At 49.8% G+C, this 115,343-nt stretch carries 98 protein-coding genes, 1 tRNA gene, 1 pseudogene and 1 riboswitch (2 of these 101 cut by a window edge); of the genes and pseudogenes, 49 read left to right on the top strand and 51 right to left on the bottom strand.

The window, feature by feature from the left end:
* The 9 genes and pseudogenes from D6024_RS12800 to D6024_RS12760 all read left to right on the top strand — a co-directional run.
* Window positions 1–248: the 3' portion of a sigma-54-dependent transcriptional regulator gene (locus tag D6024_RS12800; RefSeq protein ID WP_121355024.1), read on the top strand. 1,108 nt of this gene lie to the left of the window's left edge; only the last 248 of its 1,356 coding nucleotides appear in the window; its start codon lies beyond the left edge, outside the window; the stop codon is at window positions 246–248.
* An 87-nt stretch (window positions 249–335) separates the two neighbouring features.
* The gene (locus D6024_RS12795) at window positions 336–1,676 is read left to right on the top strand and encodes a sensor histidine kinase (protein WP_121355023.1); all 1,341 of its coding nucleotides are present in this window, start codon (window positions 336–338) and stop codon (window positions 1,674–1,676) included.
* Window positions 1,677–2,300: 624 nt separating this feature from the next.
* On the top strand, window positions 2,301–3,206 hold the full coding sequence (locus D6024_RS12790) for a hypothetical protein (protein ID WP_121355022.1): 906 nt from the start codon (window positions 2,301–2,303) through the stop codon (window positions 3,204–3,206).
* A 16-nt stretch (window positions 3,207–3,222) separates the two neighbouring features.
* Window positions 3,223–3,561 (top strand): annotated as a pseudogene (locus tag D6024_RS12785) (cupin domain-containing protein); the annotation flags it as partial.
* Between the two features lie 207 nt (window positions 3,562–3,768).
* On the top strand, window positions 3,769–4,266 hold the full coding sequence (locus D6024_RS12780; RefSeq protein ID WP_121355020.1) for a DUF6141 family protein: 498 nt from the start codon (window positions 3,769–3,771) through the stop codon (window positions 4,264–4,266).
* A 171-nt stretch (window positions 4,267–4,437) separates the two neighbouring features.
* Window positions 4,438–4,887, top strand: coding sequence for a nuclear transport factor 2 family protein (locus tag D6024_RS12775; RefSeq protein WP_121355019.1), 450 nt, complete (start codon window positions 4,438–4,440; stop codon window positions 4,885–4,887).
* 599 nt (window positions 4,888–5,486) lie between these two features.
* Window positions 5,487–7,937: an ABC transporter permease gene (locus D6024_RS12770; RefSeq protein WP_121355018.1), complete on the top strand. Its 2,451-nt coding sequence runs from the start codon at window positions 5,487–5,489 to the stop codon at window positions 7,935–7,937.
* Window positions 7,938–8,158: 221 nt separating this feature from the next.
* Window positions 8,159–8,695 carry a hypothetical protein gene (locus D6024_RS12765; RefSeq protein ID WP_121355017.1) on the top strand — a complete coding sequence of 179 codons (537 nt, stop codon included), beginning with the start codon at window positions 8,159–8,161 and terminating at the stop codon, window positions 8,693–8,695.
* A 201-nt stretch (window positions 8,696–8,896) separates the two neighbouring features.
* Window positions 8,897–9,346 (top strand): SRPBCC family protein, encoded by a 450-nt coding sequence (locus tag D6024_RS12760; protein ID WP_121355016.1) that lies wholly within the window; start codon window positions 8,897–8,899, stop codon window positions 9,344–9,346.
* A gap of 238 nt (window positions 9,347–9,584) precedes the next feature.
* Here the strand turns inward: D6024_RS12760 and D6024_RS12750 are convergent, their stop codons facing one another.
* Window positions 9,585–10,697: a fatty acid desaturase gene (locus D6024_RS12750; protein ID WP_121355014.1), complete on the bottom strand. Its 1,113-nt coding sequence runs from the start codon at window positions 10,695–10,697 to the stop codon at window positions 9,585–9,587.
* Between the two features lie 461 nt (window positions 10,698–11,158).
* The gene (locus D6024_RS12745; RefSeq protein ID WP_121355013.1) at window positions 11,159–11,974 is read right to left on the bottom strand and encodes a DUF1206 domain-containing protein; all 816 of its coding nucleotides are present in this window, start codon (window positions 11,972–11,974) and stop codon (window positions 11,159–11,161) included.
* 216 nt (window positions 11,975–12,190) lie between these two features.
* Between D6024_RS12745 and D6024_RS12735 the strand changes: the two genes are divergently transcribed.
* The 3 genes from D6024_RS12735 (at window position 12,191) to coaE (ending at window position 13,895) form a co-directional block, all read left to right on the top strand.
* Window positions 12,191–12,475 (top strand): hypothetical protein, encoded by a 285-nt coding sequence (locus D6024_RS12735; protein ID WP_121355011.1) that lies wholly within the window; start codon window positions 12,191–12,193, stop codon window positions 12,473–12,475.
* A 107-nt stretch (window positions 12,476–12,582) separates the two neighbouring features.
* Window positions 12,583–13,191, top strand: a complete 609-nt coding sequence (locus D6024_RS12730; RefSeq protein ID WP_121355010.1) for a hypothetical protein — start codon at window positions 12,583–12,585, stop codon at window positions 13,189–13,191.
* Between the two features lie 104 nt (window positions 13,192–13,295).
* Window positions 13,296–13,895, top strand: a complete 600-nt coding sequence (coaE, locus tag D6024_RS12725; protein WP_121355009.1) for a dephospho-CoA kinase — start codon at window positions 13,296–13,298, stop codon at window positions 13,893–13,895.
* A 180-nt stretch (window positions 13,896–14,075) separates the two neighbouring features.
* On the opposite strand, the gene D6024_RS12720 is transcribed toward coaE, so the two are convergent.
* Together D6024_RS12720 and D6024_RS12715 are read right to left on the bottom strand one after the other, a co-directional pair.
* A complete protein-coding gene (locus tag D6024_RS12720) occupies window positions 14,076–15,266 on the bottom strand; it encodes a pyridoxal phosphate-dependent aminotransferase (protein WP_121355008.1) in 1,191 nt (396 codons plus the stop codon).
* A gap of 144 nt (window positions 15,267–15,410) precedes the next feature.
* The gene (locus D6024_RS12715; RefSeq protein ID WP_121355007.1) at window positions 15,411–16,724 is read right to left on the bottom strand and encodes a serine hydrolase; all 1,314 of its coding nucleotides are present in this window, start codon (window positions 16,722–16,724) and stop codon (window positions 15,411–15,413) included.
* Between the two features lie 149 nt (window positions 16,725–16,873).
* Here D6024_RS12715 and secDF point away from each other — a divergent pair, with 149 nt between their 5' ends.
* Window positions 16,874–19,936, top strand: coding sequence for a protein translocase subunit SecDF (secDF, locus tag D6024_RS12710; RefSeq protein WP_121355006.1), 3,063 nt, complete (start codon window positions 16,874–16,876; stop codon window positions 19,934–19,936).
* A 198-nt stretch (window positions 19,937–20,134) separates the two neighbouring features.
* Here secDF and D6024_RS12705 read toward each other — a convergent pair whose 3' ends face one another.
* Both D6024_RS12705 and gmd read right to left on the bottom strand, forming a co-directional pair.
* Window positions 20,135–21,118, bottom strand: coding sequence for an aldo/keto reductase (locus D6024_RS12705; RefSeq protein WP_121355005.1), 984 nt, complete (start codon window positions 21,116–21,118; stop codon window positions 20,135–20,137).
* A 173-nt stretch (window positions 21,119–21,291) separates the two neighbouring features.
* Window positions 21,292–22,413 carry a GDP-mannose 4,6-dehydratase gene (gmd, locus tag D6024_RS12700; RefSeq protein ID WP_121355361.1) on the bottom strand — a complete coding sequence of 374 codons (1,122 nt, stop codon included), beginning with the start codon at window positions 22,411–22,413 and terminating at the stop codon, window positions 21,292–21,294.
* Between the two features lie 198 nt (window positions 22,414–22,611).
* On the opposite strand from gmd, the gene D6024_RS12695 reads away from it, so the two are divergent.
* The 7 genes from D6024_RS12695 to fmt are packed head-to-tail and all read left to right on the top strand — an operon-like array spanning window position 22,612 to window position 29,234.
* The gene (locus D6024_RS12695) at window positions 22,612–23,871 is read left to right on the top strand and encodes a dihydroorotase (protein WP_121355004.1); all 1,260 of its coding nucleotides are present in this window, start codon (window positions 22,612–22,614) and stop codon (window positions 23,869–23,871) included.
* Window positions 23,868–24,434 (top strand): DUF4199 domain-containing protein, encoded by a 567-nt coding sequence (locus tag D6024_RS12690; RefSeq protein ID WP_121355003.1) that lies wholly within the window; start codon window positions 23,868–23,870, stop codon window positions 24,432–24,434. The genes D6024_RS12695 and D6024_RS12690 overlap by 4 nt, the downstream gene beginning before the upstream one ends.
* Window positions 24,435–24,442: 8 nt before the next feature.
* Window positions 24,443–25,384 (top strand): glycosyltransferase family 2 protein, encoded by a 942-nt coding sequence (locus D6024_RS12685; RefSeq protein ID WP_121355002.1) that lies wholly within the window; start codon window positions 24,443–24,445, stop codon window positions 25,382–25,384.
* Window positions 25,384–26,508, top strand: a complete 1,125-nt coding sequence (locus tag D6024_RS12680; RefSeq protein ID WP_121355001.1) for a glycosyltransferase — start codon at window positions 25,384–25,386, stop codon at window positions 26,506–26,508. Before D6024_RS12685 ends, D6024_RS12680 begins: the two co-directional genes overlap by 1 nt.
* Before the next feature lie 45 nt (window positions 26,509–26,553).
* Complete coding sequence (locus D6024_RS12675; protein WP_121355000.1) at window positions 26,554–27,576, top strand: GHMP family kinase ATP-binding protein; 1,023 nt, start codon at window positions 26,554–26,556, stop codon at window positions 27,574–27,576.
* Between the two features lie 3 nt (window positions 27,577–27,579).
* Window positions 27,580–28,161: a D-sedoheptulose-7-phosphate isomerase gene (locus D6024_RS12670; RefSeq protein WP_121354999.1), complete on the top strand. Its 582-nt coding sequence runs from the start codon at window positions 27,580–27,582 to the stop codon at window positions 28,159–28,161.
* Window positions 28,162–28,196: 35 nt separating this feature from the next.
* A complete protein-coding gene (gene fmt, locus D6024_RS12665; RefSeq protein ID WP_240410023.1) occupies window positions 28,197–29,234 on the top strand; it encodes a methionyl-tRNA formyltransferase in 1,038 nt (345 codons plus the stop codon).
* A gap of 183 nt (window positions 29,235–29,417) precedes the next feature.
* Here the strand turns inward: fmt and D6024_RS12660 are convergent, their stop codons facing one another.
* The 3 genes from D6024_RS12660 to D6024_RS12650 all read right to left on the bottom strand — a co-directional run bounded on the left by D6024_RS12660 (window position 29,418) and on the right by D6024_RS12650 (window position 34,162).
* On the bottom strand, window positions 29,418–30,389 hold the full coding sequence (locus D6024_RS12660; RefSeq protein ID WP_121354997.1) for a LysM peptidoglycan-binding domain-containing protein: 972 nt from the start codon (window positions 30,387–30,389) through the stop codon (window positions 29,418–29,420).
* A 79-nt stretch (window positions 30,390–30,468) separates the two neighbouring features.
* Complete coding sequence (locus D6024_RS12655; RefSeq protein ID WP_121354996.1) at window positions 30,469–31,881, bottom strand: methyltransferase RsmF C-terminal domain-like protein; 1,413 nt, start codon at window positions 31,879–31,881, stop codon at window positions 30,469–30,471.
* 43 nt (window positions 31,882–31,924) lie between these two features.
* Entirely contained in the window at window positions 31,925–34,162 is a 2,238-nt protein-coding gene (locus D6024_RS12650; protein WP_121354995.1) for a transferrin receptor-like dimerization domain-containing protein, read from the bottom strand.
* A 189-nt stretch (window positions 34,163–34,351) separates the two neighbouring features.
* On the opposite strand from D6024_RS12650, the gene D6024_RS12645 reads away from it, so the two are divergent.
* The gene (locus D6024_RS12645; RefSeq protein WP_121354994.1) at window positions 34,352–34,981 is read left to right on the top strand and encodes a hypothetical protein; all 630 of its coding nucleotides are present in this window, start codon (window positions 34,352–34,354) and stop codon (window positions 34,979–34,981) included.
* 1 nt (window position 34,982) lies between these two features.
* Complete coding sequence (locus D6024_RS12640) at window positions 34,983–35,693, top strand: DUF3307 domain-containing protein (RefSeq protein ID WP_121354993.1); 711 nt, start codon at window positions 34,983–34,985, stop codon at window positions 35,691–35,693.
* A gap of 2 nt (window positions 35,694–35,695) precedes the next feature.
* Here D6024_RS12640 and D6024_RS12635 read toward each other — a convergent pair whose 3' ends face one another.
* The 7 genes from D6024_RS12635 to D6024_RS12605 form a co-directional block, all read right to left on the bottom strand.
* Window positions 35,696–37,165, bottom strand: coding sequence for an NAD(P)(+) transhydrogenase (Re/Si-specific) subunit beta (locus D6024_RS12635; protein ID WP_121354992.1), 1,470 nt, complete (start codon window positions 37,163–37,165; stop codon window positions 35,696–35,698).
* Window positions 37,166–37,202: 37 nt separating this feature from the next.
* Window positions 37,203–37,511: an NAD(P) transhydrogenase subunit alpha gene (locus D6024_RS12630; RefSeq protein WP_121354991.1), complete on the bottom strand. Its 309-nt coding sequence runs from the start codon at window positions 37,509–37,511 to the stop codon at window positions 37,203–37,205.
* Between the two features lie 4 nt (window positions 37,512–37,515).
* Window positions 37,516–38,640 (bottom strand): Re/Si-specific NAD(P)(+) transhydrogenase subunit alpha, encoded by a 1,125-nt coding sequence (locus D6024_RS12625; RefSeq protein ID WP_121354990.1) that lies wholly within the window; start codon window positions 38,638–38,640, stop codon window positions 37,516–37,518.
* Between the two features lie 29 nt (window positions 38,641–38,669).
* Window positions 38,670–39,467, bottom strand: coding sequence for an O-methyltransferase (locus D6024_RS12620; protein ID WP_121355360.1), 798 nt, complete (start codon window positions 39,465–39,467; stop codon window positions 38,670–38,672).
* Between the two features lie 8 nt (window positions 39,468–39,475).
* The gene (locus D6024_RS12615; RefSeq protein WP_205573273.1) at window positions 39,476–39,991 is read right to left on the bottom strand and encodes a dihydrofolate reductase; all 516 of its coding nucleotides are present in this window, start codon (window positions 39,989–39,991) and stop codon (window positions 39,476–39,478) included.
* Complete coding sequence (locus tag D6024_RS12610) at window positions 39,988–40,782, bottom strand: thymidylate synthase (protein ID WP_121354989.1); 795 nt, start codon at window positions 40,780–40,782, stop codon at window positions 39,988–39,990. The genes D6024_RS12615 and D6024_RS12610 overlap by 4 nt, the downstream gene beginning before the upstream one ends.
* A gap of 214 nt (window positions 40,783–40,996) precedes the next feature.
* On the bottom strand, window positions 40,997–41,776 hold the full coding sequence (locus D6024_RS12605) for a DUF5602 domain-containing protein (RefSeq protein WP_121354988.1): 780 nt from the start codon (window positions 41,774–41,776) through the stop codon (window positions 40,997–40,999).
* A gap of 274 nt (window positions 41,777–42,050) precedes the next feature.
* Between D6024_RS12605 and D6024_RS12595 the strand changes: the two genes are divergently transcribed.
* Entirely contained in the window at window positions 42,051–45,116 is a 3,066-nt protein-coding gene (locus D6024_RS12595) for a ligand-binding sensor domain-containing protein (RefSeq protein WP_162944738.1), read from the top strand.
* Between the two features lie 86 nt (window positions 45,117–45,202).
* Here the strand turns inward: D6024_RS12595 and D6024_RS12590 are convergent, their stop codons facing one another.
* The 7 genes from D6024_RS12590 to D6024_RS12560 all read right to left on the bottom strand — a co-directional run bounded on the left by D6024_RS12590 (window position 45,203) and on the right by D6024_RS12560 (window position 51,720).
* Entirely contained in the window at window positions 45,203–45,970 is a 768-nt protein-coding gene (locus tag D6024_RS12590) for a LytR/AlgR family response regulator transcription factor (RefSeq protein WP_121354985.1), read from the bottom strand.
* Between the two features lies 1 nt (window position 45,971).
* On the bottom strand, window positions 45,972–47,057 hold the full coding sequence (locus D6024_RS12585) for a sensor histidine kinase (protein ID WP_121354984.1): 1,086 nt from the start codon (window positions 47,055–47,057) through the stop codon (window positions 45,972–45,974).
* Entirely contained in the window at window positions 47,054–48,109 is a 1,056-nt protein-coding gene (locus D6024_RS12580) for a sensor histidine kinase (RefSeq protein ID WP_121354983.1), read from the bottom strand. Before D6024_RS12580 ends, D6024_RS12585 begins: the two co-directional genes overlap by 4 nt.
* Window positions 48,110–48,290: 181 nt before the next feature.
* Entirely contained in the window at window positions 48,291–48,974 is a 684-nt protein-coding gene (locus D6024_RS12575; protein WP_121354982.1) for a hemerythrin domain-containing protein, read from the bottom strand.
* A gap of 162 nt (window positions 48,975–49,136) precedes the next feature.
* Window positions 49,137–50,069 carry an NmrA/HSCARG family protein gene (locus D6024_RS12570; protein WP_121354981.1) on the bottom strand — a complete coding sequence of 311 codons (933 nt, stop codon included), beginning with the start codon at window positions 50,067–50,069 and terminating at the stop codon, window positions 49,137–49,139.
* A 279-nt stretch (window positions 50,070–50,348) separates the two neighbouring features.
* Window positions 50,349–50,423 (bottom strand) — tRNA-Val (locus D6024_RS12565).
* 67 nt (window positions 50,424–50,490) lie between these two features.
* Window positions 50,491–51,720: a proline dehydrogenase family protein gene (locus D6024_RS12560; RefSeq protein WP_121354980.1), complete on the bottom strand. Its 1,230-nt coding sequence runs from the start codon at window positions 51,718–51,720 to the stop codon at window positions 50,491–50,493.
* 142 nt (window positions 51,721–51,862) lie between these two features.
* Here D6024_RS12560 and D6024_RS12555 point away from each other — a divergent pair, with 142 nt between their 5' ends.
* Both D6024_RS12555 and D6024_RS12550 read left to right on the top strand, forming a co-directional pair.
* Window positions 51,863–52,381 carry an acyl-CoA thioesterase gene (locus D6024_RS12555; protein ID WP_121354979.1) on the top strand — a complete coding sequence of 173 codons (519 nt, stop codon included), beginning with the start codon at window positions 51,863–51,865 and terminating at the stop codon, window positions 52,379–52,381.
* Between the two features lies 1 nt (window position 52,382).
* Window positions 52,383–52,670, top strand: a complete 288-nt coding sequence (locus D6024_RS12550; RefSeq protein WP_121354978.1) for a DUF1330 domain-containing protein — start codon at window positions 52,383–52,385, stop codon at window positions 52,668–52,670.
* Between the two features lie 260 nt (window positions 52,671–52,930).
* Here D6024_RS12550 and D6024_RS12545 read toward each other — a convergent pair whose 3' ends face one another.
* Window positions 52,931–53,650, bottom strand: coding sequence for a lysophospholipid acyltransferase family protein (locus tag D6024_RS12545; protein ID WP_240410022.1), 720 nt, complete (start codon window positions 53,648–53,650; stop codon window positions 52,931–52,933).
* A gap of 171 nt (window positions 53,651–53,821) precedes the next feature.
* Here D6024_RS12545 and D6024_RS12540 point away from each other — a divergent pair, with 171 nt between their 5' ends.
* Complete coding sequence (locus D6024_RS12540; RefSeq protein WP_121354976.1) at window positions 53,822–54,541, top strand: SIMPL domain-containing protein; 720 nt, start codon at window positions 53,822–53,824, stop codon at window positions 54,539–54,541.
* A 197-nt stretch (window positions 54,542–54,738) separates the two neighbouring features.
* Here D6024_RS12540 and rpsA read toward each other — a convergent pair whose 3' ends face one another.
* A complete protein-coding gene (rpsA, locus tag D6024_RS12535; RefSeq protein ID WP_121354975.1) occupies window positions 54,739–56,718 on the bottom strand; it encodes a 30S ribosomal protein S1 in 1,980 nt (659 codons plus the stop codon).
* A gap of 233 nt (window positions 56,719–56,951) precedes the next feature.
* Window positions 56,952–57,068, top strand: a riboswitch (SAM riboswitch).
* On the opposite strand from rpsA, the gene D6024_RS26705 reads away from it, so the two are divergent.
* Together D6024_RS26705 and D6024_RS12525 are read left to right on the top strand one after the other, a co-directional pair.
* Complete coding sequence (locus tag D6024_RS26705) at window positions 57,055–57,477, top strand: hypothetical protein (RefSeq protein WP_162944737.1); 423 nt, start codon at window positions 57,055–57,057, stop codon at window positions 57,475–57,477. (Overlaps the previous riboswitch by 14 nt.)
* A gap of 12 nt (window positions 57,478–57,489) precedes the next feature.
* Entirely contained in the window at window positions 57,490–58,755 is a 1,266-nt protein-coding gene (locus D6024_RS12525) for a homoserine dehydrogenase (RefSeq protein WP_121354973.1), read from the top strand.
* Window positions 58,756–59,109: 354 nt separating this feature from the next.
* Here D6024_RS12525 and D6024_RS12520 read toward each other — a convergent pair whose 3' ends face one another.
* A complete protein-coding gene (locus D6024_RS12520; RefSeq protein ID WP_240410021.1) occupies window positions 59,110–62,604 on the bottom strand; it encodes a hypothetical protein in 3,495 nt (1,164 codons plus the stop codon).
* 210 nt (window positions 62,605–62,814) lie between these two features.
* Between D6024_RS12520 and D6024_RS12515 the strand changes: the two genes are divergently transcribed.
* Window positions 62,815–63,858, top strand: a complete 1,044-nt coding sequence (locus D6024_RS12515) for a hypothetical protein (RefSeq protein WP_121354972.1) — start codon at window positions 62,815–62,817, stop codon at window positions 63,856–63,858.
* Between the two features lie 129 nt (window positions 63,859–63,987).
* Here D6024_RS12515 and lepA read toward each other — a convergent pair whose 3' ends face one another.
* The 4 genes from lepA to thrS all read right to left on the bottom strand — a co-directional run bounded on the left by lepA (window position 63,988) and on the right by thrS (window position 69,128).
* The gene (lepA, locus tag D6024_RS12510) at window positions 63,988–65,775 is read right to left on the bottom strand and encodes a translation elongation factor 4 (RefSeq protein WP_121354971.1); all 1,788 of its coding nucleotides are present in this window, start codon (window positions 65,773–65,775) and stop codon (window positions 63,988–63,990) included.
* 141 nt (window positions 65,776–65,916) lie between these two features.
* The gene (locus tag D6024_RS12505; protein ID WP_121355357.1) at window positions 65,917–66,261 is read right to left on the bottom strand and encodes an MmcQ/YjbR family DNA-binding protein; all 345 of its coding nucleotides are present in this window, start codon (window positions 66,259–66,261) and stop codon (window positions 65,917–65,919) included.
* A 112-nt stretch (window positions 66,262–66,373) separates the two neighbouring features.
* Window positions 66,374–66,979 (bottom strand): translation initiation factor IF-3, encoded by a 606-nt coding sequence (gene infC / locus D6024_RS12500; protein WP_121354970.1) that lies wholly within the window; start codon window positions 66,977–66,979, stop codon window positions 66,374–66,376.
* 205 nt (window positions 66,980–67,184) lie between these two features.
* Window positions 67,185–69,128, bottom strand: coding sequence for a threonine--tRNA ligase (thrS, locus tag D6024_RS12495; protein WP_121354969.1), 1,944 nt, complete (start codon window positions 69,126–69,128; stop codon window positions 67,185–67,187).
* A gap of 76 nt (window positions 69,129–69,204) precedes the next feature.
* On the opposite strand from thrS, the gene D6024_RS12490 reads away from it, so the two are divergent.
* Complete coding sequence (locus D6024_RS12490; protein WP_121354968.1) at window positions 69,205–70,302, top strand: hypothetical protein; 1,098 nt, start codon at window positions 69,205–69,207, stop codon at window positions 70,300–70,302.
* 138 nt (window positions 70,303–70,440) lie between these two features.
* Window positions 70,441–71,487: a hypothetical protein gene (locus D6024_RS12485; RefSeq protein ID WP_162944736.1), complete on the top strand. Its 1,047-nt coding sequence runs from the start codon at window positions 70,441–70,443 to the stop codon at window positions 71,485–71,487.
* A 160-nt stretch (window positions 71,488–71,647) separates the two neighbouring features.
* On the opposite strand, the gene D6024_RS12480 is transcribed toward D6024_RS12485, so the two are convergent.
* The 3 genes from D6024_RS12480 to D6024_RS12470 are packed head-to-tail and all read right to left on the bottom strand — an operon-like array spanning window position 71,648 to window position 76,233.
* Window positions 71,648–73,219, bottom strand: a complete 1,572-nt coding sequence (locus tag D6024_RS12480; RefSeq protein ID WP_121354966.1) for a M28 family metallopeptidase — start codon at window positions 73,217–73,219, stop codon at window positions 71,648–71,650.
* A gap of 51 nt (window positions 73,220–73,270) precedes the next feature.
* Window positions 73,271–75,619 carry a TonB-dependent receptor gene (locus D6024_RS12475; RefSeq protein ID WP_121354965.1) on the bottom strand — a complete coding sequence of 783 codons (2,349 nt, stop codon included), beginning with the start codon at window positions 75,617–75,619 and terminating at the stop codon, window positions 73,271–73,273.
* On the bottom strand, window positions 75,616–76,233 hold the full coding sequence (locus tag D6024_RS12470) for a DUF3347 domain-containing protein (protein ID WP_162944735.1): 618 nt from the start codon (window positions 76,231–76,233) through the stop codon (window positions 75,616–75,618). Before D6024_RS12470 ends, D6024_RS12475 begins: the two co-directional genes overlap by 4 nt.
* A gap of 219 nt (window positions 76,234–76,452) precedes the next feature.
* Here D6024_RS12470 and D6024_RS12465 point away from each other — a divergent pair, with 219 nt between their 5' ends.
* The 3 genes from D6024_RS12465 (at window position 76,453) to D6024_RS12455 (ending at window position 79,267) form a co-directional block, all read left to right on the top strand.
* Window positions 76,453–78,426, top strand: coding sequence for an ABC-F family ATP-binding cassette domain-containing protein (locus tag D6024_RS12465; protein WP_121354963.1), 1,974 nt, complete (start codon window positions 76,453–76,455; stop codon window positions 78,424–78,426).
* Window positions 78,427–78,509: 83 nt separating this feature from the next.
* Entirely contained in the window at window positions 78,510–78,839 is a 330-nt protein-coding gene (locus tag D6024_RS12460) for a hypothetical protein (protein ID WP_121354962.1), read from the top strand.
* A gap of 5 nt (window positions 78,840–78,844) precedes the next feature.
* Entirely contained in the window at window positions 78,845–79,267 is a 423-nt protein-coding gene (locus D6024_RS12455) for an SH3 domain-containing protein (RefSeq protein WP_121354961.1), read from the top strand.
* 124 nt (window positions 79,268–79,391) lie between these two features.
* Here the strand turns inward: D6024_RS12455 and D6024_RS12450 are convergent, their stop codons facing one another.
* The 5 genes from D6024_RS12450 to hutU form a co-directional block, all read right to left on the bottom strand.
* A complete protein-coding gene (locus D6024_RS12450) occupies window positions 79,392–80,447 on the bottom strand; it encodes a formimidoylglutamase (RefSeq protein WP_121354960.1) in 1,056 nt (351 codons plus the stop codon).
* Window positions 80,448–80,543: 96 nt separating this feature from the next.
* Window positions 80,544–81,785, bottom strand: coding sequence for an imidazolonepropionase (gene hutI, locus D6024_RS12445; RefSeq protein ID WP_121354959.1), 1,242 nt, complete (start codon window positions 81,783–81,785; stop codon window positions 80,544–80,546).
* A gap of 100 nt (window positions 81,786–81,885) precedes the next feature.
* A complete protein-coding gene (locus tag D6024_RS12440; RefSeq protein ID WP_121355356.1) occupies window positions 81,886–84,114 on the bottom strand; it encodes a bifunctional alpha,alpha-trehalose-phosphate synthase (UDP-forming)/trehalose-phosphatase in 2,229 nt (742 codons plus the stop codon).
* Window positions 84,115–84,354: 240 nt separating this feature from the next.
* On the bottom strand, window positions 84,355–85,293 hold the full coding sequence (locus D6024_RS12435) for a hypothetical protein (protein ID WP_162944734.1): 939 nt from the start codon (window positions 85,291–85,293) through the stop codon (window positions 84,355–84,357).
* 223 nt (window positions 85,294–85,516) lie between these two features.
* On the bottom strand, window positions 85,517–87,214 hold the full coding sequence (gene hutU, locus D6024_RS12430) for a urocanate hydratase (protein WP_121354957.1): 1,698 nt from the start codon (window positions 87,212–87,214) through the stop codon (window positions 85,517–85,519).
* Window positions 87,215–87,352: 138 nt separating this feature from the next.
* On the opposite strand from hutU, the gene D6024_RS12425 reads away from it, so the two are divergent.
* The 4 genes from D6024_RS12425 (at window position 87,353) to D6024_RS12410 (ending at window position 93,375) form a co-directional block, all read left to right on the top strand.
* Window positions 87,353–88,711, top strand: a complete 1,359-nt coding sequence (locus tag D6024_RS12425) for a pyridoxal-phosphate dependent enzyme (protein WP_121354956.1) — start codon at window positions 87,353–87,355, stop codon at window positions 88,709–88,711.
* 690 nt (window positions 88,712–89,401) lie between these two features.
* Entirely contained in the window at window positions 89,402–90,385 is a 984-nt protein-coding gene (pfkA, locus tag D6024_RS12420; protein ID WP_121354955.1) for a 6-phosphofructokinase, read from the top strand.
* Window positions 90,386–90,552: 167 nt separating this feature from the next.
* Window positions 90,553–92,043 carry a pyruvate kinase gene (gene pyk / locus D6024_RS12415; RefSeq protein ID WP_121354954.1) on the top strand — a complete coding sequence of 497 codons (1,491 nt, stop codon included), beginning with the start codon at window positions 90,553–90,555 and terminating at the stop codon, window positions 92,041–92,043.
* A 174-nt stretch (window positions 92,044–92,217) separates the two neighbouring features.
* Window positions 92,218–93,375, top strand: a complete 1,158-nt coding sequence (locus D6024_RS12410) for an acyl-CoA dehydrogenase (protein ID WP_121354953.1) — start codon at window positions 92,218–92,220, stop codon at window positions 93,373–93,375.
* A 49-nt stretch (window positions 93,376–93,424) separates the two neighbouring features.
* On the opposite strand, the gene D6024_RS12405 is transcribed toward D6024_RS12410, so the two are convergent.
* Window positions 93,425–94,090, bottom strand: a complete 666-nt coding sequence (locus D6024_RS12405; RefSeq protein ID WP_121354952.1) for a hypothetical protein — start codon at window positions 94,088–94,090, stop codon at window positions 93,425–93,427.
* Window positions 94,091–94,154: 64 nt separating this feature from the next.
* Here D6024_RS12405 and D6024_RS12400 point away from each other — a divergent pair, with 64 nt between their 5' ends.
* Both D6024_RS12400 and D6024_RS12395 read left to right on the top strand, forming a co-directional pair.
* The gene (locus D6024_RS12400; RefSeq protein ID WP_121354951.1) at window positions 94,155–94,823 is read left to right on the top strand and encodes a YggS family pyridoxal phosphate-dependent enzyme; all 669 of its coding nucleotides are present in this window, start codon (window positions 94,155–94,157) and stop codon (window positions 94,821–94,823) included.
* A 47-nt stretch (window positions 94,824–94,870) separates the two neighbouring features.
* Window positions 94,871–95,068 (top strand): hypothetical protein, encoded by a 198-nt coding sequence (locus D6024_RS12395; RefSeq protein WP_121354950.1) that lies wholly within the window; start codon window positions 94,871–94,873, stop codon window positions 95,066–95,068.
* 399 nt (window positions 95,069–95,467) lie between these two features.
* On the opposite strand, the gene D6024_RS12390 is transcribed toward D6024_RS12395, so the two are convergent.
* From D6024_RS12390 to D6024_RS12375, 4 genes are all read right to left on the bottom strand, one after another.
* The gene (locus D6024_RS12390; protein WP_121354949.1) at window positions 95,468–96,364 is read right to left on the bottom strand and encodes a polysaccharide deacetylase family protein; all 897 of its coding nucleotides are present in this window, start codon (window positions 96,362–96,364) and stop codon (window positions 95,468–95,470) included.
* A 76-nt stretch (window positions 96,365–96,440) separates the two neighbouring features.
* Window positions 96,441–97,103 (bottom strand): endonuclease III domain-containing protein, encoded by a 663-nt coding sequence (locus D6024_RS12385; RefSeq protein ID WP_121354948.1) that lies wholly within the window; start codon window positions 97,101–97,103, stop codon window positions 96,441–96,443.
* Window positions 97,100–97,564 (bottom strand): NUDIX domain-containing protein, encoded by a 465-nt coding sequence (locus D6024_RS12380; protein ID WP_121354947.1) that lies wholly within the window; start codon window positions 97,562–97,564, stop codon window positions 97,100–97,102. Before D6024_RS12380 ends, D6024_RS12385 begins: the two co-directional genes overlap by 4 nt.
* Window positions 97,565–97,566: 2 nt before the next feature.
* Window positions 97,567–97,770, bottom strand: a complete 204-nt coding sequence (locus tag D6024_RS12375; RefSeq protein ID WP_121354946.1) for a hypothetical protein — start codon at window positions 97,768–97,770, stop codon at window positions 97,567–97,569.
* 93 nt (window positions 97,771–97,863) lie between these two features.
* Between D6024_RS12375 and D6024_RS12370 the strand changes: the two genes are divergently transcribed.
* The 4 genes from D6024_RS12370 to amaB all read left to right on the top strand — a co-directional run bounded on the left by D6024_RS12370 (window position 97,864) and on the right by amaB (window position 103,108).
* Window positions 97,864–98,355, top strand: a complete 492-nt coding sequence (locus tag D6024_RS12370) for a DUF421 domain-containing protein (RefSeq protein ID WP_162944733.1) — start codon at window positions 97,864–97,866, stop codon at window positions 98,353–98,355.
* Between the two features lie 201 nt (window positions 98,356–98,556).
* On the top strand, window positions 98,557–99,375 hold the full coding sequence (panB, locus tag D6024_RS12365) for a 3-methyl-2-oxobutanoate hydroxymethyltransferase (protein WP_121354944.1): 819 nt from the start codon (window positions 98,557–98,559) through the stop codon (window positions 99,373–99,375).
* Window positions 99,376–99,543: 168 nt separating this feature from the next.
* A complete protein-coding gene (locus D6024_RS12360; RefSeq protein WP_121354943.1) occupies window positions 99,544–101,466 on the top strand; it encodes a TonB-dependent receptor plug domain-containing protein in 1,923 nt (640 codons plus the stop codon).
* A 115-nt stretch (window positions 101,467–101,581) separates the two neighbouring features.
* Entirely contained in the window at window positions 101,582–103,108 is a 1,527-nt protein-coding gene (gene amaB / locus D6024_RS12355; protein WP_240410020.1) for an L-piperidine-6-carboxylate dehydrogenase, read from the top strand.
* 65 nt (window positions 103,109–103,173) lie between these two features.
* Here the strand turns inward: amaB and D6024_RS12350 are convergent, their stop codons facing one another.
* The 4 genes from D6024_RS12350 to aspS form a co-directional block, all read right to left on the bottom strand.
* Window positions 103,174–103,983, bottom strand: coding sequence for a hypothetical protein (locus tag D6024_RS12350; RefSeq protein WP_121354941.1), 810 nt, complete (start codon window positions 103,981–103,983; stop codon window positions 103,174–103,176).
* 286 nt (window positions 103,984–104,269) lie between these two features.
* Window positions 104,270–105,094, bottom strand: coding sequence for a DUF6159 family protein (locus D6024_RS12345; RefSeq protein WP_121354940.1), 825 nt, complete (start codon window positions 105,092–105,094; stop codon window positions 104,270–104,272).
* Window positions 105,095–105,143: 49 nt separating this feature from the next.
* Window positions 105,144–105,998: an alpha/beta hydrolase gene (locus D6024_RS12340; RefSeq protein WP_162944732.1), complete on the bottom strand. Its 855-nt coding sequence runs from the start codon at window positions 105,996–105,998 to the stop codon at window positions 105,144–105,146.
* Window positions 105,999–106,239: 241 nt separating this feature from the next.
* Window positions 106,240–108,072, bottom strand: coding sequence for an aspartate--tRNA ligase (gene aspS / locus D6024_RS12335; RefSeq protein ID WP_121354938.1), 1,833 nt, complete (start codon window positions 108,070–108,072; stop codon window positions 106,240–106,242).
* A 145-nt stretch (window positions 108,073–108,217) separates the two neighbouring features.
* On the opposite strand from aspS, the gene D6024_RS12330 reads away from it, so the two are divergent.
* Window positions 108,218–108,739: a YdeI/OmpD-associated family protein gene (locus D6024_RS12330; RefSeq protein ID WP_121355355.1), complete on the top strand. Its 522-nt coding sequence runs from the start codon at window positions 108,218–108,220 to the stop codon at window positions 108,737–108,739.
* Here D6024_RS12330 and D6024_RS12325 read toward each other — a convergent pair whose 3' ends face one another.
* Both D6024_RS12325 and D6024_RS12320 read right to left on the bottom strand, forming a co-directional pair.
* Window positions 108,740–108,988 carry a hypothetical protein gene (locus D6024_RS12325; protein WP_121354937.1) on the bottom strand — a complete coding sequence of 83 codons (249 nt, stop codon included), beginning with the start codon at window positions 108,986–108,988 and terminating at the stop codon, window positions 108,740–108,742.
* A 95-nt stretch (window positions 108,989–109,083) separates the two neighbouring features.
* Window positions 109,084–109,281 (bottom strand): hypothetical protein, encoded by a 198-nt coding sequence (locus tag D6024_RS12320; RefSeq protein ID WP_121354936.1) that lies wholly within the window; start codon window positions 109,279–109,281, stop codon window positions 109,084–109,086.
* A gap of 89 nt (window positions 109,282–109,370) precedes the next feature.
* On the opposite strand from D6024_RS12320, the gene D6024_RS12315 reads away from it, so the two are divergent.
* On the top strand, window positions 109,371–109,643 hold the full coding sequence (locus D6024_RS12315; protein WP_121354935.1) for an acylphosphatase: 273 nt from the start codon (window positions 109,371–109,373) through the stop codon (window positions 109,641–109,643).
* A 272-nt stretch (window positions 109,644–109,915) separates the two neighbouring features.
* Complete coding sequence (locus D6024_RS12310; protein ID WP_205573272.1) at window positions 109,916–110,215, top strand: KGG domain-containing protein; 300 nt, start codon at window positions 109,916–109,918, stop codon at window positions 110,213–110,215.
* A gap of 55 nt (window positions 110,216–110,270) precedes the next feature.
* On the opposite strand, the gene D6024_RS12305 is transcribed toward D6024_RS12310, so the two are convergent.
* Both D6024_RS12305 and D6024_RS12300 read right to left on the bottom strand, forming a co-directional pair.
* Window positions 110,271–110,486, bottom strand: a complete 216-nt coding sequence (locus D6024_RS12305; RefSeq protein WP_121354934.1) for a hypothetical protein — start codon at window positions 110,484–110,486, stop codon at window positions 110,271–110,273.
* A 41-nt stretch (window positions 110,487–110,527) separates the two neighbouring features.
* Complete coding sequence (locus D6024_RS12300) at window positions 110,528–110,974, bottom strand: DUF5684 domain-containing protein (RefSeq protein WP_121354933.1); 447 nt, start codon at window positions 110,972–110,974, stop codon at window positions 110,528–110,530.
* A 95-nt stretch (window positions 110,975–111,069) separates the two neighbouring features.
* On the opposite strand from D6024_RS12300, the gene D6024_RS12295 reads away from it, so the two are divergent.
* A complete protein-coding gene (locus tag D6024_RS12295; protein ID WP_121354932.1) occupies window positions 111,070–112,116 on the top strand; it encodes a hypothetical protein in 1,047 nt (348 codons plus the stop codon).
* A gap of 414 nt (window positions 112,117–112,530) precedes the next feature.
* Window positions 112,531–115,343 carry the 5' portion of a glycosyltransferase family 117 protein gene (locus tag D6024_RS27260; RefSeq protein ID WP_240410019.1) on the top strand. The gene runs 583 nt beyond the window's last position, so only the first 2,813 of its 3,396 coding nucleotides appear in the window; its start codon is at window positions 112,531–112,533; its stop codon lies off the right edge, out of view.

The raw sequence follows: 115,343 nt of genomic DNA, 5'->3' as shown, positions 1-115,343 counted from the left end.
ATGCCATCGAAAGGGCCGTGATCATGGCTGATGGCAACGAGCTGACGGCGAGAGATATCCTTTTCTCTCCAATCGAGTCGGCGCTGGTGGAAGTGGATGAAGTGGAGCAGTCGAACCTGAGTGCGATTGAAAAAAACACCATCCTCAAAGTCATCGAAAAAAACAACGGCAATATATCCAAAGCGGCAAAGGAATTGGGCATTACACGGACAGCCCTTTACCGGCGGCTGAGCAAATATGATCTTTAGCATCACGAGACTTTGTGCCCTGTGTTCTTGTATCTAGAATAAACAGATTCCTTTAGTGAAACCGGATGACAGACACACCGATCAACTATGACAGCAAATCTTTCATACAACCGCATTTTACTTCGCACCATCCTGCTTTTTGCTTCCCTGGCACTGACCTCATTTTTCCTGGTTAAAGGATGGTACCTCTGGGCGGCGCTTTTGACGCCCTTCCTGATTTACCAGATGGTGGAATTTTTCCGTTTTCAGCGAAAGACGCACGAAGAGGTCAACCAGTTTTTGGAGGCAGTGCACTACCGCGATTTTTCCCGCTATTTCGACGTGAAGCATGCCTCGGCCGATATCCAGCCGCTGCGCCAGGGTTTCAACGAAATCAACACCACTTTCAAGGTGATCAGCAAGGAAAAAGAAACCCAGTACCAATACCTCCAGAAAATCCTTGAACTGGTGGATACGGGCATCCTGTCGTACGAAGTGGAAAGCGGTGAAGTGATCTGGATGAATGAAACGCTGAAGCGGATGCTTGAAGTCCCGTACCTGAAGACGATCCAGTCGCTGAGCCGGCGAAACAATGTGCTGTTTGAAGAACTGCAAACCATCAGTCCAGCCGAAACAAAGATCGTCACCATTCACCTGGAGAAAACAACCTTCAAGGCGCTCCTCTCCGCCTCTGCTTTCCAGATCAACAACAAAAAGTCGAAACTGATCGCCTTTCAAAATGTCAACGAAGCGCTGGACGAAACCGAATCGAAGGCCTGGCAAAAGCTGCTCAGCGTGATGACCCACGAGATCATGAATTCGGTAGCGCCGATTTCCTCGCTGGCCGAAACGCTGAAAAACCGGCTACAGCTGGCCAGTGCGCAGATCGAGGATGACGCCGTGGAAGACCTCGAGCTGGGCATCGACACCATCAAGCGGCGCAGCGAAGGGCTGTTGAAATTTGCCGAAACTTATCGCAGCCTGAACAAGATCACAAAGCTGAACCTGAAGAAAATTTATGTGCGGGAACTGTTTGCCAACCTGCACCAGTTGATGCAGCCCACGTTTGAGCAAAAAGGAACGGAACTGGAAATCATCCTCAAAAACCCCGACCTCCAGATGCAGGCGGATATCAACTTGCTGGAACAGGTTTTTATCAATCTTATTGTCAATGCGCTGGAGGCCGTCAAAGAAACAACGCATCCCAAAATTATCCTTTCTGCCGACCAGACACTCGAACGCAAGATCATCCTCAAAGTAGCCGACAACGGGCAGGGCATGCCCGAAGAAGTGATGGACAAGATTTTCATCCCCTTTTTCAGCACCAAGAAAAGCGGCAGCGGCATTGGCCTGAGCCTCTGCAAGCAGATCGTGATGTTGCACAAGGGAACCATCCAGGTGCAATCGAAGGAAGGCCAGGGAACCGTTTTCGTGATGCAGTTTTCGTAAGCGGCGTGCGAATTAACGAAATGATTCGAGACATAAATCGAAACAGCATTGTAGTGCAAATAAAGCTTGTAGAAAAGGTGGTTGGTTTCGGGTAATTTGTTAATGAGACTCTTGCCCGCAACTTAAACAAACTGTCCTTTTTGCAAGGATTATCTAGCAGTTTATAACCTGATGTTGCGATCACGCAAATCAATTAACAGAAAGCATGACACTTACAAATATTTTGCCTGTCTGTTTTTTAATTATCTTATTTATAAGAATATATCTAAGAATTAAAATCGACAAAATAAGAGGTGTGAATTCGATTGCTCGTCGATATGTGCTTGGAGGGTATGCTACAGCTGGAATATTACCGCTTTTAGAAAATAGCAAAATCGAATAAGGTTAACAATCTTATTCGATTTTCGAATAGTTTATGTGCGGCTCAATGGTTGTTATTTGCATTGATTATGGTTACGATTTTGATTGTATGTCGTTAGTATGCCTCCTACATTGCCTGGCAAAGGGCTGGCTATAGAATAAGGGCCTGGCTTTTGAACGTCTATTATGCAGTATACCTTTGTCCAAGCGACAGGGTAGTGAAATTCGGTACTTCGGCAAGTCCTCTCCGTTAGCAATAGCAGTATGAAGACAATAACCCAACTTTTTGCAAATACAATAATTTTACTGTTCATTTCGTGCGAACAAGTAGACGAGAATAAAACAATTGCTACTAATCACACCGACACGACAAAAACATCTGTTGACACTGGCAAGCAGGAACGATTGCAAAAAAGTGAAATGATTGAAGAACAAGAGAACTTTGACAGTCTATACGACGACAAAGTTTTAAGCGAAGCAATTAAAATTGCTGAGCAACGCAAGGCACGAGATAGATTTAAAAAGAGTTACGTTGCAACAATACCTGATAGTTCATATCAGGTCAAAGTTGATATAAGCAGTGGGTTTTATTTTTCACATCAGTTTCCGCATTTGATTGTTAGAAGAACAACGCCAAGTTCTGTTTACATTGACATTTTCTCAACGACAAATAAACAGGTTCAAAAAGTTCTCTTCTATGAACAAGGTAAGTTGGAATACACTGGAGATACAATTCGTGACATTAACGGCGATGGCTTGAAAGACTTTGTCGTAAACTGGTACGGTAGCAACGGCTGCTGCCTGAAGGCTTTTAGCAATGTTTTCTTGCTACGAGCGGACAAAAAATCGTATTCCAGTAGCATAGAATTTATCAATCCGACTTTTTCTCCAAAAGAGCAAATTGTTCGAGGTGTTTGTTACGGTCATCCCGATGAAACAGAAATGTACAAGTATAAGTGGAATAAAGAAGCAGTTGATACAGTAGAGTATATCTATTATGAGAAGAATGACAAAGGTGAGAAGACAGGAAAACTGATTGTATCGAATAACCTTCCATTCAGCGACCGCCATAAAGTTTTGAAACGATTAAGTTATATGCCTGCTGAATATAGGAAAATTGAGGGCTATGACTGGTTTACAGATAACTTAGACAAAAGCGGCAACCGCTAGCTAGCATACGCATTCTGCGGGTCAAATCCTGGTTTGCACCGAAGGTGTAGGATATTGCCGGGAAAGGAGAAAGCGGCTTCAAACCCTTCATGCAGGTGATGTTGTGAAAATACCGCCAGGTGTAGAACACCGGCACGGTGCCTCGCCTAAAACTAGCTTTGGCCATATTGCTATTAATGTAAAGACTGAAAAAGGAGTGGTTAACTGGCTGAAACCGGTGACGGATGAAGAGTATAAGCTGGAGGAAAACACAAGCCTATTGAACTTTCCTGCAAAATCGTTCAAAACCGACGCTGACAGGGAAGCACAAATCATTCGTTCGGTCAAACAAGACTTGCTGTATCTGCCGCGATGAAGAGCAAGCCACCGGCCGCAGGCTTGTCGTCCATCTTCAGTTCCACCAGGCCGAGCGCAGGCGAACAAAAGAAACGATCAACAACTTTTGTACATTTATTCTCAACAGTTCAGGACTGACGAACCTCGGAATATTGCGGAAACGTCAAGTCCATTTTCGTTGCCTGCAATGGTGAAATCGCAGTTCTAAAAGTATAATAGCCAAGTTATGAGCAGCATCAGATTTGAAGAACAACAACAGTTTCGACAAAGATGGACGTATTTTATTTACATTCTTTTCTTTGCGCTGCTGGGGCTGTTTGTCTATGCTGATATCCAGCAAATCATCTTCGGCAGACCGTTCGGCGACAAACCGGCTTCGAACGCTGCTTTACTAGTTATTACTCTCTTCATACTTGTTCTGTTGGTTCTCTTATACCAGGTAAAGCTAGAGACCCTGATGACTGATGATGGTGTGTATTATAAGTGGAAACCATTTCAGAAGACCTACCGAAAGTTCGCCTGGAGCGAAATTGTCAAAGCGGAAATCATCAGATTTGGTTTCATAGGATACGGATGGCGACTGACGTCGTATGGGACCATCTACAATGTTGCCGGTGACAAAGGGCTACAGCTTCACCTGAAGTCAGGAAATAAGGTTGTACTAGGAACACAAAAGGCAAACGAGTTGGCCGAGTTTTTACGCCAAATCAATCGCCGGGATTAAGAACCGCAGGCGGCAAGAGCGAGTTTGCGATATGGCGGCCGACGAATAAATGCCGTACAGAATACCTCAATTCACCTCATGAATTAAATTTAGGCTAACGCGTCACGGACTGCCACCCTATCCTAAAGCCGTTAATTGTTGTGCGTTATTGATGACCCATAAATATCAACCATGAAAATTGCAAAATTGTCGCTGGTAGTTGCCTTTAATTTATTCCTGGCAAACCTTTCTTTTTCTCAGCAATCAGAAGAGTCTATGATCAGAAAGCATGAGGACATGGAAAGGGAGGCGATCTTGAAAAGTGACACGGCGGAGCTATCCCGGTTGATGTCAAGAAAGATTGTTGTACTAAATCCGGAAAATGCAATTGTTGGATTTCGACAGGTAATCGACAGGGTCAAGGGTGGAAAAATCAATTATTCGATGTTTGAAAGACAAATCGAACACGTGGCTTTTATAAATGGCATTGCCGTGGTGATGGGATTGGAAACACTCATTCCCCAAGGGACTACACAAGATGCCGGAAAAGCCGTGAAAAGACGCTTCACCAACATTTGGACAAAAGAAGAAGGCAGCTGGAAATTAACTGCACGGCAAGCGACAATCGTGTCAATTAACTGATGATTTAATTGTCCTCTCATTAGAAGCCACGCACAACAAGTACATTGGCAAGTGGTTACCGTTGAGCGCAGCCGGCAACCTCCAAATTATTCAAAGCTTCCAAATTAAGACAGGCAACCTTGCAAACAGCAAAGAATGGCCGGAATAACTTGACACTTTGGTGGCATCTCCATCGCTTGCTATCTGGTCTGATGGGTTAAAGACCCATGCAGTAGAAAATATCGGCGAATCTGCTATCCATATCATAAGCGTTGAGATCAAAACATTAGCTGCTGGTCGCTAAACAGTCCCTTGCTGCAAACCTAACCGGACGTCATTCTATTCAGCTTAACGAATACGGCGCCAGTTTATTTATTCTCAACTGAATTGCCGAAAGGCTACATGTAAATGCAAGGTTTTATGATTGACAGCAATCACGTTGGACCCACACTAGTTGCCCGCCAGGTTGCCAAGGATTCCTGTTGCTTGTAACAAAAACGAACAACACTGTATCAAAAGCGTACACATTGCTTGCTTCGGGTGAAGCCAATAAATTGATGTTCAACTAGATAGTAAAACGGTATTTCAATCGTGCCTTTGAAACCCAATACAGCCAGTTTATGTTCAAAAACTATTTCAAAACAGCGTTCAGAAGTTTGACCCGCAACAGGAACTACACACTAATCAATATCGCCGGCCTGGCTGTCGGCATTGCCGTATGTATGGTCATCTTTATGATCATACAATTTCAAACCAGCTTCGATAATTTTCACACGCACAAAGACCGCATCTGCCGTGTGTTGACTGAATCTCACCATGCAAATGCAGGAACCGTTTCCTATGGCAAAAATGTTCCTTTTCCCATGCCACAGGGCTTGAAAGCGGCTTTTCCTCAACTGGAGCAGGTAGCGCCGGTTTATGCAAGCCACAACGACGAGTTGCAGGTCCTGGATGATAATGGAACGCCTGTAAAGAATTTTAAAGAAGGAAGCGGTGTATTTTATACAAGTCCTTCCTTCTTCCGCATCTTTAATTTTCCCTTGCTGGCAGGTTCGTATGCGTCATTAAACGATCCGAACAATGTATTGTTGACAAAGGAGATTGCAGAAACCTATTTTGGCAACTGGAAAACAGCAGTGGGTAAAACCATTAAGCTAACGGGATTTTATAGCATGCAGGCAGGACTGTTCCAATTCCCGCCGGTAGCGCTGAAGGTTTCAGGCATTCTTGCCACTATACCGGCAAATACGGACTTTCAGCTAAAATTGGTGGTTGCGTGGGGGACAGATTTTACCGGGGATAAGCAATACGGTTTTGCACAACCGGATTGGAATGGAACTTCGGCTGATTTAGGTTGCTATGTTTTGTTGCCGCCGGGTCATTCTGTCGACAATTTCAATCATCAATTACGTGCGTATGCACGAACCGTACTACCGGCTGCCAACAAGGATAATTATGTTGTACAGCCATTACAAGCGGTGCATTACGATGCGGAGGTAGGTAACTTCAGTAACAAAACAATCGGTCATGAACTGGTGAACGTACTGTGGCTGATTGCCGCATTCATCCTCCTGATCGCCTGTGTAAATTTTGTTAACCTCTCCACCGCACAAGCAGTTAATCGTGCAAAAGAAGTAGGTGTGCGCAAGGTTTTGGGAAGTAATAAATCGCAATTACAGATCCAGTTCATCGCTGAAACGTTTTTGATCGTGATAAGCGCTGTCGTGCTGGCAACGGCTTTAACAACGCTTGCATTGCCTTTTGTAAATCAACTTTTAGAACTTTCCCTTTCATTCAGCTTATTCCACAATCCTCCAATTATTTTATGTCTCTTGGCGGTCACAGTTGTCGTAACCGCACTTGCCGGTTTCTACCCTTCTGTTGTTTTGTCACGTTTCAACCCGATTAATGCTTTAAAGAGTAAAGTCACGGTAAACACCGCAAAGGGAATTTCATTACGAAGAGGATTGGTGGTGTTTCAATTCATCGTTGCACAAGTGCTCATCATCGGAACATTCATCATTGTACAGCAGATGGATTATTTTATGGATCAGCCCTTGGGATTCGACAAAGACGCCATTGTCACTATTCCTTACCGCCCGGATAGTACGCAGGACTATTTGCGCCAGCAGTTATTGTCGATAAACGGTGTGAAGGCCGTAAGCTTCAGTTCCAACACCCCGGCTGAAGATGATAATAATAAGTTTACCACTTTCAAGTTTGACAATGCGATAAAGGATGCAGATTTCCAGGCCATTACCAAATTCGCCGACAATGAATTTGTTCCGACGTATAAATTACAACTGGTAGCCGGAAGAAATCTGCAACCTTCCGGTTGGACAAAAGAATTCCTGGTGAATGAATCATTCGTAAAAAATTTAGGGCTTAAAAAGCCGGAAGACATATTGAATAAAGAAGTAAGCATGATGGGTGGGCTGATCAAATGCCCTGTTGTTGGCGTATTGAAAGATTTCAACGACAGGTCGTTGCGCAATCATCTTGCACCATTGCTTATTGCCACAAATAATACGATGTACCGGCAGGCATCAATAAAGCTGGCAACAACAAACATTGCTGCCACCATGCAATCCATAAAAAAAATATGGGAGCAAACATTTCCGAATTATGTTTATGAATACCGGTTTTTGGATGAGAAAATTGCCGGTTTTTACAAACAGGAGGTCCAGTTAGCACAGTTGTATAAACTTTTTGCCGCCATCGCGATCTTCCTCAGTTGTCTCGGGTTATATGGCTTAGCCTCCTTCATGGCGGTACAGCGGGTAAAAGAAGTAGGCATTCGCAAAGTATTGGGAGCATCTGCTGCAAACATCGTTTACCAGTTTTCAAAAGAATTCGTCCTGCTGGTCACGATCGCTTTTGTCATAGCCACGCCCATCGCATGGTATTACATGCACCAATGGCTGCAGTCCTATGTTTACCGCATCGACATCAGTTGGTGGATATTTGCAGCAGGCGGACTGGTTGCAGGCATCATCGCGCTTGCAACGATAAGTTTCCAGGCAATAAAAGCAGCCAAAGCAAACCCGGTGAAAAGCTTAAAGGCGGAATAGCCCAGGTACATTTCCTTGAAAGAAAACGGCCGGCAACAAGCGAATTGCTGCACGTGGTACCGGACATCGGGCAATCGGTTATGTGCTATTATTGGCAGTTGTCGTGGCCGGACGGAAATGGATTAACAAAAATTCTTACTTTCAACAGTAAACCGGGCCAGCTGCCGCGGCGGAAATATCCAACCACTCGGATTCTTTTGCCTCTTCAAACCATAACTAACATGACAGCAAAATCATTGTTTACCGTTATCCTTAAAGTGTTAGGGATTTATTTCGTCAAAGACATTGTTCTTTCACTACCGACTTTATTGAGTGTCTTTTACAGCTTTGGTGACAGAGATGTATCCGGCGCAATTTCTACATTTTTAATATCATTCCTGACCCTTCTTGTTTATTTTGTTGTTGCGTATGGGTTTATTTTCAAAACCGAATGGGTTATGGAAAGGCTCAGGATACTGGATAACTTACCGCAGGATCCCATCCCTTTTAATATTCACCGGTCTACGGTAATCAGTATATCGATACTGGTCGTTGCACTTCTTATTATCACGGAGGCCGTCCCGCTAGTGATCAGGGGACTGACTAAGTGGTTTCAATACAAACAAATGACCAGGGGCCTCTACAGCGGATTCGAGGCGTTTGATTATAGTATGATCCTGGTGCATGCTGGAGAAATTGTTATCGGCCTGCTGATGATCGGTTACCAGCGGCAACTGGTAAACTACATAGAGATCAAAACAAGACGGCAACAATACTAACAGGCTGCTTTCATTTGATGATCGCTGAAGAAGAGCCGTAGAAATAAACAAATTTGTTTAAATTGAAAACCGGTTACGGATACACGGAACGATCGTCACGCATCCCAAACCTGATCTATTCCATATCGCAACCCCTGCCTGGTCTCATGGCAATAAAAAATGCTTCGACAAACGGGCTAAAGAAATTTTTAAACCTTTTTTATGGCTAACAACAGCGTTTCCTTACACCGTGTTTTGAAAACTTCTCCCGAAAAAGTTTATCGTGCCTTTACCGAATCCAATGCGCTTGCATCCTGGTTGCCTCCATACGGCTTCCTTTGCACCGTGCACGAAATGAATATGCAGGTTGGCGGCACCTATAAAATGTCGTTTCAGAATTTTTCTACGGGGAATGGCCATTCGTTTGGCGGGAAATATGTCGAGATCAAGCCCAATGCTTTTTTAAAGTACACCGATCAATTTGACGATCCCAACCTGCCGGGTGAAATGACCACGTCTGTATGGCTGGAAAAAGTTTCGGTCGGCACCGAAGTCAAAATTTTGCAGGAAGGCATTCCTTCCATGATCCCTGTAGAAATGTGTTACCTGGGCTGGCAGGAATCATTGGAAAAACTGGCGAAGCTGGTTGAGCCGGAAATCCCGGATGCCTAAATCCTGTGTACTTCCGAAGCAGGTTTCTCTATCATTGCCAGTCGGCAAAGCCACTTTACTCGTTCTAACGAAGCAAGCGAACAGAAAACGGCCAGTGAAACGGCTGCCTTTTTGGGAACAGGCTTCCCCATTGTTTAAACTTTTCGGCAGGACAAAAAAAACAACTGGTGACATGCTCAAAAAAGGCTAGGCCTGTCTCCTTTTCACTCTACCGGACACGGGAGTAAGCTTCAGTGTGCTATTCAGCCTGCTTCAACACCTCCGGGATTTTCGCCAGATGCTCCCGATTGTAGGCCTCACCGGCAAGTGGTTTCATGTCTCTTGAATGTCCTTTCGCGATAAACTTTTTCAGAAACTCTTTTTTCGAGTCTTTGTAGGAAGAGACCAGTTTTAGTTTGTATAACACATAAATATACACCCAGGCAAGATCAAACTGCATCGGGAGAAAGCCTGCACGGGCACTGCCCGGGTACAAGTGGTGGTTGTTGTGCCATTCGCCGGCCAGCAAGCCCGGCCTGGTTTGATTGATGGACAGATTGCTGCGATCGAAGTCGATCCCATCTTTGTGTTTTGACTTTCCACCGCCGTGTCCCGAATAATTAAAGGCCCGTACCAGCACAAACCACAGCATGGCAGCGGAGAACAGGGCACAGGCAAGCGAATGCCCGCCGATTAAAAAGTAAACCGAATACCAGAAAGTCCAGTTAAGAGCAGTGATGCCGATTGTATAAAACGGATTGGCCACGGATCCCCATTTTTGATAACCCGCATAGGAATTTAAACCTACCCCCGTATGCTTCATAAAATGCACGACCTTTTTGTAAGAATCTTCCGACAGGTGCGGTGAGATCCGCTGGTGGTTGAACTCTGCCAGCATGCAATACATGAAACCGGCCTGCGGGTTATAGGGGTCACCAGGTTCATCCGATTTGGAATGATGCACGTGGTGCGACACGACATAAATCTCTTCGGGAAGTGTTTTGATCACCAGGTTTTGGGTGAGAAAACGCCACACCGGGTGGCTAAAGGCATAGGCCTTGTGGGTGCAATAACGGTGATACCAGATAGTGCCGTGCGTACCCATCACCATCATGCTATAGAGCACCACGACCGGCACGAGGTACCATGAAAAATAGTTGAATAAAAATTGATAAAAAAAGATAGACATCACCGCAAGTAAAACGCAACTTGTGAGCGAGATCCAATTCTTTTTTGTTTTCATGATGTTGATTCGCGAAAGCGCTTCCAGCCATAGTTGTTTGGATGAAGGAACAATGAGTGTCCCGTTTTCATTTTTCCAGCCATACGAGGGTACATGAAGCAAATTGTCGATGAACTTGTTTCCAGCCATAAAGGGTTGAATATCGGTAAGAAATGCGAGTTGCCAGTTTATATTTTACTGGCGCCTGCTTTAATCTGTAAATTCCCTGCCACATTATGAATCTGAAATATGAATTAACATTTGAAGGTGAGGTGTTCAGATGATAATAAATCATTATTTTGATTCAATGCATGTTCCACTCCTGATTCCTTAGGGAAGATCGATCTTCAATTTAAATATGTAGCGTGATGGTAAAGGGCCAATCGAAGAACGCACCGTCTAAATTTCACTCATCAATCAAGCCTGCAACGTATTTTCACCTGATAATTTATCGTCACGATAATGAACGACATGAACAACATGTTTTGGCATTTGCAATGATCCGGTTGCTGCCTGGACCACGTGAGGTGGTTGTTTGACCTTGCAAAACGGAAATGTCCTGACCTGTTATGCTGATAGTAATCAGCCGGGCGGCTTACCCTAATGATGCTTCAATCTTTATCCGAATCATAAAAACAGCCCAGGGCCACCATGAATATGCCATAACAGATCGTACCGAGTGCAACAGCGATAAAATACACGTGTCCAACGTCGTCGCCGATAAAGTCAAAAGCTTTGTCGGTGTTAACGACAACCTGTTCGTTTTTCGTCAGGCCGGCTTTGAAATAAAAAAAACCGATAATCCCGAGGATAATGCCGCGGGAAAAATGCCCCGCCCACGCCAGCCCGTGAATGAATGATTGTTTCCAACGTGAGAGAAAATCGATATCGAGTCTTTCCCTGTAGGTGCCGCTGACAACATAACCCATTTGAACGACCGCGGTAAGCAGAACAACAACGCCCATTATGACCAGTGCCAAAACGCCCCAGCTTTCACCAAGCACATGTCTCACCATTTCGCGTTCGGCAATTGGTTTGCCGGTTTCAACCGCGACGGCTTTTCCCGCGATAACCTGGAAAGCGGTATAGGCGATCAGGGCGTCGGCAAAACTGCTGAGGGCAATTCCTGACCGTTTGGCGATTCCTGTCCAATCGCTTCCATAGCCATACGGGTCCCGGGCCGTTTCATAAACCCGCCAGGCGATGTAGCTGACCATCCCCGTAAGAACGAGCCAGACAAAAATTTTCCCGGCGGAGAACTTGTTCAGGAAAACCAACAGGCTCCCTTCGTCGGCTCCGCCGTGTTTAATCCGCAAAAATGACAGCATCGCAACCGAGCCGATCCCTGCATAAACAAGCCCCGTGCTGATGCAGCCCCAGGCTGCGAGGTAGTGTGCAAACGGCCGTTTTGATTTGCGTCTTTTCATTTTATTCTCTTTCAGCAAATGGCGTCTATCACTGTTTCAACAACCTTTTCTGCATTGGTTGAAAACCCGTCAACAGGTTAAAACAGATTTATTGCCGCCATTCATTGTTATTTTCTATCGCAAGCTGAAAAGCAGGAACAGCAAATGGCGTGCTGGCCTCATTTTCTGATTTATTCTTCCATGCTTGCAAATGTCTGCGAGCCGTAATTTTATCCGATGAATCTCCTTTCCTTCAGGGAAACACTTTCCGCTAACGAACCGCCACCGGCGCTGACGGTTTATGCACAGGCCTTGTGGTATGATGCCAAAGGCAATTGGGAAAAAGCCCACCAGTTAATCCAGGATCTTCCCGACAGGAACGCTGCCTGGATTCATGCTTACCTGCATCGCAAAGAAGGCGATAGCTGGAACGCTGATTATTGGTATAACCGGGCGGGCCGCCAACGTCCGCAAGCATCGCTCGACGGCGAATGGGAACAACTGGTGATGGCATTTGTTTAAAATGGTCCCCAGGAAAACGTACAACAAACGTTTCCGGGCAAACCATCCGCCAGTCCTGTATCGGCAAGGAGGCAAATTCGTATATTTAGCGCGACAATAGCCTGTTGATGAAATCAAGCCTGAACATTGCACGTTGTGGTGTAGCCATCGTAACCCTGTTTTTTTTCACCGCCTGCAGCAGCAACAAGAACGACATTGCTGCAGCCGGCAAAAAAGTTCCGCCGGTGCGGAAATGGAAACCCTCCCCTCCCGCTATCCAGGTCAACGAACAAGGAACACTGACATTCCCCGACTACGAGTTGACACTCTATGGCGCATTTGCCTTTCAACCGGAAAATAACGGATCCAGTTTGGTTGGCACGGAAAAAGGCAAACAATACATCGTGCTGGACCTGGGTGTGCAAAATACCTCCGAATACGAATCGGTTGACATGGGCAGTATCCTGCTTTCGGCAAAAGTGACCGATGAAAAAGGCAATGTGTACCCGGCCAATCCACTTGCGGTTGCCGCCTATCAGATGGCCTATCCCGATCAAAACCAGAAGACGGAATACAAGGCCATGAAAGGAAAAATTAAACCGGGTCGCTACTACCGCGCCACGGCCTTCGGTTTTGAAGCACCAGTCAGTATCAAAAGTTTTGTAATCACGTTAAATCACAACGGCGACTTCCGGGACGAGGGCTATGCACAACGGGCAAAGTTTTCCGTGGACTGATTCACCTGGTTACCGTCTTTAACAAACGGTGACAGTGCATAAATTTCAGCACTTCCCTTCTTATTCGTTCGCCATTGAATAGCGCCCCGTGTTATTTTTGCCCAATGCCTTTGAAGATTGGCCTCACCGGCGGTATTGGTTCCGGTAAATCAACTGTTGCGAAAATTTTTGAATTGCTGGAAGTGCCGGTCTACTACGCCGACGCGGCGTCCAAACGATTGTACCATACTGACAAGGTGTTGATTGCGGCTTTGAAACATCAGTTCGGTGAGGACATTTATGCCGGTGACCAACTGGACCGGGACAAACTGGCGTCGATCGTTTTCGCCGACAAAACAAAGCTTGACCTGCTTAACAGCCTTGTTCACCCCCCGACCATCCGTGATGCGGAAGAATGGTGTGCCCGTCAACAGGCACCTTATGTGATCAAAGAAGCGGCGCTGCTGTTTGAAAGCGGTTCGGCGGCCGGACTCGACTATGTGGTCGGTGTGTTTGCTCCTCCTCACCTCCGCATCAAACGGGTGATGGAACGCGATGGAAGTACACGTGACGACGTGCTGCGCCGCATGAATCAACAAATCGATGAAAACATCAAAATGAAGCTTTGCGATTTTGTGATCAGCAACAACGAGCAGGAACTGGTCATTCCGCAGGTACTGGCCCTGCACCAGGTGTTGCTTCGGCTAGCAAAGCACAACGACTGATTGAAGTTGTTTAGCAGAGAACTTTTGCCAACGGTCAATGTGCAATTGCCAGCGAGCAATCGACGGCGGAAGGGGAATCAACTGTACCCGTTGTTTATAATATATTGAAATGCAGCATCACCTCCTCGAAGGAAGAGGCGAAAAAGTGCAACGAAAAAAGGAGCCTTGGCGGCTCCCTTTTTATTTCAGTTTGCTGACGGCTTCTTTAATCCTGTGGAAGCCCTTTTCAATATTTTCCATGCTGTTGGCAAAGGAGATGCGGATGCACTGTTCGTCGCCGAAGGCCGTGCCGGTCACCGTTGAAACATGTCCCTGGTTGAGCAGGTACATGGCAAAATCATCGGCGTTGGAGATTGTTTCGCTTCCATTCGATTTACCAAAATACGCGTCGATGCAGGGGAAGGCATAAAATGCGCCATCGGGTTCCGCAAAACGAAAGCCTTCGATCTCTTTCATCAGGTCCATTACCCGGGCTCTCCGCTTTTCAAATTCGGCGACCATTGTTTTCGTTGCGTCAAGTGGTGATGTTAGTGCTGTGATGGCGGCCCGCTGGGTAACGGCATTGGTACCAGAGGTGAACTGCCCCTGGATTTTATCGCAGGCTTTGGCAACCGGCAGCGGCGCTGCCATGTAGCCAAGGCGCCAACCCGTCATGGCAAAACCCTTACTCAGCCCGTTGATCACCACAACGCGGTCTTTCAGCGATTCATGGGCGGCGATGCTGTAATGCCGGCCGCCATAATTGATGTATTCGTAGATCTCGTCGGAGATGATAAAGATATTTGGATGGCGTTCGAAAACCGCTGCGAGTCCCGCCAGTTCTTCTGCATTGTATACGGCGCCACTGGGATTGCAGGGCGAAGAAAAAATAAACAGCTTGGTTTTCGGCGTAATGGCACGCTCGAGTTCTTCCGGCGTGATCTTGTATTTGTTGGACAGGTGACTGCGGATCAGCTTTACCGAACCGCCGGCCAGTTGCACCTGCGCTGCATACGAAACCCAGAACGGTGTGGGAATGATCACTTCATCACCGGCATCCACAATACTGAGAATGGCGTTTGCAAGACTTTGCTTGGCGCCGGTCGACACAACGATGTTTTCCGGCTGGTAAGACAGGTTGTTATCCCGCTGGAGTTTGTGGCAAACCGCTTCGCGGAGGTCCAGGTAGCCGGAGACCGGTGTATAGTGACTCCAGTTTTCGTCTATGGCTTTCTTAGCCGCGTCCTTAATGTGTTGCGGCGTGTCAAAATCCGGTTCGCCCAGGCTTAAGTCGGTAATGTCCAGTCCTTTGGCACGCAGTTCACGTCCCAATTTTGCCATGCGCAGGGTTTCGGGTTCACTGAAGCGTGTTAAGATTGATGATAACTCCATGCAATGCGGTTTTGTAAAGTGTCAAAAATAAGCTTTGTGTCCGTGCGGCGGCCCTTGTCATTTAGCAATTGCCAGGCGGAAACACATGCAATTTTCGGAAGATACAGAATTGAGCCTATCAAAAAAACGATTGTTGTTTCACGTTCATTGTCTGCCGGATGAATCGGTGTAGTTCATTCTGAATCCCGAAAGGTCCGGCAGCCTTTTTTTCTTTCGCTGTACTTCGTATTGGTAGATGGCTTCGCCCAAATGCTTCAGGAAGGGAAAGCCTACCGTGTCGTAGTCGTATTTGTCGTCGTTGAAGATGCCGTCGCTGTTGCAATAGATCGAAGCACTGAGCATGAACTCCACTCCTTTATCAAAGTCCACCACGTAGGCCACGTCCTGTAAAAAGCCATAGGCGTCACCAACTTTGTTGAAAACGCGGATCGAAGGATTGCTGATCGGCCCCTGCCCGCCATACAGCAGGAATTTGACGTAAGCATCGGAATAGCGTGAATCGTATTGCGGGAAACGGGATTCTTTTGGCTTCATCGACATGCAGGTCCAAACAAACCGGTAATCGTCGCCTGTCAGCCGGAATCGTTGTTTGGCCGGCACCGATCGGGGAAACAGAACGCTTTGCAAAACGGAATGCAGGTCGGCCAGGGGAAAGCGGTTTTTCTGCGAAAAGTCGAACGGCTTTTGAACCAGTTGCCCCGCGCTGATAAATCCCGTTCCCATGCGGTCCTGCCGCTTTTGGTAAACCAGGGCACTGTGTTGCAACGGCTGTTCGAAAACGACATTGGCGGCGGTGTCGTAAAAACGGACCGGGTTTGTTGTGCGGTTCTGTTCTTCGGAAAGGCTTACCTGTAGGCGGTGCAGGAGCTGCACACTGTCGTATCCCATGTGGTGAAGGGTGTTATTCAGGTATTCCTGTCCCAGGAATTCGTAAAGGCGGTTATACGCTTCATTGTCGCTTACCAGAAAGATTTTTTTGATGTACTGCGCTACCGTTGGCCGGCCGTCGCCGGAGGATGGATCGTTAAAGAGCGGCGGCAGCCCCGGGCCGCCGGATTCGGAGATCATGGTCGTGTTTTTATCCAGGCCCGCCATTTTCCGTTCGTTCAGCTTTTGCAGCGCAAGCAGGGCTGCCGGCAGTTTAACCGTGGAAGCCGGGTAGAAATAATCCCGCGGATCGAGGTTGAAATAAAAATGTTTCAGCCGGGGTGCATTTCGTTTTTGCCGGTCGATCTGTGTGTAAATGATCCTGATCTTCCACCGGTCGTTGTGCCGGAGAAGCGTGTCGAAATCGTTCGGATGTTGCTGCAGCAAATGCAGGAGAAAGGTATCCGTTTTGGGCCAGGCGGATTGATTTTGTTTCAGTTCCTGTGTAGGTGTGGCGTTCCTGAGCGATGAACAGGAGGCGATCCAAACCAGCAGTGATGCGCAAAGAAGAAGCCTTGAAAACGTCAACATTCCGCTAAAATATAGCGAAACCGCCTTTGAACAGGGTAATTTGGTAGTTGAAAAGACCGTTCGGAAACGGCTGAATATAAGGTGAAAAATATATCTTTGCCCACTCTAAAAAAAACACCTCCGACGAGAGGAACCTAAAATTTCGTTTTATGCAATTGAAAGGCCTCATCCGCTTTTTCACCATCCTGCTCATCGTCTACTCGATTTATGAGCTGTCCTTTACATGGGTTGTCCGCGGCCATGAGAGGAAAATGGAGGCAAAAGCAAAGCAATTTGTGAGTCAGAATTACCCGAATGCTGACGAAAACACCAAAGCCGAACTGTACAAAGACCGTCTGAAACGCTTGCTTGACAGTACCAAAGAAGAAAACATTTACTTTGGCGTTACCGGACCGATCTCTTACCAAAAAGCCAAAGGTGAAGAACTGAACCTAGGCCTTGACCTCCAGGGCGGTATCAACGTAACGCTGGAAGTGGAACTGTCGGGTCTCCTGCGCTCCATGGCCAACAACAGCAAAGACGCAAACTTCCAGAAAGCACTGGAAGGTGCCAATGCACGCAAAGCCAACAGCAGCGCCGACTTTGTTACCCTTTTTGTTGAGGAATACAAAAAAGCTTCGAACAATGCTCCCCTCGCTCCTCTTTTCGCCGCTGCCAGCGCCGGGAAGATTTCACCAAAAGACGCCGACGACAAAGTGATCGGGGTGATCCGCGAAGAAGCCAATGCCGCTTTTGAGCGGACTTTCCGCGTTTTGCAAACTCGTATCGACCAGTTTGGCGTGGCTCAGCCCAACATCAACCCAAACAAGGAACGTGGTGTGATTACGGTTGAATTGCCCGGCTTGCAGGACCAGGAAAGGGTGCGCAAATATTTGCAGTCATCTGCCAACCTGCAATTCTGGCTGACGTATAAGCCCGAAGAATTTTATACGGCTCTTGTCAACGCTGATAAAAATGTAGCCGCTCTCGAGAAGGCAACAAATACAACGACAGCTACACCGCAACCAACCCGCGTTGATACGGCAAAAACAACAACGACCGATACATCTGGTGTAAAGAAATTGTCGACTCTGAACGACACGACCGCCAAAGCGGCTGATACTTCTGCGCTTGCCGGCAATAATCCGCTGCTGAAATTATTCCAGCAGGCAGGTTATGGTTTGGTCGTTGCGGCAAGAGATACCGACCTGGTACGGACGTACCTGAACAGCGATGTTGTGCGCCGTGCGTTTACCGAAGCCGGTCTTGCCGATGCTCGTTTCTCTTTCGGTATCCCGGGCCGCGATGCCAATGGCAAGCGGTTGAACGTTGTTCCGTTCTGGGTGCTGAAAACCGCCAACAGCGAAAAGGCGCCGATGGAAGGCGATGTGATCACAACCGCCGCTCAGAGCTACGACCAGATGGGTGGAAAGCCTACGGTTACCATGGACATCGGTCCTGCCGGTAATCAGAAGTGGGGCCGCCTGACGGAAACATCGAACAAAGAGCAGCGTCCGATCGCCATTACGCTGGACGACATTGTTTACTCCGCTCCGGTTGCCCGTGACAAGATCACCGGTGGCCGTACGGAAATCTCCGGCGACTTCACGCTGGAAGAAGCACAGGATCTGGCCAACATCCTGAAGGCCGGTAAACTCCCCGCTCCTGCGAAGATTGTTCAGGAGCAGGTGGTTGGTCCTACACTTGGTCAACACGCCATCAAAGGCGGTATCCTGGCCTTTGTGATCTCCTTTATCGTCATCTTCCTGCTGATGTTGGTTTATTATAACACCAGCGGTTGGGTTGCCAACATCGCCCTGATCCTGAACCTGCTCTTCACCATTGGTGTATTGACCGGTTTGGGTGCTACGTTAACGGCTCCCGGTATCGCCGGTTTGGTACTGACCATCGGTATGGCCGTGGATACGAACGTGATCATCTATGAGCGTATCAAAGAAGAACTGTCGAAAGGAAAAGGTTATATCCCGGCCGTAAACGAGGGTTACAAACGCTCCCTGCCGCCGGTACTGGATGCCCACGTTACAACATTGCTGACTGCGATCATCCTGTTCTCGTTTGGTTTGGGACCTGTAAAAGGTTTTGCAACCACGCAGATCATCGGTATCCTCCTGTCACTGTTTTGTGGTATCCTGGTTAGCCGTTGGGTAACAGAATGGTTTACGAACAAAAAGCGTCACCTCGAATATTTTACCCCGATTTCCCGCAAAATCCTGAAGCACCCGACTTACAGGTTCATCGAATACCGCAAGGTGGCCTACGTGATCTCTGCGATCGTATTGATCCTGGGTGTTGGTTCTATCTTCAACGGTTTCCACCAGGGCGTGGAATTCAAAGGTGGCCGCAGCTATATCGTTCACTTCGATCAGCCGATCTCCGATAAGGTGGAGGACGTACGCAAAGACCTGGAGCATGCCTTCGGTGAAGCGCCAGTGATCAAAACCATTGGTAACAACCAGCAGTTGGATATCACAACCTCTTACCAGATCTCCAACTCATCGCCGGCGACCGACTCTATTGTTGGCACAAAGCTGATGGAGGGTTTACGTAAATATGCCCCGGCAACATCCTATGCACAGTTCAGATCCAAGAACATCATCGGTACAACCACCGTATTGCCGACGATCTCAGATGATTTGAAAAACGGTGCGATCAAGGCGACCATCTTTTCCCTGATGATCATTTGCCTTTACATCTTCATTCGTTTCCGTGACTGGCGTTATTCACTGGGTACAATCGTTGCCCTGTTGCACGACGTATTGGTTACGCTGGCCGTGTTCTCGTTCCTGAAGAACATCGTGCCTTTCCCCCTCGAACTGGACCAGCACTTCATTGCGGCGGTGTTGACGGTGATCGGTTTCTCGATGAACGATACCGTGATCGTGTTCGACCGGATCCGTGAATACAGCCGTCAGTTGGTAGGTGCACCGAAAGAAACCGTGATCAACCGCGCCATCAACGAAACGTTGAGCCGTACGATCATGACGTCGCTGACCGTGTTCCTGACGATCCTGATCCTGTTCCTGGTGGGTGGTGAAGTGACAAAAGGTTTTGCCTTCGCCATGCTGATCGGTGTCATCACCGGTACGTATTCGTCCATCTTTGTGGCTGCGCCGATCCTGGTTGACCTGGGCGGTAAAAAGCCACTGGGTGCTTCGAACGATACGACGCCTGCCGGAAAAACAGCGCCCAAAGCCAAAGCACAAAAAGTGTAAGGCGAAAAGGATAGCAATAACATAAAGTTTTGCCCGATAAAAAGCCGTTCTGAAAAGAACGGCTTTTTTGTTATCCCGATTTAAGTCGAATCGTCAATGAATAGGTAGACAGTCAAATCTTGTCACGCAAATGAAAGAGCCGCACAAACGAACGCGGCTCTTTCAATTTTATTTGCTGCGTTTTTTGATGATGGACACTTAATAATGTCCCCTGATTTTGGGTTGAATTTCATCGTCGTAGAGGGAACGTAATGTTTGATGCTGTGCTGCTGGCAGGGATGGCAGTTCCGATGCCGCTACATTGTTCTGTACCTGCTGCACACTGGTGGCACCCGGGATTACGGTAGTGACCTCGGGGAAATCCAGTATCCACCGCAGGGCCCATTGGGCCATCGGACCGTCAGGCAGGTGGGTCTTGATCTGCTGCGCAAGTTTGACTCCTTCCGAAAATTCAATTCCCGAAAAGGTTTCGCCGGCATTAAAGGCCTGGCCGTTTGCATTGTAGTTGCGGTGATCGGTTGTAGCGAATGCTGTTGTCTCTGAGAACTTCCCGGTGAGAAGGCCGCTTGCCAGCGGCACACGGATAATGAGCGCTACGCCTTTTTCTTTGGCCTTGGCAAACACCTCGTCTGCCACATGCTGGCGAAATAAATTAAAGATGATTTGCAGGGAAGCCAGGCCTTCCTGCTCCAGGCAAAGAAGGGCCTCTTCGCTTGTTTCCACGCTGGCACCCCAGTGTTGGATCAGTCCTTCCTTTTGCAGTTGGCGAAGGTTGTCGAAAACAGTCCCCGCACGTAATTCATCGGTGGGAATGCAATGCAGTTGTTCCAGAAACAAATGCGAAACACCCAGGTTGGCTAACGACGTTTCCACGTGGCTTCGCATCGACTCCAGGGTGAAGTTTTGCGGCCAGCCACAAGTGCCGTCTCCGCGCCGCCCCAGCTTGGTCGCTACGTACAGGTTCTTGCCGGTGGTTTTTAAAAACCATCCAATCACCCGTTCGCTCATTCCGATTCCATAGACATCGGCCGTGTCGATAAAGTTCCCACCGGCATCAACAAAAGCCTGCAGGATGGCAAATGCTTCATCGTCGTTTACGGTGCCCCAATCGGCGCTGCCCAGTTGCCAGGTGCCGAGGCCGATCTCCGAGACTTCTGTTCCCTGAAAATTTCTGTACTTCATTTCAACACGAATTTTTGGACACGAATTACACGAATTATTTCAAATCACTGGCTGAATTCTTACGAAAAATTTTGCCCGGTTTCACGTAAAATTTTCCAGCAGGCGATTGCCTTTTGGTCATAAAAAAAGCGGGACGCTTGTGGCCCCGCTTGTGTCTGGTTTTTTAAAAGCGTTTATCTTTCTTCAAAGCGGTTGATATAGGAGAAGATTTGCTCCGCGCCGGCCTGGGCATAAGTAGACACTTTTTTCAGATCGGCAGCCATCATTTCCTGTACCAGCATTTGCAGGTCGTACTTTGGCTCCCAACCCAGTTTTGTACGGGCCTTTGTTGAGTCGCCGATGAGCAGCTCCACTTCCGTAGGACGGAAATAAGCCGGGTCGATCGCCACCACCACTTTGCCGACCGGCAACTGGAAGTCCGGGTTATCACAAGACACCACCACACCTTTTTCATCCTGGCCGTGACCCTCAAATTCAAGCGTGATGCCTGCTTCGGCAAAGGCCATGGAAATAAACTCCCGCACCTTGGTGGTGACGCCGGTAGCGATCACAAAATCTTCGGGGGTATCCTGCTGCAAGATGCGCCACATGGCCTCTACGTAGTCTTTGGCATGACCCCAGTCGCGCCGTGCGTCTAGGTTACCCATGTAGAGGCAGTCCTGGTGACCACTGGCAATCGCTGCCACCCCCCTGGTGATTTTCCTGGTTACGAAGGTTTCTCCGCGCAGCGGGCTTTCGTGGTTAAACAAAATACCGTTGCAGGCAAACATACCATAGGCTTCGCGGTAGTTTACCGTGATCCAGTAGGCATAAAGTTTGGCTACGCCATAGGGGCTGCGGGGATAAAACGGCGTTGTTTCCCTTTGGGGCACTTCCTGCACAAGGCCATAGAGCTCTGAAGTGGACGCCTGGTAGATCCTGGTTTTCTTTTCCAGCCCGAGAATGCGAATGGCTTCCAGGATGCGGAGCGTACCGATGCCGTCGGCATTGGCGGTGTACTCCGGCGTGTCGAAACTCACCTTCACATGCGACATGGCAGCAAGGTTATAGATCTCGTCCGGTTGTGTTTCCTGGATGATCCGGATAAGGTTGGTCGAGTCCGTCAGGTCGCCGTAATGCAGCTTCAGGCGGACATTTTTTTCGTGTGGATCCTGGTAAAGATGGTCAATCCGATCCGTGTTGATCAGCGAGGAACGGCGCTTGATGCCGTGCACCATATAGCCTTTTTCCAACAGCAACTCGGCAAGATAGGCTCCGTCCTGGCCTGTGATACCCGTAATCAGGGCAGTCTTCATTTGTTCGATTTTGGGTGAATGATGTTTTTCAATGAAAGGCGTAAATATCTTCCTTTTTTGGTATTTCGCAGCAATCGGCCAAAATAAATAGGTGTGAAGGGTTTCAGCCTGTTTTGGCCGCACGGGGAAATCTTCCTTTTTTATCCATGAAAAGCAGCTTCAAAATCGTATGTATCGAAAACTTATCTTCGCTGCTTAATGGACATTCTTTTAAAAGATGTAACTGTCAGCGACCCCTCCTCTAGTTTTCATCTGCAACGGGTTTCTATTTTCATCCACGACGGAATTATTTCAGAAATCGGTACGATCAACCGCGAAGCAGCGCAAACGGTCTCACTGCCCGGCCTACATGTGTCGCCGGGATTTGCCGACCCGTTTTCGCAATTCTGCGACCCCGGGCTGGAATACCGTGAAACCCTGCACACCGGGTCCTTTGCGGCAGCGCACGGCGGTTATACCGACGTGCTTTTGGTGCCCAATACCGTCCCTGTCGTTTCGCAGAAAGCCGGCGTCGAATACCTGGTGAAAAGCAGCCGGAGCAGCCCGGTGAACCTGCACCCGCTGGGTGCCATCACCAAAGGAGCCGAGGGAAAAGAACTCTCGGAAATGTACGACATGGCGCAAAGCGGTGCTGTTGCCTTCAGCGATGGAATTCACCCGGTGCAATCGGCGGGAATTTTGCTCAAGGCCCTCCAGTACGTAAAGGCGATCGACAAGGTTGTGGTGCAGGTGCCGGACGACCAGTCGGTCAGCGCCAACGGGTTGATGAACGAGGGGGTTGTGTCTACGCAATTGGGACTGCCCGGGAGGCCGGCGATTGCCGAGGAGATCATGATCAGCCGCGACATCGAACTGGCGAAATACACGGGTTCGAAAATTCATTTTACCGGCGTGTCGACAGCCAAAGGCCTTGCCTGCATTCAAAAAGCAAAAGCGGATGGAATTCGCGTAACCTGCTCTGTGACTCCCGCTCACTTATACTTTTGCGACGAAGACCTGGTGGGCTACGATACCAACCTGAAACTCTCGCCACCGCTGCGCACAGCCGAAGACAGAGACGCATTGCGCCGGGCGGTGCTCGACGGCACGGTGGATTGTATCGCTTCGCACCATTTTCCTCATCATACCGATCACAAAGTCGTGGAATTTGAATATGCCAAGAATGGCATGATCGCGTTGGAGACGGCGCTGGGCGTTGTGAAAACGAGTTTGCCCTCGCTTTCTGCAGAGCGGCTGACGGAGATTTTTTCACTTGCACCGCGCCGCATTTTCGGCCTGCCGTCCGCAACGGTTTCTCTCCAGGCGCCGGCGACACTTTCTCTTTTCCAGCCTGATGAGAAGTGGCGACCGGAACGTTTTGTTTCCCGCTCCCGCAACTCTCCCTTTGTCGGAAAAGAGCTCACCGGAAAGGCAGTTGGAATAATTAATGGAGACAAAGTATTTTTGGGGCCTTTATGAATACTGAACAAACCGTCAACAGCGGTTCCCACGGTGTTAAATGGGGACTGATCATTGGTGTGGTGTATGCGCTGTTTGTCGTGCTGCGTCACAGCGTCGGAGCAGCCAATCCGTTTTACTACACGCTTTTTGCCATCGTAGGTTACCTGGTTGTAATGGGAATGCTTTTTTATTGCGGCCGCCAGTTGCGGCAGCAAAACGGCGGCTGGATCGAAATGAAAGAAGTGTTCAAAACCATGTTTATCGCGGTGCTGATCTTCGAAGCGTTTTTTGCAGTTACCTATTTCGTTTATCTCCGTTATGGCAATCCCGGCTTTTTCGATACGTTCCGTGCCAATTCGGAAAACCTGCTGATCGCCGCCAAGCGTCCGCAAAAAGAGATCGATCAACTCATCCAGACCATGGATGCGTCGAAGGAACAGATCCTTCACGCTACGGTGTTTGATTTTTTGAAATCCTACCTCTATGCCGTCGGTGTGACCGGCCTTTTTGCCCTGATCTTTGCTTTCATCCTGAGACGGCAGCCGCCTGTTGTTGAAAGGGACAATTTTTTCCAATCCTAAATCATCGTATGAATCTTTCGCTTGTTGTTCCGCTGCTGGATGAAGCTGAATCCCTTCCCGAATTGTGTGACTGGATCAAGCGGGTTTGTACCGCCAATAATCTGACCTTTGAAATTATCCTGGTCGATGACGGCAGTGCGGATGATTCCTGGACCGTGATCGAGAGCCTGCGTGCCGCCGACGACCGCATTAAAGGAATTAAGTTCCAGCGGAACTATGGCAAGTCTGCCGCACTGAACGAAGGATTCAAAGCCGCCCAGGGCGACGTGGTGATTACCATGGATGCCGACCTGCAGGACAGTCCCGACGAAATTCCCGAACTCTACCAAATGATCAGCGTTGAAGGGTACGATTTGGTGAGTGGCTGGAAAAAAGTGCGCTACGACAACAAGCTGACAAAAAACCTTCCATCGAAATTGTTCAACGCTGTTACCCGGAAGGTATCGGATATTCACCTGCACGACTTCAACTGCGGCCTGAAAGCCTACCGGAAAAAAGTCGTGAAAAGTATCGAAGTGTATGGCGAAATGCACCGCTACATCCCGGTGCTGGCCAAATGGGCGGGCTTCAAAAAGATCGGCGAAAAAGTGGTGGAGCACCGCAAACGCAAATACGGGATCTCCAAGTTTGGCTGGAGCCGTTTCATCAACGGTTTTCTCGACCTGCTGTCGATTTCATTCGTTGGCAAATTTTCCAAGCGGCCGATGCACTTTTTCGGTTTATGGGGAAGCATTTTTTTCCTGCTGGGTCTTGGAATGACCATTTACCTCGTGATCGCCAAGATCGTACTCCCGGATTTCCCGCTAACCAACCGTCCGCCGTTTTACCTGGCGCTGGTGGCCATACTCATCGGCATGCAGTTGTTCCTGGCCGGCTTTGTTTCGGAACTGGTGGCACGCAATGCGCCGGGCCGGAACGCTTATCTTGTAGAAGATAAAATCGGCTTGTAATGAAGGTGATCATCATTGGCCCGGCACATCCTCTCCGTGGCGGTCTGGCGACGTTTAACCACCGGCTGGCCGAAGAGTTCAACCGGCAGGGCGCAGATTGTTCCCTCGTTTCCTTTTCGCTGCAATATCCTTCTCTTCTTTTCCCGGGAAAATCGCAGTTTTCCGATGAGCCGGCTCCGCAGGGTTTGCGCATCCGTTCCCTGATCAATTCCATCAACCCGTTGAACTGGCTGGCAGTTGGCAGAAAACTGCGGAAAGAAAAGGCCGACCTGATCGTCGTTCGCTTTTGGCTGCCCTTCATGGGCCCTTCGCTTGGCACCATCCTGCGCCAGGTAAGAAAGAACGGGCACACAAAAATTGTGTGCATTGCCGATAACGTGATCCCCCACGAACACCGCCCCGGCGACAAACCTTTCACCCGCTATTTTTTAAAGGCCTGTGATGCCTTCGTGACCATGAGTGAAAAAGTGCTGGCCGACCTTCGGACCTTTGAGCCAACGAAGCCCGCACAACTGGTGTCGCACCCCTTGTACGACAACTTCGGCGCAGCTCTTCCGAAAATCGAAGCACGAAAGAATCTTGGTCTTGCTTCAGATGAAAAGATCATCCTGTTTTTTGGTTTTATCCGGCAGTACAAAGGCCTGGATATTCTATTAAAAGCAATGGCCGATGAGCGCATCCGGAAAGAAGGCATCCAGCTGCTGGTTGCCGGCGAGTTCTACGAAGACGAAAAGCCTTACCTCGATATTATTCGCGAATACAACCTGCACGACAGCGTTATCCTGAAAACAGCCTTTATCCCCGACAGCGAAGTGCGCCAGTATTTATCGGCTGCCGATTGCGTGGTGCAGCCCTACCGCAACGCAACGCAAAGCGGCGTGACACCTCTCGCCTATCATTTTGAAAAACCGATGGTGGTTTCCAATGTCGGCGGACTTCCGGCCCTGGTGCCGCACGAAAAAGTAGGCCTGGTTGCGGAGCCGGACCCACGGTCCATTGCCGACGCCATTCTTCACTTTTATGCAGTAGGTGAAGATTATTTTATTCCGCATCTTCGCAGCGAAAAGCGAAAGTACGCCTGGGCCAATCTCACAAAAGCGATAGTAGAGATGGCCGGACTTTGATCGTTTGCCGATCAAAACAGCGTACAACGCCACGGTTTATTGACGATGATTTACAGAAGCAAAGCACCATTACGAATAGGTTTGGCCGGTGGCGGCACGGATGTCAGCCCTTACAGCGATATGTATGGAGGCGCTATCCTGAACGCCACCATCTCGCTTTATGCCCAGGCGACGATCGAACCGTTGGACGAGCAAAAAATTATTTTGGTGGCCAACGACAGGAACGAGCAGGCCATATTTGATTTTGCGCCGCAACTCCCTCTCAACGGCCATCTGGATCTGTTGAAAGGCGTTTACAACTGCATTCAGAAAGATTACGGCATACCGCAAAAAGGTTTCCGTCTTTCCACGTTTGTGGATGCACCGGCCGGCTCGGGCCTGGGAACATCGTCCACCCTCGCGGTGGCCATCATCGGTGCCTTTGCCGAGATGCTTCGACTGCCACTGGGCGAGTACGATGTTGCGCATTATGCCTACCAGATCGAACGGGCCTACCTGAAATGGGCCGGCGGCAAACAGGACCAATATGCTGCAACCTTCGGTGGCGTCAACTTCATGGAGTTTTACGAAGACGACAAAGTGATCGTCAACCCGCTTCGCATACGGCAGGAATACCTCTTTGAACTGGAAAACAACCTGGTGCTCTATTATACGTCCACCAGCCGCGAATCAGCAAAAATTATCGAAGAGCAGTCGAAGAACGTGTTGGATAAGAACGAGCAATCGGTGGAAGCCATGCACCAGCTAAAGCAGCAGGCGCAGATGATGAAAGAAGCCTTGCTGAAAGGAAAGCTGCACCAGTTTGGCGAAATCCTCGATTATGGCTACCAGCAAAAGCGGAAAATGGCCCGGGGCATCTCCAATCCCCTGATGGAAGAACTTTACGAAACCGCGAAGAAATCCGGTGCCACCGGGGGAAAAATTTCCGGTGCAGGCGGTGGCGGGTTCATGATCTTTTATTGTCCCGGCACAACCAAATACAGTGTTATAGAAAGTTTGAAATCCTTTGGCGGGCACCACAAAGCATACCAGTTTGTGGAGCACGGCTTAAAAACATGGTGTATCTGAAATATGGAAAAGATCAAGAAAATCATTGAGGCATCGATAGAAACCAAAAAGCAGGTGCTGGAAAGCGAAGAGTTGTTGCAAACCCTTTCGTCGGTTGTAGATGCAACGGTAAAGGCACTGGAGGCCGGTAACCGGATTTACTTCTGTGGCAACGGCGGCAGCGCGGCAGATGCACAGCACTTGGCGGCAGAGTTCTCTGGCCGTTTTTATACGGATCGCAGGGCGCTGCCGGCTGAAGCGTTGCATTGCAATACCTCTTACCTCACGGCCGTGGCCAACGACTATAGTTACGATGTCGTGTACTCACGTTTGGTAGATGGAATCTGCAACAAGGGCGATGTGCTCATCGGGCTATCCACGTCTGGCAATTCGGCCAATATCGTCAAGGCGTTTGAAAGTGCCAGGGCGAAAGGAATTGTCACCGTCGGCTTTACCGGCATGACGGGTGGCGTGATGAAAGGACTGAGTGATTACCTGATCAACATTCCGTCTGCCGATACGCCGCGCATACAGGAAAGCCACATCCTGCTCGGCCATATTTTTTGCCAGTTGGTGGAAGAAGCAATTTTTGCCGGTTCAAACTAGGAACCGATTTGTCAGGCCGTTTTTTAAACGAAAGAATGAATCATTCCTCTACTTCTGATTCCGATAGGACCACAGCTGATACGCATACGTCTCCCCGGATTGTTTTCATGGGCACCCCGGAATTTGCCGTTGCTTCTCTGGATGCGCTGGTGAAGGGCGGTTACGACGTGGTTGGTGTTGTTACTGCACCCGACAAGCCTGCCGGGAGGGGAATGAAGCTGCAGGAAAGTGCCGTAAAAAAATACGCGGTCGAAAACGGCCTGCGGATCTTGCAGCCGGAAAAATTAAAGAACGCCGCGTTTCTGGAAGAATTGCGGTCCCTGCAAGCCGATCTGCAGGTGGTGGTAGCGTTTCGTATGCTGCCCGAACTGGTGTGGAATATGCCACCACTCGGCACGATCAATGTTCACGGCTCCCTGTTGCCGCAGTACCGCGGTGCCGCCCCGATCAACTGGGCTATTATCAACGGAGAAAAGGAAACCGGCGTCACCACGTTCAAATTGAAACACGAAATTGATACCGGAGACATTCTTTTGCAGGATCGCATCCCGATCGGTGATGATGAAACGGCAGGCGAGATCCATGATCGCATGAAAGAGGTGGGTGCTACCCTCCTGGTAAAAACTGTCAAGGGATTGGCAGAGGGTAGCCTGAAGGAAAAACCACAGTCGTCAATGGTGAACAGTGAAGGGTCAGCAGGAGATTCCAAAACCTCAGACTCCTATGCATCATCCACCACGGTCAATTTCCAACTGAAGCACGCACCCAAAATCTTTACCGAGACCTGCCGCATCGACTGGAACCGTCCCGTAGCCGATGTGCACAACCTGGTCCGGGGACTTTCTCCCTACCCGGGTGCATTCACGGTTTTTAACGGCAAGGTGTTGAAAATTTACAGGGACAGCAAAGAACAACAACTACCGGCAATTGCACCGGGTGAATATGAAACCGACCGCAAAACCTACCTGAAGTTTGCCTGCTCCGATGGCTTTATTCAGGTGAAGGAGATGCAGCTCGAAGGAAAGAAGCGAATGAGTGTTGACGAATTTTTGCGGGGCTACCGGTTTGAATAAATAGGTATAGTCTGGATTGCACGCCGAGTCAAGCAGGGTTCATTTTTAGTAAGGTTTGTAAAAAGAAAACAGGATTCGCTGCCGTCGGCGCCTCGCCAACGTGAGCAACGATTTCAGGGACCACCGGTCCGAATAAAAAAAGGCGGAAGATTTCTTCCGCCTTTTTTAGTAAACATTTTCGAATTAATAATTGACCCGTACAAAAAATTTCTCCGTGTCGCTGATGTCGAGCGCTGTGGCTGCCGCGTTGGAAATGCGGATGTCGTAACCCTGGTTTTGACGGATACCCGTCATTTTGTCGAGTACCTTGGCATAAACTGCTTTGTTATTGTTTGGGTTGACAACACGCACAATCGTTCCAGGCTCCACGCCATCGATCAAGGCATAATATTTTGCATCCTGCCAGCCGCTGGCGGTTTTGAAAATTCCGGCTGCGGCCATCTCGTCTTTGCGAAGAGGTTGTGATTTGACCTGTGCTTCGAAAGATGTTTTGAAATAACCGCCGTTGCCGTCGTTCACGGCTGCCGTAGTGGCCTTCGGCTGCTCCGTTTTCCGTTCGGGAACCGTCGTTGTTTCTTTGGACGTTTCTGCTTTCAGCGGTCGCTCTTCCTCTTTTCTCTGCACCACTGTTTCGTCCTGGATCTTTTGTGCCGGTTTTTCTTCGGCGGCTTTAACTGCTTCGTGTTTTTCCGGTGCCGGTTTTGCGGCGGCAAGGCTGTTGTCCGACGAGACCAGGTAACCAACGATCAACTTTTGTCCCGTTGAAATGGCATCGGCACTCAGGTTGTTCCATTTCCGCAGGTTGGCCATGAGCACTTTATTGTTCCGCACACTCACACGGTACAGACCTTCTTTTTCACCCACGACATAATAAACCGGGTGACTTGTTGCCGATTCCTGCGAAAAATTCTGAGTGGTCAGCGGCACATTCACGGTCTGGCCGATGCTCAGACCTTTTTCCATAGTCAGGTTATTAAAGGCGGCAATTTCTTTTGGGGAAACATTGTACATGCGGCCCAGCGAATAAAAATTCTCTTTGGGGGCAACGGTGTGAACAACATACATGCCTCTCTCGTTGTGACGGGCAATCATCTCCTGCGCAAAAACACCGCTACAAAGCGCCAGAACAAACGTTAGCAAGATAAACTTCTTCATGGTGGATAAAGTTTGGTTTTTCACAACCGGGTGTACCGCAAGGTGTTCCGGTTTTTATTCATGCTCACAAATATGCCTATTATTTCGCAAAAGGCGTGTTATTCTGTTTTAAAATCCTGATTTCTTTCGGGTAGTAATTATTCACCCTGTTTTTCAGCGCATTGATCCAGCCCAGGTTTTTTGTTTCGTACCGAACCACCTGCCAGCCAAGGGTTTGCGGTACAACAGGTAGGTCTTGCCGTTGGAGGTAACGGATGGCAGCTGCGTAATCCAAATCGGTTGCGGCAACCGTTTCCGGCAGCAAAAGACTTTGCGCCAGCGCATGTTCCGGCACCAGCTTTTCCTTCAGGATTTGGCCGACGGCTACACCGGCATACTGCAAATTCAACAGGGGAAGCAATTGGGCAAAATCGTTTACGCGATGCGCCGGCACCGCAATGATACCGTTACGAAAACGGAAGAACTCCATCCCGGTTTCGTTCACCCACTCTCCGATGATCTTTTTTTCCCGGGCAGGCAACAGTTCGGGTTTGCTCACTTTCAACCGGGCCTGTGGACCGCCGATTTTTTTCCGGAAGCAGGAAAGAAAAAAACCTTCACCCCGGATCTTGTCGGGATAAAAGCGGTAGCCGGCTGCTTTCGTTGTTGGTGATGTTGTCGCAACGATACCGTCTGCAAGATTTCCGGCCAGCGCCACGTTTTCCATCTCCATTTCCAGGACCAGCCAGTCCATGATGGCCTCGTCTTCCTCTGTCGAATACGAACAGGTGGAATAAACCAGCAGCCCCTCTTCTTTTAACGCCGGAAGGGCGTCGGCCAGGATTCGCTGCTGGCGCTGGCTGCACAGCACAACGTTATTCGGGCTCCATTCGGCAATAGCCGATTCGTCTTTCCGAAACAGCCCGCTGCCGCTGCAGGGGGCGTCGACGACCATCACGTCAAAATAACCCGGTAGTTTTTGAAAAGCTTTCGGGTCGTTGTTGGTAACAAAAACATTGCTGCTGCCCCATTTGACGATGTTATCGATCAGGACAGGGTTTCGCGATTTGATCACTTCATTGCTCACCAGCAGGCTTGCCGGGTGGAGCAATGACTGGATGTGGGTCGACTTGCCGCCCGGTGCGGCACAGAGGTCCAAAACAGTTAACGGTTCCGACAGGTCAGCCAGTTGTGTAAGCGCCTGTTCCAGGAACATGCTCGACGCTTCCTGCACGTAATAACAACCCGCATGGAAAAGCGGGTCGAACGTAAAGGAAGGACGTTTGTCCAGGTAAAAACCGTAACGCGACCAAGGCACGGGAGTCAGGCGTGAATGGTCAATGGTGAATGGTGAAGGTGAGCCTGTCGACTCGGTATCACCCATTGTCCATTTCGCCGGGTTGATCCGGATGGACGTGACACCTTCTTCCTTTTCGTGCACCGCAACAAACGGCTCCCGTTCGAAACCGGCAACACCCTCCAACGATTCTAAAAACGCTTCCGGTAGTTTCATAAACAAAAAACCTTTGGCCGGGCCAAAGGTAGGTGCGAAGGTGTTAAGAACTTTTTCGCAAGAGCAAAATCGCCTTTGTGAGATACGCGTTGTAGGCCTCCAGTGCTTTCGCTACCGTGTCGATACCGTCCTGTGCTTCGCCATAGGCGCCCTGCTCAATTCCCTCGCGGATTTGCGGCAGGGTTTTCACACCATAGCCGGTGTAAAAACCCGGTGCGTAGATCGTGTGCCTGTACCACGGGCGGCGGGGCAAACCTTTCGTTGTCGTCAGGCTGCGTTCGGCTTTGAACAAAAGATCGTTGAGGGTCTTTTGCGTTTCGGCCGGGAGCTGTGTGGCATTGCCGTAAAGCGCTGCAAACGCAACCGTGTTTTCTTTTAATTGCAACAACGAATTATCAAGAGGACTGAAGTTCAGGTAAGGCGGCAAACTATCGTTGGCGGTTTCGGTATATTTTTTTTGCGGATCGCTTGCCAGTACAAACAGTTTTTTCTCTGCCAGGTCTTTTTTCAATTGAACGTCGGTTCGTTTATCGTCCAGCAGTTTTTTCACTTCCGCCGTATAGTCTGCAACGGTTTTGTAAAAAGCCGAAAAATCAAACGGCAGCACATCGGCATTGGCCAGGCGAAGGGTTACGCGGCCGGCTGTTTTGGCAAGCGCCACGCCATACTGAAAGCCCGGATCGCCAAACCGGGTATAGTGCGTGTAGTTGTCGTAAATGGAATGGTAAACGCCGGCTTCGTCTTCACCACCAAAACCCAGGTTCATCGAGGCAATACCCAGGTGCTGGATAAACGGCGAATAGTCCGAACCGGCACCCAGTGCGCCGAGTTTGATGGTTTTGTTACCGAACATTTTTTGCCTTGCGTCCCTATTCGCAGCAACGATATCTTTTGCATAGCGTCTTTCCTTCACCGAAACACCGGTCTGCGGGTCTACAACATCGTCGAGCACCTGGTTGAAGAAAGGCTCCAGCGTATGCGAGCCGGAGGCGCCGATAAAGCCCCTGCCGTTGCCGTCGGAATTGATGTAAGCCACTGCTTTTTGCTGGAGTTCTGCCTGGTGGTCTTCGGCCCATTCGGTAGAGCCGAGAAGCGCCGGCTCTTCGCCATCCCATGCGCAGTACACGATGGTGCGTTTGGGACGGTAACCTTTTTTGTATAATTCACCCAACGCTTTTGCTTCCGCCATTTCGGCTACCAGTCCGCTAACCGGGTCTTCCGCACCATTGACCCATGCGTCGTGGTGGTTGCCGCGGATCACCCATTCGTTGGGCATCTCGGTACCGGGTAGTTTGGCCACCACGTTGTATAGTGGTTTCAGGTCCCAGTTGAATTGCAGCTTCAGGTGTACCGGCGCTTTGCTGGGTCCCAGGTGGTATGTGAGAGGCAATCCGCCGCGCCAGGCTGCGGGCACCACGTCGCCTTCGAGGGATTGCAGGAGTGGCAGTGCGTCTTCGTACGAAATGGGCAGCACAGGGATTTTCATGATGGTTTTTACCTCGCTCCTGTCCAGGCGTTTTGCCGTGGGTGTTGAACCAACACCCGGCGTCAGCGGGTCGCCGGGGTATACCGGCATGTCCATCACTGAGCCACGCTGCGCACCGTCCTTTGGACGAAAGGCACCCTTCGGGTACACATCGCCCTGCACGTACCCATCGTCGGCAGGATCGCTGTAGATGATGCAACCGATCGCACCGTGTTCGTAAGCCACTTTGGGCTTGATGCCGCGCCACGAACCGCCGTACTTGGCAATGACTATTTTGCCTTTGACGTCGATGCCTCTTTTCGCCAGTTCGTCATAGTCATCGGGAACGCCCCGGTTGACAAAGACCAGCGGTGCGGTAACATCGCCATCCGCCGAAAACGCATTGTACGTAGGGAGTTGTTCGCTTTTTTGTGCCGTGTAGGGATCGCCGGGAATTGCTGGTTCTTCCAGCTTTGCTTTATACGGTTTGTCGCCCAACAGCTCGAGCACCCTTGTTTTCGGCGTGGGAAATAAAACCGAGTACGTTGCCAGTTCGGCCTGGTATCCCCATTGCTGAAAGAGGTTGACCATGTAGGTCGCATTGGCTTTCCCCTGGGGCGACCCCACGTGGTGGGGATGCGCTGTCAGGAACTTCATCCAGGCATCCAGGTCTTCGGCCTGGATCTGTGCATCGAAGGTCTTTTCCCATTCCACCTGCTTTTCGCTGTTGGAAGCGGTGAAACCGATCAGGGTTTTTTGTGCGGAAGCAGTAAAGGCAAGAGCATAACTACAGGAAAACAAAAGCCATTTTTTCATGAACAAGATTTGTGAATGCCGAATTTAGGGATAGATTTGAATGTGCTCCGTTCGATTTTTTGGTTTGTTGTCCGCACACCGTCGCTTTTGCACATTTCGGCTTTTAAACCAATTATTGTCATTTATCGTATTTAAATACGTTATTTTTAAATTATCGGTAATAAAGCCTAATTTCGAAAAAAAACGTGCATGGCCACCAGTGCAGTCATTACCGGCGACATTGTTGCTTCTACCCGGCTTCCCAAACCCATCCTGAACAAGCTGCTGAAAAAGCTGGAGGCTGTGATGGCCCCTTACCCGCATGAGTTCTTCCGGGGCGACAGCTTCCAGGTCTACCTCAAATCGGCCGGGGAGGCCTACCTACTCCTGCTGAAGCTGCGGGTTGCCGCCCTGAAACTTGAAACGGGATCCGCCTCTCCTGCCAGCGATATCCGCGCCGCCATTGGCATTGGCCATGTAAAAGCACCGGTGCATGCCATCCGCACCGCCACCGACGAAGCCTTTGTCTTGTCCGGCCGGCTTTTTGAGCAACTCAAAACCGCTCACCGCCTGCTGATTGCGGCGCCGGAAAAACAGGCTGTCATCAACACGGGCCTGCATGTCGTTGCCAGCTTCACCGACTTTATATTTGAGCGGATGACGCTTAAGCAGGCAGCCGTGGTGAACGAACTGCTTTCCCAAAAAACACAGATGGAAACGGCGAAGGCGCTGAAAAAATCGCAGGCCACGATTCACCAGCATGCGCAGGCGGCAGGATGGCCGGCCCTGGAAAGCCTCGCGAACGATTATCAAACATTGACACAGGCAATTATTTTGTAGTATGGACGATCAAATCATGTGGCTGGCAAAACTCCTGCTGGCACATCTTGCCACCGATTTTATTTTACAGCCAGGTTCCTGGATCGAAAGCCGGAAAGCCAAACATTTTGCTTCCGTGCACCTTTACCTGCATTGCCTGCTGACGGCAGCCGTTGCCGGGCTGATGACGGGCTTCTCCTCCTGGCCGGTGGTCGCGGTGATCTTCGTCACCCACCTGCTGATCGATGGGTGGAAATCATATCAAAAAGAAACGGTGAGCTATTTCCTGGTCGACCAGGCCCTGCATCTCACAGTTATTTTTGCCTGCTGGCTTGCCGTGTTTTTCGATCTCGCCGCCATCAAAACAATGGTGCTGCAGGCAAATACCAAACCCCACTGGGTGCTTGTGACAGCGTTTGTTTTTGTAACACAGCCGGCCGGGATCCTGATTGGGCAATTGACGCGAAAATGGCGGGCTCAAATCCCGGACGGCGACAGCTTGGGCAATGCCGGGAAATGGATCGGCGTCATTGAGCGGGTATTTATTTTGGCGCTGGTCATTCACCACCAATACGCATCGGTCGGACTTCTGCTGACGGCCAAAAGCCTCCTGCGATTCAATGAACCCAACCGGCAGGAAGTCAAAACGGAATATCTCCTGATCGGGACATTAATCAGTTTCGGGCTGGCCGTACTGACCGGTTTTGTGGCAGCCCGTATTGCCGGATTGTAAGCTTATACGTTTTTGATCTCCGCGATCAGGTCCTGCAGCACTTTTTTGGCATCGCCGAACAACATGGACGTTTTGGGACGGAAGAAAAGATCGTTCTCAATGCCTGCATAACCTGGCTTCATGCTTCGCTTGTTGACGATGATGGTCTTTGCCAGTTCCACATCCAGGATAGGCATGCCGTAAATGGGCGACGACGAATCGGATTTGGCTGCCGGGTTCACCACGTCATTGGCGCCAAGCACCAGCACGACATCGGTTGTTTGAAATTCTTCATTTGCCACTTCCATCTCCAGCAATTTATCGTAGTTGACATCTGCTTCGGCGAGCAAAACATTCATATGTCCCGGCATACGGCCGGCCACGGGATGGATGGCATATCTGACTTCCACGCCTTTTTCGGTCAGCAGTTTTTCCAGTTCGTGGCAAACGTGTTGCGCCTGTGCCACCGCCAGGCCGTAACCCGGTACGATCATGATCTTGTTGGAATAAGCCATCACTACGGCCGCATCGGCCAGGCTGATTTCTTTATACAACCCCTGTGTCTTGTTTTGTGTCGCGCCGCCCTTCGGGCTGCCGAACGAACCAATCAGCACATTGCCCAGCGAACGGTTCATGGCTTTACACATCAGGATCGTGAGCAGCGTTCCGGCCGCACCCACCAAAATACCGCCGGTGAGCATCACTTTATTGTTGTAAAGAAAACCACCGCAGGCCGCAGCCACGCCGGTAAATGAATTGAGAAGGGAGATCACAACCGGCATATCGGCGCCGCCGATGGGAAGAACAAAAAAGACACCGTAGATCAGCGCCATGGCAAACACCAGGTAAAAATACAGGGAGGCATGGACCGGTAACCAGCCGATAATGTATGCCGCCAGCAAAACGAGAAGTCCCAGGAGCACCAGGTTCATAACGTGCTGCCCGCGGAAAGAATAGTCTTTGATTTTACCATTGAGCTTTCCCCAGGCAATGACAGAGCCCGCAAACGAAATGGAGCCGATGATAAGTCCCAGAAGAATTATAAGGACGGTGCCGGTCGCAACGGGTTGCGTGGAAACATTGTTCAACACGTAGACGTCGGTCACAACCGAATTGACTGTTGTTGTCTCGAAATTGTTGTGGGCCAGGTGACCGAATTCAATCAGCGAGATCAGCGCCGCACAGGCACCGCCCATGCCATTGAACAGGCTAACCAATTCCGGCATAGCCGTCATCTTTACCCGCCTGGCCGCCATTGTGCCGATGATGCCACCAATCAAAATACCGGCGAAGATCCAGCTGTAGTTGTGCAGTCCGCCGGGTGCGTCTTTATCCTTGTAAAGAAAAATGGTCCCGAGAATGGCGAGAGTCATGCCAGCCGCTGCCACGCCATTTCCCCGGCGCGCCGTTTCGGGGTGTGAAAGCATTTTCAGGCCGACGATAAACGTAACGGCGGCAATCAGGTAACAAAGCGTAAGAATGTTGACTTCCATAAATACCGATTAATTCCTTGCAGTTCTGCAGCCCGGTTTATTTTTTCTTTTTCCGAAACATCTCCAGCATGCGGTCCGTCACCACGAAGCCGCCCACTACGTTGAGTGTGCCGAGGATAACGGCCAGGAAGCCGAGACCCAAAGCCAGGTAGTTATCGCTTTCCGCCTTGCCCATCACGATGATGGCGCCGATGATGACGACACCGTGAATGGCGTTGGCGCCGCTCATGAGGGGTGTATGCAGGACGCTCGGTACGCGGCCGATAACTTCAATGCCAACGAAGATCATCAGGATGACGATATAAATGATTTGTTCGTTCGCTGCAATCCAGTTGATGATTCCCATGTGTTTAAATTTGCGGTTGTGCAACCAGGCTCCTGACTCTCTCGTTCACGATCTCCCCGTTGTGTGTCACGCAAGTTCCCTTTACCAGGTCGTCGTCCCAGTTGAGTTGAATCGTGCCTTCCTTCGTCGTGAGCAGTTGCAAAAAGTTGAGAATGTTTTTCCCGTATAGTTTACTGGCATCGGAAGGCATGGTGGCCGGCAGGTTGCTTTCCCCCACGATGGAGATGCCGTTGTACACGACGGTTTCGTTGTTTTTGGTAAACGGCGTATTGCCACCGGTCGCCGCAGCAATGTCGATAATGATCGAGCCGTTGCGCATGCCGTTCAGCATTTCTTCGGTCACCAGCACCGGCGCTTTTTTCCCGGGAATTTGCGCCGTGGTGATCACAATATCAGCCTTGGCAAGGCTTTCTTTTATTTTTTGTTGCTGGCGTTGTTGGTACTCTTGTGTTTGCTCCACGGCATAGCCGCCGGCAGTGGACGCATCGGCTGCACCTTCCACTTCAATGAACTTTGCACCGAGACTTTGCACTTCTTCCTTCACAGCCGGTCGTGTGTCGAAAACCTCCACGACGGCACCGAGACGGCGTGCCGTTGCGATAGCCTGCAGGCCGGCCACACCGGCACCCAGTATTAAAACCTTCGCGGGCACAATGCTGCCGGCGGCGGTCATGAACATGGGGAAATAACGCGGGTACAAATTTGCCGCAAGCAGTACGGCTTTATAGCCTGCGATGTTTGCCTGCGAGCTCAATATGTCCATGCTTTGCGCACGGGTGGTACGGGGCAGCAGTTCCATGCTAAAAACGGTTAGACCTTGCTGTGCCCACCGGGTCATCAAAGCGGGCTCGTACAACGCCTGGTAGTGACCAATTAAAATTTTTGCGGGGGAAAGCGTGTCGCCGGGTGGATGGATGGAAAGAAGGATTTCACTTTGTGACAGCACCTCTTCCCTTTCGCAGATCCGGGCTCCTGCCTTTTCGTAATCAGCGTTGGTTGCCGCTGAACGTTCGCCGGCGCCGGTTTCCACCAGGATCGTCATTCCTTTTTTTGTTAACGTGGCTACGGCTTCCGGTAAAAAGGATACTCGCGTTTCAACGGCTGGTTCTTTGAGTATGCCAACTATCATGTGCTCAATTTAGGCAAATACTGGAATAGTCAGAAACGAATGGTGAAATGCTGCTTTTCTTTAAACTCGTTGCGAAAGAAGACAAATCCCAGAAAAAAAATGTCAACCGTGCAGTGCACGGCGGGATGTTGCCGAATGGCTGCCCATGCCTTTTCCATTTCGGCACTCCAGTGAATGTCGTCGAAAACAAGGATCGAATCGTTGTGAACCAACGGAAGCACTTGCTGAAAATAAGCGAGGGTCGGTTCGAACCGGTGATTGCCGTCGATGTAAACCAAATCCAACGATCGCGTTTCCGCTAATAAGGATGGAAGAACGTTGTCGAAATTGCCCACTCTTTGCCGGACGTTTTTCAACCCCAGTTTTGCAAAATTTTCGCCGGCCACGGCGGCGATGGCCTCGCTTCCTTCGATCGTTGTAACTGAAGCAGCCGGGTTGGCGGAAGCGAGGTAGGCAGTCGTGACTCCCAGTGATGTTCCCAACTCGAGCACCGTTTGCGGCCGGTAATGTTTTACCAGGCGAAACAGGAGTTGCGCATAGCGCTTTGGCTTCAATGCGGTTTTGGCCAGTTCGGCCACGTGTCTTTTTTTCCGTGCAGCGGTTCGCGAGCCGGCACCGAAATCTTCAATGTCCAGCAGTCGCTGATCGTGCTGCAGTTCCGTGCGCAAGGCTTCCACGGTCGCTGGCGCTTCATACCCTGACCGATTGTTCAGCACATGAAGAATAAACTGGAAAACAAAAGGCGAATGCATGCCGTGTCCTTTGCCATTCAGCGACGACAGGATGTAACGGATATATTTACCGGCCAGTTGAAGGTTAGAATACATGGTGTTTTTCATTTCGCCGCGACCGACGTTTCCTGCTTTCGTTCCCAAACCTGGTAGGTATGATCAAAAGCGTTTTTTTCATCCGCGGCACAAAATCGGGTGGCGACACATTCCCATTCCTGTGTATCGATTTCCGGGAAGAAAACATCGCCGTCAAATTCATGGTGAATCCGGGTGAGGTAAATCCGGCTGGCGATGGGAAGCGAGGTATTGAAAATTTCGGCGCCGCCGATCACAAAAATTTCTTTTGCACCGAGATCCGTTCCTTTTTGGATTGCTTCCGTCAGCGAATGGACCGGCTCTACCCCATCGTGCTGCCAGTTGTTGTCGCGGGTGATAACGATGCTTTTCCGGCCGGGAAGCGGCTTGCCAATGGAGTCGAATGTTTTGCGGCCCATGAGGATCGGCAATCCCCAGGTCATGTTTTTGAAATATTTCAGGTCGTCCGGCAGGTGCCAGGGAAGCTGGTTGTTTTTCCCAATGACATTGTTTTCGGAAGCCGCCAGCAATAAACTCACGATCATACGGCAACGGGTGCTTTAATGGCTGGATGGGATTGATAATTTTCCAACGTAAAGTCTTCAAACCGGAAATCAAAAATGCTTTTGACGGCGGGGTTCAGTTTCATCGTCGGCAGCGGGAACGGCGTGCGGCTCAACTGCAACTTCACCTGTTCCAGGTGATTGCTGTAAATGTGCACATCGCCAAACGTGTGTACGAAATCGCCGGGTTCCAGGCCGCAGACCTGCGCCATCATCAGCGTGAGCAAGGCGTAGGAAGCAATATTGAAAGGCACGCCCAAAAACACATCGGCGCTTCGCTGGTACAACTGGCAACTGAGTTTGTTATCGGCCACATAAAACTGGAAGAGTGAATGGCAGGGCAGCAAAGCCATTTTGGGCAATTCGGCAACGTTCCAGGCACTGACGATGAGCCGGCGGCTGTCTGGATTTTTCCTGATCTGTTCGATCACATCCGAAATCTGGTCGATGACCTCGCCCTGCGGACCCTGCCAGCTACGCCATTGCCTTCCATACACAGGTCCCAGTTCCCCGTTTTCATCGGCCCACTCGTCCCAGATGCTCACACCGTTTTCCTTGAGATAGGCGATGTTTGTTTCGCCACGCAAAAACCAGAGCAATTCATATATGATGCTTTTCAGGTGCACCTTTTTTGTTGTGACCAGTGGAAAACCTTCCTGCAGGTTAAAGCGCATCTGGTAGCCAAACGTGCTGATGGTGCCGGTGCCGGTGCGGTCATTTTTTTCAACGCCGTTGTCGAGGATATGTTGAAGAAGCTGTAAATACTGCTGCATACGCACAATTATCAGCGGTAAAAGTAAACCGTGATGACAAGCAGGCAAAATGCAAACACAAAATGACCGGTGGGCTCTGGAAAACTTGTGTAGAGAAAGCAAATGGTGAGTCCTTCCTGCTGTTTTCAGGTGGAAGAACAAAAAAAGGCAGCCTTACGGGGCTGCCTTTGCAGTTGGTTGGGTATAGTCCGGCCTTTGTGGCCGAGGGTTGCGTTTAGTTTGCCTGGCGCTTCACAAAATTTTCCAGGATGATGTTGGTCGTGCCGTTTTGTTTGGCGATCCGCATTTTGGTGGGATACCAACCTGCCGACTGGAATTTTGCCGGTTGTGGAATACTCCGTTCAAACGACGGGTTGGCCTTCAGAAATTCTTCTGTGATCATCGGTTCGTAGAAAGTCACTTTGCCATCGTAGGTTCCATAGATAAATGTCTGGTTGAAACCGGCCGGTGTGAATTCTGAAGAGGTCACATCAACCCAATGTTTTCCCATCTGCGGTACGCCCTGCGGTGTGCTGATATAGTTTGCCGGCAGGTAGGCGGCGGCAGGCTCGTTGTCAAATTTGTCTGGTGCCTGTTCGTACAACGGAATGGCAAGCCGCTCGGCCTCTGTTGTTTCGTAAAAATGAAAATCAAAATGTGGTTTCATGTAAAAAACAGGTTCGTGGCCGGCGGGATTCCAGTCGAGCATCACGTGTTTGAACGGTGTGGCCAGCGCTTTGGGGTGAAGGGCCAGTGAAAGACTGTTCTCCATGTGATGACTGTCGCCATCGCCGTCGCTTGTCGCTGCGGACAGGCTGTTCATCGCGGCGTCATCGATGGTAATGGCCAAACGCACCGGGTTGTCGTTTTCATCAACTTCATACCAGGTCCATGCTTTTCCCATTTGAAAGGGCTTGACTTCACCTTTAAAAATTTTTTCTTTTTTGTCTGCATCTTTTTTACAGGAGCTGAGAGCGACAAGTGCGACGGCAGCGAAGAGGAAGATTTTTTTCATTGTAAACGTTCGTTTGGTTTGGTTTTGAGACGCAAAAATGGATTTGCGCCAGACAGCGTAAAAGGTGATGGTGCATGAAATGCGTTTCTTGCAGCATGAAATGTTTTAATCATCTGATCGGCTTTCTCGTGCTTGCGCAAACGCTGCATCTGTAGCAATGCGATGACCGGGTTGCAGGCCATCCTGTACCCCCGTATCAATTGCTGATTTGCCTGAATGAACTGCGTTTTTCAATGGATGAACAACTCCATCGAAGACGGCAAATCCTGTACATTTGAGAAAACAAGTCTGCCCTTTGTTCCGCCGCCTTTTCTTCCTGACCTGCTTTATCTGGAGTGCTGCCTTTGCGCAGCCATTGACTCCGTACACCTTTGCACATTATGCAATGAGCAATGGCTTATTGTCGAACGAAGTCCGGAGTGTTGTGCAGGACCGCACCGGTTATTTGTGGATCGCCACCAACAACGGCCTTCAACGCTATGACGGTATTCATTACAAGAATTTTCAACACCGCGACAATGACCCGTTCTCTCTTCCCGTCAATTTCATTCTCCAGGTAGTCATTGACAACGCGGACAATCTTTGGCTGCTTACAGCCAATGGCGAGGTGGGCTTGTTCGACAAGCGTCATTTTACGTATACATCCGTACCGGTGAAGGTGCAGCGTACAAATTCTTTGTGGGCCATCAAGGCGCTGGTGAAAGACAACGAAGGCAACCTGTTTTACCTGCTTCATGGAAACGAATTGTTGCGCTACGACACAACACAAAAAGCCTTTGTGCCTGCCACTGATTTCTTTCACCTCAAACCCGAATGGAAAATTACCGGCCTTGCACAGCAACCCGGCACAAGGAAATACTGGCTTGGTTTGGCCTCCGGCGGTGTGGTTGTCGTCAACCGTCAATCGGGCCGGAACAGTTATGCCGGCAACAATGTTGAAAAAGAAGCCGGCGTCGACAGCCTGCAACGGTTTCCGTCCATGAGTCATTTCCTGTTCGACAGCAAGGGAAGATTGTGGGCCGAAAGCTGGGACCAGGGTTATTTTCCGCACGTCGTTCTGTTCGAGCCCGGGAAATCCGGCAGGAAAGTCAGGTTATTCGAATTTATTTCGACGCTGAAAACCTACAACGAAGTGCATGGATTTGCGGAGCAGAAGGACGGGCGGATCTGGGTTTACGGTACCGTGGTTTTTGCGCAATACAATGAAAACGATAACAAATTTGACCTGATCGGGAGCGACTCCCAAAGCGGGTTGGGGATTGTTTACGACCGTATTACCGGGCTGTATGAAGACCGCGAAAAAAATGTCTGGATCGCAACGGGCAACAACGGTCTTTACCGCTGCAATCCCTCGCAGCAATATTTCCGCAATGTGTTTCACCTGAACAAACACACCGGCGGTCCGGGCCAGGGCAGCATCATGTCGTTCGTGGAATTGAACAACGGTGATGTACTGGCGGGCAGTTGGGGCGACGGCATTTTCCGGTATAATAAACAGTGGAAGGAAGTGCCGCTGAATTTTCGCGACGATGCCTTGCATGGCTGGGCCTCTGTCTGGAACATGTGTGCGTCATCCGACAGCAATACGATCTGGATGGCCTGCCAGCCGGGCATTTTCCAGCTCGACCAGGCGAAAGGCGTTATGACCTATCGGAATCCTTCCATTTTGCAAAACAAGACGGTGCGCCAGATTGCCGAAGACAGACAGGGCAATCTTTGGCTGGGCATGCAGCGCTTTGGTTTGTTCAAATGGATTGCGCCACGCAAAACCGGCCGCGACTCTTTGGTGAAAATTTCGCAACTGGGCGATGAGCATATCTCACGTGTTGTGACAGATCCGAAAGGGTATGTTTGGGTTACCTCGGAAAAAAAAGGAGTCTATGCGTTTGAATCCGAAACAGGACAGGTCCGCTTTCAATGGAACAACCGGAACGAAGCCGACAGTGAAAAGATCGTGGAGGGTTTCAGCAGCGTTTTACCATTTGATGACAGCCTGGTTTATGTCAGCACGGCGACACGGCTTTATGTATTTAACCGCTACACCAACCAGATCCGCCAGCAACAACTTCCCGGTGCCGTTTTAGGATCGATTGCGTCCCTCGCGAAAGACGGCGATGGCTTTCTGTGGATCAGCACCGACAACGGGATCTTCCGCTTCCTACCTTCCCGGAATACGATGGTTTTTTTCAACCGGGAAGACGGTATCGCCAACGACCGGTTTATCATGGCGGCGTCTTACCGGATGAGAAACGGACGCATGCTTTTCGGTACAGACAATTCGTTTATCCACTTCAACCCGACCGAAGTAAAATTCTCAACTCACCCGCAAAAAGTGGTTCTTACCAGTGTGCAGGTAGGACGCCGGGAGTTGCCGGTTGATTCGGTGCTGAAGCTGGACAGGCTGCGGCTTGGTGCTACCGAAAACTCGCTGATCGTCGATTTCTCTTCGTTGACCTACACGGCTTCTGGCCTGATTCAATACAAGCTGGAAGGACTCGACCAGGAATGGCGCACAGCGGAAAAAGACAACAACGCCAGCTTTCCGTTCTTGCCTCCCGGCAGGTACACACTGCTGCTGCGCACCATTACGGCTGAAGGCGAAACGTCACCCGTGACAGCGCTGCCCATTTACATCAATGCACCATTTTACCAGACCTGGTGGTTCTATACCTTATTAGCAGTGGCTGTGGCCCTGCTTCTCTTCTGGCTCGACCGCCAGCGCTCCATGAAAAAACAAGCCCTGGAAAAAGTGCGAACCGATATCGCCGGCGGACTGCACCAGGAAGTGAATACCGCCCTAAACAACATTAATATTCTCAGCGAAATTGCCCGGCTCAAATCGGAACGGGAACCGCAAAAGGCCAAAGACTACCTGGAGCAAATCCATAACAAGAGCCACAACATGATCATTGCGCTGGACGATATGCTGTGGAGTCTTGACCCGGAAAACGACGCGATGGACAAGACCATTCAGCGCATGCGGGAGTTTTGCGATTCGCTCATGCAGCGCAATGGCGTTGTGATCGAATTGCTCATCGACCGAAAAGTGGAAAGGCTTCAGCTAAACATGAAGACCCGCCACGAAGCCTTCCTGTTGTTCAAAGAAGGATTGCGAAGCCTGGTCGATGCCGGCACGAGGAGCTGCATCGTTCACCTGACCACGGAACGGGGCAAATTGTTGCTAACGATTGAATTTGAAAACGACTGTTGCAATATGCAGAAGTTGAATAACCTCCTGCAGCGTCGCGACCTGGAATTGCGGTTAAATGACTTGAAAGCGAAAGTTGATGTGCAGGTACATAAAAGCCGCTCGGTGTTCCTGCTGCAATTGCCGTTGTAAAAATCAAAAGGCAAAAATCAAATGTAGAAAGAATACCCTCGGCTGTATCACTATCCCGACTTTTGAATTTTGCCTTTTGATTTCTCTTATTTCCCCATCCATTTTTTAAAATCGCTCACTTTTTCGCGGCTCACCAGCGCTTCTTTGTCAACAGCCGGGTTGAGCTGGAGGATCAGGCGGTTACCGAAATAATCGTCGATTTTTTCAATGGCATTGACGGAGACAAAGAACGAGCGGGAAACGCGGAAGAAAGCGGCGGGGTCCAGCATTTCCTCGAGTTCGTCCATGGTATAGTCAACGACGAATTTTTTGTTGTCGAAGGTTTTGAAAAAATTCAGGCGTCCATCACTGTAGAAATAGGCAATCTCCTCCACCTCTACCGATACCAGTTTTTGGGCGTGCTTTACCAGGAAGCGCTTGCGGTATTCTTTCGGTTGCAATTGTTGTTTGATCTGCGCCACCAGCGACTCGAAATTCAGGTCGCTTTTCCGGGTTCCTTCCGACAGTTTTTTGTACTTGGTGAGAGCGGCCTGCAGGTCTTCGGTTTGTACGGGCTTGAGCAGGTAATCAACGCTGTTTACTTTGAATGCTTTCAGGGCATACTCGTCGTAAGACGTGGTAAAGATCACCGGCGCTTTTACGTCGATCTGGTTGAAGACCTCAAAGCTTTGCCCGTCGGCCAGTTCAATGTCCATCAGGATGAGATCAGCGTTGCTGTTGGTGCGCAGCCATTCAACCGTGCTTTGGATGCTGTCGGTAATACCGACAACCTGTGCGGACGAATCAACCGCGGCCAGTGTTTTTTGCAGTTTCTTTTGGGCTAATTCTTCGTCTTCGACGATCAAAATGTTCATATCAGGCAGTTTTAAATTCCTTCAGGATTTTTGTTCCCTTTTCGTTCAGGTTGTTCCAGATCAGCGGCAATACCACGGTGAAATTCTTCCCGTCTTCCATCACCTGGAAGCCTTTCTGTTTAAGTATTTCGTATTTCGCTTTGATGTTTTCGAGCCCTACCCTGTTGCTTGGCACTTTTAGCGTTCGTCGCTGCAGGTTGTTGTTCACAACCAGTTGGTTGCCCGCCGTTGTAAAGATCTCGATCACGAGCGGGTGGGTTTTGGACAGTTGGTTGTGCTTGACGACGTTTTCAATCAGCAGTTGCAGGGTTAACGAAGGCAAAAGATAAGGGAAATACCGTTTGTCGATGTCGACGGTCAGTTGCAGGGCATCGCCGTGTCTTGTCTTCAGCAAGTCGTAGTAGGATCGGATAAATTTGATCTCGTTCTCCACGGTGCTCATGCCGTCCTCGTTGTTGCGGAGCAGGTAGCGGTACACCTTGCTCAATTCATTTAAAAACGTTTCGGCTCTTTCCTTGTTTTCGGAGATCAGTGAAGAAAGCGTATTGAAGCAGTTAAAAAGGAAATGCGGGTTGACCTGGTTTTTCAACATGTCAAACTCGTTTTGCAAGGCCTGCTGTTGCAGGCTTTCTTTTTCCACCACAGTTTCCTTTACCCGCTCGATCACATAATCCACCTCGTATAATGTAACAAAAATGAGGTTGACCCCAAAACCAACCAGGAGGATATACTGTATGTCGTCGGGCTTCAGGCGGTAGCCGAGGATTGAAAAATAATCATAGGCCAGCAGTATGGCAATGACGGAAGCCGACATAACCGGGATGATCAAGGCAGCCAGGAGCACAATGCGCTTCCGAGTTTGCTTCAACCCTTCGAATTTATAGTGGATCCAGTTTTGAATTCCCACCTGCAATCGCCAACTGCCAATTCCCACTAGGTAAATGAGCGGAAAAGAAAAGAGCCAGATCTTGCCATCATGGAAAAGGCGTTCTTCGTAAAGCACATAATTCAGTACCACATCGATCACCGGCATGGAAGCAATAAAGCTGAACACCTGGAGCCGGGTTGGTTTTAATACCGGGTTCATGCCACCACTCCTTTTTTTTCAATGAGGGGAAGGTAAATGCTTCGCTCCGACTCTTCGTCACGTATCACCACCTCCGCTGCCGTCAGTAAACGGTACTTGGTTACCAGGTTATCCAGGCCGGCTTCAAAATCGATAGCATTGCTGATCGATTTGGGCTTCCGGCTGTTTTGCACCACCAAATCATCGCCATTGGTCGAAATGCGGATCACCAGCGGATCGGTTTTGCTCATGCTATTCTGGGTAAACGCATTTTCAATCAGCACCTGCAGGCTAAGCGGCGGGATCAACTTCGTTTTGTCTTCTTCACGGATGTGCAACTGCACCTGCAGGCTCTGCCCGAAACGACGGTCCAGGAGGTGATTGTAGGCTTCAATGAATTTCAATTCGGTTTGCAGCGGTACCAACTGCTCATCGTCGCCTCGCAGCAGGTAGCGGTACACTTTGGTCATTTCGTTGAGAAAGGTCTCCGCTTCTTTTTCGTCTTCAGTGATAAGAGACGAAAGCGTATTCAGGCTGTTGAAGAGAAAATGCGGGTTGACCTGGCTTTTCAGGCCAAGCAACTGGCTTTGCTTGAATGTTTTTTTCAGCTTTTCAGTTTCCTTCAAATTTTCCCGCCAGTGATTATAGTTGGAAATACCTTCCATGAGGATGACCATAAAAATGTCGATGATGGCGATACCCATGTAGGCCCAAGTAAACCTCTTTTCGTTGAACGTATAACTGAATGAGGGGAAAAATTCGTAGCCATGAAAAACCGTTAACAGGAAAACGCCGCTCAGTGCAACAAAAAGGGCGATCATGTAAAGTAGGCGCCGGTTCGTTTGCCTTTCGGCCGGCATACGGTTTTTCAGCCAGATGGAAAATGCTGAGCAGATGATGTAGTTCACGGAAAAGACGAGGGAGGTCAGCAAGGTCGTTGGAAGAAAAATATCCCAGCGGGTAAAATAACGTCCGCCGAATATAATGGCGTTCAATCCCATGGTTAGCGGCAGGAAAATGATTGCCAGAACCAGGTGGTCTTTACCGCTGTATTGAGGGAGCCGCAACTTCATTCTATTTCAAATTAAACCCTTTTTCACATTTAGGCGAAGGGAGCTTTGCTGTTTTGTGCAAGAGCGGGATGAATTGTTGAAAACCCCGTATGAATTGTATAGCGGAAAAGAAATATTTGAAGATGTGGAAAACAGGTGGTGCAGGCCAGCCGCTGGTAATGAACCGTCGTATTATCGGGTTTTAGTTGGCCAGGAGCCGGCCGGTGAGCAGGACATCCTGCAACAGGCTCCAACGTTGGGGATGCAGTTCGGCTTCCGCGGTTTTCAGCAGCGATTCGAATTCCCGTTCTCTGGCCGTTTCTTTCACTTCTTTCAGCCAGCGAATAATTTCGTTGTTGTTCAATCCACGAAACATCCACTTGTTGTAAGGCATGATAAAGGGCGACTCAGCGGCGTTGATGATCTTCCAGGAAATTTTTTGCAGCTCCGCATCGGTATAATAACGCCAAAGAACTTTGTTGACGATTTGCTCTTCCCTTGTCATGTGAAGAATGCTGAAAAGCGTAAACTCTTCAAACAGGGCAAGAAGGGTTCCGCTGATGGCAATTTTTTCAAAAGGCAGGGTTGCGGCTTGAAAGTCACCTGCCAGGCGCTGCAGCTTTTCGCCCATTCCGTAGCTTTCTTCATGGTCGTGCTCAAACGAGTCGGCCAGCCCGGGTTCGTAATCCATCATGACAGGAAGAACAAAATTATCTTCCGACTGTTGAAACTGATCGAAAAGAGAGACGGCAAACTGTACACGACAGATGGCCTCCTCCGCTTCTTCGGCAAGGGTAAAATCGGTTCGCTGCAAGAGCATGCTGGTATCGTACAGAAGGGCCCTCAGGCCTTTGTGGATTTTGTGGAAAAGGTTGTAGCGGTTCATGGCGTCGCGTTTAGCTGGTCTGTCTTCTTTGACACAAAATTGACTACGAAAGTTACCGTTGAAAAAGCCAAGATTGATGAATTGCGGCATTGGCGGGATGAAATGCAAAATAGAAATGCCGGAGGCAATGGCTCCGGCACGAAAGACAGGTTTTTGGCCGTTTTAATAAATCCCCGTATCGACCAGCTGCTCTTCCATCGCATCGATGAATTGATCCCGGTACTTCCGCAGCCACTTCTCGAAAGGCTGCATACCGGGGTGAATCCGGTACGATTCGTTCAGATCTTCTTCGCGGTCCGGAACAAACCGGCGCTGTGCTTCAAACAGGTTGGCCCACTCGTCGGAGCCACCCATTTCCAGGCTTCGGTAAAGCTCCCATGGTACGTAATTGTAATGAACCGGAAGCTCCAACACCCGCTGCATTGCCGTTGCATAGTGGTTGCATGTTTTGTCGGCTCCTACGGCAGTAACGGTTCGGCCGAGGAAGCGGCCGGGCTGTGTAAAAACGGTGGCTACCACAGGCCCCAGGTCTTCAACGCTGACCATTGCCATCCTCGTGTGGCCTTGCGGAAAACTGAATTGGTAGGTGCCAAACTGGTCTTGTCGCAGCGGGAAGCGTTTGAGAAAATTCTCGTAATAAAAGGGAACCTGCAGGTAGGTGGCAGGCAAGCGAAGGTCCTCGCTGAACGAACGGAAAGCCGCCTTGATATCGCATTGCGGTACATCCAGTTCGCCTCCGCTCAGTGCCCTGTAGTCCGGTTGCGTGTGCAGGACGAGGTGCCGGATGCCACAGACAGCCGCGGCTACCACGAGATTCATTCCCAGCGTGTACTCCCGGTAGCCGTGTTCCCAGTAATCGGTGACGCCAAAAACGCCGTAACAATCTCTCATTGCTGCCTCTAAACTGTGCTTATCGTGCATATCACCTTCTGCCACCTTCGCACCGAGGCGTTTCAGTTTGGATGCGGCCGGCGAATCGGCATTACGTGTAAAGATGCGTACATCGAAATGCCCTTGTTGCAAAAGGGATCTGGCAACGGCACCACCCTGTGCACCGGTTGCACCAGTTACCAAAATGATTTTCTTTTCTCGCATAAGCAATGAATTTATTGGGTGAAAATAAAAGGGCCGGGGAAGCACGGAAACGGCGGGACTGGATTGGGCCACAAAATTTCGTTTCGGCAAACGAAAAAGCAATGAGGTGATTTACCAACTGTCGGACATTTGGGACCAACCGTTGTTTTTTTTGTTTGAATTGTTGATGCGGGCCTGCCGAATGCACGTTTATAGCGAGTGATTGAAAAAAGAACCGGTAAAGGGCGCAGGCAAGGCAAAAAAAAGACCGCCTGAAAAGGCGGCCTCCTGGGTTTGTCGTGGGCTGTACTGGGCTCGAACCAGTGACCTCTACTCTGTCAAAGTAGCGCTCTGAACCAACTGAGCTAACAGCCCCCAAATGCATTTCATTGATGAAGAACCGGGCTGCAAGATAGGGAATCCGGTTTTACATTTTATGATTTCATCTTTCCATTTTCCGGCGTTTCAGTTCTTTTTTTATCAGCACCAGCTCACGACCGGTTTGTCCGCCGACGGATGTGTTTTCCTGTGCACGGCGCATCAGGTAAGGCACTACGTCGCGGATCGGCCCGAAGGGAAGGTATTTGCTAACGCTGCAACCGGATGCAGCCAGGTTAAAGGTGATGTTGTCGCTCATACCATATAACTGGCTGAAATGCACATGCGGATGGTTGTGCGGGTAGCCCCGCTCATCCAATAGCTGCGTGGCCAGCAGGTTGCTTCGTTCGTTGTGCGAGGCCACGATCACACCTATGTTTTCCAGGTGATCGATGCAAAAACGGACTGCTTCGTTGAAGTCTTTGTCGGTCGCTTCCTTCGTCGGTTGAATTGGCGAAGGATAGCCTTTTTCCGCTGCCCTCGCTCTTTCTTTTTCCATGTAGGCACCCCGTACCAGTTTGATCCCAAGCAGAAAACTCCGTTCCAGTGCGGCTTCATAGCACTGCTTTAAAAATGTGAGCCTGTCGTGGCGATAGAGTTGCGCGGTATTGTAAATAACGAGTTTTTCTTTGTTGAATTCATCCATCATCAGCATCGTCAGCGCATCTACCGGATCCTGTATCCAGGTCTCTTCCGCATCCACCAAAAAACCGATTCCCGCTGTTGCAGAAGCTTCACCGATTTTCCGGAAACGTTCCTGCACGCGGTTCCATTCATTGACTTCCGGTGCCGAAAGTTTCATCAGTGCACGGTTGTATTTTTTGATCAGGGTGTCTTCCGGCGCTTCGTGCATCAGTGCATCCAGCTTCTCCAATAAACCAAAACGGGCGAAGCCTGTCACCTTCACACTCATAAACGGAATATTGGGCTGCGTTGCCGCAAATTGAATGACACGGATAAATTCGTCCCGTGCGTGGTCGTAGGCCTCCTCTCCTTCCTTGCCTTCTACACCGTAGTCCAGGATCACCTGCACGCCATATTTGCCCAGGTTGTTTGCAACGGGAATGGTTTCTTCCAGCGATTCACCGCCAACAAACTGGCGGAAGATCGTTTGGCGAATCAGGCCTTTTACGGGCAGTCCGGCATTGAGCGACCACGGGGCCAGTTTTGCACCGGCTTTTACCAGCCAGGGTTTACCCATCAGGGAAAAAAGAAAATGGGCATGTTTTAATTCGCTGTCGGATTTGGGAGCAAAGGCAATCGCAGTGTTTTCGAAAGATATGGTCTTGTTCATCGAGTGGCAAAGCTAAGTGAAGAGTTGGAAGCAGAAAAGAGCGAAAGTCACCTCTTTGAATCGCCACCATGGACCATTCATCTCTAGTCGAAATGCCCACTTTCCTTCTTCTTCGCTTAGCTTTGCGCAAATTTTTGCTGTTATGAATCCTCGTAAGCCATCCGACAGTTACACCATGATGACCGAGATTGTATTGCCGAACGACACCAACGTATTTGGGAACCTGATGGGTGGTCGCTTGATGTACTGGATGGATATCGCCGCAGCCATCGCCGCGCAGCGCCATTGCAACGCACCGGTGGTGACGGCTTCAGTCGATAATATTTCGTTTGAAAATCCAATCAAACTGGGAAACACGGTGCACATTGAAGCCAAAGTGTCCCGGGCTTTCAATACCTCCATGGAAGTGCATTTGCGTGTGTGGGGTGAAGATTTTACACAGCAATACAAATACAAAAGCAACGAAGCGTACTACACCTTCGTCGCCCTCGATCCCAACCGCAATCCACGCAAGGTGCCGGGACTGGTTCCGGAAACCGAAGAAGAAGTGCGGTTATTTGAAGGAGCCATCCGCCGCCGCCAGCTACGGTTGATTCTCGGCGGAAAGATGAATCCGGATGAAGCACTTGAATTAAAAGCATTGTTTATCAAAGAAAAATAAAATGGCTGCCTACATCATTGTTGAAGTGGAAATTCACAACCCGGGAGAATACGAAGCGTACAAGAAACTGACCGGGCCTTCGCTGGTCAAATACAGTGGAAAGTTTATCGTTCGCGGCGGACAAACGGAAACGCTTGAGGGTGCGTGGGAGCCGGGACGGATCGTGGTGCTGGAATTCCCGACGAAAGAATTGGCGAGAGAATGGTGGTCTTCGCCTGAGTATACACCGGCAAAGGAAATCCGCCAGCGCAATGCGGCAACGAAAATGATTTTGGTGGAAGGTGTCTGAACTAAGATTGCCGGGATTCGTGAGTTGACTAGGATGAAACGTCAAAACCAAAATCGTTTGGTTCAAACCGGCAATTTTGCGTTGCAATAAAATCATTGTCTTGAAGGCAAACAGGATTCTTTTCACGGCTTCCTTTCCCTTGGACATATCCTTTGCTTCCACACCAATCTATGCACTGTCTATTCATCATCCAATATCCTAATATCTAATATCCTAATATCTAATATCCCAATATCTAATATCCCAATATCCTCTTCTCTCTACGCCGCCTTTTCCTCTGCGGTTTTCCAGTGGTGTGCACCCATCAGCATGTACTTTTTGCTTTGTTCGATGGCATCCATGATTTGGGCCAGTATTTCTTCAGCCGGCGCATCGTAGTTGATCTGCAACGGGGCTTTGAATGTAACCGAAAGCAGGGTGCCCTTCTTTTTGAACTTCAGTCCTTTTTTATTGAACGCACGCCAGAAGCCACTGATCACAACCGGCACCACGGTTGGCCTGCAATGTTTGATGATGAGAGCTGTGCCTTTCCTGCCAGGCGCAAATGGTTTGGTGGTGCCTTGCGGAAACGTGATGACCCATGCACTGTCGAGAGCCCGTTCAATTTTCCGGGTGTCGCTCGGGTCCAGTCCACGCCGGCTTTCAACTCCATCCTTTTTCCAGGTGCGCTTGACAGTCAGTGCGCCGGCAAGCGTGAACAGGCGACTGATAAAGCTGCTTTTCATGGTTTCTTCGGCTGCTACGTAATAGACCCGTGTGAACGGGTTGAGCAGGTAAAACGGAATACCCAACCGGTTTTGCCTTCGCCATTTTACCGCACAGAAAATGTGCAGAAAGGTAATGACATCGGCAAAATAGGTTTGGTGATTGCTAACAAAAAGAACGTTGTTTTTTGGCAGATTGGCAATGTGTTCGGTGCCACGGATCTTGAGTTTGTTGACGATGGCGATACCGGGATACGAAAAGATGCCGACAAGCATGTAGACGAGTTTCCGGACCCAATTATTTCCGGCAATTTTTCTCCAAAAAGTCATGTGCAAGCAAATTAAAGGGTTAAAGTTACATGTTTAGAAATTGTTAAGCCCGTCGCCGGTTTTCTCTTTCTTTGTGTAAAGTGTTTGCCTGCGTCATCTACCTAAAAAATAAATGCCATGAAAAAAGTTTTTCTCCTGCTGGCCGGTTCCATATTGACAGTTGCATCGTTTGCACAGGAACGAAATCCTTACCCTCGCACCATCACGGTGTCGGGCACTGCCGAAACCGAGATTGCACCTGATGAAATTTATGTACAGGTTGACCTGAAAGAATACGACAAAAAAGGTGGCGGTAAAATCGGGATTGAAAAGATACGCCAGGACTTTTTAACCGCCGTTCGATCGATGGGCCTGCCCGACTCCGCCGTTACAATTGCGTATTATAGCGGCTATAACGGTAACCCCTGGTGGCGGAAAAAGAACAAAAAAGAAGAACTGTATTCTTCCATTACCTACCAGGTAAAGCTTCGCAACAGCGCACAGGTGGACCAACTGGTTGATAAACTGGACGACAACGCCACCCAGAACTTTTTTATCCAACGGACATCCTACAGCAAACTGGAAGAGTTGAAAAAGCGCCTGAAAATGGATGCGGTCCGGAATGCAAAAGAAAAGGCGGCTTACCTGACGGATGCCATCAATGAAAAAATCGGCGAAGCCGTAACCATCAATGAACCTAGTGAATTTTACCAGCCTTACTATGCCGGTGCCAGCCGGGTAATGGCCATGAAGAATGCCGCCATGGACCAGGCCGAAAGTGCACCGGACCAGCAGCAGGCTGATTTTAAAAAGATCAAGATCAAGTACGACGTAACGGTCGTTTTTGCGCTGAAATAATGTCTTTGAACTGGGATTTATGTGGATGGATTGGATGTGAGGGGTTATATGTTCTTCCAAAAAAGGAAAGGGCCGTTCAAGTTTGAACGGCCCTCCTCTTTTATCCCATTTATCGCAGGCATGCTAGTCATCCTGGTTCAAAGACAATAAAAAATCCCGTCTTTTGAGCGGGATTTGTATGTAAGAATGTTTCGGAATTACGCACCAGCTTCGGGGGTGTTTTCACCACCGGCAGCTTTGCCTTTTTCTTCCTGCTGTAAACGCTCTTTGATCTGTGCCAGGGCACCGAGGTCGCCAAGGGTTGGTTTTTCAACCTTGTTCTGCAGGTTTTTCACTGCTTTCTTGGTTTGCTCGGACTGAACGCGGGCTTCCTTGCGGGCTGCATCACGTTCATCGTTGGCTGCTTGTTCCCAGATTCGTGCATGCGAAACAACGATACGCTTTTCATTGCGATCGAATTCGATCACCATGAATTCGGCTGTTTCATCAGCACCGACGCTCTTGCCGTCTTCTTTGGCAAGGTGGCGGTTGGGCGCAAAGCCTTCCAGTCCGTAAGGCAATTGAACGATGGCACCTTTGTCGTCCCTGCGGATAACCGTTCCTTCGTGGATAGACCCAACGGCGAAGGTGTCTTGCAGGGTGTTCCAGGGATCTTCTTCCAGTTGCTTGTGACCGAGTTGCAGTTTGCGGTTGTCCTTATCAATGCCCAGGATCACCACGTCGATGTTCTCACCAACTTTGGTAAACTCGCTTGGGTGATTGAAGCGCTTCAACCAGCTCAGGTCAGAGATGTGGATCATACCACCGATACCGGCAGTCAGCTCCACAAATACGCCGTACGGAGTGATGTTTTTCACTACACCAGTATGACGGCTGCCTTCAGGGAATTTATTCTCGATGTCAGTCCAGGGATCTTCTGACAGTTGCTTGATAGAAAGGCTCATTTTGCGGGCATCTTTATCAAGGGTAACGATCTTCGCTGTGTGCTCGTCGCCCAGCTTGAAGAACTCTTTCGCATTGATCGGTGTGTTGGCCCAGGTGATTTCTGATACGTGTACCAGACCTTCCACACCCGGCAGGATTTCGAGGAACGCACCGTAGTCTTCGATGTTGACTACGCGGCCGGTAACCACTTCTCCTTCCTTGATGTTCTCAGGCAGCACATCCCAGGGATGCGGGGTCAGTTGTTTCAGACCGAGAGAAATACGTTTTTTCTCGTCGTCGAAATCCAGAACCACCACGTTCACTTTCTGGTCCAGCTTCAGCACCTCTGAAGGGTGGTTGATGCGGCCCCATGAAATATCGGTGATGTACAGCAGACCGTCTAAGCCGCCGAGGTCCATGAACGCACCGAAGTCGGTGATGTTCTTGACAGTACCTTCCAGTACCTGGCCTTTTTCGAGCTGACCGATGATCTGTGCACGTTGTGCTTCGATATCGCTTTCAATAAGTGCTTTGTGCGATACAACGGCGTTCTTGATGGCTTCGTTGATCTTCACCACTTTGAACTCCATTGTCTTGCCTACGAACTGGTCGTAGTCGGTAACAGGCTTCACGTCGATCTGAGAACCCGGCAGGAAGGTTTCCATGCCAAATACATCCACGATCAAGCCGCCTTTGGTTTTGCTGGTAACGGTACCAGTAACCACTTCGCCTGTTTTGTGCACTTCCACAATGCGCTCCCAGGCACGGGTAATGCGGGCTTGCTTGCGGCTCAGGTGCAGGTTGCCATCCCGGTCTTCTTTTTCCACTACCATTACTTCTACGTCGTCGCCCACCTTCAGGTTGGGGATGTCGCGGAATTCGTTCAGGGGAACCAGGCCGTCAGACTTGAAACCGATGTTCAGCACCACGTCGGTTTTGGTGATACCAACCACTGTGCCGGTGATCATTTCACCGTCGTTCAGTTGTACGAACGTGTTCTCGTAAACCTTGTCGTACTTTTCTTTTTCTTCGTTGCTGTAAGAAGCTACGTTGCGTTTGTCTACGCTCCAGTCGAAATCGTCGTGAGCGGCAGGTGTTTCTTTCACCGGCTCTTCTACTTTCACGTTGCTGGCAACGTTTTCTGCGGCAGGGGCATTTGGTGTCGCTGCAGACTGCTCAGGGGCCGACTGTTCAGCCGCCGGAGTGGTCTCCTGACCTTCAGCGTTTGGGTTATTAATTTGATTCTCTTCCATAAAAATCCCGGGAGGTTTTTAATCCGGGGCGGCAAAGATAAGAAATGGGTTGGGAGTTTGGGGTCTGGCGGTTGGGGTTTTTGCCGGGGAAAAATGCCAATTTTGTTAAGACCATGCAAAGTTTGGAAATGATCGCGGCCCATTGGTTCTGCTGAAAAATGGTAAAAGCCAGAAAATAAAATTTTGTTGTTCCAACACTTTCCCTTTTATCTTTGCGCCAGTTCTTTACAGATTACTTATCAAGAAAGGCTGAGGGAAATGGCCCTTTGACGCCTTGACAACCTGCCCGCTGTGCAAACAGTGAGGTAAGGTGCCAACTCCATCACGCGGATTTGCGTGACAGATAAGTCAGATCAAAGCTTTACTTCAACAAACAAAAAAATAGTAAGCTCTTCTGATTTATCGGGAGAGCTTTTTTATTGTCTGCCAGAAACGGAAAAGCTTTTCCCGTTAAACCTCTCCCTCTCCTTTCTTGGTACGTTTTCCTCCAGTAATGAGCAACCACCGAAGGCGAAAACGAAAAGCAAGATGAGCAGTACAATAAGAATTTTACGAAGCATTCCGGTCGATCCGCAAACAGGTACGGCTGCCGCACCAATTTACCTTGGCTCCACTTTCGTGCAGGAAACTGCCGGCATGAATAGCCTTGTAAGCCACCTGGCTATGACACAGAAATCCATTCCAGCGGAAAAGTGGCGGGTGAATGCCTTGGAAGTCTCGTTTCCAGCTATTCAACAAACAAAATTGAAAACAGTATAAAACAATATTCGAATGAGCGAACATCAACCCCTGACAATCGGATTATTTGGCTTTGGTGTTGTCGGTGAAGGTATTTTTCATGTGCTTCGGCAAACACCTTCTCTTCATGCAACAATCAAAAAAATCTGTATCAAGCACCCGGAGAAAAAACGGGATGCCCCTGCCGACCTGTTCACCACCGATTACGAGGAACTTCTCAACGACCCGCAAATCAACCTGATTGTCGAACTGATCGACGATGCGGAGGAAGCGTATAAAATTGTGACGACCGCTTTCACACGTGGTAAATCGGTCATCAGTGCCAACAAAAAGCTGATCGCCGAGCACCTGCCCGAATTGATTCGCCTGCAGGAAGAACACAATGTTTCCTTCCTGTACGAAGCAGCCGTTTGCGGCAGTATACCGGTCATCCGCAACCTGGAAGAATATTTCGACAACGACCTGTTGCAAAGCATTTCCGGGATTGTTAATGGTTCCACCAATTATATCCTGACGCGGCTGAATGAAGGCCTAACCTATACGGAAGCTTTATTGGAGGCGCAGCAAAAAGGTTTTGCCGAGAGCAATCCCTCACTGGATGTGGAAGGTTTCGACGCCGCCAACAAGCTCACCATCCTTTTGGCGCATGCCTATGGTATCGTTACAGAGCCTGGCCATTTTCTGCGGCAGGGTATTACCCGGCTGCATGCGAAAGATGCGGCTTATGCCAGCGAAAAAGGCCTGCGCATCAAGCTGGTGGCACAGGCGCGGAAACTGGCCGACGGAAAGGTGGCCGCTTTTGTGCTGCCGCAGTTTGTGCGGCCCGACAGCCAGTTGTTCCATGTGGCCAACGAATACAATGGTGTTACAATCGAAAGCAAACTGGCCGACAAGCAATTCTTTTCCGGCAAAGGCGCTGGACGCTACCCTACATCTTCGGCTGTGATCTCGGATATTTCTGCCTTCAGCTACCGTTACCAGTACGAATACAAAAAACTGAAACGGCCCGAAAAAAATGCCCTGACACACAATTTTTACCTGGATGTGTTTGTCTCATTTTCGGCCTGGACAGACGTGAACAAATGGGATTTTGAAGAAGTGACCGAATACCACAGCACTGCCGAACGCCAATATATCCGCGGTGTCATTCATGCCGATAAGCTTCGCTCGGCGAGCTGGTTTGCCGATCGATCCGTTTCGGTGATTTTGCAGCCCGAAGCGCTGATCGAAAAAGAAAGCCGGGTGGCGCAATCGATCAAAAAAGTGAGTTTGCAACTAGCAGGGGTTACTTTGAGTTAAGGCCTCCCCGCCCTCCAGAAGAGGGATTGGTGGCCTCCCCAAACCCTCCAGGGAGGGGTTTACAACCGCACAGACCCTTGCTTTACAGGATACTTCAAAGCCTTCATCATTTTTTGATGGAGGCTTTTTGCTGCCGTTTGGCGTATCCGCCAACGGCATTTCCCTTGTGCCCCAGCGGGGCATCCTGTTAATGGAAAAAGTTCATAGAAAAGAGAACGAAGCTCCATAGGAGCGGGATATTTTTTATGGCACCAGCAACAGAATAGCCATGAAGCTTCCGTTGCGTCGCACTCTTCAGGGTTCAGAACGCAATTGGCCAAAAAAGAATGCTGTCCCTACAGGAAATGGTATTCCTTAAAACAAGGCTCTGATCGCAGCACGGCCAACATGGATTGTCCTTGTTTCTGCAGGTTTCCGCCCTTCGTACTGCAGGTTGATTTCAACGTTGTTCAGCAGGCGCTTGGTGAAATCCAGTGACCAGAGATAATTGGAACCGGGACGCAGCGCATCCAGCATAATGTATTCAACCGAGAGGTTTTTTTTCGTTGCGGCCGGTACGTCGTAACGAATGTTGTTGTAGGTGAATTTTGCGTTGATGCTGCTGTTTTGGAGCACATTGTATTTCGTGTCCAGGATCACGGCATTGGAAAGCGAAGTTTCACCGCCATAGGCCGGTTTGTTCTTTTTTGATTCCTGCCGGTAGGAGGACTGTACCCGAAAGATCGTTCCCTGGATCCAGGCCAGGCGTGGCTCCACGGTTTGGACCGCCAGTTCGTAATTCCTGTTGCCAAAACTTGGAGTATAGAGCGCATTTGTTCCCCGTTTCCCATTGACGTCGAATGTCAGTGAAGACGAAATATTCCATCGCAATTTGCCTGTCCAGTCAATGGTTTGCCGGGTTTCATAACCGTACGTCAAAAGCGCTTTGCCGCTATTGCGAAGGTTACTGATATCGATGCCCCATTTGCTGGAAAACCGGTTGAATGAAATAGCATTCAGCAACGCGGTTGAATTGGTCAGGAGGGCTGTGTCCTGAATAGAATATTTGAAAGGGTTAAATTCAAAATCGCCGTTTGCGATTGATTTCTTGCTTTTCTGTAATGACGATTGAAGGCTCAGCCGCGAGACAAATGCCGCCAGTTTTCGCTTTTCTTTCTCATTAAAAACCGCTTTCGGGTTAAGGTTGATGCTGTAGTTGAACGTGGTATAATTGGCCTTGGTAAACTGGTTGGTTGGTGTAAAGACGCGAATGTATTTTGCCTGGTCCTGGAAGCGGGCCAGTTCAAATTCATTGAGCTGCTGGATGCTGTCGTTATTGGCGTCGATCCAGGTGTATTCGCCCTGGCCGGCCGGCACCTCCAGGTAGGCAAAATCGCGGCGCTGTTCCTGCCCTGTTCCCAGCTCGTATAAAACATTTCCTGTCAGCAGGCCTTTCCATTCATTCACGATGTATTCGGTGCGACCGAGGATGGTTTTGTCGTCGTTCTGGTTCGAAACCGATTTGTCGTAAACTTTCAGCACGCGGTAGGTCGTGTTGAACAGCAACTGGTGTTTTGTGCTTTGCAACAATTCGATTTGCAGGGAAGTGTTGTAACTACGATCACCTCGAACAAGTGCCGTTGCTGTTGGGTACTTATCCGAGCGGGTGAAAAAAGACAAACCCCATTTGTTCCGTTTTGATTCATCCGAACGCAGGTAAGCGGTATACGTGTCGAACGAAAAACTAACGGGAGAAAGCGTGTCTTTGCTGGTTTGCCGCACTTCATTTTTTTCGAGGGCATAGCGAAAGCCAAGACGCAGGGCAGACAGCTTTTTAAAGACCCGGCTCATGTCGATTACCGGGCGAAAGAAACTTCCGTTGCTTGCACTTGTGCGAAATGTGGTCAGCGCCACCTGGTTGTTGATGGCCCAGCCATTTGCATTGTACGAATGCTGCAGCATGTTCTGGTAGCCTTTGTACCGATCGCTTCGCTGGTAGTTCATGAACTGGTAGGTCAGGGCACCGCCGGTGTTTTTCAGAGAAGTCGATAACCGCAAAATGTCTTCCGTTGCGGCCGACAGCAGCAAAGGCAGGCCCCACTCCCGCGAAAACTCCACCACCCGCAAGCGTTCGACGGGCTTAAAGCCGTCCTGCACATGCTCATAATCGAATGTAGACACCAACTGCTGTTTTTTCGCAGTGGAGAGGTCAATGGTATTATTGTATTGCACCCTGGCCGCAATCCCCTGGTCATTGCCTTTGTCTTTTGCGGAAAACGTGTTCACGTTATAATTGCTGATGGCCAGTTCTGTTTTCAGCAGGTTGTTTTTATTGATCTGGAAATCGGTGCCGATACTGATCACCTGTTGCTTTTTCGGCGTGACCAAAATAGCGACCGGTTCAAAACGGCCCTGCCTGATCCCGTTTAGCGGCGCAACATACCGGTAGACCTTTCCGTTGGCGCCATTAAAATCGGGCACATAGTTGCCGCCGCCCTGCCCCAGGTCTGTAAAGGAAAGCGAGTAGCGGGCCGAGTCGGGGTTGACAGAATAGCGGTAAAATGAGTCGACCACGACGCCGCCGGCCGTATCGTACAGTTTTTGGTAAAGGATCTTGCCGGCCGCAAACGTATCGGGTATGGCGGTTGGATACAAGGCCCGCTGAATGCTGTCGCCCAGGTCGAACAGGAATTGCTTTTGCCGTGCATCGAGCGATTGATTGATGGTGGAATTTTTTGCATCGCTGTTTTGAAAAGCACCAACACGGATTCGCAATTTATCGTTGATGGCCAATTCCTGGTTAGCAAAAAGATTCGCATTCAGAAAATTCCGGTCGGCATACTCAAACTCCACCTGGATGCGGCTGTCTTTCGTGATCATGCGGCGCGGCATAAACGTGATTTCTGCCGTGTTGTAGTTGATAATGTAGTCCTGGTCCTCGCCTCTTTGCAACAGTTCGCCATCCAAAAAAACCCGTTCGGTATTGCCCAGCACAATGAAGAAAAATTCGTTGTTCGCACCTGCAAGCCGGTAAGGCCCCTGGTTGCCTTCCTGTCCCTGGAAAACGTTGCGGTTGAACTTTCCCTTGGCGATGGAGCCGCTGACCAGCGTTGTCGACTGAACTGAAGGCGACAGGCGGTTGACGGTCTGAAATGAAATGCCCTGCAGCCGTTTGTAAAAATTGAGGAAGTACAAGCTATTTTGCCGAATATCGATATCGCCGAGGCTGAGTTGCCAACCCCGTTTCTTGAATTGCAAAAAGACCTGGTCAAATTCATTCAACTGCTGGGTTGTCCCATCGGGCTGAATGGGAAGATTGTTATCGGACAGGGCCGCCGAAATTTCGATGCTGTCCCGCAGCATGCCATTTAACTGCAACTGGAAATTGGAGTTCACAACGGCATCCTGGTTGTTACCAAACGAAAGCTGGCGGCCAAAGCTTCCGTTGTACTGGACATTGCCAAAATCAAACAACCCTTTCGATTCGCTTGCTTCGCCTTTGTTGAATTCAAACGGTTGCAGCGTGAAATTGCGGGAGATGCTGTCGAAACTCCGTCTCTGCACAACCGCATTCAGCCGTTGCGGAAACACGCGATAAATGACAGAAGCGCTATCAACGGCAGGTTTGCGTTTCCAGTAAAGGACGGCATTCACAAAATCCAGCCGGTAGTCGCCTGTATCGGCTACGTTAACGGAAAATGTGCCGGGAACAATACTCAGGCTATCCAGGGCTAATGTATCGACGGTAAGAGAAATCCGTTTGATCCGGAGGTTCGACCGCGTCGGGCCGTTGACAGGTTTTTGCGCTTCGCTGTTCAAAACGGACAAAAGAAAAAGACACAAGACGGGTATAAGTCGGTAAAGCGTCAACAACTCAGGATTTGGATAGCGTGTAAATATGCCACTTTTTAACGAGGAAAGGGAGGAAACATTGCTTTTTCATACTATATGGGCCGTCGTGGGACAGGGCACCGTTGCGAAATTAACAGCCTGCCGGTGTCTTACCATTATTTAAACAACCTCTTAGGAAAATTTTTAGGCCTTTTGGCCGTTCTTAGCATGTAGACAAAAGGATCAACCGTGAAAAAACCTGGCTATATACTCATCGTACTTCTTCTTTTCTGCCATTCTCTTTTTGCGCAGCAAACCATCGCTGCCGCCGATGCCCGTATTCTCCGGCAAAAAGAAGATTCCCTGAAAGTGCTGGCCAAAACCTTTCTCACGGCCGATGCCACCGAAGAGCGGATGCGGAAAGACAGCCTTTTTATCAAAACGCTGATTCGCAGCCTGCAGGTTAAAAATTCGTTTTACTTCCCGTTTGACTCCGTCCAGGGCGTTTCACATCTTTATGCTCCCGACAGCACGTTTCGCATTTTTACCTGGCAACTCGATTTCCAGGACAGTTATGCGTATTCACGCCAGCGGGGTGCGATTCAATACCGCACTTCCGACGGGTCGCTGAAACTGACGCCTTTGAAAGATTATTCTGAATTTGCCGACGATCCGCTGGATTCGACGCGGAACAGGAACACCTGGATCGGCGCGGTATATTACAACATCATTCAAAACAGTTACAACGGTAAAAACTACTACACGCTGTTTGGCTTTGACGGCAACAGCTACCGCACCAATAAAAAATGGATTGACGTGCTGACCTTCGATTCGCAAAATCAGCCGGTTTTCGGCGCCCAACAATATTTTACGTTTGAAAAAGACAGCGTCAAACACAAGCCGCAATTCCGCTTTGCCATCGAATACAAAAAAGAAGCATCCACTACGATGAACTACAACGAGGATGAAAACATGATCCTGGTGGACCACCTGATTTCGGAGTCCAACGAACCGGACCTGCCCTGGACCTTTGTGCCGGATGGCGATTACGAAGGCTTCCAGTGGGTAAATGGTCGCTGGCAGCACGTGGACAAGGTGTTCACGTTTAAATTACAGGATGGCGAGGCGCCTGTGCCTGATGCGTTAAAAGACGCACAGGGCAGCTCGGACGAACAAAAACTCTCCGACCGAAGCCGGAAAAACATGGGCGAAAAAACGGAAGAAAAACCGGCGAAGGTCCCAGCAAAAACGCCGGCAAAGGCATTGCCGAAGAAGCCAGTCAAAAATGCCTAAGCATTGAATCCGTGTAAAAAATTAATTGTCTTTAAGCGTCGTAATTGAAAAAGCCGGTTCATCACCGGCTTTTTTGTATCGTGTTGCCTTTCATGGCCATTAAGTTTATTGTTCTTGCGACAGTATCGTTTAATCCAGCTTCAGCACCGCTAAAAACGCTTCCTGCGGCACTTCTACATTTCCGATCTGGCGCATCCGCTTCTTTCCTTCTTTTTGTTTTTCCAAAAGCTTCCGTTTCCGGCTGATGTCGCCACCGTAACATTTTGCAGTCACGTCTTTGCGCATGGCCGAAATGTTTTCCCGGGCGATGATCTTGGCACCAATCGCCGCCTGGATGGCGATCTGGAATTGCTGGCGCGGTAAAAGCTCCTTCAGTTTTTCGCAAAGCTTACGACCGAAATCCTGTGCTCTTCCACGGTGGATCAAAGCACTTAGGGCGTCGACTTTTTCATCGTTCAGGCGAATGTCCATTTTTACGATATCGGCTTCACGGTAACCAATCGGCTGGTAATCGAACGAGGCATATCCGCGGGTTTGCGATTTCAGTTTGTCATAAAAGTCAAACACGATTTCGGTTAGCGGCATTTCGAAGATCAGCTCCACACGGGTTTGCGTCAGGTAGCTCTGGTTCAGCAAAATGCCCCGCTTGCCCAGGCAAAGCGTCATGATGTTCCCGATGTAGTCGGGTTTGGTAATGATCTGCGCTTTAATAAACGGCTCTTCAATCCGGTCGGTCTTCACCGGGTCTGGCATCTCGGTCGGGTTGTTTACAATAATTTTTTCACCCTTTGTCGTGTAAGCGATAAAGCTAACGTTTGGAACCGTGGTGATCACCGTCTGGTTGAATTCCCGCTCCAGCCGCTCCTGGATAATCTCCATGTGCAACAGGCCCAGGAAGCCGCAACGGAAACCAAAGCCAAGAGCCTGTGATGTTTCCAGCTCGAAGGTCAGGGAGGCGTCGTTCAACTGGAGCTTGTCCATGCAATCACGCAGTTCCTCAAATTCATCGGTATTGACAGGGAAGATGCCGGCGAAAACCATGGGCTTCACTTCCTGGAAGCCCTTGATCATTTCCGTCGTCGGGTTAACCGCATCGGTGATGGTGTCGCCCACCTTCACTTCCTTCGCATTCTTGATCCCGGTAATGATATAACCAACATCGCCGGTTTTGACTTCGGCGCTTGGTTGCAAACCCAGTTTCAGAATACCGACTTCGTCGGCTTCATATTCCTGGTTGGTAGAAACGAATTTTACTTTTTGTCCTTTTTTGATCGAGCCATTCAGGATCCGGTAATACACAATGATACCGCGGAAGCTGTTGAAGACCGAATCAAAGATCAGGGCCTGCAAGGGTGCGTCCGGATCGCCTTTGGGAGCAGGGATTCTTTCCACGATGGCTTCCAGAATGCCTTCAATGCCGATGCCTGTGCGGCCGCTCGCCAGCAGGATTTCCTCCCGCTTACAACCAATCAGGTCTACAATCTGGTCTTTTACCTCTTCGATCATCGCCCCATCCATGTCAATTTTGTTGATCACCGGGATGATCTCCAAATCGTTGTCGATGGCCAGGTAAAGATTGGAAATGGTTTGTGCCTGGATGCCCTGGGTGGCATCCACCAACAGCAGCGCACCTTCGCAGGCGGCCAGCGCACGGCTCACCTCGTAGCTGAAATCTACGTGACCAGGAGTGTCAATCAGGTTCAGCGTATAATTTTCGCTCTTGTGTTTGTAGTTGATCTGGATCGCATGGCTCTTGATTGTGATTCCTTTTTCCCGTTCCAGGTCCATGTCGTCGAGCACCTGGTCCATCATTTCCCGCTCGGAAATGGTGTTGGTGGTTTGCAACAGGCGGTCGGCCAGGGTACTTTTCCCGTGATCAATGTGTGCGATAATGCAAAAATTCCGGATATTCTTCATGCTGCTGTATCAACGTGTTTTGAAGGGAGCAAAGGTACATGAAAGCCACCGCATTTGCAGTATGTTAAGGGCTTGTTTAACAATACGGGCGGCAAGCCCGATCGACCAGTGAAGAACGGGTAGCCAAAGCGCCGGCCGATTTTACAAACCCAACTCCCGGATTTGCTTTTGGGTGAGTTTCGCTTTGACCAGTTCGTAGCTCTTTTGAATGGAGCTCTCCCATTCCGTTTTGGTAAGTCCGGCTGCATTGGAAACCATTACCCATTTTGCCCTTGCGAGGTAGGGTGCCGGAACAAAACCTTCGCGGTTGCAGAGCTCTTCAAACAGGTCGTCCGGCACTTTGAACGAGGCTTTGAACGGCTCTTCAAACGAAGTGACGCAAAACATTTTACCGCCAACGGTAAACACGAGGTCAGCCTCCCATTTCATTTCTTCTTTGACTGCCGGGAGCTGCAGGCAGAGGTTGCGAAGCGTTTCGGTGTTCATGGCTTTCGAATAAAAAATCCTCCGCTGGAGACGGAGGAAGTTCAGTGGGCAATCTGCAACAAGCAAAGCGATTTTGCCTATTGTAAATTGCCGATTGTTTATTGTTCGGTGTTTAAGCCTGTGCTTTTGCTTCTCCTTTGGGCTTTTTGCCGGTCTTGGGCGAAATGATCGCTAGCATGCGCTTGCCTTCCAGCTTGGGCATGCTTTCCAATTGACCAAAATCTTTCAGCCGGTCGGCAAACTTGAGTAGCAACAGTTCACCCCGGTCCTTAAACTGGATGGCGCGGCCCTTGAACTGCACGTAGGCTTTTACTTTGTTGCCTTCTTTTAAAAAGCTTTCCGCATGCTTTGATTTGAAATCAAAATCATGGTCATCAGTATTGGGCGTAAAGCGAATTTCCTTCATCTCGGTCGTCTTCGCCTTGGCCTTCATTTCCTTTTCCTTCTTCTTCTTGTCGTAAAGGAACTTGTTGTAATCGATAATACGGCAAACCGGGGGATCGGCTTGCGGAGAAATTTCAACCAGGTCGAGCTCCTGCTCGCGGGCCATCTTCCTGGCTTCATCCGTTGGATAAACACCAACTGTTACATTGTCACCCACCAAACGTACCTGCGGCACCCTGATGTGTTCATTAATTCTGTGTTCTGCTTCTTTGCGGGGAATAAACCGTCCCCTAAATCCACCGGGCTTAAATCCGCCCCTGTTTGGTAATGCCATTTACGTTTTTTAGGTTATGAATAAGCAAAGAGAAGAGGGAAAACAACCGGTGCTTAATCAATCATTCACCTGGTTTTATCAACTTACACTCTGTTCTCTTTGCTTTCTGTTATGAACTGCATTGCTGCTTTTGGCTTCCGTTGTGCTCCCTGGCGCTTGCTCTGCCTTTCAGCTTTTTAACACGCCGGGATTTCGACTGACACTATTAATCTGCCCTTCTGTCTTTGACTTCGGCTACCAGTTCCTGCAAAAATTCGTCCACATTTTTTGCGCCCAGGTCACCTTTGCCCTGGCGGCGGATGGAAATTTTGCCTTCACTGGCTTCCTTCTCTCCTACGACCAGCATATACGGCACTTTCATCAACTCGGTATCGCGAATCTTTTTACCGATCTTTTCATTCCGGTCGTCGATCTCTGCACGAATATCCCATTTTTTTAATTTCAGCAAAACATCTTTTGCGTAATCCATGAACTTGTCGGAAATAGGAAGGATCTTGACCTGCACCGGTGACAGCCATGCAGGGAACTTACCGGCATAGTGTTCCAGCAAAAAGCCGATAAAGCGTTCGTGTGTGCCCAACGGTGCCCGGTGGATAATCAGGGGCGTTTCGGCTTCGTTGGCCTGGTTGGTGAACGAAAGCTTGAAACGTCGGCCCTGTGCAAAATCAACCTGGTTGGTTGCCAGCGTAAACTCGCGTCCGATCGTACTCCAGATCTGGACGTCGATCTTCGGGCCGTAAAAGGCGCCTTCATCCGGCACTTCCACAAACGGGATTCCCGCTTCGGTCATCACATTGCGAACCATGGCTTCTGTTTCCAGCCAAAGTTCCGGTTCGTTAATGTATTTCTGTCCCAGCTTGGCCGGGTCGTGAAGCGACAGGCGCATCACGTATTTTTCTATACCGAAAATCTTAAAATATTTCAGGTACATGTCGTTCACCGCCTTGAACTCCTGTGCAAACTGCTCGCGGGTGCAGTAAATATGTGCATCGTTCATGTGGAGGCAGCGCACCCGCATGAGACCAAACAATTCACCACTTTGCTCGTAACGGTAGCAGGTGCCGTATTCGGCCAGCCGAAGCGGAAGGTCTTTGTAACTGTGTTGCTCCGCCGCAAAGATCTTGTGGTGGTGCGGACAATTCATGGATTTCAGGTAATACTTCACGCCTTCCAGTTCCATCGGCGGGTACATGCTGTCCTGGTAGTACGGCAGGTGACCACTGGTGAGGTACATGCTTTCCTTAGCAATATGCGGTGTTACTACCCGCTTATAACCGGCATCCTGCTCGGTTTCTTTTGCCAGCTTTTCCAGTTCTTCAATGATAACAGTACCATTAGGCATCCACAACGGAAGACCCGGACCCACATCATCGTCCATAGTGAAGATGCCAAGTTCTTTACCCAGCTTGCGATGGTCGCGTTTTTTCGCCTCTTCCAGCATTTGCAGGTATTCGTCCAGCTGCTTGGCAGAAGGGAATGTCACACCGTAAATGCGGGTGAGCTGTTTATTTTTTTCGTCGCCTTTCCAATAGGCACCGGCAATGTTGGTGAGCTTAATGGCTTTGATAAAACCGGTATTGGGAAGATGCGGCCCGCGACAGAGGTCCGTAAATTCGCCCTGCGTGTAAAAGGTGATCTCGCCATCTTCGAGACCCTGTAACAGGTCAAGTTTATACTCATCGCCTTTTTCGGTGAAGTATTGAACGGCTTCCGCCTTCGGAATGGCTTTCCGGATATAGGCACTGTTTTTCTTTGCCAGCTCCGCCATCTTTACTTCCAGCTTGCGCAGGTCGTCTTCGGAGATGGAACGGTCGCCCAGGTCCACGTCGTAATAAAATCCATTGTCCACCGGCGGCCCAACCCAGAATTTGACACCCGGAAACAAGCTTTCGATTGCTTCCGCCATCAGGTGGGCAGACGAATGCCAGAACGTGCTTTTTCCGCTCGTGTCGTCCCAGGTTAACAATTTCAGTGCTACATCGTCATGGATCGGACGGGTGGCATCCCACACCTGTCCATTGACATCAGCGGCTAAGACTTTCCGGGCTAAACCCTCGGAAATCGATTTGGCAACATCGAGTGCAGTTGTCCCTTTCGGGTATTCCCGCACCGCACCATCAGGCAAGGTTATTTTTATTTGATCACTCATAAAGAGCGGCAAAATTAACAATTTCAATCGGAGTGCAACACGTCGGCAAATCACTGAATTCCTAATTTCACATTGTATGAGGAAAATTGGACGGTTTCTTATCGCCGCTTTGCTTGTTTTGGGCGGCTCTCCTCTTATAGCGCAGGACCTTACCGGTATCTGGCGGGGATATTTCATCACCGAAAGCGGTGACCAGTACAAATACGAGGTGCAGTTGGACCAATCAAAGAAGAAAAGTCTTTCCGGCGTAACCTACTCGTATCTCGACACCCGGTTTTATGGTAAAGCCACGTTTAGCGGCAATTTTACAAGGGCAACCAACGCGGCGCTGGTTCAGGAAATCAAAACCGTGGAGCTGCGCATGGCCGGCGGATCGATCGCTTGTATCATGAAATGCAGGATGGTTTATACCAAATCCGGCAATGAAGAATTCCTGGATGGCGTTTACACCAGTATGTACGAAAAAACGGAAGCAGGTGTGGGTGTCAAACGGGGTGGTGATTGCGGCGGTGGCACCGTTCACCTTCGGAAAGTGCCGACGTCGGATTTTTATGTAGAACCATTCCTGCGCAATAAAAAACCTGCTGTGGAAGCACCTCCGAAAGACACGGCGAAATTGTTGACGCGGAAACCGGTTTCGAAAACACCGGCTGCAGCAACGCCGAAGCCAAAAACAGCGACGGTGAAAAAGCCAGCACCCAAAAAAGACGATGTCGTAAAAACGCCGGTGGAAAAGCCAGCCGTCATTCAACCGGAAGTCAACAAGCCGGACGTATCGGTTACGACGAAACCGGTTCAACCAAAAATTCCTTCCACGCCGACCACCATCCGCGACCGGAAAAATGAATTGACCCGGACGATTTCCGTCTCCAACAAAGAGGTGGTGATCAGTCTTTACGACAACGGCGAAATTGACGACGATACGGTCAGCATTTACCTCGACGGGGCGATGGTGCTTGCCAACAAACGTCTTTCGAACAAAGCGATCACCTATACGCTGAAAATCGACGAAAGCAACCCGGAACATACGCTTACCATGGTGGCCGAAAACCTCGGACGGATCCCGCCCAACACGTCGCTGATGATTATCCAGGATGGCGACAAGCGCTACCAGGTCAGCATAACGTCAACCGAACAAAAGAACGCCATGGTCCGTTTCCGGTACAGCCCGTAAATGCCTGCTGTGGCCGATAAGCGGGAATTTCCTACTATTGCCGGCAATTCGTTACCACTGCTGTAAAAAGCTTTGGCTCAAATAGTGGGATTGTTTAATTTGAACCAAAATACGGCTGCTGCCGCCAAACTTCCTGTCATGAAAAAAATCCTGGTTACGTTAACCTTCGCTTTGTTTGCCTGCCATTCCTGGGCACAAGACACCAGCGCCAAAGCCATCAAATCGCCCAAGCAACGGGTCCTTTTTTTTACCTCCGACGAGCCGGTAGAGATCACACTGGTCAGCGATTTTAAACGGATCAAATCCAAAAAAGAAAAGAAAGTCTACCAGCCGGCCACCGTAACACTGAAGCTTCCGCAGCAGGCGCCGGTTACCGAAGAAATTCAACTGGCGGCAAGGGGCGAATTCCGGCGGGAGCAATGCATCATGCCGTCCATTATGCTTGATTTCAAAAATGCAAAGGCGCCGAAACTGAGTTATCTCAAAAAACTGAAACTGGTTTGTGGTTGCTCTTCTTCCAAGTTCGATGAAGAGTTGCTGCTGAAAGAATACCTCGTTTACAAATTGTACAATATGCTCACCGACATGAGCTTTAATGTGCGGCTGGCCAAAATGACGTATAAAGATGTACAGGGCAAGGTGAAAGACTACAGCCAGTTCGGCTTTTTAATTGAGGACGTCGATGATGTGGCCAAACGGAACGGCTGCAAGGAATACAGCAAGACGGTGCGCAATGGCGGGGCAACCGAAAAAAACCAGATGACTCTTGTGTCGATCTTTCAATACATGATTGGCAATACGGACTGGTCGCTGCCCAACCGGCACAACATCCGGTTTGTGCAAATGTTGACAGATTCACTTTCCCTCCCCTATGTTATCCCTTACGATTTTGACTATTGCGGTTTGGTGAATGCGCCTTATGCCATCCCCCAGCCGGAATTCGGGATCGAGCGGGTGACAGACCGGTACTACCGTGGTTTTGCAAGGGCCAAAGAGGAAGTGCAGCCGATCCTGCAACTCTTCAAAGACAAGAAAGATTTTTTTACGGCCCGGATCATGGGATTCGAAATGCTGGACAAAAAAGTCCGCCAGCAAATGGTTGATTTTATTGATGATTTTTACAAAGACGTCAACGACAGCCGCAAAGTGAAATATGTGTTTGAACAGGCGGTCGATCACCACTGATTCGAAGAAACAACAACGAAAAAAGGAAGCACTGATGCTTCCTTTTTTCGTTTTATACCCGTTTTGGCTTGGTAGCCAGATTTTGTAATAGTGTGGAATTAAAGGCCGAGAATATTTCAATATCCAATTATCCCAATATCCCATTAACAGGCGAAGGCTATCAGAATGCAGCCCTTCCCTCACCCCGCGGCTTTGGCAATTCTTTTCGCGGCAGTTTTTCATCACGCTGCGATGTGTTGTAAACAAAAGCGGCAACGATGGTGGAAGCCTGCTTCAGGTCTTCGGGCAGCAGGTGATCGTATGTATCCATGTTGCTATGGTGCGTACGGGTGTCGTATTCGATTTCATCCTGGATAAACTGGAAACCTGGTACGCCAACGGCATCAAACGAAAGGTGGTCTGTACCGCCGGTGTTAGAAATGGTCAGTGTTGAAGCGCCAAGCTCTTTAAATGGTTCCAGCCATTTTGCAAAAATGGGGCGCACGGCTTCGTTGCCCTGCAGGTAAACACCGCGGATCTTGCCCGTGCCGTTGTCGACGTTGTAATAGGCAGATATTTTTTCCTGTGCCGGTTGCAATTGCATGGTTGCAGGATCGCCAACATGCGTTTTTACATAATTGCGTGAACCGAACAGGCCCTGCTCTTCCCCACCCCACAGCGCAATGCGGATGGTACGCCGCGGCTTGAAGTTGGACTGTTTCAACAAGCGCATAGCCTCCATCATAACAGCACTACCAGCTGCATTGTCGGTTGCGCCAGTTGCACCCTGCCAAGAGTCGAGGTGGGCACCCAGCATCACCACTTCATCTTTCAGTTTCGGATCTGTACCGGGAATTTCTGCGATCACGTTGTAACCGTTCGGGTCCTTGTCAGAAAACTTTGTCCGCACATCCATTTCGAGTTCCACCGGGATGCCGGCATTCACGAGCCGCTGCAGGCGCAGGTAGTCATCGCTCGACAGCGTGACATTGGCAGGTCCCAGGGGGGACTCTTTTTTATAGTTGCTTCCGCCCTGCACAAAGATGGTTCCTTCTGTCCCGCGGCCCATACTGATAATAAGCGCCGGTTTTTCCTGGATGGCCAGGTTATTGAATACACGGGTCATGATCATCCTGTCGCGGAAGGCCTGCAGCATCGACGGGTTTCCCTGGCGGGGTCCCTGGCGAGGCTGTGCCGGTTCTGCTTTTGCCATTTTTTCCAACTCTTCATCGGAGAAGCGATTGGCATCTGCTTTAAAGCCCATTTTCAACGTGTCGGGCCGCCACATCATCACCACCTTGCCTTTCAGCTTGCCGGCATACTGCATCAATTCCACTGAATCCTTGGCTTTGACGAGAACAATATCCGCTGTCGTGATTTTGTTTCCCGGCGTGCTGCCTGCCCATGCAACAGACTGCGCCATGAGCGGAACATAATATGGTTTGGTCATGGCCACATAGCAACGCTCCTGCTGCCAGCTTTTGCCAAATTCTCCCCACGATTCGATCTGCACATTCTGCAGTCCCCAGCTTTCCAGTTTTTGCTTGGCCCAGGTTGCGGCCCGCATAAAACCCGGCGAGGCTGTCAGGCGTGGCCCATTCACATCGGTCAGATAAAAAGCGTGATCCATCACCTGGGAATGCTGAAAGCCTTCCTCTTTAAGCTTGTTAATGAACGCTTCGTCTCCTTCTTTTTGCGCAAAGGCAGCACAGAAAAAAAGGTTGGCCAACGCAAGCAGCGAAAATTTTCTCATGTATTTATTTTTTGGTTTTGCAGATATAAAGCGATTTAAAGTTAATCAACCTTAAAATCGAAAGTTCCAGGTAACCGAAGGTAAGATCGGGAAAAGGGAAACCTGTTTAGCCTGCACTTTTAAAGTGCCGTTGTAGGGACTGCCTTCCTGGCTGAAATAAATGAAATAGGGATTGGCCCGACTATAAACGTTGTAGATGCTGAACACCCAATAGCTATGCAGCTTTTTGCCAGGCTTCGGCTCCGGTGTCAGCGTTGCGGAAAGATCGAGCCGGTGGTAAGGCGCCAGCCGGTACTGGTTGATGTTGCTGTATTCCTGCGTCAGTGTGCCGTTGATGATGTAAAACCGTTGTGGCAGCGAGGTTGCATTGCCGGTGGCATAAACAAACACGGCACCGAATTTCCACTTGTGGCTTTTTTCATAACTGGCAACGAACGACAGATCGTGGCGGCGATCGTATTTGGCGGGAAATTTCACCCCCTCGTTCAACTGCGGAAACCGCCGCCATGTCCAGGAAAGCGTGTAGCCGATCCAGCCGGTCACCCGGCCGTGTGTCTTGTTTATAAAAAACTCGGTCCCGTAACTCCAGCCCTTGCCAAACACAAATTCCTCCTCCGGGTCGCGAAGGGACGGTGTGTACCCTTCTCGGTATTCAATTTGGTTTTGCATGGACTTGTAATAACCTTCGACAGAGGTCTCGTATTCGTTATCGCCAAAATTTTTAAACAGGCCGGCCGCATACAGCCAGCTTTTCTGCGGTTGCACACGAAAGGTGCTGGGCACCCATAAATCCGTTGGCAGCGTGGTGCCTGCATTACTAACGAGGTGAATGTACTGCAGGTTACGGGTTACCGATGCTTTGATGGATGTGGTTTTGTCGATGCTGTAACGCACCGTCAGGCGGGGTTCCAAACCGCCATATGTTTTCACCGGCTGCAGGCCGCCGTAAACGGTACTGTCCAACTTATTCTGGTTGTCGTCCAGCACATATTTCGTGTAAGGCCCCACCTGCGTAAAACTGCTCCAACGGAGGCCGTAATTCAATTTCAGTTTCTCGCCCAGGTCCCAGTCATCCTGGAGATAGAGGGCTGTTTCCAGTGCTCTTTTTTCGCCGGTGTTGCTGGGTTGAAAAATAACGCTGTCCTGGCGTCCCGAGGTAACGTTCGGAATGAACTTGTGGTAGGTTAACAGACCGCCGAATTTGACCTTGTGCGCCCCCGACGGGTAATAATCAAAGTCGATTTTGGCCGATCCGTCGCGGATGCCCGAAGCCAGGCGGATCTCGAAATTGTTCTGCGCCGCATCGAATAAAAATTTGTAGTCGTTGTACACCACGGTGGTGTTGGCAAACAATTTCCGGTTGAAGACATGGTTCCACCGGAGCGTCCCTGTTGAATTTCCCCAGGGAATGCTGGCCTTGAACTGGAGCTTGGCATTTTGAAAGGAAAAAACGTCGCGGCCGAAATACCCGCTTAAAAAAAGACGGTCCTTTTCGGAAAACCGGTAGTTGAGCTTTGCATTGAGGTCATAGAAATAATAGCCCGACCCGTAAAAATTGCTTTCTTTCTTCACAAAGGGTTTTGCCAAGGCGTCTACATAGGTTCGCCGGGCCGACAGCATAAAGGACGCTTTGTCACGCTTCAGCGGGCCCTGTACCGAAAATCGGGACGCAATCAACCCGATGCCACCCTCCGCGGTAAATTGGTTGCTGTTCCCGTCTTTCATCTGCACGTCCAGCACCGATGAAAGACGGCCACCATACTGTGCCGGCATGCCACCTTTAATCAGAGAGGTATTCTTGATAGCGTCTGCGTTAAAAACGGAAAAAAAGCCAAACAGGTGGCCGGTGTTGTACACCACGGCATCGTCGAGCATGATCAGGTTTTGATCGGGTCCGCCGCCCCGTACATAAAAGCCGGCATTGCCTTCTCCCGCATTGCGTACGCCTGGCAGTAGCTGAATGGCCTTTAAAATATCCACCTCTCCCAAAAGGGCCGGTACATTGCGGATCTGGTTGATCGAAAGGTCAATTTTTCCCATCTGGGCGTTGCGTACATTCACATCGCGCCGGCGGCTGTAAACCACCACTTCATTCAACGCTGCCGACCGCGGGAGAAGATAAATGTTTTGTTGCCGGTTGGCGAAAAGCTGCATCTGCTGGGAATAGGTGGCATAAGCCGCATGGGAAACCGAGAGTTCCACCATTCCCGAGTCCACTGTGAGGGAGTAAAATCCATATTGGTTGCTCAGGACCGTCCTGCCGTTCAGGGCGACGGTGGCGCCAATCACCGATTCGCCGCTCAGGCTGTCCTTTACGTATCCGTTAAGGGTAAATTTGGTTTGTGCGTTCGATGCCAGTCCTGCCAGGATCAAAATCACGCCGGCCCAGATCCGATTCATTCCCTGGAAGTATTGTTCAATTTGATTTTTGTTTCGCCGCACGACAGCATGGCTTTGCCATAGGTGGGATGATGCAAACCCATATAAGGATTGCGAATCGCTTCTTTTTCGCTTAGCCAAAGCCCGGGTTTTGTATCGTCGAAAGCCATTGGACATTCCTGTAAGAATAATTTTGCGCCGTCGTATTTCACCGTGTTCAGAAACTGGTAAAAATTATCGGTTAATGAATTAAACGCTTCGCGTTGTAGCCGGATTCCTTTTTCACCTGCGATCGTTTGTGCGTCGCCCCTGGCGTTATCCATAAATGCAACGGCTGTCTCGTAAATGCCCGAAGAGTCTTTTTTTAATTCTTCGATGTTCACCTTCCCGAAATCATCAAACAGTTGCTTCGCCGTAGCGGCCGATGCAGCCGAGTCCCAGTTAACAAAGTTTTCAGCCAGCTTGTTGTAACCAGTTAACACCGGTGCGATGGAATTGTTGAACCCGGCACTGTGTTTACTGACGGTGATGGCTTCCTGTTTGGCAGATTCCTGCTTTTTCCCGGGACGGGCAAGAAATACCCAGGCAAGGATCAATACGCCGGCCAGGAGAAGAAAAATGAAAATCGGACGCATGAAAGAATTTTTGCCAAAGCTACTTCGGGATCGATCGATTTTGGAAAGCTTTTCACAGAATTGAACGTTGGCGGACATTGATTTCGAAAAAACTTCGACACCTTTGCAGGCTTCGAGGAAGGTGGATGGTCAGGAGCCTGCAATTCGTTGCAGTTTCCCTTTGCATCGCGAACGCCTTCCCGGAAATGAATAAACTATAAAACAAACCCGTATTACGACATGCTCGCCGGTTTACAAAATGTGACGTTTGAATTTGGTGCCCGAACCATTGTGGAAGATGCTACATGGCATATACACCCTGCTGAACGGATTGGCCTTGTAGGCTATAACGGCACGGGAAAATCAACCCTGCTCAAATTGCTGGTGGGTGAATACCTGCCCTCCCGGGGCACTGTGGAGCGCAGCCGCAATACCTCGATTGGTTATTTGCACCAGGATCTCCTGAGCTTTGACACCAACGAATCGATTCTTCAGGTCGCCCTGCATGCATTTGACAGGGCAAAAAAAGTTCAGGAAGAACTGGACGAACTGACCAAAAAACTGGAAACCGATACGTCGGAGGAGTTGCTGCTTGAATACAGTCACAAGCTTCACGAGTTTGAGGAGGCAGGTGGCTACGAAATCGAGCACAAAACAGAAGAAGTGTTGCAGGGACTCGGCTTTTCGAACGCCGACCTTAGCCGCCCCTATCGCGAATTCAGCGGGGGATGGCGCATGCGGGTGCTCCTGGCCAAGATGATCTTACAGGCACCCGACCTGCTTTTGCTCGATGAGCCGACCAACCACCTTGACCTTCCGTCCATCGAATGGCTGGAAAAATACCTGACGCACTACAAGGGTGCCGTGGTTATGGTGAGCCACGACCGGTTTTTCCTGAACCGGATGGTGAAAAAGATCGTTGAGCTTTACCAGCGGGAACTGCACATCTACAATGGCAACTACGAGTTTTACGAGAAAGAAAAGATTGAGCGCATTGCCATCCAGCAAAGGGCCTACGAAAACCAGCAGGATTACATCCGGCAAAACGAACGGCTGGTCGAACGCTTCAGGGCAAAAGCCAGCAAGGCGGCCATGGCGCAAAGCATCATGAAGAAACTCGATAAGCTCGATCGCATCGAAGACGTGGCGCTGGAACGGCCAGACATCCGCATCAATTTTAGCGTGGACAAAATACCCGGTAAAGTGCTTGTGGAACTGAAAGGGGTGTCGAAGCATTTTAAAAATATTGACATTCTCGAAAACGCCTCGGCCGAAATTGAGCGGGGCGACAAGATCGCCCTCATTGGTGCCAACGGAAAAGGAAAATCCACGCTGCTTCGCATCATTGCCGGTACGGAGCCGGTTGAAGGCGAACGGAAATGGGGACACAACATCGACGAAGCATTTTATGCGCAGCACCAGTTGGAATCACTCGACCTGAATAATACGCTGGTGGAAGAAATGCATACGGCAAGGGCACAGAAAACGGATCTTGAACTCCGCACACTCCTGGGCTGCTTTCTGTTCAGCGGCGATGATGTCGACAAAAAAATCAAAGTATTGAGCGGTGGTGAGAAAGCACGGGTGGCCCTGGCCAAAACCATTGTCAGCAAAGCCAACTTCCTCCTGCTCGATGAACCGACCAACCACCTCGACCTGCACTCCACCGAGCTGCTGATCGATGCGCTCAACCGGTACGAAGGCACGATCATCCTGGTCAGCCACGACCGTTACTTTATTTCGAAGATTGCCAACAAGATCTGGGAGATCAAAGACAAGGAAATCAAAGAATTCAAGGGCAATTATACCGAGTGGGTCGAGTGGAACGAGCGGATGGCGGCAAGGGAGAAAGAAGCTGGCAGTCCGCAAGTGGCAGTGCGCAGCCAGGAGGTGCCGAAAAAAGAAAAAGATATACCGGCGAACAATCCGGCTAAACCGGTTTCAAAATCCGACAAATCGGGCTTGCAGAAAGAAGTCCAAAAACAGCAGCGGCTGTTTCAAAAGCTTGAAAAAGAGGTGGAAGAACTCAATGCGAAAAAGGCAGAGCTGGAAGCAAAATTGTCCCATCCCGAAACCTATTCCAACGGCGAAGAGTTTAAGAAGACCGAAGCCTTGTACAAAGATGTGGTAGCAAAGCTGGCGCAAGCTTCGAAAGAATACGAGGTTGTTTTTGAAAAGATGATCTCCCTGGACGAGCAGTTGCTGGGGTCCTGACCGGTGATTGCCAGGAGCATGATGGTGGTATGAGAGTTGTATGCCTTACCGGGTTATCAATTTTTCAAACCCAATTCTGCAACATGAAAAATTTTCTTTGGATTTTCGGAACAGCCCTCCTGCTTGCCGGCGGCTATTCCTGCAAAGGGAAAAAAGACAGCAACGCTACCGACACCACCACAACCACTACGACGACAACGGCACCCACCGCCCCCGTCGAAATTTCGGGTGATGAGCAACTCCGCAAAGGCGTGGCTGACGCAACAAAAGATTACCCTGGCGTAACGGCAACGGTCAACGATGGCGTCATTACGCTGACAGGGTCAATTGAAAAAGACCGCTACATGAACCTGAAGCAGTCGCTCGACGCCCTGCGTCCCAAACAGGTGGTCAATAACTTAAACTATAAATAATCGTTATGGCACTCCAGGATAAATATGCAGAACTGATTAACGCTGCAAAGTCGTCAAGTGTTAGCAACCTGCAGGTTCGCGAACAAAACAACGTATTGTATGTGGATGGTGTGGCACCGAATGGTGCCGCCAAAAACGAAATGTGGGCGATCTACGAAAAAATCGATCCCGATTTCAGGGCAAATGACCTGGTGATGAACGTGACCGTAGCCAACATGCAGGCCGGCCAGCAGGCAAAAGTAACCACAGCCAGTTCCAACCTTAATATCCGTAAAGGACCGGGCACCGACCAGCCGATTGTTGGCAAGGCCGCTCATGGCGAGATCGTGACACTGGTGAGCAAATCTGACGACCAGTGGTGGCAGATCAAAACGAAAGACGGCGAAGAAGGGTATTCGTATGCCCAATATCTTTCGCCATTGACCTAGTCGAAAAAAGCGCCGCAAGGCGCTTTTTTGTTATTGCAGATTGTTGTGAAGCATCTCACTGATCCAAGTAAAAATGGTGAGTAAGCCGGTTCTGTATTCACTATTCACCATTGACCATTCATCCCTAGTCCACACCGTGCATTTTTACGAAATCGGTTACGAGATAGCTGATCAGCTTTCCCGTGATATCGTCTGCCGAACCATCCGCCAGGCGGGTCGCTCCTTCACAAATATGGAGATAGGCTGCCTTTGTATGGGCCGCACACAGGTTTATGTACTGCCTTGCATGCAATGACTGCAGCCCGGCCGGGGTCTTTGCACTGCTTAATACGTTTTGAATGGAATCGAGATCGAGTTCGACCCCGCAATAGGTATCGCTGGTGAATTCGATCGCATGCGTGACGGCCTGCCGAAAGTTTCGCTTCTCATGAATGAAAATGTCTTCATAGGTAATCACATCCAGAAAAGGATTGTTGACAATGTCAATCCAAACATTCTGCGGCAGGTAGTTTTCATGAATACCGATCGCACAGTATTTCTGCAAAAAACCGTCTTCTTCTGCGTAGCGAAAACCGTTGCCGCTGTGCCGTCCCTCGGAAGGCCGGTAATCTGTATGGGCATCCAGGTTGATCGCATTGATCTGCGGAAGAGGAATGATTTGGGCAGCATGCAGCCCTTTGGCAGCGCCTTTGAGTAAAGGGTATGCGTTGTTGTGGCCCCCGCCAATAACAATGGGTGTTTTTTCTTCCGCAACCAGCAATTTCACCAGGCTTTCCACCTCTTCGTCGATCGCGGTAACGGCGTGGCGATAGGCTTCAATTTTTTCATCGGTATTGGATGCATTCTGGTCAATGAGCTGTTGGACCTCGGAGAAATCGAAATGCCCGATGACGGCAATGTCTTCACCGCGTAAAAAATCATTGCTCTGGCAGTTGAGAAAGGCCTGCAGAAATGATGCCCATGCCGTACTGGTGCCTGCCTCGCCGTGATTGGCCTGTACCCCAATGTCTTCGGGTATGCCCAGCACAACGTATTGCGCCTGGAGGTTCTTCACTGCCTGCACAATATCGCCTTCCTGCAAAACGGTTACCTGCTCTCCTATTTTCGTTTCAAAACGACGGACCTGGGTACGTGAAAGAACATCACTTTTCGTATACCGTTTGAAATGGGTAAGAGTCATCCTTCTAGGTAATTTAGCCACGGACCACACGAATCCGGTACGCGAATTACTGCATTTTTTCCGTTGTATAGACGAATTGCACAACCTTTTTGTGCCCTAAGTCCATTCCCCATTCACCAGTACTTTGTCAACCAGGTTGCTGCCGAAAGCGTAAGGAAGGTAGGCAAGCGAGGGCACCGGTTTTGTAAGGATCAGGTTTGCTTTTTTGCCAACGGAAATGCTCCCGACCCGGTCTCCGAGTTCCATGGCATAGGCCCCGTTGAGTGTCGCCGCGTTGATGGCTTCTTCCGGCAGCATGCGCATTTGCGTGCAGCTCAACGAAACGACAAAATTCATGTTACCCGAAGGCGATGATCCGGGATTGTAGTCGCTGGCTAGGGCCACCGTGCAACCGGCGTCGATTAATTTGCGGGCCGGCTGGTAGTTCATGCGCAAAAAGAACGCGGCCGACGGCAAGAGCGTGCAAACGGTTTCCGGCGAGGCAGACAGCAGTTGGATTTCTTCTTCCGTCAGGGTTTCGAGATGATCCAATGACAGTGCGCTGCTTCGCAGGCCGGCCTCGATACCGCCAATACTGTTCAACTGGTTGACGTGCAATTTGGGCTTTAAACCGTAGGCTTTGCCTGCACGGCAGATCTTTTCCATTTCGGCCGGCGAAAAAAATCCGTCCTCGCAAAATACGTCGATATAGTCCGCCAGTTTTTCGGCCGCTATCGCCGGAAGCATTTCCTCGATGAGCAAGCGGATGTATTCGTCCCGGTTTTCCCTGTATGATGCCGGAATGGCATGGGCGCCTAAAAAAGTTGCTTTGACCGGAATGTTTGCTTTTTCTTTCAAGCGCTTGAGCACACGCAGCATCTTCAGTTCGCCCTCTACCGTCAGGCCGTAACCGCTTTTAATTTCAATGGCGCCTGTGCCAAGGGCAATGACTTCTTTTAAACGGGCAAAAGCGGCCGTAAACAGATCGTCCTCGGAGGTGTCGGCCAGCTTTTTAGCCGAATTCAGGATTCCGCCGCCTTTCGCGGCAATATCGGCGTAACTCATCCCTTTAATCTTGTCCACAAACTCCTGTTCCCGGCTACCGGCAAACACAAGGTGGGTATGACTGTCGCACCAGCAAGGCAGAACCAGTTGACCTTCGCAATTATAGTGTTCCTGAAAATCGTTTATGGCATGGGGTATTTCATTCATTTGCCCGTAACCGGCGATGCAGTCGCCTTCAACAACGAGGTAGGCATTGTCAATGACCGGCAAATACGCCAACTGGTTTCCACGCAGCGGTTGCCAGGAATCACGTACGCCGACAAGTTGTTTAATGTTGGTGAATAGAATAGCCATGGTAGAGAAACCGCGGTAATGAAATTTGCAGCGCTGGCGAAACTAACAACATTTCGCAAATTCCATTCGCTGGCTACACGAACTGCCTGCCTGTATTTCGTTACCGGGCTGTAACGCCTGTAGCAGAATTCTCTGCAATTTTCCGCAGGAAGGGAAAGACATCCGATTGCGAAAGAATGGTAAATTCGGCGGCCGTATTGCTTTTCCCCACCTTGATGGTATATCCTTTATCGTTCAGTGCACGGAACATGTCTTCATCGGTTGTGTCGTCGCCGATGCAAAGGATAAAATCGGGCTGAAGCAATTTGTAAATATTCATTGCGGTAGCGCCTTTGTCCACGCCGATCATGCGAACCTCCAGCACCTTGTTTCCGTCAATGATCTGGAGCGGTGTATTGGCTGTCAACTGCAGCAGGCTGTTACGCAGCTCCCTCGACCGGCTAAATCCAAGTTCCGCATGGGTGTTCCGGTAATGCCAGGCCAGTGTGCTTTTCTTCTCTTCGATAAACGAGCCTGCGCAGCGCTTGACAAATAAATCCATCAGGGGTCGGATCCTCTCCTTCCATTCCGCCGACATGGTGGCCTGCTCTTTCCAGTCTTCGCCTTTCAGCCGCACGGCAGCACCGTGCTCCGCTACAAGAATTACCGGCAGGTGTCCCAGCCATTTCTCCAATGTTTCCGCATCCCTTCCGCTGATCACAACCACTTCGTTCCGGCTGTCGTCTGTCAGGTCATGAAGCATATTCAGCAGGTCGTTCGTAGGCGTTGCCATCGCCGGCAGTTTTTGTATCGGCGAAAGTGTTCCGTCGTAGTCCAGCAGGATACAACGCTTTTTTGCCTGTAAGAAATCTTCGTGGATTTTGCGGATGTTTTCTTCTTTTATCACGTGTGCTTTCATGGCTGCCTGCTGGGCCTTGATATCCTGCAGGTTGGTTAAAAAATCATTGATCCATTTTTGTACATCATATTCTGCAATCCGGCGCTGCATGTTTGAAAGACGGGATCGCTGCTCGATCAGGTGCATGGTCAGGGCCGTGTCGATGGCATCGGCCACTTCTTCGGTGTCGGTCGGGTTGACAAGCAAGGCTTCACTCAGTTCGTTGGCCGCACCGGTCAGTTCACTTAAAATCAACACGCCTTTATCGATGCAACTGGCCACATACTCTTTGGCGACGAGGTTCATGCCGTCGCGAAGCGGCGTAATGAGCGCTGCATCGGCTACCTGGTAAAGTGCGCAAAGTTCATCAAACTGCAAATGGTTGTACCGGTAAATCACTGGCTGCCAATGGAGGCTTGATAATTTGCCGTTGATGGTGCTGACCTTTTCCTCGATCATTTTTTTCCGTTCGATATAAGCCGGGATCAAATCCCTGGATGGAACGACATTGAGGATAAAAACTACCTTTTCCCTCCAGAAGGGATATTTATTCAAAAATTCCTCGTAGCCGTCGAGGCGGTATTCCAGACCCTTGGTATAGTCAAGCCTGTCAACGGAAAAAAGGATTTTTTGGTTGTAAAACCGGTCTTCCAGTTTGGTTGCAACGGCAACGGTCAGGTCATCGGTGATGGCATTACGGAATTTGGCATAATCGATCCCGATGGGGAAAAGCTCACACTTGATCAACTGGCCTTTGTATAAAATATTCGTGAACTGGTTTTCCACCCGCAAGATCATTTTGCACGACTGGATGAAATGCTGCACATAATCATGCGTGTGGAAACCCACAAGGTCGGCACCCAAAAGACCGTTCAAAATTGCCCGTTTCCATTTGGTGGGAATCAGGCGAAACAATTCATACGACGGAAACGGAATGTGCAGGAAAAAGCCAATGCTTGCATCGGGGAGTTTCTCCCGTAAAAGCTGCGGCAGCAGCATTAACTGGTAATCGTGCACCCAAATGACATCGCCGGGACGGTATATTTCAATGATCCGTTCAGCGAATAGCTGATTGATGCTGCGGTAGGAATCAAAATGTTCTTTCCGGAACTGGACAAGGGAAGGGAAATAATGGAAAAGCGGCCAGATCGTTGAATTGGAAAAGCCATTGTAATAATCATCATAAACCTTTTTGTCGGGAAAAAGCGGTTCCACGGTAAATTCATGGGGCATTTGACTTCGCTGCACAACCGTATTCCATTCTTCTTCGGTACCATCCATGCATCCGATCCAGAGTTTTTCTGAAAACCCTTCATCCTGAACATCGGCCTTTTCAAAATAACTTTTGATGGCCGAGACCAGGCCGCCGGAGCTTTGACGCACAACGGCTTCATCTCCCGTATTGTCAATGGAAAACGGCAAACGGTTCGATATGACCAGTAGTCTGCTCATGAATGGAAATCGTTTGCCTTTTTTGTCCAAAAATTAGACCAGCGTGGACGGTTTTCCTCTGGCGGTCGGTGAGGAACTTGTTTTCAAAAAGCAATAAAGAAGCGTTTTGCAGGTCATTGACCGAAACAGGCTCGTAAAAGGTGACTGAAATGAATTTTGTTACCGCATCGGCGCCCGTTTTTCAATTTTTCATAAAAAAACCGCAGGATTTGCCTGCGGTTTTCTAATTGAAATATAATCTTAGTAAGGTTTGATCACCGTGCGTGGCGTGCCGGATGCACCGGTCCAAACCAGCTTTAGGTAAAAACTTCCACTCGCAGGGCAAGAGGTCGGCTCCCCATTCGCATTGAGGCCGAAGGTGACGGTGGAGGTTCCAAACCCTTCGTGTTTAATTTGCCCGGAGGTCAGCCTGCCGTTGCAATCCTGCCGGAAGGTAACCGGCTCCTGGATGGCAGTGGTAAAAGTGTGACCGAGGCGGTTGGTGCCCCATTCGGCCAGGTTGGTAGCGCTTCCCACTGTACCGGTTCCGCTGATCCGTAAAACAACACCATTATTAAAGGTAAAGGTTCGCTTGCGTGCAATATGCCAGGTGCGTTGTGTATTGTCGTCAAAGGAGATGGACATGTTGTCGCTGGTGATCGTGTGTACGATACTTTGCAGGGTGGGCAGGTTGATCAGCAATCCGCCGCTCACATTCGTGACGGTTTGTGTACCGTTGATGGTGATCGTTTTGTTGTCGCTGATTCGTTTCAGCTTCAGGCTTTGAAAACTGATGGAAATGGCGGCACCCGCATTGCGCCAGCGAAGTCCTTCCGGAATTGAAATTTTAATTGAACCGGTCCGGTAAAATGTTCCTGCGCAATTGTTGCCATTGAATGTCACGGTAACGGTTCGCGGAACAGAAACGGTATCGGCAACAATGGTGGTACCGCAGGCGCCGGCCATTCCCGTTGTACCGGCTGTTTTACCGCTTAGAAAGGCCGATGTTTCAATCGCAGCAACCGCTTCGTTGTCGGCTTCATCCACATTCGACGAAACATCATTGTAGTCATCGGAATGAGTTTGCATTTCAGTGCTGGCCTGGTCATCGCTGCTGGCCTGGGTTTCTTTTTTACACGAAGAAAATGCGGTTAGAAGCGCCAATGTGGCGATAGACAATAGACGAACGTTCTTTTTCATAGAGTGGGTTTAGTGGTTTGAATAGGCCATAGACCACCGGCCTCGTTCATAGTTTAATGAATTGTGGAGTTTATTTGCAGACAATGATAAGATGAAATAAGGTTACCTGCAAGGCAAACAGAAAACTTCCTGAAAAAGAGCGGTATGTGTGCACTAACTACAGAAAGCCACTTGTGAATGATTCCACGTTCGCCATACCTCACGCTATTTTATATAAGACTGTTTAGATAAGATTGGTCCTCTCCTGGATTATCGTTTCAAGAACGAGGTCATGCCTGGCCGCTGTTTCCTTTGCAGTTTCGTATCCGGCATCCGCATGACGGACAACACCGAGGCCGGGGTCATTGCGCAACACCCTGCTCAATCTTTTCGCCGCTTCGGCGGTACCGTCAGCCACGATCACCATTCCTGCATGGATACTATAACCCATGCCCACGCCGCCGCCGTGATGAAGGCTAACCCAGCTTGCACCTCCGGCCGTATTCAGCAGAGCGTTCAGGATCGGCCAGTCGGCCACGGCGTCGCTTCCATCGAGCATGCCTTCGGTTTCGCGGTTAGGCGATGCGACCGAACCCGTATCGAGGTGATCGCGGCCAATCACGATGGGTGCCTTCACCCGTCCTGTACGTACCAACTCGTTAAAAGCAAGGCCGGCTTTTTCCCGTTCGCCCTGGCCCAGCCAGCAAATGCGTGCGGGCAGTCCCTGGAAAGAAATTTTTTCTTTTGCCAGTTTCAGCCAGCGGTGCAGGGATGCATTTTCAGGGAAAAGCGCAGCAACAGTTTTATCAGTCTCCGCAATGTCGGCAGGGTCGCCGCTGAGAGCCGTCCACCGGAATGGGCCCTTTCCTTCACAAAATAGGGGACGAATGTAAGCCGGTACAAAGCCGGGAAAATCAAATGCATGTTTCAATCCCCTCTCCTGTGCACGGGCTCTTATATTGTTGCCATAGTCGAAGGTTATTGCGCCGCGTTTTTGCAATTCGAGCATGAGCTCCACATGGCGATACATGGAGTCGAACGCATAGTCAAGGTATTTTTCTTTTGATTCCTCGCGAAGGACGATGGCTTGCTCATACGAGATCTGGTGTGGCCAGTAACCGGTCAGGGGATCATGCGCCGAGGTTTGGTCGGTCAGCGTGTCGGGAACGATGTTGCGGTCGACAAGTCGTTGCAGCAGGTGAACGGCATTGCACCGAACGCCAATGGATACTGCTTCACCTTTTTGTTTGGCAAGCAAAGCCCTGTCGATGGCCGCATCCATGTCGGTTTGCTTTTCGTCGAGGTAAGCTGTTTGCAGCCGTTTGTCAATTCGCCATTCTTCCACTTCGGCGATCAACGCCACGCCGCCGTTCATCGTAATGGCAAGCGGTTGTGCACCGCCCATACCCCCGAGTCCGGCCGTGACATTCAGCGTTCCTTTCAGGCTGCCGCCAAAATGTTTGTCTGCTACCGCAGCATAGGTTTCATACGTGCCCTGCACAATGCCCTGCGACCCAATGTAGATCCAGCTACCCGCGGTCATTTGGCCATACATCATCAGGCCTTTTTTCTCGAGCTCGTCAAAATGCTGCCAGTTGGCCCATTGCGGCACCAGTTGCGAATTGGAAAGGAGAATACGCGGCGCATTGGGATGCGTTTTAAAAATTGCCACCGGTTTCCCGCTCTGGATCAACAGTGATTCATCGTTTTCGAGAATTTTCAATGCCGCCAGTATTTTGTCAAGTGCGTCGAAGTTCCGGGCGGCTTTACCACGTCCTCCATATACAATCAGTTCATCCGGTTTTTCGGCAACGGCAGGATCAATGTTGTTGAGCAGCATACGTAAGGCGGCTTCCTGTATCCAGCCCTTGCAGGACAGCGTGGCGCCGGTCGGTGTTTTATACTTGACGGCATCGTAGGCCGCAGATGTGGTGTGGAGCATAGCAGGCAATTGAGAAACGAATTTAGCCGTTTCACCGATGATGCAGGTCAAATTTGCCCCCTGCCCGAATCAGGGCTGTTAAACGTCGGGAGGCTAACGGCAAACTCGCTTACTTTTGCCGCAAAAAGAACGCTTGCAATGGACGTAAAAAACAACATCCTCGAGACAATCGGCAACACACCGCTGATACGGCTGAACAAGATCGTCAAAGATCTGCCGTGCGAGGTTTATGCAAAGGTCGAATATTTCAACCCCGGCAACTCCACCAAAGACCGCATGGCACTGAAGATGGTAGAAGTGGCCGAACAGGAAGGCAAATTAAAACCTGGCGGTACCATCATTGAATGTACATCCGGTAATACAGGAATGGGACTGGCACTGGCAGCAGTGGTGAAAGGTTATCGTTGTATTTTTACGACTACCGATAAACAGTCGCAATCAAAAGTGGACATCCTCCGGGCTCTTGGAGCGGAGGTGATCGTTTGTCCAACCAATGTGGAGCCCGATGATCCGCGGAGTTATTATTCTGTTGCAGCCCGCCTTAGCCGCGAAATTCCCAATTCATTTTTCTTTAACCAGTACGATAATTTGGCCAACCGCCTGGCACACTACGAAACGACGGGTCCGGAACTCTGGCAGCAGACCGATGGTCGCATAACGCATTTTGTGACAACGGCCGGAACGGGCGGCACAGTTACCGGGGCGGCGCAGTACCTGAAAGAACAAAACAAGGATATACAGGTCTGGGCGATTGACGTTGTCGGCTCCTTGCTGACAAAATACTTCCGTACCGGCGAAATCGATATGAACGAAGTGCGGCCCTATATCTCGGAAGGTTTTGGCGAAGACTTCGTACCTAAGAACTATGACATGAGTGTCATCGACTATTTTGAACAGGTGACAGACAAGGATGGTGCGGTGATGGCCCGCAAACTGGCCAAAGAAGAAGGCCTGTTTTGCGGATACAGCTCCGGCAGTGTGCTACAGGGATTGTTCCAACTGAAAGACAAACTGAAAAAAGACGACGTGGTTGTCGTGTTGCTTTGCGACCACGGAAGCCGGTATGTGGCCAAAGTGTACAACGATCAATGGATGGCAGAGCGGGGTTTCTTTGATGTCAAATGTTTCAAGGATGTCATTAATTCACGGGGTCGCCAGCGGTTGATCACCGTCGAGTCGACGCAATCGGTGTCTGAGGCTGTTGACCTGATGCGCAAATACGATATTGAACACATACCGGTTGTAAAGGCTGATGGCGAAATGATTGGTTCGATCAGCGAAGGCGGGTTGTTTCAAAAAGTCTTTACCAATCCCGATATCAAAACAGAGCGAATCGATAGGATCATGGAAAAGAATTTTCCCATCGTGGCATTCGATACACCGGTGGAAAAACTGAGCACCTTGATCAACAAGGAAAACGGTGCCGTGCTGGCAAAAGACGATAGCGGCAACTATCATATTGTGACCAAGTACGACATTATCCAGGCGCTGGCATAGCAGCTTCTCGGTAACCGATTGTGCAACCGCTACCAAAACGGTCATTCAAAAAGCCAATACAACAGGAGTTCCGATTTACGGAACTCCTGTTTTTCTTACATGGCTGCAGTCCTGTTGCGTAGAATTACGAATGGTTGATGCGTAAACGCCGAAGTGGTTTGTAGCGCTGTTCCCATCCGTTGCGTATTTACCATAGAAAAAAGAACGGGCAAAACCGCCATTGTCAGCAGCAACAATGCGGACTACTTTTGTTGCAGAAGTTGATTGATAGAAGAACGATCCAATATCTTTGAAACATCACCGATCCAATATCCAACCGTCCAGTAATTTTTTTCCAGATCCTACGAAAAACCAGCGGTGAAATACCTTATCAATCAACTTCGCCTTTTAAGGCTTCTGTCGAAAAACCGTCTCTATCCAGCATCGTTTTCAATCTGTTCCTGCGAAAAACATCACCCTGCCTACGCACCTTCTTGCACTCCATTCCTGTTTTGCAAAAAATCCTTCTGTTCGCAAAAACGGAGGGATTTTAATTTTGAAAACTTCCCTTCGGAATTCTTTTTCCCGGCATTACCTTCGCGACGCTGAAAGTGTTCGTCAACGGTTCACGATACGTTTCCGTCATGTACATTATACACTAAGGCTCAAACCCTTATTTTTGGTCTTTCTTAGAATAACCAACAAAGACAAATGGAAAAAAAAGTAAGCAAGATTGGCGTGCTAACTTCCGGTGGTGATTCACCGGGCATGAACGCCGCCATTCGTGCCGTTGTTCGTACAGGAAATTATCATGGATTGGAAGTCTTCGGGATCATGCGCGGCTACCAGGGTTTGCTCGAAGACGATATCTTCCGCATGGAAAACCGCTCGGTTGCCAACATTATCCAGCGTGGCGGTACTATTCTGAAAACGGCCCGTTGCAAAGAATTCAGAACGCCTGAAGGAAGAGACCGGGCCTACCAAGTTTTGAAAGGCCGCGGCATCGACGGCTTGGTCATTATCGGTGGCGACGGCTCGTTCCGTGGTGCCGTGGAGTTTAGCGCGGAATACGACATTCCCTGTATCGGCCTGGCCGGTACCATTGATAAAGACATTGCCGGCACCGATTTTACCATTGGTTTCGATACGGCCGTCAATACAGCCGTGGAAGCAATCGACAAGATCCGCGATACGGCCGATGCGCATGACCGTCTTTTCATCATCGAGGTGATGGGTCGCGACGCCGGCTATATTGCCCTGCACAGCGGCATCGCCTGTGGTGCCGAAAATATTTTAATCCCGGAACAAAAAACTGATATCGAAGCCGTTGTTCAGTCGCTGCAGGAAAAAGAGCGCCGAAAAAAACTGGTGAACCTGATCGTGGTGGCGGAAGGTGATGAATTTGGCGGTGCCAACGAAGTGGCCAAAGTGATCAAGGAAAGGCTGCCCAATATCGAAACAAGGGTTGCCATCCTCGGACATATTCAGCGCGGCGGTGCACCAACCTGTCTTGACAGGCTGATTGCGAGCCGGATGGGTTACCATGCAGTGGAAAGCCTCATTCACGGCCGGCACAATGTGTTTGTGGGCATTACCAACAACCGGATGAACTATATTCCGCTGGAGCAGGTGCACAAAAAGAAAGGAAAGATCAGTCCGGAATGGATGAAGATCGTGAAGATCCTGGCAAGCTGATTTTTTTGATGGGAAACATACAAACGGCAGAAACTTTCTACCTTTCAGCAGTTCTTTCGCACATTGACTTCCGGCGCCGATGAATGCAAATCGAACGTCAACGGACACCGGCAAACCGAATTTCAATAACTAAAAACCGCCTATCCTTCGGGGTGACAGGGAAAACTATGAGCAACAGTATTGATAAGTATTTGCACAAGCAGATGGACAAATCTGCAGGAATTGAACACACACACCATCGCACCAAAATCGTTGCTACGGTAGGTCCGGCCTGCGACACCTACGACCAATTACTGGAACTGGTGAAATGTGGTGTCAACGTTTTTCGTCTGAATTTTTCGCACGGCGCACACGAAGACAAAAAGCGAATCATCGAACACATCCGCCAGATCAACAACACCGAACCGTATAACATTGCCATCCTCGGCGACCTGCAGGGACCCAAACTTCGCGTAGGTGAGATCCAGGAAGGCGGCCTCGATGTTAAAAGAGGCGACATCCTGACCTTCACCAACGAAAAGCTGGTGGGAACGATGGAGCGTATTTATGTATCCTACCCCAACCTGCACGAAGATGTCCGCATCGGCAACAAAATCATGATCGATGACGGAAAAATTGAAGTGATCGTTAAACAGGTACTGCCGAATAACGACGTCCAGGTAGAAGTGTATTTGGGCGGTAAGATCACGTCTAAAAAAGGAATCAACCTGCCGGATACAAAAATTTCCCTCCCGGCCCTGACAGAAAAAGACTACGCCGATCTTGAGTTTATCATTGACCAGCAGCTCGACTGGGTGGCACTGTCCTTTGTCAGAAATGTAAATGATCTCGTCATCCTGCGGCAGAAGCTGAAAGAAAAAGAAAGTAAAACAAAGATCATTGCCAAAATCGAAAAGCCCGAGGCATTGACCAATATCCGCGACATCATCGTGGAAAGTGATGGAATCATGATTGCTCGTGGCGATTTGGGCGTGGAACTGCCGGTTGAACAAATTCCGCTGATCCAGCGTAACATCATCCGCAAATGTCTTCACCGTGCCAAGCCGGTGATCGTGGCAACACAGATGATGGAAAGCATGATCGATCGCAACAAACCCAACCGGAGCGAAATCACCGACGTTGCCAATGCCGTTCTGGAAGGCACCGACGCCGTGATGCTGAGTGGTGAAACAGCGACGGGACAAAACCCCAAGCTGGTCGTGGAAACGATGCGCAAGATCATCATGGAAGTAGAACGCACCGAATACCGTTACAACCTGGAAGAAGTGTTGACGCCGCAACCGCACTCGCCTTCCCTTTTGAGTGACGCCATTTGTTACAATGCCTGTAAGCTGGCCGACGATGTGCAGGCCGATGCGCTGATCGGGATGACCCAAAGCGGTTACACAGGATTTATCCTGAGCAGCTACCGTCCGAAAGCGCCACTATATATTTTCACCAAGGAAAAATCATTGGTGAACCAGTTGAGCCTAAGCTGGGGCGTGCGGGCTTTTTTCTACGACGAAGAAGAAGGTTTGGACGATATCATTTTCGACCAGATCAACATCCTGAAAGAACGCGGCTTTTTGAAACCCGGTCATGTGGTTGTCAATACAGGTAGCACGCCGGTGGCGCTGCACCTTCCCACAAACGTGATCAAGGTTACCAAGGTTGAATAAGGCCGGAATGTCTTTCGCCACATATAAAATTGAAAAACCTCCCTTTCTGGGAGGTTTTTCAATTAAGATCAAGCGGTCTTCTGTATGCATTTTTCCGAAAGTTGCCGTTCCACCCTTACCTGTTTTTCGGTTCCCCTTCCTCCCCTACATTTGCCACACAAATTTTAGCTTGCAATGGACTTTCAATTGACCGAAGAACACCAAATGATTCAACAGGCAGCACGGGATTTTGCCCTGAACGAGTGCCTGCCAGGCGTCATCGAACGTGACGAGAAAATGCAATTTCCCCGCGAACAGGTCGAAAAGCTGGCAGACCTTGGATTCCTGGGCATGATGGTCAGCCCCGAGTATGGCGGTGCCGGCCTGGATACAGCGAGTTATGTTCTGGCGATGGAAGAAATCAGTAAAGTGGATGCAAGCGTCAGCGTGTGCATGAGCGTGAACAACAGCCTCGTTTGTTTTGGCCTGGAGGCCTATGGAACGGAAGAACAAAAAAGAAAATACCTGGTGCCGCTGGCGCAGGGCAGGAAGGACGGCACACTGTACATCGGTGCGTTTTTGCTGAGCGAGCCCGAAGCCGGCAGCGATGCCACTTCACAACGGACAACCGCTGAAGACATGGGCGACCATTACCTGCTGAACGGCACCAAGAACTGGATCACCAATGGTGGCACGGCTTCGGTTTACCTCGTGATTGCACAAACCGATCCTGCCAAGGGTCACAAAGGGATTTCCGTCTTTATCGTAGAGAAATCCTGGCCCGGCGTTGTGGTGGGTGGGAAAGAAAATAAACTTGGTATCCGTGCCTCCGACACGCACAGCATTCTCTTCAACGATGTAAAAGTGCCCAAAGAGAATATGATCGGTGAACCGGGTTTTGGTTTCCGGTTTGCCATGAAAACGCTTTCCGGCGGCCGCATCGGCATCGCCTCGCAGGCGCTTGGCATTGCCAGCGGAGCCTACGAGCTTTCGCTGCGGTACTCCAAAGAAAGAAAAGCCTTCGGTACCGAAATTTCGAATCACCAGGCCATCGCGTTCAAACTTGCTGATATGGCAACCCGTATCGAAGCAGCCCGCCTCCTCTGCCTGAAAGCTGCATTTGAAAAAGACCAGGATAAGGACTATACGGAGAGTGCCTCAATGGCAAAGGTCTTTGCTTCGGAAACCGCTATGTGGACGACCGTGGAAGCCGTGCAGATACACGGTGGCTACGGTTATGTGAAAGAGTACCATGTGGAACGCCTGATGCGTGATGCCAAGATCACACAGATCTACGAGGGAACAAGTGAAGTGCAGCGCATTGTGATCAGCCGGTCTATTTTGAACAAATAAATTACAAGTCAGTTTTTCAGATGGTGAGGAGTGCGTGTTTTTCACACGGCTACTCACCATTCCCTGTTCGCTTCTCGCACTGATTGTACTCGGTTACAATCTTCATCAGCACCTCCAGTCGCTTTTCCTTGACAAGTGAAACCTGGTGATAATAATAGCCTTCTTTTTTCTCCCTGATCTTGCGGGCCAGTTCGTCACAATCGCTAACCAGCAGGCTTGCTTTCTGATCAAAGCCGGGAACGAATTTGCTTCCTGTGCTCGCATGAACGAGGTCGTTTTCCTCGCCGGGCAGTTGCACATAATATTCCGGTTCGTAGCGTACCGAGGTTTTGTTAACCGTGTGTTTCTGCATATGCTCATACAACCGGATGCGACCATCTTCCGGCGTCATCCTGCGCATGAAAAATAACTGGCGGCCAAGCGGAAGTCCGTCTTTTATTTCTTTCAATTCATATGTTTCGGCACCGATGGTGAATGCCCGAACAGAGGACAGGGAGAATTGCATCGGCTTTTCGTCGCCATTCATGAATAGCTTAACCGGGCTGCCCAACACGTTGTCGGTTTGAACAATCAATTTGCCGGTAATCGATTTTCCGTTGCGCAGATAAAGTGTGCCGTCAATGTTCCGCAGGCTGTTGGGCGAGGAATAATAGGACAACGTACGGCAGGAAACGGAACTAAGGAGCACGAATAAAATCAACCCATAGAATTTCATACAAAAGCAGGAAAGATTGAAAAGCTTGTTACAACTATTTTTGCAACATTTACATTTGTTTGCAATGTACATCAGCACGGAAAATTACACGCGGATTTGTGAAGAGGTCGGGAAGAGGAATGCGCAACTGGTTGCGGTGAGCAAAACAAAGCCGGTCGAAGCGATACAGGAATTGTACGGGCTTGGCCACCGGGATTTTGGCGAGAATTACGTGCAGGAACTGGTCGAGAAGCAAGCCCGTTTGCCGCAGGACATCCGCTGGCATTTTATCGGTCATCTGCAAACGAATAAAGTCAAATACATCGCTCCTTTCGTTCACCTGGTACATGGCATCGACAGTTTGAAGTTGTTGAAAGAGGTGAACAAACAGGGGCAAAAGTTCAATCGTACGATCCCCGTTTTACTGCAGGTTCACATTGCCCGGGAAGAAACAAAGTTTGGATTTGACGAACGGGAACTGGAACAAGTTCTCTCCAACGAACCGGCGCTTCAACAGATGGCCAATATCCAAATTAGCGGTTTGATGGGCATGGCTTCTTTTTCCGACGATACAGCACTGGTGCGCCAGGAATTTAAAAACCTGAAACGCATTTTTGACCGGTGTCACCAAACCGGTGTTGCCCATACTGATTTCCGGATTCTCTCCATGGGAATGAGTGGCGATTACCACATTGCACTGGAGGAAGGCAGCACGATGGTGCGAATTGGAAGTCTTTTATTTGGCAGCCGATGAATAGCTGAGCTGGCATTATTTTTTAAACAGGTTGTGAAAATCGTAGTATGAAAAAAAGCATTCTTTTATTCTTATCCGGATTGTACTCAACAGTCCTTCTGGCCCAGGAAGACGCCAAAAAAATTGATGTGAATATTAATTCCAAAGGAGATAACTGGTATGCCTCACCCTGGGTGTGGGTGGTTGGTGCTGCCGTATTTATTCTGCTGCTGGTTGCACTGACCCGCAGCGGCCGGAGGGACTAAGCATAGTAAAAAAGAAAAGAAGAAAAAAGTGCTGCGTTCTGCAGGCTTGTCCAGATGGAAACCAACCGGGATATTCCCTGGTTTCCGCTGCTGAACAAGCAACTTTTTTCTTCTTTTAATTAATCTTTTAACTCTTGCCTTTTCATCCAGTATTCCAAACGCTTCAATTGAGTCTTGCTCATCACCAAAATATCCTCTTCTGTCGTTCTGGTAACGTAAAGAAGGTAACAAATCAAAAGGATCAAAAGGACGAAAAACCACACAGGAAACATAACCTCATTTTTTTAAAGAGGTCCAAACATTGTTCCAGATGTATTCCGATTGGTGAAAAATGCGCAATCCTGACCCAAATCACGAGTTATACCGGCAAGTTGGGGAAAAACGCCAACAGCATACCGGTTATTCCTTCCCGAATGTGCTTTTCATCACGCGAAGCATTCCTTCTGCCGACCAGGTTGGCGAAACGATCATCCGGCGAACGGTGTAAAGCGGCTCTTCGGGATCTCTCTTGGTTGAAAGCTGGAAGGCCAGTTTAAATCCACGCTTACGAATTTCGGGAATGCCGGCCTTGGACCAGATGCCGAATGGATAAGCGAAATAATGGATCTCTTTCCCGCTGATCTCCTCCAGTTTTTTCCGGGTATCCACCAATTGCAAATCCCAGTCGTTGTCGATCGTCTTTTTCGAGTCGCGGTCGATATGGGGGGTCGTCAGGTATTTGTCTACGCGGTCGTGGCGCCAGGTGTGGCTGGCAATCACGTGACCTTCATCCGATAGCTGGCGGATCTGCTCTTTGGTCATGTACCGCGGTCGGTTGATGGAAATGGTCATGATGAAATAAACCGCCTTGAAGTTGTATTTGTCCATTTCCGGCTTGGCAATGGAAAACTGCTCTTCGTCGGTGTCGTCAAACGTGATCATGAACGGTTTGGGAGGAAGCGGTGCGCCATAAACCAGGTAATTATAGAGCTGGTCGGGCAGAACAGAATGATAGCCACTGTCTGCAAGGATTTTCATCTGGGCTTTAAACGATGCCGGTGTCACTTCGTAACCGCTACTGGCACGGGCGGGCATTTGCAGTTCGCGAATGTGGTGGTAGCAGAGGATCGGCACCTGTGGCCGGGCCATGATGGTGGCAGCATCGGCCGGTTTTTGGTTGGCGTAAGAGGTGGTATCGACAGCCGTGCTGTCTTTACCCGGAGCGGACGCTGTTTTTTTCGTCGCGATACCTGTCGTATTTGAATTGGTACAGGCAGTCAGGTAAAGCGCTGCGAACAACAGAAAATAGTTTTTCATACTGTGCATTGGTTAAGCCGCAAAAATGCCGTGAAAAGCGGAGAAACCGAATTTTTTTTAGCCGGAATGGTATGATTTAGCGATGTTTTTGCACACCCACTTGCCGGCAGTAGGCAAGCACGGGACAAGTGGAGCAAAATGGGGCGTGTAAAACGCAGATATGCTTTCCAAACGGCATGAGAAGGCGGTTCACATCGATCCACTTTTTTTCCGGTACAATCGCCTCGAGGGCCTCCATTGTAGCTTCGGGGGTCCGGGTTTCTACCAACCCCCAGCGGTTGACGACCCGGTGCACGTGCACGTCAACGCTGATGCCCGCCGCTCCCGTTGCCACGCCAAGGGCAAGCTTTGCACATTTCGGCCCCACGCCTTTTAGTCCTGTGAGTACCGTGTAATCTGCCGGCAGCTCTCCCCCATATTGCTCGATCGCAACGTTTGCAATACCCAGCATGGTATGGACCTTTTGCCCGGGAAATTGCGAACCGGTAAGAATCTTTTCCAGTTCGCCGGGAGACATTTCCGCTAAGGCTTCCGGTGTGCGGGCCCTGGCAAATAGCTTTTCCGAAAGCGGTATTGTGGTTTCGTCCAGCGTACGAATAGAAATGATGCAGGAGATCAACTGTTCAAACAGGGAGGTGTAGCCCCTTTGGTAGAGCTCAAACATCGCTGCTTTGGGAAAGGGTTGAATGGCTTTTTCAATCCGGCGCAGCATATCTGCCAGAGCAAAGGGCTTTTTCATGAGTTTATCTTTTGGAGCAGGTCATCTAGAAGTGCGACCTGTGCTGGGTTAATCTTTTCCTTGGCGTCGGCAATGCTGAACCAAGCCGCTTTGTCCACTTCGGGAATCGAAATCCATTTTCCCGATTTAGAGGGATATTCCAGCCGGAATGTATTGGACACGATGTTTTCGTGATCGACTTCTCCCTCTACCGCCCAGGCATATACCAGCTTGCCGCTTTTCTGCTGCACGGTTTTCAGTTCAACAAATTGCCCAGTCACTTCCTGCCCCGTTTCTTCCCTAAATTCACGACGGGCAGCCTGCAACGGCTCTTCACTGTCGTTGAATTCTCCCTTCGGAATGCTCCAGGCACCAGTTTCCTTTCCTTTCCAAAACGGACCACCCGGGTGTACCAGGAAAACTTCCACCGCCTTGTTCTTCTTTCGGTACACCAGCAGCCCTGCACTCTTTCGCGTTGTCATTTTTAAGGCTCGTTAATCGGTTGGTCGCTGGCCTGCGAAGGATCGCCGTCCACTTTGCCTTTGGCTCTTTGCGTGTCGGCCACCACATTTTCAACTCGTCCTTCATTTTCTTCTTCACCGGGTGCTTTGTCTACGCCCTGCCGGTCGCGGTGCGGCCCTGCCATCTGGCTGGGATTGTTCACCTTCTTTGTTTTGTCGTTTTCCATTTTAACGTATTTGCCCAAATCACTGACAATTTTATGCCACGGCCCATGGCTGAGAATGGCACTCTTTTTATGCCCTGCTGCAGAAAACGATTTATGGACCTGACTCAAATCTGGGGGATCAAAGAAGAAATCAGCCTGGGCGAAACCGTTGCCCGGGCGGCCGTCATGTTCATCCTGATGATCATCATGATCCGCCTTTCGGGCATGCGTTCCTTCGGCAAAGGCGACGTGTTTGATAACATTCTGACAATTCTTTTGGGTGCGGTACTGGCCCGCGGCATTGTTGGTGCAACGCCATTTCTTTCGGCAGTTGCCGGCGGTGTAACCATCATGGTCATTCACAATATACTTTCCAACCTTTCTTTTTGGTATAAATGGATCGGCCGCGTGGTTAAGGGAAAAAGTTTTATTCTTTACGGCAATGGCCAGTTCAACCGTAAGAACATGAGGCGCACCAATATAACTGAGCATGACATTCTTGAGCAATTGCGGTTAAGCCTGCATATCAACTCGCTGGAGGAAGTGGAAGAGATCTATTTCGAGCGAACCGGCAGGGTGAGCTTCGTAAAGAAACGAACCGGCTGATACCGGGTTGTCTGCACAACAACTTCCCTTTAATTTCCGCTTGCAGCTACCTTATCCTTCCATCGAAGGATTGGTTTTCGTTTCGGTTAAAATGTAGAATGGCAGTGGTGGGTTATGTTCGGCCGACAGTCGCCTGTTACTGTTTTCTACGCAACAATCCAAGATCTTTAACCGCCGGCTTATCTTCGCCAAAAATTTTGCATGAGCGCTAACGCACCGGAAGTCAAACGCATTACGACCCATACGCTTCAGCGAATGAAAGCATCGGGAACCAAAATCTCCATGCTGACGGCCTATGATTTTTCCTTCGCTTCCCTGTTTGATGCGGCCGGCATCGATGTCATTCTCGTTGGCGACTCCGCGTCGAACGTCATGGCGGGACATGAAACCACCCTGCCCATTACACTCGACCAAATGATTTACCACGCTTCTTCGGTTATCCGCGGTGCAAAACGAAGCCTCGTAGTTGTGGATTTGCCGTTTGGCTCCTACCAGTCCAACGGTGACATTGCCCTCGCGTCCGCCATCCGGATCATGAAAGAAACCGGTGCACATGCCATCAAGCTGGAAGGCGGGGAAGAAGTGGTCGAGTCCATAAGGAGAATCATTAGCGCCGGAATTCCGGTGATTGGCCACCTCGGCTTGACGCCCCAATCCATTTATAAATTCGGTACCTACAGTGTCCGGGCCAAAGAAGAAGCAGAGGCGGCCAAGTTGCGCTCCGATGCTAAAAAGCTGGAGGAGGCCGGGTGCTTTGCCCTCGTGCTGGAAAAAATTCCGGCAGCACTAGCAAAGGATGTCTCGGTTTCTCTTTCGATCCCAACCATCGGCATTGGTGCCGGACCCCATTGCGACGGCCAGGTATTGGTGATGCACGACATGCTGGGCATCAATACCGAATTCAAGCCCCGTTTTTTGCGTCAGTACCTGAACCTGCATCCGCAGATAACGGCTGCCGTACAGCAGTACATTGCCGATGTTCGGAGCAACGATTTTCCTAATGAGTCCGAATCATATTAGGCGTTGCGTTGCTGGAAATGTACAGATATCCATGTGCAGTGAAATTTTTGTTGTTGCTTGTTGAAGGTTTATTGCCAATTGTTTACACCCGGTTGTCTGCTCCATTACGCAGGCTCCGGACTTGTTCAATGGCACCCTCACCTATTTTTGCCACCAATTTTTATGGCTATGAGAAACAGAATTATTGCCGGAACCGTACTGCTTGCGTTCGGTGCGAAACCTGGATTTGCCCAGCAAACTGACCTCGACCCCGTGACTGTCACAGCGTCGATGAATCCCATCAAAGCGTCCCAAACCGGGCGGAACCTGGTTGTCATTAAGGGTGAAAAATTTGCGGCGCTTCCCGTTCATTCCGTCGACGAATTATTGCGATATGTTCCTGGCGTAGAAGTGCAGGCCCGCGGACCCATGGGTGCCCAAAGCGATATCGTTTTGCGTGGCGGTACGTTTCAGCAAGTGCTGGTCATCATTGATGGTGTGCGGGTCAACGATCCCAATACCGGCCACTTCACTTCTTATATTCCCATTGCTCCCGGCGAGATTGATCGCATTGAAGTTTTGAAAGGGGCTTCTTCCGCCTTATACGGCTCGGAAGCAGTGGGTGGCGTGGTTAATATCATCACAAAAACTTTTGCAACGAAACCGGCCGTTAAAACGGTAGAGGCTGCCGCTCAACTGACCGCCGGCGAATATGCGCTGCTGGGTGCCAATGCGGGTTTCTATGCTTCAAACGGAAAAACGTCTTTCGGAGCCGGTATCTTGTCGAACAACACGGACGGGCAACCCCAACGGGGTATCCGTGGCTTTGTGCATGCGAATACAGTTTCGGCATCGGTCAGTCATCGTTTCAATGAGCGATGGAGCCTGGCCCTCCGCTCCTCCTTTGATAAACGCAGGTTCGCAGCGCAAAACTTTTATACCAATTTTGCTTCCGACACGGCCCAGGAAACCGTGCAGACCATCTGGAACCAACTGCAGCTTTCCCGCAACACCGATAAAAATACCCTGCGCTTCCAGGCAGGCTACAAGAATTTGACCGACAGTTTTGCTTTTAATCCACGCAGCGCCACCAACCAGAGCAAGAGCAACCTGTGGCAGGCACTGGTAAGTGATGAAATTCGTCTTTCGGGTCAAACCGTGCTCTCCACCGGTTTGCAGTACATCAACAAGAATATCTCCTCCAACGACCGAGGCAACCACAGCCTCGGCCAGGCCGCCGCCTTCCTTGTCTGGAACCAGCGACTCAATGAAAACCTTTTCATCACACCGGCTGCAAGGATGGAATGGAACGAACGGAGCGGGTGGGAATTTGTACCACAGGTGAATCTCTCCTACCGCGTCGATGCCCTACAAATTCGCGGCAGCGCCGGCAAAACCATACGCGATGCCGATTTTACGGAACGTTTCAACAATTACAACAAAGCTTTTGTGGCCAGCGGACGAATTGGCAACCCGGATTTAGGACAGGAACGTTCATTTACCTACGAGGCCGGGGCCGACTATCTTTTCAGTAACAGCCTGAAACTGTCAGCCACGTTCTTCCAGCGCTTACACAAAGACCTGATTGATTACGTCAGCACACCTTATCTCCTGATGCCGCGAAAAGTGAATCTTTCTCCCACAGGCACCTACCTGTTGGCGGAAAATATTGCGGATGTCACAACGACAGGTGTGGAAACCGATGTTCAGTTCAGCAAGACGCTATCTGCAAACAGCGGCGTGTGGGCAACGCTTGGCTTTACCTGGCTGCAAAGTGACACGAAGACCGGTACACCTTCGCTTTACCTTTCCTCGCATGCCAGGTACCTGGGTAATTTGAATGTACAGTACACGCACCGGCTATTCTCTCTTTCGGTCAGCGGGCTTTATAAACAAAGACAATCGCAAAAGGATCCGTCGCCAGTAATTGCCAGGGTTTCCAGGGATTATTTTGTCGTCAATGCGAAAGGCGAAGCCTTTCTGTGGAAAAAGAATGTCAGCGCCTTTGTCGAAGTGGACAACCTCACCGACCGGTCGTACACCGACCTGTTGGGTGCGCAAATGCCCGGCCGGTGGCTGATGGCCGGAATCAAAATATCTTTAACCAAATAGAACAATGAAGCTGAGGGAAGTTGGCACTGTTCAATGTTGCCTGTCCTTGAGAAAGTAAATGAAACATAGGGCGGAGGATACTCTTTTATACTTTACAAATTTTAATCAGTTAATGATGCAGGATATTTTAGACCAACTCGGAATCAGGCAAAGCAACGGCGGCACTGCGACCGGCCAAAAATGGATCGGCAGCAAGGGAAAGGTGATTGCATCCTTTTCTCCTGTCGACGGGAAAAAAATCGCAGAGGTGGTAGGCACTGACGAAGCGGCGTATGATCAAGTCATCAAAAAAGCCTCTGAAGCCTTCCTGGAATGGCGCCTGTGGCCGTCGCCAAAACGGGGTGACGTCGTGCGGCAGTTTGCCGAGGCCCTTCGCAAATACAAGGAGCCACTTGGAAAACTGGTTTCGTACGAAATGGGCAAAAGCCTGCAGGAAGGTCTCGGTGAGGTGCAGGAAATGATCGATATCTGTGATTTTGCAGTTGGTTTGTCCCGCCAGTTACACGGGCTAACGATGCACAGTGAACGTCCCGGTCACCGCATGTACGAGCAGTGGCACCCACTGGGAATCGTTGGAATTATTTCAGCATTCAATTTCCCGGTAGCTGTGTGGAGCTGGAACACGGCCCTGGCCTGGGTTTGCGGCGATGTTTGCGTGTGGAAGCCATCGGAGAAAACACCACTTTGTGCCATTGCCTGCCAAAACATCATTGCAGACGTGTTTGCAGCGAATGGTGTACCCGAAGGCGTTTGCGGCCTGGTGATCGGTGAACGGGAAATCGGGGAACGTCTCGCTGCCGACACCCGGGTACCGCTGGTGTCGGCTACCGGTTCTACCCGGATGGGCAAAGCCGTTGGGGCGGCTGTTGGTGCACGGCTTGGGCGGTCGCTTCTGGAACTGGGTGGCAACAATGCCATTATCATTTCCAAAGACGCCGACCTCGAAATGGCCCTTGTCGGTTGTGTATTCGGGGCAGTAGGGACAGCCGGGCAGCGTTGTACCTCTACCCGCCGACTGATCATTCACGAGGATGTGTACGATGCCTTTCGCGACAAGCTGGTAAATGCATACAAACAATTGCGCATTGGTGATCCGCTCGATGAAGCCAATCACGTAGGGCCGCTCATCGACAAGGGTGCCGTGGCAATGTACTCTGCGGCCATCGAAAAATGCAAGTCCGAAGGCGGTCAGTTTGTGGTGGAAGGCGGCGTTTTGGAGGGCAAGGGTTATGAAAGCGGCTGTTACGTAAAACCCTGCATAGCCGAAGTGCAGCCCCACTACGAGATCGTTTGCCACGAAACGTTTGCGCCCATTCTTTACCTGATGAAATACAAAATGCTGGAGGAGGCCATTGCCATTCAGAACGGTGTGCCGCAAGGTTTGTCATCGTCGATCATGACCCTGAATCTCCGGGAAGCCGAAACATTTCTTTCATCTGCCGGCAGCGATTGCGGGATTGCCAACGTCAACATTGGCACGTCGGGTGCCGAAATCGGCGGCGCTTTCGGTGGGGAAAAAGAAACAGGTGGCGGCCGGGAAAGCGGTTCGGATGCCTGGCGTATTTATATGCGGCGGCAGACAAACACCATCAACTACAGCACGAAATTACCGCTGGCCCAAGGCATCAAATTTGACTTATAACAAATCAGGCTTTTTTAAAAAAAGTGCCCATTCCTTCGCGATGGGCACTTTTTCGTTGCCGGAGATTATTTCATCCGCTCATAAGTTTCTACCAGTTTGCTGCCGTCCGGCCAGGTAATGGTTTGTTCATAGCTATCCTTTCCCAGGAATTTTATTTTGACCGTAACAGGTTGGCCTACCAGTGCCGATGTGAACGTCGAACTGCTTGTCAATTCCGTGACTTCATCCGGCCGGGGCATGTCAAATGTCCCATAGCCATAAAACGAAAGCAGTTTGCCACTGCTGTCTTTCGACGTATTGGCCCACATATAATGCCCTGACTCATAGATTTTATATTGCGTAGGATGGTCATCAGCCATGGTTTTTCCATCTGGTGAAATGGTGACGTTTCTGACCTGCTTCCAGGCGCCGTCCAGCGGCGTCTTCATGGCCTTGCTTGCATTTTTATAATCTTCTGTCAGGATGTAATGTTTGGCAGGGTCGCTTCCCGGGAAATCAATGACCTGCGAATAACCATCGGGCCGTTTGGTGATGGCCAGTTGATAGGTGCCGTTGACCGGGCCGGACGATCCATAAAACATATTTTCAATTACCTGTCCGTTTTCGATTTTATAGGTACCGATTCCAAACTCCGCCAGCGAGTCGGTTTCGGACCGGCGATGGGCATACATGATGTATTTATCCGTGTAAATCTTATCCTGCTGCACATTTAATGTGCTAAGCCCCTTTCCCGAATCCAGGGTTTGTTTTTGCATGGTGTAAGAGCCCCGCATGTTCAGCCCGGCCGGCTGCTTTACCTGAACTGCCTGGCCGGCAGCATACAGGGAGGTTAGAAGGAAAAATGGCAGAATGATTGGTGTGCTTCGACTTTTCATTTGTTTGCGTTTTAGGTGGAGTAATGGCACAATGAAAAGTTATCACGAAATACAGAAGTGGTTTTGATGGGGACATTGGCTGGTTTAAAATAATAAATGAATCCGACAAGTCAAACGCATTTGTGGATTTTTAAACCAGGGTGACTGTCTCAATTCAGCTCTTCTTTTAAAGAGACTGTGGGTACATGTAGGCATACATCCGGCTTGCCGTAAAGGGGCAAAATCGTTTTGCAATAAAAAAGGCCTTCCAACTGGAAGGCCAAGCAGAAATGATCACTACAAACAATTATTTTTTTACGAAAAGGTCATTGACCATTTGTTCGTTCAGGTATTTGACAGGATCACCGTTGATATTGTGGTAAACCATGCTAATGAAAATGGTCTCCGTAGCGCTGATAATAGCGATCACGATAAATGCTCCCAGCACAGCCAGCACAACGCCGGCAATGAAGTGGATCGCCAACCCTAGAAAGAAAAGGGGAAGAGCCACCAGCAGGATGCCGACAAATTGAACCAACCCAAGGCTGAAGGTACCGGCAAGGCTTTCGCCCCATTTTTGCTTGACAAGTTGTGAAGAGCGCTTGAAGGCTGCAATTGGTCCCAATCCCTCATATGCGATGATCGGAACAACAAAAAAGACAGCGATATTCCAAACGATCCCGATGATGCCCGTGATGATCTTGCCAATGATGCCTGCATTTTCCTGGATAGCTTTGAGGATGGTTCCGACGGTAGCGGCAAATACGGCCCAGGAGAATATCACGCCAATGCGACTCAGGCTGAATTTCAGACCCTTTTCAATGGTAACTTCTTCGCCCTGGAAATACAACCGTGTACAGTGAATGAGCGCCATGTTGAAAAACACCACTACGAAATAATTAATCAAATAAAAGCAAAAAAGTAGCAGGTAACCTGTCAAACCATCGGTATTCAGGTTGTCCAGGTCCCAGCCCACCATGGCCAGAACGCCGGTATAAAAAACACCCATTACCAGGATAAGCGAGATGGCCGACAAAACAGGGAATGCAAGTAATTGCTTGTTTTCGTTCAAGACCTTAAAAGAGCGCAAGGAAATTTTCCAGCCGTTGGAGAGACGTTCAAAAAAACGCATAAGAATTGGTTTTGGTAAAGATTAAATATAAAGAAAGGTAATTAAATTTTTATGGATTGTACTGCCGTAGAAATGCGTCAATTTTTTCGTAAGTGTCCGTAAGGCTTACACCCTCCCATCCATGTCCTTCCGCCGGGTAAACGACCAGTTGCGCAGGCACTTTTAGCGCATCGAGTTTCGCTTTCAGCGAACTGCTTTGCGAAAGTGGCACCAAGGGGTCCTGCCCGCCGTGGAAGACGAGGGTCGGCGGACTTTGTGCCGTTACGTAATTAATGGGACTAGAACTTTGGTACAATGAAGCGTTAGTTGTGGGTGTTCCACCGAGCAGGTCCTGCATGGTCGATTTGACGATTGGCTCGGTCAGGCTGTTGTAGAATGCTGTCAGGTCTGACGGCCCAAACATGTCTACGATTGCTTTCAATCGCGGTGTGGCATTTTTGTAGCCCTGCAAAAGGGCCAGGTGGCTACCGGCCGAAGCACCTAGCACCACGATCTTTGTTTGATTAAAACCGTAGTCTGAAACCTTTGAAAGGATAAAGTCAAATGCCGCCTTCACATCGTTTTCCTGTGTGGGAAAAAGATTGGTTGCTGGAAATGCCGCGAGGCGGTAATTGATATTGAAAACTGCGTAATCAGGCAGGCGTTGTTTCAGGATGCTGATGAACTCATTGAAATCGGTTTTGTCGCCGCTTGTCCAGGCGCCGCCATGGATCAATACCAGCGCCCTTGTACTGGTCGTGTTATGGTTGGCGGGTAGATAAATGTCCATCCGCTGCTGCCCGTCATTTCCGTAGGACACATTTTGCAGGACCTTCTCCCCTGTTTCTACCGTATTGCCTGTTGTTTCTTTTTGGCAGGAAACAAAGACGACCAACAGAAAAAATAACGTATAAAACTGTTTCATCGTATTCGATAAGAAAAGCATCCGAAAGGTGCCCGGGTATTTTGCTAAAGACGAATATACCGAAAACTTATTGTGCGTATGTTGTTAACCCTGCCGATGGAAGAGTCGGTTTGTAACAGCAAAAAACCTGTTCGCAGGGAACAGGTTTTCCGTCTCAAGTGGAAAAGAGATATTGGGATATTGCAGTATTGAGATATTTTTTGTCGTCACCATCTGCCGATCAAAATATCGCTATACCCGCTTATAGCGCCAATTTGATGTTCAGTTCATCCAACTGTTTCTGATCGATGCCGGCTGGGGCGTCGAGCATAACATCCCTGCCGCTGTTATTCTTTGGAAAGGCAATAAAATCACGGATGCTTTCGCTGCCGCCAAGGATGGCGCAGAGTCGGTCAAAGCCAAACGCGATGCCTCCGTGCGGCGGGGCACCGTATTCAAAAGCTCCAAGCAGGAAGCCGAATTTGTGTTGCGCTTCCTCCTGGGTCATACCAAGGGCGGCAAACATTTTCTCCTGCAATTCCCGCTGGAAGATCCGGATTGAACCGCCGCCGATCTCGTTTCCGTTCAACACCATGTCGTATGCATTGGCTTTGATATTGGCATACGGGTGTTTCAGGTACTCGGCCGCGTTTTCAATTACCGGGTCATTGCCGATCATCGTCTCGATTTGCGAAGGTTTCGGCGAGGTGAACGGGTGGTGACGGGCAACCCAGCGGTTTTCCTCTTCCGCATACTCGAACAGCGGGAAGTCCAAGACCCACAAAAGGCGGAACTCGTCTTTCTTGCGCAATCCGAGCCGCTCGCCCAGTTCGAGACGCAATTCTGCAATGGCTTTGCGGGTGCGTTCTTCAGCGCCGGCAAGCACCAGGATCAGGTCACCCGGTTTGGCATTTACGTACTTTGCAATCTCCTGCAAAGCCGCTTCAGTAAAAAATTTATCGACGCTGCTTTTCAAACTGCCGTCGCTGTTGTACTTAATGTTAACGAGGCCCTGCATACCGATCTGCGGACGCTTTACCCAATCGGTCAATTCGTCCAGTTGTTTGCGGGTGTACTCGGCCGCTCCCGGTACGGCAATCGCCACAACCGTTTCTGCATTGTCAAATACACCAAAACCTGTAGACCCGGCAATTGGCGACGCAGCCACAGCCGCCTGTTTTTCGTCAAAAACCGTGGCCGGTATTTTCAGGTTGGCCACCTTCATGCCGAAGCGGATATCGGGTTTGTCGATACCATAATGAAACATGACATCTTCCCAGGTCATGCGCTCTACAGCATCGGTATAGTCAATCCCTTTTACCTGTTTAAAAATGAATTTGATCAGGCCCTCAAACATGTTCAAAATATCATCCTGTTCCACGAAGGCCATCTCGCAGTCGATCTGCGTGAACTCCGGCTGACGGTCGGCCCGCAGGTCTTCATCACGGAAACATTTTACGATCTGGTAATAGCGGTCGTACCCACTGACCATCAGCAGTTGCTTAAAGGTTTGGGGCGATTGCGGCAAGGCGTAAAACTCACCGGGGTTCATCCGTGAAGGCACAACAAAATCCCTGGCGCCTTCGGGGGTGGACTTGATCAAAAACGGCGTCTCGATGTCCATAAAACCATTCTGGTGCAAGTACTCCCTCGTGGCCCGATTTACAGCGTAGCGGAGTTCGATGTTGCGCTTTACGGCACCACGACGCAGGTCGAGGTAACGGTAACGCATACGTAAATCATCGCCACCATCGGTGTCGTCCTGGATGGTGAACGGCGGAATCGCTGATTTATTTAAAACCGAAAAGGACGAAATCCTGATTTCAACCTCCCCGGTTGGGAGTTGCAGGTTTTTGTTGCTCCGTTCAATGACAGTGCCCGAGGCCTGGAGCACAAATTCGCGACCGAGCGGCGCTGCTTCCAGCTGCTCGTTCAGGTCTTCGCCAAACAACAATTGCGTGATGCCGTAGCGGTCGCGCAAATCAATAAAAGTGATGGAACCGAATTTCCGGACGGTTTGCACCCATCCTGCCAGTGTTACTTCCGAACCGACATCTTTCAACCGCAGTTCACCACACGTATGTGTACGATACATAAACAAAATTTGAGCGGCAAAGATAGAGGGTTTGGGTTTTGCTGACAGGTGTGCCGTGAGAATCGTTCTGTGCGTTGACCCGGGATGTCGGTCTGTCAACTGTGCCGGCTGCAATGCTATTTATCTTTTGTTTATTTTGGACCCAATGCTTCAGTTCAAGACGATCATTCAAAAATTTGACAAGCAGGGTGAAAAAACCGGCTGGACCTATATTGCTATTTCACGGGAGCAGGCGACTGCCTTAAATCCCAACGTAAAAACTTCTTTCCGGGTTAAGGGTACCTTGGACCAATATGCCATTGAAAAACTGGCGCTTTTACCGATGGGCGATGGGTCTTTTATCATGCCACTCAATGCCGCTACCCGAAAAGGTATTCGAAAAGCAAAAGGCGCAGAAGTGTTTGTTCGTTTGAAAATAGACAGCGATCCAATTCAACTGGATGCGGATTTCCTGGAATGCCTGCAGGACGAGCCGCTTGCCGTCAAAATGTTTGAAAGTCTCCCCAAAGGGCATCGCAACTATTTTTCGCACTGGATCGAGTCGGCCAAAACCACTTCCACCAAGGCAAAGCGAATCGCCATGGCCGTTGATGCGCTGGCTAGAGGAATGGGATTCCCGCAGATGATGCGGGCCCGCAAGCAACAGAAGGAAGACCTGGGTTTTTGATTATTCGTCGTTGCTCAGGGTGTCGTCGATTTCCGTATCGCCTCGTTTCCCGTCCAGTTGTTCCTTCATCCTGTCGATGTCCGTTTTGCGCAGGTCATCGTTCGACACATCAATCGTTGTATCTTTTGTTGGATCTACACTCTGGTCGTGCCGGTGCTCTTCGGGGGTTTGCAGGGTACTTCCCGGGGCGCCGTAAATCTTCAATTCCTCTTCTTCTCCCCTTTTTTGATTTTTGTCATTAGTGTTCATGGCACTGTATTTTAAAAAAACGAATGATACTTCGGATGGTATTCTGTTGACTACAATATCCGGACTGGTTTTTCTGCCGTTAGGTTTCAGCGGTCTTACGCATCTTCGCCGCTGGTCACTTCTCCACTATGAGTCGTCGGTGTGTTTTCGGCAGTCTGGCTTTTGGCCGCATCGACATTTTTGGCTCGTGATTCCGGCTCCCGCATCGGTATGTTGATTTGTTCGCCATCGGGTTGTTGCACAAAAACGTGGCTTTGTTTTTTAGCGTCCGTGTCTTGTTGTTGCGGTTTCATAGCTCAATTTGAGAGAACAGCAGAAATGTTGTGCCACAGCCGTCTCTTTCCTTTCTTTGCAAAACCCTTCAATTATTAAAAATGATCAAATGCCAACCAAACATCTTTTTATCAAAGGCCGGGTGCAAGGCGTTTTTTTCCGGGCATCGGCAAAAGAGGCGGCAGAAACATTGGGGGTGACTGGCTGGGTAAAAAATACAGTTGATGGCGATGTGGAAGTTCTGGCCACAGGAACTGAAGATCAATTGGCGGCCTTTTCTGACTGGTGCCGCCAGGGCCCACCGCGGTCGATCGTTTCGTCCGTCATTATCGAGGAGGTGGAAGAAAAAACATTTACGGATTTTAAAATTCTTCGCGGCTAAATGATGCTGTCTCAACCCAATTTAAAGCTGTGCTCGCTTGCTCAATCTGGCCGCATTGTGTAGTTGAGTATAGCAAAAATTACCCATCAATTTACCCCGCCAGCTTTAAAAATCTGCGGCATCATTTTGTTGGGTCCACTACTGTACAGCATCATTTGTTAACCTTTCTAAATTCTGAGTGTATGGCAGAAAGAGGTCAAACCGAAAACCAGGGCCGGATGGACCAGGACAGCCGTGGTATGGGTTCTATGAACAATCCGCAACAAGGAGAAATGTCAAGAATGAGTAATGACATGTCAGGCATGGACCGCGATGATTCCGGTCGCAAAACGTCAAACCGTGGCTTTGCCGCTATGGATCCCGACAAACAAAAACGAATCGCCAGCGAAGGTGGTCGTGCGGCGCACCGCCAGGGTGTTGCCCACGAATGGAGTCGTGACGAGGCGAGAGAAGCTGGGCGTAAGGGGGGGCAAATCGTCAGCCGAAACCGCGAACACATGAGTGAGATCGGTCGGAAAGGTGGACAGAGTTCCGGTCAACGCCGTCAACGTTCTAACGGAGAGTCAGAATAAAAAGAAGGGTCGGTGAACAGCAGGCTTGCCGGTCGTTCACAGACCCTTTTCATTCTCATTCGTCAAACCGCTTATCCGCTTTCTTATCTTCTTCGGTCGTATCCCTGAAGTTATCCGACGTTGTACGGGTGATGTTTTCATTTGCATTGTCCGTATCGGAAGTACTCATGGTGCTGGCACCCTGCCGGGCATCTTCGTCCCGAAGATTGGGATCATTGTTACGGCCTTCTTCCGTTGGCCGGTTGCGGGTGATGTCTTTTTCGTCCTGCATACTGTTTTTTCCCGGTATGGTAAAAACGGTATGCCACTGCCCTAAGCATTCAAATTTTCAAAATCAAATTGATTGGCCTGTTGCCTGGCAGCGAAAGCGGCGGGATCGCCGTATGGACCCAGGTAGGCAGCAGAGCCAAATGCCAGCACTGGGTAAAAAGCAATTGGCAGGAACAAAAGTCCCAACGTAAATCCAACTCCTTTCCCAAAGCTTTTGGAAAGCAGGTGAACCGACTTAATTGCCACGTAAATATTCACAAAGGGAACGAGCAGTAAGAAAAGCCACCAGCCTGGCTTTCCAACCACTTTGAGCAGCGTGTATACATTGTAGATGGGAACGATAGCTGCCCATCCCGGTTTGCCCGCCTTGCTAAAAATTTTCCATTGTGCAATCATCCCGATAATCCCGAAAATCAGCGCTACGGCAAGGATCGCATAAATCGTAGAGGGGTCTAGAACACGCTCATAAGCGTTGTAATTTTCTTCCATAATGTTTTTACATTGTTTTGGTTGTGAATGAACACAAGATTACTCTTTTACCACTACATTCGCAAAAATTCTAAAATAACCTTCATCCATTTTCTATGGTTAAAATCACTGCGTTAGCGAGTCTGGGTTTTTCCCTGCTTCTACTGAGCTGCAGTAACGACAAAGCAGCCAGTACAACCGGGTCGAAAGATTCCACGACAACCAAAACAGAAGCCCAAACCGGCAGCGGCAGTACAGCCAGCAGCGGCACGCTGGACACGGCCCGTTACAACAAATTAATGAATTACCTGGCTGGTGGTGACACCAGTGGTCGCTGGCCGGTAAAAAACGCCCCGCTGCCCCTGCCCGGCGCCATTCTGCCCTTTAACAGGGTGGTTGCCTATTACGGCAACCTTTACTCCAACCGCATGGGCGCCCTGGGTAAATGGCCCAAGAAGGAAATGATCCCCCGCCTGCTGGACGAAGTAAAAAAATGGAACGAGGCCGATACAGTGATTAAATCGATTCCCTGTCTCCACTACATTGCCGTCACAGCACAGGGTGCACCGGGCAAAGACGGAAAATTCCGTTACCGCATGCCACAGGGCCAGGTCGATACCATTCTGAACTGGGCGAAAGAGATCAATGCGATTGTATTTATCGATATCCAGATTGGACTGAGTGAACTGCAGTCGGAAGTTCCGTATTGGGAAAAATACTTGTCCATGCCCAATGTGCATCTGGCCATCGACCCTGAGTTTGCGATGAACGGCAAGGGCGGTAAAAAGCCCGGGACCGTGATCGGCACCATGGCTGCCAGCGACATCAACTGGGTAGGCGATTACCTCGTTAACCTGGTGAAGAAAAACAATTTGCCTCCCAAGATCTTCATGATCCACCGCTTTACGCAGGGCATGGTTCCGGAAGCGGAAAAAATTAAACTCCATCCCGAACTGCAGGTTGTGATGGATATGGACGGCTGGGGACCCCCGGACCTGAAGAAAGGCAGCTACCGTTACTGGATCAATGAAAAGCCGGTGCAGTTTACCGGGTTCAAATTGTTCTATGTAAACGATACCGAGAAAAGCGGTCAAAAGGAAATGATGTCAAGAGAGCAGGTGCTGAGCCTCAAACCCAAACCGGTTTATATTCAGTACCAGTAGGCCTTGCCCCGCCCTCTTCTGAAAGAGAATGAGCACCGAAGCAAAGACCTTTACTTTTACAATACTACAAAGCCCCCATCATTCGCAATGATGGGGGCTTTGTTCTTTTACCCCGCTGGGCATCCGGCCAGTAGAAAAAGAATGGAGGAGAGAACAAAACACCGTAGGTACGATTGGCTCAATAACCGGCGGTACAAGATTGAGATAGATTTCAACGCAAATTCGGGAACGTTCAGAACGCTATTGGGTAAAAAACACCGTGTTTAAAAGGCCTTTGTGCGGGGGCGATTTCCCTCTTAAATGATCGGGGGGGCTTTAACATTCTTCTTATTCTTTTCCCTTTAATTTAGTCGCTTCCCTATTTTTGCACGGCTTCTTCCAAACCGGGAAGCCGTTAAACGACTAACCACCTTTATGAACTTTAGAAAAGTCAACAACATTACCGGTTGGGTAGTGTGCGCCATTGCCTCTCTTGTGTACATTTTAACGGCGGAAAAGGCCGGCTCGTTTTGGGATTGCGGCGAGTTTGTTTCGGCCGCCTACAAAGTGCAAATGCCGCATCCGCCCGGTGCACCGTTGTTCGTTTTGCTGGGACGGTTCTTTATTGTTCTTTTCGGCGATAACGCCGCCACTGCCGCAAAAGCGGTCAACATCATGAATGCTTTGGCTAGTGGCTTTACCATCCTTTTCCTTTTCTGGACGATCACGCATTTTGCCCGCAAGCTCACGGTTGGTTTTCGCGAAGAACCTGCCGGCGGACAATTACTCACCATCATGGGAGCCGGCATTGTTGGTTCGCTTGCCTATACGTTTTCCGATTCGTTTTGGTTCAGCGCTGTTGAAGGCGAAGTCTATGCTTTTTCATCGCTTTTCACTGCACTGGCTTTTTGGCTGATCCTTAAATGGGAACGTGCCGACATTGAAGCCGGCACCAACGCCGCAGCCCGTGCCCGTGCCGACCGTTGGATCGTGTTGTTATTCTTTACGCTGGGACTTTCCATCGGCATCCACCTTTTGGGACTGTTGACCATTCCCGCCGTCGTGATGGTGTATTATTTCCGTCGGTATACCTATAGCCGCTGGGGAGCCATCTGGGCATTTATCATTGGCTGCATTATCACGGGCCTGGTGCAGGTGGTGGTCATTCAGTATTCGGTAAAAATTGCCGGTAGCTTCGATATCTTTTTTGTCGACTCAATGCACCTGCCCTTCTTTTCAGGCTTTATTTTCTTTTTTGTACTGCTCGGCTTCCTGCTTTGGATCGGCCTGCGTTATGCGAACCGCAAACATTTGCCGCTGATGCGCCTGGGCATCTGGAGCTTTATCTTCATCATGCTGGGGTATTCATCGTATATCACCCCGCTCGAACGCTCCAATGCCAACCCGGCCATTGACATGAACAATGTCGATAACCCGATGAACCTTGTTTACTACCTCGGCCGCGAACAATACGGGTCACAACCCATTTTGCTCGGTCCCCATTTCCTGGCGCAAGGCACACCCGGGGAGCGCAAGACACTGTACTCAAAAGGCAAAAACCCCGAGACCGGTAAGAACGAATACATCAGCTATCCAGCGCCTTCACCGGAAGTGGAATACGATAGCAAAGACATCCAGCTTTTCCCCCGTGTGTGGGACGGAAACGATCCGCGCCATGCCGATTTTTACATTCAATGGTTGAACCTCCCCGTCGTGACAGCCCGTGCCAACAGCTATGTGCAGGCTGTGACGGATGAATCGGTTCAGGTCGTGGAAATCGGCAACAACGGCCAGCAAAGCCAGTACTCCTATAACCTCCCGGATGGCTATGCAGCCCGTGTGCAACGCGGACAGGGTGTGCAGGCCGGTCAGCCGATCGCCGTACAGATACCCACGTTTGCCAACAACCTTGAGTGGTTCTTTACCTACCAGATGGGCTTTATGTACTGGCGCTATTTTATGTGGAATTTTTCCGGCCGGCAGAACGATCTCCAGGGGCTGGGCAATGCCAGGGACGGAAACTGGATCACGGGAATTTCGTTCATTGACAATCTCCGACTGGGCAACCAGGCCAACATTCCCGAAAGCATCCGGACGAACAAGGCCCACAACAGCCTTCTTCTTCTCCCCTTCCTGCTCGGAATTTTTGGATGTATCTATCATTTTTTCCGTGACCGCAAAGACTGGATCGTCACCTTCCTCTTATTTTTCTTTACCGGTGTAGCCATTGTACTTTACCTGAACCAGGCAGGTGCCCAGCCACGTGAACGCGACTATGCCTTCGCCGGCTCGTATTATGTTTTTGCCATCTGGATCGGGTTAGCGGTTATCGGTTTCGCACGGTTGGCCCGCGAAGTAGCCGACAGGGTGACTCTCGTGAACACGCTGATTTATGGCTCGCTCACCACCTTCCTTATTATGGTGCTCGGCGACGCCGCCAATTTCAATACCGGCAAACTGACCGCCGCTTTACTGGGAGCTATTCTTTTTGCCGCTGTATCATTGGCCATAACAATGATTGTACGGACAGCCGGAAAAACAAGTTTCCGCAATGCCGGCATCGCTGCCACGGTGCTTTGCTTGCTGGTGCCGGTACTCATGGGAGCCCAGGAATGGGACGACCATGACCGGAGCCAAAAATTGCTGGCGCCTGACCTGGCAAAGGATTACCTGAATAGCTGTCCGAAGAATGCCATTCTCTTCACATATGGTGATAACGATACCTACCCGCTTTGGTATGCACAGGAAGTGGAAGGCGTTCGTCCCGATATCCGCATTATCAATACCAGCCTTTTGGGAATCGACTGGTATGTAAACCAGTTGCGTTACAAGGTGAACCAGAGCGCCCCGATCGATGTGATCTGGAGCGCCGACCAGGTTCGCGGGCTGGCCTATATCGTTACAGAAGACCGTAATCCAAGGGAAGGTGTGTTTGACCTCCTGGATGTGATGAAAACCATCGGACAGCAAAAACCACGCATTACCAGTTTCCCTGCTGTGCATACCGTCAGCATCCCGGTTGATGCCGCGACGGTGAAGGCCAACGGTGTGGTCACGGCGAAGGATAGTTTGCCAACGCAAATGGTGTTCAACCTGCCGCAGGGCAAAAACTTCTATACACTCGACCAACTGGCTATGTTGAACGTGATTGCTGCGAATGCCTGGAAGCGTCCTATCTGCTTTACGTCTCCGGACAATAGCCTCGGATTTGGTTCCTACCTGCGCCAGCAGGGAATGGTCTTCCAACT

Source organism: Flavisolibacter nicotianae, assembly GCF_003628535.1.
Taxonomy (GTDB): domain Bacteria; phylum Bacteroidota; class Bacteroidia; order Chitinophagales; family Chitinophagaceae; genus Flavisolibacter; species Flavisolibacter nicotianae.
This window is presented reverse-complemented; position numbering and strand designations above follow the sequence as displayed.

What these genes read in the sequence shown, in the direction of transcription:
- gmd (WP_121355361.1), bottom strand. Translation starts at nt 22,413, where the DNA reads ATGAAGACTGCCCTGATTACGGGTATCACAGGCCAGGACGGAGCCTAT.
- hutI (WP_121354959.1), bottom strand. Translation starts at nt 81,785, where the DNA reads ATGGCTATTCTATTCACCAACATTAAACAACTTGTCGGCGTACGTGAT.
- D6024_RS12575 (WP_121354982.1), bottom strand. Translation starts at nt 48,974, where the DNA reads ATGAACCGCTACAACCTTTTCCACAAAATCCACAAAGGCCTGAGGGCC.
- D6024_RS12635 (WP_121354992.1), bottom strand. Translation starts at nt 37,165, where the DNA reads ATGGAAGTCAACATTCTTACGCTTTGTTACCTGATTGCCGCCGTTACG.
- D6024_RS12545 (WP_240410022.1), bottom strand. Translation starts at nt 53,650, where the DNA reads ATGCTTGTCGGCATCTTTTCGTATCCCGGTATCGCCATCGTCAACAAA.
- D6024_RS12655 (WP_121354996.1), bottom strand. Translation starts at nt 31,881, where the DNA reads ATGAAACTACCGGAAGCGTTTTTAGAATCGTTGGAGGGTGTTGCCGGT.
- D6024_RS12410 (WP_121354953.1), top strand. Translation starts at nt 92,218, where the DNA reads ATGGACTTTCAATTGACCGAAGAACACCAAATGATTCAACAGGCAGCA.
- D6024_RS12305 (WP_121354934.1), bottom strand. Translation starts at nt 110,486, where the DNA reads ATGCAGGACGAAAAAGACATCACCCGCAACCGGCCAACGGAAGAAGGC.
- D6024_RS12640 (WP_121354993.1), top strand. Translation starts at nt 34,983, where the DNA reads ATGGACGATCAAATCATGTGGCTGGCAAAACTCCTGCTGGCACATCTT.
- D6024_RS12625 (WP_121354990.1), bottom strand. Translation starts at nt 38,640, where the DNA reads ATGATAGTTGGCATACTCAAAGAACCAGCCGTTGAAACGCGAGTATCC.
- D6024_RS12450 (WP_121354960.1), bottom strand. Translation starts at nt 80,447, where the DNA reads ATGACTCTTACCCATTTCAAACGGTATACGAAAAGTGATGTTCTTTCA.
- panB (WP_121354944.1), top strand. Translation starts at nt 98,557, where the DNA reads ATGAGCGCTAACGCACCGGAAGTCAAACGCATTACGACCCATACGCTT.
- D6024_RS12440 (WP_121355356.1), bottom strand. Translation starts at nt 84,114, where the DNA reads ATGAGCAGACTACTGGTCATATCGAACCGTTTGCCGTTTTCCATTGAC.
- D6024_RS12730 (WP_121355010.1), top strand. Translation starts at nt 12,583, where the DNA reads ATGAAATCAAGCCTGAACATTGCACGTTGTGGTGTAGCCATCGTAACC.
- D6024_RS12670 (WP_121354999.1), top strand. Translation starts at nt 27,580, where the DNA reads ATGGAAAAGATCAAGAAAATCATTGAGGCATCGATAGAAACCAAAAAG.
- D6024_RS12590 (WP_121354985.1), bottom strand. Translation starts at nt 45,970, where the DNA reads ATGAACATTTTGATCGTCGAAGACGAAGAATTAGCCCAAAAGAAACTG.
- D6024_RS12325 (WP_121354937.1), bottom strand. Translation starts at nt 108,988, where the DNA reads ATGAACACTAATGACAAAAATCAAAAAAGGGGAGAAGAAGAGGAATTG.
- D6024_RS12425 (WP_121354956.1), top strand. Translation starts at nt 87,353, where the DNA reads ATGGACGTAAAAAACAACATCCTCGAGACAATCGGCAACACACCGCTG.
- D6024_RS12490 (WP_121354968.1), top strand. Translation starts at nt 69,205, where the DNA reads ATGAGGAAAATTGGACGGTTTCTTATCGCCGCTTTGCTTGTTTTGGGC.
- D6024_RS12505 (WP_121355357.1), bottom strand. Translation starts at nt 66,261, where the DNA reads ATGAACACCGAAACGCTTCGCAACCTCTGCCTGCAGCTCCCGGCAGTC.
- D6024_RS12380 (WP_121354947.1), bottom strand. Translation starts at nt 97,564, where the DNA reads ATGACAACGCGAAAGAGTGCAGGGCTGCTGGTGTACCGAAAGAAGAAC.
- D6024_RS12540 (WP_121354976.1), top strand. Translation starts at nt 53,822, where the DNA reads ATGAAAAAAGTTTTTCTCCTGCTGGCCGGTTCCATATTGACAGTTGCA.
- D6024_RS12550 (WP_121354978.1), top strand. Translation starts at nt 52,383, where the DNA reads ATGGCTGCCTACATCATTGTTGAAGTGGAAATTCACAACCCGGGAGAA.
- D6024_RS12400 (WP_121354951.1), top strand. Translation starts at nt 94,155, where the DNA reads ATGTACATCAGCACGGAAAATTACACGCGGATTTGTGAAGAGGTCGGG.
- D6024_RS12680 (WP_121355001.1), top strand. Translation starts at nt 25,384, where the DNA reads ATGAAGGTGATCATCATTGGCCCGGCACATCCTCTCCGTGGCGGTCTG.
- D6024_RS12705 (WP_121355005.1), bottom strand. Translation starts at nt 21,118, where the DNA reads ATGAAGTACAGAAATTTTCAGGGAACAGAAGTCTCGGAGATCGGCCTC.
- D6024_RS12390 (WP_121354949.1), bottom strand. Translation starts at nt 96,364, where the DNA reads ATGAAAAACTATTTTCTGTTGTTCGCAGCGCTTTACCTGACTGCCTGT.
- D6024_RS12770 (WP_121355018.1), top strand. Translation starts at nt 5,487, where the DNA reads ATGTTCAAAAACTATTTCAAAACAGCGTTCAGAAGTTTGACCCGCAAC.
- D6024_RS12465 (WP_121354963.1), top strand. Translation starts at nt 76,453, where the DNA reads ATGCTCGCCGGTTTACAAAATGTGACGTTTGAATTTGGTGCCCGAACC.
- D6024_RS12350 (WP_121354941.1), bottom strand. Translation starts at nt 103,983, where the DNA reads ATGAAAAGTCGAAGCACACCAATCATTCTGCCATTTTTCCTTCTAACC.
- D6024_RS12615 (WP_205573273.1), bottom strand. Translation starts at nt 39,991, where the DNA reads ATGATCGTGAGTTTATTGCTGGCGGCTTCCGAAAACAATGTCATTGGG.
- lepA (WP_121354971.1), bottom strand. Translation starts at nt 65,775, where the DNA reads ATGAAGAATATCCGGAATTTTTGCATTATCGCACACATTGATCACGGG.
- pfkA (WP_121354955.1), top strand. Translation starts at nt 89,402, where the DNA reads ATGGAAAAAAAAGTAAGCAAGATTGGCGTGCTAACTTCCGGTGGTGAT.
- D6024_RS12690 (WP_121355003.1), top strand. Translation starts at nt 23,868, where the DNA reads ATGAATACTGAACAAACCGTCAACAGCGGTTCCCACGGTGTTAAATGG.
- D6024_RS12470 (WP_162944735.1), bottom strand. Translation starts at nt 76,233, where the DNA reads ATGCGTCCGATTTTCATTTTTCTTCTCCTGGCCGGCGTATTGATCCTT.
- D6024_RS12750 (WP_121355014.1), bottom strand. Translation starts at nt 10,697, where the DNA reads ATGGCTGGAAACAAGTTCATCGACAATTTGCTTCATGTACCCTCGTAT.
- D6024_RS12570 (WP_121354981.1), bottom strand. Translation starts at nt 50,069, where the DNA reads ATGCGAGAAAAGAAAATCATTTTGGTAACTGGTGCAACCGGTGCACAG.
- D6024_RS12455 (WP_121354961.1), top strand. Translation starts at nt 78,845, where the DNA reads ATGGCACTCCAGGATAAATATGCAGAACTGATTAACGCTGCAAAGTCG.
- D6024_RS12560 (WP_121354980.1), bottom strand. Translation starts at nt 51,720, where the DNA reads ATGAACAAGACCATATCTTTCGAAAACACTGCGATTGCCTTTGCTCCC.
- D6024_RS12605 (WP_121354988.1), bottom strand. Translation starts at nt 41,776, where the DNA reads ATGAAAAAAATCTTCCTCTTCGCTGCCGTCGCACTTGTCGCTCTCAGC.
- D6024_RS12675 (WP_121355000.1), top strand. Translation starts at nt 26,554, where the DNA reads ATGATTTACAGAAGCAAAGCACCATTACGAATAGGTTTGGCCGGTGGC.
- thrS (WP_121354969.1), bottom strand. Translation starts at nt 69,128, where the DNA reads ATGAGTGATCAAATAAAAATAACCTTGCCTGATGGTGCGGTGCGGGAA.
- D6024_RS12295 (WP_121354932.1), top strand. Translation starts at nt 111,070, where the DNA reads ATGGTTAAAATCACTGCGTTAGCGAGTCTGGGTTTTTCCCTGCTTCTA.
- D6024_RS12460 (WP_121354962.1), top strand. Translation starts at nt 78,510, where the DNA reads ATGAAAAATTTTCTTTGGATTTTCGGAACAGCCCTCCTGCTTGCCGGC.
- D6024_RS12370 (WP_162944733.1), top strand. Translation starts at nt 97,864, where the DNA reads ATGGACCTGACTCAAATCTGGGGGATCAAAGAAGAAATCAGCCTGGGC.
- D6024_RS12650 (WP_121354995.1), bottom strand. Translation starts at nt 34,162, where the DNA reads ATGAAAAAATGGCTTTTGTTTTCCTGTAGTTATGCTCTTGCCTTTACT.
- D6024_RS12735 (WP_121355011.1), top strand. Translation starts at nt 12,191, where the DNA reads ATGAATCTCCTTTCCTTCAGGGAAACACTTTCCGCTAACGAACCGCCA.
- D6024_RS12485 (WP_162944736.1), top strand. Translation starts at nt 70,441, where the DNA reads ATGAAAAAAATCCTGGTTACGTTAACCTTCGCTTTGTTTGCCTGCCAT.
- D6024_RS12395 (WP_121354950.1), top strand. Translation starts at nt 94,871, where the DNA reads ATGAAAAAAAGCATTCTTTTATTCTTATCCGGATTGTACTCAACAGTC.
- D6024_RS12760 (WP_121355016.1), top strand. Translation starts at nt 8,897, where the DNA reads ATGGCTAACAACAGCGTTTCCTTACACCGTGTTTTGAAAACTTCTCCC.
- D6024_RS12480 (WP_121354966.1), bottom strand. Translation starts at nt 73,219, where the DNA reads ATGAGAAAATTTTCGCTGCTTGCGTTGGCCAACCTTTTTTTCTGTGCT.
- aspS (WP_121354938.1), bottom strand. Translation starts at nt 108,072, where the DNA reads ATGTATCGTACACATACGTGTGGTGAACTGCGGTTGAAAGATGTCGGT.
- D6024_RS12630 (WP_121354991.1), bottom strand. Translation starts at nt 37,511, where the DNA reads ATGGGAATCATCAACTGGATTGCAGCGAACGAACAAATCATTTATATC.
- D6024_RS12695 (WP_121355004.1), top strand. Translation starts at nt 22,612, where the DNA reads ATGGACATTCTTTTAAAAGATGTAACTGTCAGCGACCCCTCCTCTAGT.
- hutU (WP_121354957.1), bottom strand. Translation starts at nt 87,214, where the DNA reads ATGCTCCACACCACATCTGCGGCCTACGATGCCGTCAAGTATAAAACA.
- secDF (WP_121355006.1), top strand. Translation starts at nt 16,874, where the DNA reads ATGCAATTGAAAGGCCTCATCCGCTTTTTCACCATCCTGCTCATCGTC.
- D6024_RS12720 (WP_121355008.1), bottom strand. Translation starts at nt 15,266, where the DNA reads ATGGAGTTATCATCAATCTTAACACGCTTCAGTGAACCCGAAACCCTG.
- D6024_RS12315 (WP_121354935.1), top strand. Translation starts at nt 109,371, where the DNA reads ATGCCAACCAAACATCTTTTTATCAAAGGCCGGGTGCAAGGCGTTTTT.
- D6024_RS12610 (WP_121354989.1), bottom strand. Translation starts at nt 40,782, where the DNA reads ATGCAGCAGTATTTACAGCTTCTTCAACATATCCTCGACAACGGCGTT.
- D6024_RS12475 (WP_121354965.1), bottom strand. Translation starts at nt 75,619, where the DNA reads ATGAATCGGATCTGGGCCGGCGTGATTTTGATCCTGGCAGGACTGGCA.
- D6024_RS12745 (WP_121355013.1), bottom strand. Translation starts at nt 11,974, where the DNA reads ATGAAAAGACGCAAATCAAAACGGCCGTTTGCACACTACCTCGCAGCC.
- D6024_RS12525 (WP_121354973.1), top strand. Translation starts at nt 57,490, where the DNA reads ATGAGCGAACATCAACCCCTGACAATCGGATTATTTGGCTTTGGTGTT.
- D6024_RS12780 (WP_121355020.1), top strand. Translation starts at nt 3,769, where the DNA reads ATGAGCAGCATCAGATTTGAAGAACAACAACAGTTTCGACAAAGATGG.
- D6024_RS12790 (WP_121355022.1), top strand. Translation starts at nt 2,301, where the DNA reads ATGAAGACAATAACCCAACTTTTTGCAAATACAATAATTTTACTGTTC.
- D6024_RS12555 (WP_121354979.1), top strand. Translation starts at nt 51,863, where the DNA reads ATGAATCCTCGTAAGCCATCCGACAGTTACACCATGATGACCGAGATT.
- D6024_RS12715 (WP_121355007.1), bottom strand. Translation starts at nt 16,724, where the DNA reads ATGTTGACGTTTTCAAGGCTTCTTCTTTGCGCATCACTGCTGGTTTGG.
- D6024_RS12330 (WP_121355355.1), top strand. Translation starts at nt 108,218, where the DNA reads ATGCTTCAGTTCAAGACGATCATTCAAAAATTTGACAAGCAGGGTGAA.
- D6024_RS12435 (WP_162944734.1), bottom strand. Translation starts at nt 85,293, where the DNA reads ATGAAAAAGAACGTTCGTCTATTGTCTATCGCCACATTGGCGCTTCTA.
- D6024_RS12360 (WP_121354943.1), top strand. Translation starts at nt 99,544, where the DNA reads ATGAGAAACAGAATTATTGCCGGAACCGTACTGCTTGCGTTCGGTGCG.
- D6024_RS12375 (WP_121354946.1), bottom strand. Translation starts at nt 97,770, where the DNA reads ATGGAAAACGACAAAACAAAGAAGGTGAACAATCCCAGCCAGATGGCA.
- D6024_RS12660 (WP_121354997.1), bottom strand. Translation starts at nt 30,389, where the DNA reads ATGAAGAAGTTTATCTTGCTAACGTTTGTTCTGGCGCTTTGTAGCGGT.
- D6024_RS12310 (WP_205573272.1), top strand. Translation starts at nt 109,916, where the DNA reads ATGTCAAGAATGAGTAATGACATGTCAGGCATGGACCGCGATGATTCC.
- D6024_RS12580 (WP_121354983.1), bottom strand. Translation starts at nt 48,109, where the DNA reads ATGAAGTTGCGGCTCCCTCAATACAGCGGTAAAGACCACCTGGTTCTG.
- infC (WP_121354970.1), bottom strand. Translation starts at nt 66,979, where the DNA reads ATGGCATTACCAAACAGGGGCGGATTTAAGCCCGGTGGATTTAGGGGA.
- pyk (WP_121354954.1), top strand. Translation starts at nt 90,553, where the DNA reads ATGAGCAACAGTATTGATAAGTATTTGCACAAGCAGATGGACAAATCT.
- D6024_RS12645 (WP_121354994.1), top strand. Translation starts at nt 34,352, where the DNA reads ATGGCCACCAGTGCAGTCATTACCGGCGACATTGTTGCTTCTACCCGG.
- rpsA (WP_121354975.1), bottom strand. Translation starts at nt 56,718, where the DNA reads ATGGAAGAGAATCAAATTAATAACCCAAACGCTGAAGGTCAGGAGACC.
- D6024_RS12685 (WP_121355002.1), top strand. Translation starts at nt 24,443, where the DNA reads ATGAATCTTTCGCTTGTTGTTCCGCTGCTGGATGAAGCTGAATCCCTT.
- D6024_RS12320 (WP_121354936.1), bottom strand. Translation starts at nt 109,281, where the DNA reads ATGAAACCGCAACAACAAGACACGGACGCTAAAAAACAAAGCCACGTT.
- D6024_RS12340 (WP_162944732.1), bottom strand. Translation starts at nt 105,998, where the DNA reads ATGAAACAGTTTTATACGTTATTTTTTCTGTTGGTCGTCTTTGTTTCC.
- D6024_RS12300 (WP_121354933.1), bottom strand. Translation starts at nt 110,974, where the DNA reads ATGGAAGAAAATTACAACGCTTATGAGCGTGTTCTAGACCCCTCTACG.
- coaE (WP_121355009.1), top strand. Translation starts at nt 13,296, where the DNA reads ATGCCTTTGAAGATTGGCCTCACCGGCGGTATTGGTTCCGGTAAATCA.
- D6024_RS12585 (WP_121354984.1), bottom strand. Translation starts at nt 47,057, where the DNA reads ATGAACCCGGTATTAAAACCAACCCGGCTCCAGGTGTTCAGCTTTATT.
- D6024_RS12775 (WP_121355019.1), top strand. Translation starts at nt 4,438, where the DNA reads ATGAAAATTGCAAAATTGTCGCTGGTAGTTGCCTTTAATTTATTCCTG.
- D6024_RS12345 (WP_121354940.1), bottom strand. Translation starts at nt 105,094, where the DNA reads ATGCGTTTTTTTGAACGTCTCTCCAACGGCTGGAAAATTTCCTTGCGC.
- D6024_RS12620 (WP_121355360.1), bottom strand. Translation starts at nt 39,467, where the DNA reads ATGTATTCTAACCTTCAACTGGCCGGTAAATATATCCGTTACATCCTG.
- fmt (WP_240410023.1), top strand. Translation starts at nt 28,197, where the DNA reads ATGAATCATTCCTCTACTTCTGATTCCGATAGGACCACAGCTGATACG.
- D6024_RS12795 (WP_121355023.1), top strand. Translation starts at nt 336, where the DNA reads ATGACAGCAAATCTTTCATACAACCGCATTTTACTTCGCACCATCCTG.
- D6024_RS12765 (WP_121355017.1), top strand. Translation starts at nt 8,159, where the DNA reads ATGACAGCAAAATCATTGTTTACCGTTATCCTTAAAGTGTTAGGGATT.
- amaB (WP_240410020.1), top strand. Translation starts at nt 101,582, where the DNA reads ATGCAGGATATTTTAGACCAACTCGGAATCAGGCAAAGCAACGGCGGC.
- D6024_RS12385 (WP_121354948.1), bottom strand. Translation starts at nt 97,103, where the DNA reads ATGAAAAAGCCCTTTGCTCTGGCAGATATGCTGCGCCGGATTGAAAAA.
- D6024_RS12405 (WP_121354952.1), bottom strand. Translation starts at nt 94,090, where the DNA reads ATGAAATTCTATGGGTTGATTTTATTCGTGCTCCTTAGTTCCGTTTCC.